Here is a 94,731-nt window from a genome sequence, read left to right as displayed (position 1 = left end):
ACGCGGGCGGCTGGTTTGGGGCGGGCCGCGCGCTCAACCCCGATTCGGCGCGCGCGCCCGCCGACATATCGGGCGCGGTGCTCGCGCGGCCGGGCCGGATCGGCTCGATACCGAGCTTCCGATCGTGAACTTCCATGCGCTCCGCCGCGGTCGGCGGCACTTGTCCGGTCTCGCGGTCGATCACCACCAGCCGCCCGCCGCGCTCGACGACGGAAAAGCGACTGGGAGGCGGACGGTCAACCAATGCCGAATTGTTCCTTCAGCGCGAGCATGGCGAGCGCGGCCCTTGCCGCTTCGCCGCCCTTATCCTTGCGCGTCTTGTCGGCGCGCGCAAGCGCCTGTTCTTCATTCTCGACGGTCAATATGCCGTTGCCGACCGCGAGGCCGTCGAGGGTCAGCGCCATGATGCCGCGCGCGCTTTCGTTCGATACGACTTCGAAATGATAGGTTTCGCCGCGGATGACGACGCCGAGTGCGACATAGGCGTCGAAGCGGCCGGTATCGGCGGCGAGCGAAATCGCTGCGGGAATCTCGAGCGCGCCGGGCACCGTCACCGTCTCATGGCTGTGCCCTTCGGCTTCGAGCGCGCTGCGCACGCCATCGAGCAGCATGTCGTTGAGGTGCGAATAGAAACGGGCTTCGACGATCAGGACGTGCGCCATGTCATGCTTCTCCGGGGATCGAGCGTTCGCCGACAACCGACAGGCCATAGCCCTCCAGCCCGACGAGGTTATTGTGCGACGGTGTCAGCAATTCCATTGCATGGACGCCGAGGTCGGCGAGGATCTGCGCGCCGATGCCATAGGTGCGAAGGTCCATGCCCCCCGACGGCGGCGGCGTTTCCTCGGCCGCCGCCGATCCGGGCAGCGGGCGCATCAGCATGACGATGAGCCCCGAACCGGCCTCGCCGATCGCTTCCATCGAGCGTTGCAGGCGGCGCTTTTTCGGTCCCGGGCGCCCCATGATATCGTCAAAGATCGACACCGGGTGCATGCGGACCAGCGTCACCCCGTCGGGATCGACCGCGCCCTTTTGCAGCACCAGATTGACGCTGCCGTCGATCTTGTTGCGATAGGATTTCAGCCGCCAGTCGCCGCCATAATCCGATTCGAACGGGTCGTCGGACACGCATTCGACCAGCCGGTCGTTGCGGTGGCGGTAGGCGATCAAGTCGGCGATCGTCCCGATCTTGAGCCCGTGGCGCCGCGCAAAGGGAATGAGGTCGTCGAGCCGCGCCATCGACCCGTCGTCGTTCATGATCTCGCAGATCACCCCCGACGGGTTGAGCCCGGCGAGCCGCGCGATATCGACCGACGCCTCGGTGTGCCCGGCGCGCACCAGCACGCCACCGTCGCGCGCGATCAGCGGAAAGACATGGCCGGGGGTGACGATGTCGTCGCGGCCCTTGCTGGCGTCGATCGCGACCGACACGGTGCGCGCGCGGTCGGCGGCCGAAATGCCGGTGGTCACGCCTTCGCGCGCCTCGATCGAGGTGGTGAAGGCGGTTTCGTGGCGGGTGCCGTTCGCGCGGCTCATCAGCTCGAGGCCCAGCTGGTCGACGCGCGCCTTGGTCAGCGTCAGGCAGATCAGCCCGCGGCCGTGCGTCGCCATGAAATTGACCGCGTCGGGGGTCGCCATCTGCGCCGGGATGACCAGATCGCCCTCATTTTCGCGGTCCTCGTCGTCGACCAGAATGAACATGCGGCCGTTGCGCGCCTCGGCGATAATCTCTTCGGGCGTCGCCATCGGGGACAGGTCGCTGCCGTGCGCGAGCCAGTTTTCCAGCTTGCGCAATGTTTCGGCGGTGGGGTTCCAGCCGGGCGATTCCAGGTCGCGCAGGCTGTTGGCGTGCAGCCCCGCCGCGCGGGCAAGGCCCGACCGCGACATGCTGCCGTCGTCGACAATGGCGCGGATGCGCTCGATGAGTTGTGTGGACATGCGCAGGATGTTTCACATCGTAATGTGATTGTCAATCATGATATCACATTGACTGGTCACTCAGGCCCGAAACTTGGCCCCAACTCGCGCATCGGCGCGTCGCTCTTGGCGTCGAGCAGCGCGACGATCTGTCCGGTGCGGTCGTCGCGCTTGGCATAATCGCGTGCCGACATGCCGGCGACATGGTCGGCGCGGTCGGGGTTGGCGCCGCGCCGCATCAGCAGGCGGACCATCGCGACATTCTTGGTCTGCACTGCCAGAATCAGCGGGGTTTCGCCGCGGCGGTTCGCCTGGTCGACCGGTGCCTTGGCATTGAGCAATTCTTCGGCGCCGTCGGTAAAGTTCAGCAGCGCGGCGTGCATCAGCGGCGTCGTTCCCTGCCGGTCAGCCAACGCCGGGTCGGCCCCCTTGGCGAGCAGAAAACGCAGCCAGGTCGTGTCGCGCCGCTTCGTAACGATGGCGAGCGCGGTTTCGCCGCGGTCGGGGTGGCGGCTGTTGATCAGGGTCGAATCGTCCTGCAACGCCTCGGTCGCCTTCGTCCCGTCGCGCGACTCGACCGCCTGCAGAAAGGCATAGCCGCCGCGAAATTGCGCCTGCGCCGGACCGGGAAGCGCCGTGGCGGTCGCGATACAGGCGAGCAGAAAGGCGAAGCGGAACGGGGGGCGACGGACCATGGTGCAATCACTCGTGTCGGATTCCGTCGCGGCGCGGCGACGAGAATGGTTGATTTTCGCGGGTTAGCCGACCAAGGCTGGCCGCATGATGAACATCGCGAATATCGGACAACAGCTGGTCCGTGCAAGCCTGATCCTGTCGCTCGGCGCGATGGTGGCGGGGTGCAGCGCGCCGGCGGACGCCCCGCCCGCGACCCCGCCGCTCGAAGGCGCACGGATCGGCGGCCCCTTCACGCTCACCGACCAGAATGGCCGTACCGTCAGCGATACCGATTTTGCCGGAAAATATCGCCTGATCTATTTCGGCTACAGCTTTTGCCCCGACATCTGCCCGGTCGACCTGCAAAAACTGATGCGCGGCCTGGCGCAGTTCGAAAAGGCCGACCCGGTGCGCGGTGCCAGGATCGCGCCGCTGTTCATCACCGTCGATCCGGCGCGTGACACGGCGGAGGCGTTGAAGCCGTTCGTGGCGCGCTATCATCCGCGGCTGCTCGGGCTGACCGGCACACCCGACCAGATCGCCGCGGTCGCCAAGGCCTATGTCGTCACCTATCACAAGGTCGAGGGCTCGGCGCCCGACCGTTATCTGATGGCGCACAGCCAGCTCGCCTTTCTGATGGACCCGGCGGGCAAGCCGTTGGCGCTGTTGCCGCTCGACGACCCGTCGACCGACGCCGACGATGGTGCGCCCGACAAGGTCGCGGCCGAGCTGGCGAAGTGGGTGAAATGATCGTGACGAAGGCGCAGCCCTTCTGGGAGGCGCCGCTCGCCAGCCTCGACGCCGGCCAATGGGAGGCGCTGTGCGACGGCTGCGGCAAATGCTGTCTCCACAAGCTGGAGGACGAGGACACAGGCCGCGTCTATCCGACCAATGTCGCGTGCCGCCTGCTCGATCTGTCGACCGCCCGTTGCAACGATTACAAGCATCGCCGCCGCCATGTTCCCGATTGCCTGACGCTGACGCGATCGAAGGTCGACGATCTGGAATGGCTGCCGCAGACTTGCGCCTACCGGCTGCGCGCCGAAGGCGAACCGCTGCCCGAATGGCATTATCTGGTCTGCGGTGACCGTGACGCCGTTCACCGCGCGGGCGAATCGATCGTCGGCTGGACGGTCGGCGAAGGCGTCGCCGGACCATTGGAAAATCATCTTGTCGAACGCGTGGTTTAACCCGCACGGCGACGAACCGCACATCCGGATCGGCGACGAGCCGTGGCCGGTGCGGATCGTCCATCATGCCCAGTCGCGGCGCTACCGGCTGGTCGTCGATGCCGCGCGCGGCCAGTTGCGGCTGACCGTCCCGCGCCGCGCCAATGTGCGCGCGGCGCTCAAATGGGCGGGCGAGCAGCAGGCGTGGCTCGCCGAACAGGTGGGCAAAGCCGCGTTGCCGGTTGTGGTCGGCCCCGGCGCCACGATCCCCTTTATGGGCACCCACCGGCGTATCGACTGGGTTGCCGGGGCGCCGCGGACGGTGACGCTCGATCCGGAGGCGCTGCGGGTCGGCGGACCCGCCGAAACGCTGGGCCGCCGCATCGAACGCTGGCTGAAAGCGCAGGCGCTCGACCTGCTCGAACGCGAAAGCCGCGACATCGCAGCGCGCGCGGGGCTGATCGTCGGGCGCGTCGGGGTTGGCGATCCGCGCAGTCGCTGGGGCAGCTGCACCCATGACGGCGATCTGCGCTACAGCTGGCGGCTGATCATGGCGCCCGATCATGCACGCCGCGCAACGGTTGCGCACGAGGTCGCACACCTGCGGCACATGGACCATGGACCGGATTTTCACGCGCTGGTCGACCGCCTGCACGATGGCGATGTCGCCGCCGCGCGCGGCTGGCTCCGCCGCGAAGGACGCGGCCTCCACCGCTATCGCTTTACTGTCGCGGGTTCGGGGGCTTTACACCACGCGGAAGGCGGTGGTCGAGGCGACTAGCCCGGCCCGTAAGCAAGATTGGGGGCGCCCCGCAATGGCCGTGCGCCGCCATAGCTTTGGCCGCCAAATGGCATCGACCTTGTCGTATCGCCACGAACGGCGGCGACGGAACGCAAAATATATGAAGAAAACTGGAGCGGGCGAAGGGATTCGAACCCTCGACCCCAACCTTGGCAACAAATGGTGCGGCCTACGACGTTCTAACCCACGCTATCCACTTCTACTATTGTCATTATATTTCTTGATTTTAGCCTACGCGCGGCTATCCTCTCTTTTTCCGGAATGCGATTTCGGCTGGAGACTATTTGGAGACATAGGCGATTTGATAAAATTGTCTCCTGTGTGCGGAGAGAGGGAACATGCCAACGGCGAAACTGACCAAGCGAACGGTCGAAACGCTGGAGCCTCCAGCGGAGAAGCAGATCATCCTATGGGATAGCGAGATCAGGGGCTTTGGAGTGCGAGTGATGCCTTCTGGGCTCAAAACCTTCGTCGTCCAGTATCGCAATAGCGAAGGAACCAAACGCCGGATCAATCTCGGGCGCTTCGGTATCATGACAATCGAGCAGGCGCGCGATCTCGCGAAGGTCCGATTGGGTGCGGTCGCCGCCGGTGAGGATCCTGCCTTGGCTCGTCCGATCGGGTCGACAGTCAATGAAGTGTGCGACTGGTATTTGAAAGAGGCGAAGGCAGGTCGTCTTCTCGGGCGCAGAAGGAAGCCGATCGCTTCATCAACCCTAGCCCTGGATCGCAGCCGGATAGAACGACATGTCAAACCGCTCATAGGCAATCGATCCGTCGAGAAACTGTCGATCGCCGATCTCGAGCACTTCCAGGCCGACATAAAGGAGGGAAAGACTGCCAAGGATCGCGACGGCCGTGGCGGCATCACAAGCGGTGGCGCTGGCGTCGCTGGCCGAACCGTTGGGATGCTCCACACGATCTTCGAACAGGCCGCTCGATGGAAGGTGATCGATGCCAACCCCGCGCGCGGCGTGCGGAAGATATCGATGGACGTGAAACGCGATCGGCGCCTGTCGGTCGATGAGCTCAAACGCTTCGGCAAAGCGCTGAACCAGCATGACGCGGAGAGTTCGGTGGCTGTCGCAGCAATCCGGCTGATCCTGCTCACAGGGTTTCGGCGGATGGAAGCCCTTGGCCTGCAATGGGCATGGGTCGATGACATAACGGGATGTGTCCGGTTCCCCGATACCAAGACCGGACCGCAAGTACGACCGATCGGCGCCGCCGCACTGGCCCATATCCAGTCTCAACCAAAGCGCGACAACTGCGACTATGTCTTCCCGAGCGAATTTTCCGATGGCCATCTTGTCGGCCTGCCCCGGATACTGCAGCGCGTTTGTATCGCGGCGGACATCGAAGGGGTCACGCTTCATACGCTTCGGCACACCTTTGCAAGCATCGCGGGTGAACTCGGTTTCTCCGAGCTGACAATCTGCGTGCTCTTAGGGCACGCCCCTCGCGGCATCACGCAGCGATATGTTCATATCGACAACGCAACCAAGCTTGCCGCCAATGAAGTGTCGAGGGCTATTGCGGAAGATTACCTCGGGCCGCGTTGATCAGGCCGCATTTGGCCGGTAGCTGACTGAACGGTTCCGAGCCAGCAAAGGGCGAAAGGCAACATTAGAAGATCGCGAATGGTCGCTTGCGCCAGACACAATGATCGTTGCGGACTGAGGATTCGAGAATTGGGGATGGGCGGATATGCTGGCTGGCATGGAAAATGAAACCAGACCGAGCGCCTCGCCCCTATATTCCGGGTTTCAAGTGGCGCGATCGGGCGCGCTCGACATATTGACCCTCGACAGGCCGGACCGGCTGAACGCCATCGATCCGCCGATGGCCCGCGATCTGACCCGATATTTTCGCGAAAAGCGCCTCGACGATGAAATCCGGGTGATCGTTATGCGCGGCGCCGGCCGTGCTTTTTGCGCGGGCGTCGACCTGAAGGCTTCGGACGAAGCCCCGCCCGATCACCGGTTCGGCAACGCTGGTGTTCGCGCCGAACTCGCCATTCAGAGCGCAAACCGCGAGTTCATCCTGGAGATGCGCCGCTGCCCGCAGCCGATCATTGCCCAGCTTCACGGCGCCGTATGCGGCGCCGGATTTGCGCTGGCGCTCGCGGCCGATATCCGGATCGCCACCCGTAATACGCGGATGAATTGCGCTTTCGTGAACGTCGGACTGGGCGGCTGCGACATCGGCGTCAGCTATTTGTTGCCGCGCCTGGTCGGTGCTTCGGTCGCATCGCTGCTCATCCTGACGGGGAAGTTCATCGACGCGGAACGCGCTGATACGCTGGGGCTGGTGTCGCGGCTGGTCGAAGACGCCGATACGCTCGACGAGGCCGGACGGGCCATGGCCGACAGCCTGCTGAAGGTCGCCCCGATCGCGCTGCGGCTGTCGAAGGAGGCGCTTCGTCACGCGATCGACGCGACCTCGATCGAGGCAGTCGTCGCGATGGAAGACCGCAACCAGGTCCTGTGCGCAAGGACGGAGGATTTTCACGAGGCAATGGCCGCTTTTTTTGAGCGCCGCCCCGCTATATGGCGCGACGCGTGACGGCCCCGCGTCCTGCGACCGCCCCCCGGCTGGCGCTTGCGATCCTGCTTGCGGTCTATTGCTTCAACTTCATCGACCGCACCATCGTCTCGATCCTTCAGGAACCGCTCAAGCACGATCTGGGGCTGAGCGACACGCAGCTGGGCCTGATTTCCGGCACCGCCTTTGCGCTGTTCTATTCGACCCTCGGCGTACCGATCGCGCGCATCGCCGAGCGCGTCGACCGGCCGCGGATCATCGCTATCGCGCTGGCGACCTGGTCGCTGATGACGATGTTGTGCGGCTTTGCGAGTAATTTCCTGCAGCTCTTCCTGTGCCGGGTCGCGGTCGGCATCGGCGAAGCGGGCGGGACGCCGCCCGCGCACGCGCTGTTGTCCGAGATTTTCCCCCCCGAACGCCGCGCCACCGCCATCTCTATCTATTCGCTTGGCGTCCCGCTGGGCATATTGTTCGGCGCGGTTGCGGGCGGCGCGATCGGCGAAGCGCTGGGCTGGCGCATCGCGTTCATGCTGGTCGGCGCCCCCGGCCTGATCCTGGCGGTCATTGTGTTGGTTGTCATCAAGGATCCGCGGTCGGTTAAGGCCGCTACCGGCCGCGCCGCGGCAACGCCGCCGCCCTCGCTCGGTCAGGCTATCGCCTATCTCGCATCGCGCCGCAGCTTTGTCCATCTGACCGCCGGGATTACCGTCGCCTCGACAGCCGGATATGGCATTCTGGCCTTTACCGCGCCTTTCCTGATGCGGCAGTTCGACATGGGACTCGCCGCCGCCGGGTCGGCGACCGGGCTCGTCTCGGGGCTTGCGGCGGGCGCCGGGACGCTTCTGGGCGGCGTGCTGGTCGACCGGGCCATGCGGCGCGACCGGCGATTTGGAGCGTGGATCCCGGCAGTCGGCCTGATGCTGGCAGCGCCGCTGTCGATCACGGCCTATATGCAGGGCGAATGGCTCGCCGTTGTCCTGCTGCTGACTGTGTCGGGCGTCGCGCAATTTCTTTATCTCGGCCCGACCTATGCGCTGGTCCAGTCGCTCGCCGGGACGCGCATGCGCGCGACCGCCAGCGCACTCGTCCTGCTCACCGTCAACCTGGTCGGGCTGGGTATCGGACCGCCGTTGACGGGCTGGCTCAGCGACCATTTCGCCTCCATCCAGGCGGACGGCACAGCCGATGCGGCCGCGGCGGGTTTACGCATGGCGCTGAGCCTGATCGCTACCCTCTATCTATGGGGCGCGTGCCACTATCTGCTCGCCGCCCGCCATTTGGCTGCGGACCTCGACCGGGCGAATTAGCCGTTGCCCGTTGCGCAACGCGCGTTGGGATGTTCGCGATACCGGCGCCAGACGCATTGCGGTTACGGATTGTCCAGAAAGGAAATCCGGATGGTGCAGCAGGCGGAAAGGGCAGCAGATTCAACGCCGCGCGAAATCGACGCACGGCTGACCGAACTGCTCGAAACCTGCGTCGAGGGGCTGCGCGGACCGCTGACGATCAGGGCCCTGACCGGCGGACGTTCCAACCCCACATTCCTGCTGTACGCGCAGGGTCGGTGTTTCGTGCTTCGCAGCCGTCCTACCGCGGCAAGCTCACCTTCCGCGCACCGGATCGACCGCGAGGTGCGGGTCTTGCAAGCGCTCGAAGGATCGGGGGTCCCGGTGCCCCGCGTCCTGCTGCACGTCGCCGACACCTCTTATTTTGGCGCGCCCTTCTATCTGATGACGCTGGTTGATGGCGAAGCGATCGAAGACCCCGCGCTGCCGGACCTTGCCGCTTCGCTGCGCACGCGGGCCTACCACCGGGCAATCGACATATTGGCGAGCCTACACAAGCTGCCGCCCGATGCGATCGGACTGGCCGGCTTCGGCGGGCAAGGCGACTATAATGCGCGGCAGTTCACCCGCTGGTCGGGCCAGATGGCGAGCGACGGCTGCGTGCCCCCCGCGCTGCTTGAGCTGGGCAGCGTGCTTTCGCGAACATTGCCGCGCCAGACGCGGACCAGCGTCGTGCACGGCGACTATCGGTTCGGGAACCTGTTGCAGTCGGATGGCAAGATTTCGGCGGTCCTCGACTGGGAACTGTCGACGCTCGGCGATCCGTTCGCCGACCTTGCCTATTTCCTCTTGCCGTTCGATCTGCCGCGCGGCGGCCAGATCCTGCCGGGCCTTGCCGACACAAGTTTTGCGCGCGGCGGCATTCCCGAACCCGCCACCCTCGCCGCACGTTACTGCAAAGCCATCGGACTGCCGCTGCCGCCCGGCTGGGCCGCCTATTGCGCTTTCGCGCTCTATCGCACCGCAGCCATCGCTCACGGGGTTTTCCACCGTCAGACCGCTGGCTCGCTCACCGCCGATCAGGTCCGACAGCTCGACGAACTGGCCGAAACCGGACTGGCCCGTCTGGGCCGCACACCTCCCACAGGAAAGGATGATATCGCGTGAACTTCGAATATTCCGACCGCTGCAAGGCGCTGCTCGAAAGCCTGCAGTCCTTCATGGAAAAGCATGTCTATCCCAACGAGCGCACGATCTATGATCAGGTTTTCGCGCAACCCGATGATTTTCGCCAATGGCAGCCGCTGGAAATATTGGAGGAGTTGAAGGTCAAGGCGCGCGCCGCCGGGCTGTGGAACCTGTTTCTACCGGACAGCGAACTGGGGGCGAATCTTGGCAATCTCGATTATGCACCGCTGGCCGAGATCATGGGCCGGTCCTATTGGGCGCCCGAAATCTTCAATTGCGACGCGCCCAATACGGGCAATATGGAAGTGCTCGTCCGTTATGGGACGCCCGCGCAGCAGGATCGCTGGCTGCGCCCGCTGCTCGACGGCACGATCCGGTCGGCCTTTGCGATGACCGAGCCGGCGGTTGCCTCGTCCGACGCAACGAACATCGGGACGCGGATCCGCCGCGATGGCGACGACTATGTGATCAGCGGCCGCAAATGGTGGACGTCGGGCGCAGGCGATCCGCGCTGCGAGATCATGATCGTGATGGGCCAGAACGACCCCGACAATCCGAACCGGCACGCGCGCCAGTCGATGATCCTGGTGCCCACCAACACCCCCGGCGTCCATATTCGCCGCTACCTGCCGATTTTCGGGATCAGCGACGCGCCGCACGGGCATATGGAAACGATCTTCGACGATGTGCGCGTGCCGGCCGAAAACATGTTGCTCGGCGAAGGCCGCGGGTTCGAGATTGCCCAGGGCCGCCTGGGGCCGGGGCGCATCCATCACTGCATGCGCCTGATCGGCGTGGCCGACCGCGCGCTGGAGCGCCTGTGCCGCCGCCTGTCGGAGCGCACGACGTTCGGCGAGGTTATCGCCGACCAGTCGCTGTGGCGCTTCCGTATTGCCGAGGCGCGCTGCCGGATCGAACAGGCGCGCCTGATGACGCTGAAAGCGGCGTGGATGATGGACGTCGCCGGCAACAAGGCGGCGCGCGCCGAAATCGCGATGATCAAGATCATCGTTCCGCGCATGGCAGCGGAAATCGTCGATTTGGCGATCCAGGCATTCGGCGGCGGCGGCTTTGCCGATACCGTGCTGACCATGGCCTATGTCTATGCGCGCACGACGCAGGTCGCCGATGGCCCGGACGAGGTGCATTCGAACCAGCTCGCGCGCCTCGAACTGGCGCGCCATGCCGCCGCCGACCCCGCCGCAACCGCCGGCGAAGGCGATGTCATGGTCGCGCAGGGCCGCGATTATGAGCGGATCGAGAAATGGGTGCTCGGCTGCTGAGGCACTGGCTTCACACGGCGATCCTGCTGGTGTAGATGGAAGGGAGGGAGGCTTGAGCAGAACCATCCGACGTCAGGCCCCTCCCCTAGAGGCGATCGAAGCCTTCATCCTTGCGACGCGTTCGGCCAGCTTTCGCGACGCGGCGGACCGGCTTGCGCTCAGTCCATCCGCCTTTTCGCGGCGTATCCAGGCGCTGGAAGCCTTTGTGGGCGTAGCCCTGTTCGTCCGCAGCAAGGGCACGGTCACGCTGTCGCGGACCGGCGAGCGCTATCTGCGGACGATCGAGCCGGCGATCGATTCGATCCGCCGTGCCACGGTCGATTTGCAGGCGGAGCGCGGCGGCATGGCGCTGCGCGTCGTGGTGCCGCAATCCTTCGCCCTCGGCTGGCTGATCCCCAATCTGACCGATTTCCGGCAAAAACATCCCGATGTGAATCTCGAACTCAGGATCGGGCGCGACATCGACGATCTGCGCCGCGGCCACGCCGACGTCGCCATTTACGTCGGCCCCGGCGATATCGGATCGATGCCCGCGATCCGGCTCGTCCCGATCAACGGCATATTGGCGTCGGCGCCGGCACTCTCGTCGGGCGATCCGTTGCCGACCGGCCTTTCAGATCTCGCCCGGATCGAACGGCTGGCGATCTATCGCCCCGAGGGCCTATGGGAACGCTGGCTGCGCAATATGAAATATGACGGCCCGCCGCTCGCGCCGCCGACCTATTATGAAGCGCAGTTCCTGATGTTCGAGGCAGCTGCGGCGGGCCTAGGTGTCGCGATCGTCGCGCCGATCCTTGCGCATCGCCTGATCGAACAGGGGCGCCTCGTCCAGATCGGCGATTTCCAGGCGCCGCTTGGCATCGATTATTATCTCGTCTTTGCGGACGAGGCGGTCCAGCGTCGGCCCGACGCCATCAAGTTCCGCAACTGGATGAACGAGGGGCTGGCGCGATTTGCCTGAACGGCGTTACCAGCCGGAGTGGTTCAACCGCAGGCCGGACCGCGGCCAGCGCATCGCGGCGATGCGGCCGGTTCCCGACAGGGTGATATAGGCGGTTCGCATATCGTCGCCGCCGAAACATATGTTGGTCGTGAAGAGGTCGGGCGTCGAGACGAAATCGACCAGTTCGCCCCCGGGAGAAATGACCGAAATACCCGGCTCGCCGATCGTCCCTACGCAGATATTGCCGCATTCCTCGACCGCGAGGCTGTCGAAATAGCGAAAGCCCGCGGGGCGGTAGAGGAAGCGGCCGCCGTGCCCGAACAGATTGGGATGCGGTGCAATCTCGCCCGGCCCCGCGATGTCGAACGCCCACAGCTGGCACGTGTAAGTTTCCGCCACATAGAGCGTGCGGCCGTCGGGTGACAGGCCGATGCCATTTGGGTTTTCCAGCGGAAAGATCGCCTCGCGAATGAAGCTGCCGTCGGCCTTGGCGTAAAACACCCCGACCCGGTCGCGCTGGCGGTGAAAAGATTTGCCGTGGTCGGTGAACCAGAACCCGCCCTCATCGTCGAACACCAGATCGTTCGGCCCGCGCAGCGCCACACCATCGGCTTCGGTGTAAAGCGTCGTCACGTCGCCGGTCGCCGGATCGACCCTCTGGATCGACCCGCCCGAATAGGCAGCGGCCGAGCCCACGGGAATGTTGATCCCAAAAGCGTCGACGTCGTCAAATTCGAACCCGCCATTGTTGCAGACGTAAATCGCGCCATCGGGACCGACCGCCGCGCCATTGGGCCCGCCCGGAAGCGACGCGACGACGCTGCGGCTTCCATCGGCGGCGAGGCGCGTCAGGCATTGTCCGCGAATTTCGACCGCAAGAAGGCTGCCGTCGGCGAGCGCCACGGGCCCCTCCGGGAAAGCCAGATCGATAGCGAAATCCTGAAAGCCCGTCATGTCATGCCTCTCTCTTGGTCGATGCGTCGCGCAGTTCCTTGCGCGACAATTTGCCGGCAGCGGTTCGCGGCAGCGCGTCATGGAGTTCCAGCCGGGCGGGCAGTTCATGCCGTCCCAGCTTGTCCGAAAGAAAGGCGCGTAACTGCGCGAGGTCCAGCGCCTGCCCCGCCCGTAGCTTGACCGCGGCGACTGCGACCTCGCCGCGATAACCGTCGGCCGCTCCATAGACGAGCGCCTCGGCAACCGCCGGATGCTCGTAAATCGCTTCCTCCACCATCCGCGGATAGACATTATGTCCCGACGAGATGATCAGGTCCTTCTTGCGATCGACGAGATGGATCTGGCCGCGCGCATCGACGAAGCCCATGTCGCCGGTCAAAAGCCGCCCCGCAGCAAAAGCCTCCGCGCTCTCTTCGGGCCGGTTCCAATAACCTTGGACCACGTTCGGGCCGCTGATCGCGATCTCGCCCGTCTCGCCCGCCGCGACGGGCAAACGCTCGCCATCGAACGACAATATCTCGACCGAAGCGCCCGGCAGCGGATAGCCGATCGCGGCGGCTTCATTGATTTCGTCCGACCTGCTGAGCGTGCCAGCGCCGCAGGTCTCGGTCATCCCCCAGCCGACAACGAGCGGGCGGCCGATCGACTGCGCCAGACGCACTGCCACCTCACCGGGAAGCGGCGCGCCGCCTGACACGCAATAAACGAGAGAAGACAGATCATATGCGGCAATGCTCGGTGTTTCGAGCAGCGCGATGAACATGGTCGGCACCCCGAAGAAAAAGGTCGCGCCGCCGCTATCGATATCGGCCAGCGTCTGTTCGGGATCGAACCGGTCGCGCAGCAGGACCGTTTCGCCATGGGCAACCGCGCGGAGCAGGACGCCTGCCAGCGCATAGATGTGGAACAGCGGCAGCACGCCGACATGGCGTTCATGACCCGGCCGCCAGCCCGAGGTTGCCGCGATTGCGGCGTCGAACATCGCGACCGCACTGACCAGATTGCCGTGCGTGATCAACGCACCCTTCGGCGTGCCCGTCGTCCCGCCGGTATATTGGATAAGCGCAAGGTCATCGGCGGTGACGTGGACGGCCGGGCAGGACGAGGTGGTCGCGATCATCGCATCAAGCGACGCCATACCCGCAGTCGTTGCGGCGACGGGGTCCGCACCCTGCCAATAGCCATCGCTGCCAATCAGCACGAGGTCGACCACGCCTTCGTCAAGCAGCGCCGCGGCGTTGCTGCGAAAAGGCCCGGCGTCGAGCGTCGCAACGATCCGCGCGCCGGTATCGGCGAGCTTGAAGCGCAGCTCGCGCGCCGCGTCGAGCGGGGTCAGGTTCACGACCACCGCGCCCAACCGCATCGCCGCGAAGAACAGCACGGGGTAATGCGGTGTATTCGGCAAATAGAGCGCGATCCTGTCGCCTTTTGCCACGCCATGCTTGGCAAACATCGCGGCGACATTCGTCACCGCGGCCGCGATGTCGTCGAAGGACAGTGAGCAGCCATTGAATTCGATCATCGTTCGCTCGGCAAAGCGGTGCGCCGCCTCATCGAAGAGCTTGCCGACATCCTGCGCCTTCACGCCGGGAGCCAATAACTGGGTCATCGCTGTTCCTCTTGCCGATCCCGCGCCAACGGGAGCCGGACGGCCATAGCGCCGATATCGCGTCGTCTTTGTTGCGGAGGCTGCAACTGGCTTTGCGCGGTGCGCATGGCCATCGCATTGTGCATGGCGCAATCCCAATCGCAGACCGATCAATAGCCGCGCCGGCCGTTCTCCCGCATCCTGCCAATCGGACGAACCGCCACGAATTCGTCGCAGTGGGGAGAGCGGATATGAAAAGCAGGTTTCTAAGCGGTATTGGTATCGGCGCCGTGCTGGCGACCATTCCGGCTCAGGCAGCAGCGCAGGGCGCGGCGACCGCCGCACCGCCGGCTGCCTCGGGCGACCGTCTCGAAGAGATTGTCGTCACGGCGCAAAAACGCGACCAGAATCTTCAGGACGTCGGCGTCTCCATCGCCGCCTTCACCGGCGACCAGCTCAAGGATCTGGGCGTGACCTCGGCCGAGCGCATTTCGGAATCGGTGCCCGGCGTCCAAGTCTACAGCTACCTCGGCCGTCAGCCTACCTTTGTCATCCGCGGGGTCGGCGTTCAGGATTTCGCTCCCAATGTCGCGCCCGCGGCGGCGGTCTATCTCGACGAAGTCTATCTCGGATCGAACATCCTGACCGGCTTCCAGATTTTCGATACCGACCGGGTCGAGATATTGAAGGGCCCGCAAGGAACCTTGTTCGGGCGCAATACGACCGGCGGCGCGGTCAGCTATTCGACGCGCCGGCCAACCGATACGCTCGAAGGATATGCGGAGGCCTCCTATGGCAACTACCGCAGCCTCACGCTGGACGCAGCGGTCAGCGGGCCACTGTCGCCGACGCTGAAGGCCCGGCTGGCGGGCCGCTATGCCAGCCAGGCGCGCGGATATTACACCAACGACTGGACGCCCGCCGACAGCGCGCTGCCGCGCAGTCCGCTCTTCTTCGATCCGAAGCGCCGCGCTGGTGAACAGGAAAGCTGGGCCGCGCGCGGGCTGCTCGAATATGACGGCAATGGTGCGGTCAAGCTGCTGCTCAACTTCCACGGCGGCGAGACGACGGGCGACGTCCTGCCACTGACCTCGATCGGCTTTACATCGATTGCCGGGGCCGCGCAGCCGTGCGCAGCCACCCCGCTCACCGGCGTTCGCGATCCGCGCTTCTGCGGCGACGCCTTCGGCTACACCGATCTTGACGGCGACCCCTATCGCGTCCGGGTCGATTTCGTCGGACGAAACCGCGAGCATAATGTCGGCGCCTCGCTGCGCGGCGAATTCGATCTCGGCAGCGTAACACTGACCTCGATCACCTCTTATGACGACGCACGCAAGCGCGCCTTCACCGACACCGACGGCGCGCCGCATCACGAACTGAACCAGCTGCGCGATACCCGGCTCGAACAATATTCACAGGAACTGCGGCTCGCGTCGGATGGCGGGGGCCGCTTTTACTGGATCGCGGGGCTGTACGGCGCGCGCGAAAAGGTCGATCTGCGCTTCTTCGGCACACTCTCGCCGCTGCTTGCCCTCACCAACTTCACCGATCCGGCGCTCGCGGGGCGCGTTGCCGACCAGCTTGAGCTCAATTTTTCGCAGGATACGTGGAGCGCAGCCGCTTACGGCCATGCCGAGTGGAAGGCGAGCGAGCGACTGACGCTGGTCGCCGGGCTGCGCTATTCGCATGAGGACAAGGATTTCGCGAGCCGGTCGGAGTGGATCTACAACGACGGGTTCGCTCCATCGCGCGCGCCGGTCAATTTCGGTTCGACGCCGGCCGACGCCGCAGTCGTCGACGACAACGCAGCCTACAAGAGCTTCTCCGGCAAGATCGGGCTCAACTACAAGCCGTCGGACGCGGTGCTGCTCTATGGCAGCATCAGTCGCGGGTTCAAAAGCGGCGGTTTCGATGGCGATTTCGCTTTCACGCGCCAGCAGCTCGAACCCTTTGAAGAAGAGGTGCTGACCGCCTATGAAATCGGGGTCAAATCGACCCTGATCGATCGGCGCCTGTTCCTGAACGGATCAGTCTATCACTATGATTTCGACAAGCCGCAAGTGCGGGTCGCCCAGGTCGATACCGTCACCGGCCTGCCGTTCAACCAGCTACGCAACCTCGCCAGGGCGCGGGTCACCGGTATGGAGATCGACGCGACCCTGCGTCCCGCACGCGGTTTCGATCTGCGCGCGGGACTGGCATGGATCGACACCCGGATCGACGATCCTGCCCAGCCGGTGTTCGACGGCAACGAGCTTCCGCTCGCCGCCAAATTTTCGGCGAACCTGCTGGCCCGCTATCAGTTCGCCATCGGCAACGGCTGGGACATGGCGCTGCAGATCGATGGCAAATATAATGGCGCCTTCTTCCTGAATGCCGAGAATACATCCTACCTGAAGGAACGGCCTTATACGCTGGTCAACGCGCGCGTCAGTCTGCTGTCGGACAGCGGCTGGGATCTGGCGCTGTGGGGACGCAATCTCACTAAGGAAAGCTTCGCGGTCCAAAGTTTCGCGCTCTTCGGCGCCTATTCGGTCGCCTATAATGCGCCGCGCACCTATGGCGCGACGGTCCGGATCGACTGGTGAGCGCGCGCGCCGACCCACCGGCCGGGTTCGAGCGGCATTTTCGCCGCAGCCCGGTGACCGATGCATGGGAACCGCTCTATTCGAAACGCGACGGCGATCGCTTTGTCATCGGGCTGCGCGTCGCGGCGGCGCACTGCAATGCGCGCGCGATGTTGCACGGTGGCGTGCTGTCGGCGCTGTGCGACAATGCGATGGGCATTGCCTGTGTGCTGGCAGCCAGCGACGGCACGAGCCTTGTCACCGTGCATTTGTCGGTCGATTTCCTCGGCGCGGCGCGCGAGGGTCAATGGATCGAGATTGGCGCCACCGCGACCCAAAGCGGCCGGACGCTTTCCTTTGCATCCGCGGAGGTCACCGCCGACAGCCGGATCATTGGCCGCGCGACCGCGGTCTTTCGCGTCGGCGATGGCGGACGGCCGGCGCCGGCCTGATCGGCAGGCGTCGAGGCTTTCCAATTCGATAAGGATCGAAGCCGGCATCCGCTGCGGACGCCGGCTCCTGTTTTGACTGCTACCGCAATTTTGTCCGCACCGTCAGGCCATAGGTGCGCGGTTCGCCCTGTGCGCCGACCAGCGTCGCCCCCTGAAAGGTCGCGGGGATCGAGGCACCGATGGTGCGCCGGTCCGTCAGGTTGCGCGCCCACAGTTCCAGCGTCCAGCGCTCGTCGGGTGTCCCGACACCAAGCCGGGCATTGAACAGCGCATAGCCCTTTTGTCCCGATGTCGGGCGCAGCAGCCGTTCGGTCAGCACGTCGGACTGATAGCGTCCGTCGAGTTGCACAAAAGCACGCAGGCTGCCGCCCGCGACCAGATCGTCCCATCCCACCGAGCCGGTGACGACCCATTTCGGCGCGTTGGCGAGTTGCCGCCCGGCAATCGCGGCGACATTGGAGGGCGGGCCCGGCGGGATGGCGCCGTAGCGCGAGCTGGCATAGGTGACGCCCGCTGCCAGTTGCCAGCCGGGCGCCGGGCGGGCGCCCAGTTCCAGCTCAAAGCCCTTCGCCGTGACGCGCGGGATATTGGTGGTGATCAGCGCCGCGCCGGTGTTGTAGCTGAGCTGATAGTCTGTGAAGCGGGTGTAGAAGACCGCCCCGTTGACGGTCACCCCGCCGCCCGGCGATCGGAATTTGAGCCCGGCTTCGTGGTTGGTCGCGAGTTCGGGATCGAAGGCCAGATCGACGGCATCGGGCGATTTCATCGCGATCGGCCGGAACCCGGCGCGATCGAGGACAAAGCCGCCCGCCTTATAGCCGCGGCTGTACGTCGCATAGCCGTGGAGCGCGTCGCTGAAATCATAGCTGATCGTCGCGATCCCCGACCATTCCTTCTCCACCTTGCGCGCGGTGTACGACCCGTCATAGCGCGCGTCGAAGAGCTGCAGGCATTGGATTCCCGAAATCGGCGTCGCGCCGGGAACGGCTCGTCCCGCCGCGATCAGCGCCTGACAGCCCGGATTGAGCGTATCGACAATATCGACATCGACCCGCTTCGCCTCGCGCGTGAAACGAAGACCGCCGATCAGGTCGAGCCGGTCGGTGACATGCCAGACATTGTGTGTGAAGACCGAGAGGCTGCGCGACGTCTGGCGGAAATCGTCGCGCCCGACCCCCGAGCCTTCGGGATAACTCGCCCCGACCGGTAGCCCGGTATAAAAGGATATCGGGTTGGCCCGTCCAGTCGCCGGCCCGAACAATCGGTCGAGGAACGGCTCAAGGTCGCGCCCGGCTCGATAGCCATAGCGACCGAATGCCTTTTCATGACTGTAAAAGCCTCCGACCATCCAGTCGACCGGTCCCGCGCTGCCGTCGAGCCGAAGTTCCTGGGTAAAGGTATCGAACGCCTGCGCGGCGGCCTTGAACGGAATATAGACCAGGTCCGCCTCGGCATAATCGACCTCGCGCGCCTGGTCGTTCCGCCAGTGCCGGTATCCGGTGATCGATGTCAGCTTGGCGCCGTCCGCATCCCAGTTCAATTCGCCCGACAGCCCCCACTGATCGGTCTCCTCGACCGACGCGCGATTCTGCGTCGTCGTGATCGTCAGATCCTGGCGGCCGATGTGGCTGCCGAACCCCATCGCCTGAAAAATGCCGGCATAAACGGGATCGTTGACGATCGGCGAATAGGTGTCGGGGCCGGTTTCGCGGCGATGGCCATAGTCGGCGATCAGCCGGATATCGACGTCATCGGCCGGGGTGAGCAAAAGCTGGCCGCGCAGGGTGACGCGGTTGCGATTGCGATAGCGCCGGCCGCTGTCGAAATCGCGCAGGAAACCGTCACGCCGCTGATACGCCGCGTCGAGGCGAAAGGCCGCGGCGCCCTGCACCAATGTCCCGCCACCCCCCGCGTTCAGCCGGACCAGGTCATAATTTCCGTATGACGCGGCCGCGTCGAAGCTGGGCTCGAACTTTGGCGCGAAGGTGATGACGTTGATGAGGCCCGCCGACGTGTTCTTGCCGAACAGTGTTCCCTGCGGCCCGCGCAGCACCTCGATCCGCTCGATCCCGGGAATGTCGGTGAGGCTGAGGTTCGAGCGGCTGCGATAGACCCCGTCGACAAAGGTCGCGACCGACGATTCAAGCCCGGGATTGATCGCCTCGCTGCCTACGCCGCGCAGGCGGATGACGACGCCGGCCGAATCCGACGTCGTGCTCGTCAGATTGAGGCTGGGCGCCAGCGTCATCAGCTCGCGCGTATCATTGATCCCCGATTTCTGGAGTTGCTCGGACGAGAAGGCCGAGACGGCGATCGGCACGTCCTGCAGATTCTGCGAACGCTTGGTGGCGGTGACGATGATGTCACCGCCATTGTCCGCCGCCTGACCAGGCGATGCATCGCTCTGCGCCCAGGCGAATGGTGCCCATGCCAATGCGGCGAGCGACAGCCCGCAACCGAGTTTCCTCTTCATAATTTCTCTCCCGTTTTTGCTTCTGATTATAAAAATGCGACAATCGCCGAGGTTGGATCGCCATGGCCGGACCGGACGCGCGACCAGGCATCGCGCACGGCATCGGCGCCGCACACGGCATCGATCGTCAGCCAGCCTCGCGACGCGTCGATGAAATCGCGCGTGGCATCGGCGAGCGCGATATCGAAGCCCGCCGGACCGAGTTCGGCCACCGCGGCGATGATGGCGTCGGGCGCGAAGAAAAATTCTTCGCCGGGTGTATCTGCGTTCGGTTCGCCCGCATCCTGCCCATGGGTCATGCCGACCCGGCAGAGATGGACGGGCCGCGACCGGCCACGCAGGCGGTCGAGCACCATCTGGTTCCCCGAAAAATCGACGATCGCCGCGTCGGCTACGGTCGGCAGCGCGTCATAGGTCGCCACCTCATCAAAAATACCGAGACCGTTAACCGCGGCGCGATGGCGCTCGGATGTGAGGCCGACGGTCCGGACGCCGGGGCGATTGCGCCGCAGCAGCCAGCCAAGGCCGAGCGCGGTTTTGCTCGATGCGCTGGTCACGACCATGGTGTCGCTGCCCCATGCGGTAGTCTGCCTAACCAGCCGGTCGAGCAGGAAAGAGGTGATGAAAAGCGGGCGGATGACCGATTGCCGATCCTCGGTCCCGGGCGCATGGATCGGGTCCGCCGCGACGCGGAAATAGCTGTTGTAGGCGGGTGGAAGCGACCGTCGATGGGGCGAATTATCGACGATCAGCCGCGCATTGATCCGCCCCGGCTCGATCACCGCCTGCGAGGCCATCGGCCATAGGCCATAAAGCCGTTCGCCCTGGGCAACGCCCGCATGATGGGTCTCGACGACCGTTGCAAAGCCCCACACCGGGACCATGCCCCATGGTTCGGGCATAGGAAAAAGCGACCAATAGCCAAGACGATCGCCGAGCAGCGCATAGGTCAGATTATTCGCGCTAAGGCTGAAACAATCGATGGCAAGCCGGACCTGTCCGGTCGCAAGCGGCATTTCCGGCCTATCGCGGATGACCGTCAACGTGCCGGGATGATCCCCTACACGATCGATAACAAGGCTGACGGCTCCGGCGCTCTGCAATGTCTGTCCCCTGCCCGTTGCGTGTCGACGCGGCGGGCGCACGACACGGGTTGCAGGACAGGGTCGGCGCAGAAGGGGTGCCGATCAAACGGCCAGAATCGAATGGTAATTGCACCGGAAGCAACGGCGCAAGCGCCGCAGTCCGAAGTCAGGCGAAACCCGGCCGCCCCGCTTCGATCGAGCGCCGCTCGAGCGAGAAGCTCGGCGCCGCAGGTTCGACCAGCGAAGCTACGGCAAGCAGGTCGACGTCAATCCGTTGGGGCACGATATCGAGCAGGGCATAACCGGCATGACGATTGTCGTGATAGCGGACATGCGGGTTGCGCGACTGTGCCCCGTCGAACAAGGCGGCGGGGCCATTGCGCGAGGCCAGACAGCTCGTCACCACCTCGCTCGCGACGATTTTCGATCGCGGATCGCCGAAGTCGGCAAGGACATTGTTGAGCCAGAAGGAATGAACGTCACCGCCGAGCACCACCGCATTGCGAACCGTCGGCCGCGCGAGACTGGTCAGCACGCGGTTGCGGGCCGCCTCATAACCGTCCCACATATCGGACCAGCGGGCGTCGGGGCCTTGCGGCAGGATGAGGCGCGAGAACAAGGTCTGCTGCGCAACGAGGCTCCAGATACTTCGTTCGCGCGCGAGCCCCGCGTCGAGCCATGCCTCCTGCCGCGCGCCCAACATTGTCGCCCGGGAGTCGGCTACCGCATCGCAAGCCCGCACCACCTGCCCGCCGCGCTTCTCGCCGGGACAGGGCAGGCTGCTGCGATACTGGCGTGTGTCGAGCATATGCACCGTTGCAAGACGGCCCCAGCGGAAGCGGCGATAGAGTTGCAGGGCGCCGTCGGCGGGCAGCCACGCCGAAGGGCGTAGCGGCATATGCTCGAAATAGGCCTGCCAGGCCGCGGCGCGGCGGCGAAGAAAGGCGGCTGGATCGGCTGTGATGCCGCCATCTACGCCGGCATAGTCATTCTCGACCTCATGATCGTCGAACGCGACGATGAACGGCATTGCCGCATGGGCCGCAGCAAGGTCGGGATCGGTGCGGTAGAGCGCGTGGCGCGCGCGATAATCGCCCAGCGTAAGCGGGTCGGGCGTGCCGAACGCGCGGACGTTCGGGCCGCTGCCAAAGGACTTTTCATATATATAGTCGCCGACCTGCAGGACGGCGTCGACGTCCTGCTCGACCATGTCGCGATAGGCGCTGAACCAGCCCTGTTCCCAATGCTGGCACGACGTCAGCGCAAGGCGCAACCGCGCAGGATCCGCAGCAATAGTCGCCGTCCGCCCGACGCGGCTGACTGCATCGCCCAGATGGAAGCGATAGAAAAACGGGCGCCCCGGCGGCAGCCCTCGCACTTCCAGATGCGCCGCGCCGCCGCGCCCCACCGGCGCATCGACATGGCCCGAACGGATGATCGCGCGGAAATTTTCGTCGCTGGCGATTTCATAGCCGAGCCGGACATTCCCGGTCAGCCCGACCACTTTGGTCCATAACACAAAACCGTCGCTGGCGGGCTCACCCGACGCCACGCCGAGCGCAAATGGATCGTGCGCGAGGCGCGGACTCGCCGCCGACGTGACCTGACCTGCCGCCAGAAAGCGGTTCGCGGCCAGCGCCATCGCCCCATGCAGCAGGTCGCGCCGCCCGATCATCAGAAGCGCGCCGTCAGGCGGGCATACCAGGTGCGGCCATTAAGGCCGATCGGCGTTTCCTCACCCGTCGGAAAGCTGCCCCCCGTTGCAGCGATCACCGACGCCTGATCGTTGATCGTGTCGGGGCGGGCATCAAGCAAATTTTGCACCCCGAACCCGAGGCGCACGCCATCCAGAATCTTGTACCCGGCCGACACGTCGATCGTTTCTTTCCCGCCAAAGGTCTGCACCGCCGCGAGCGGCTGCGACGTGTAGGTTCCGAAGGCCGCAACATTGACCCCCAAGTCGAAATTGCCATGCGTCAGGCTGCCCTGAAAGGTGAATTTCGAATTCGGCTGCGCGTCGGTCACGAAGAGGATCGATTTCTGGTTGAGGAGCGGCAGCGCCGGCAGGACCGGATTCGGCCGGAGCGCGTCGAGCTTGCTGTCGAACCAGCCATATCCGGCAGCCAGCGACAGCCGCGTATCAGGTCCCAAGTCACCCTGCCAGCGCGCAGTGACTTCAACCCCGCGTGTCGTCGTGTCGATCGCGTTGGTAAAGAAGCGCACCTGCTGAAAATTGCGGATCCCCGCCGCGGTCAATATGTTGACGACGGCGGCGCCGCCCAATTGCTCGCTAAGCGCAATCCGATCCTTGATCCGGATATGGAAATAGTCGGCGGTGAAGGAAAAGCCCTCGATCGGCCCGACAACCAGCCCCGCCGTGAAGTTCCGCGACCGTTCAGGCTTGAGGTCGCGGGCGCCGAGCGCGCGCGCGACGGGATCGCCGACCGGCAGGGTTCCGACCGTCACCAGCCGCCCTGCACTGAGCGCACCCTGGACTGCGCTGAAATATTGCTGCTGCAGCGACGGCGCCTTGAACCCCGTCCCCACCGTCGCGCGAACCGCGGCGCCTTCCATCAGTTCGAGCCGCGACGTGGCGCGCCAGGTGGTCTTGCCGCCGAAGTCGCCATAATGATCGTAGCGGACCGCTCCGCCGATCAGCAAAGGCTTCACGGGACGCAGTTCGGCGTCGAGGAAAGCCGCCCAGGCATTGCGGCTTTCGCGGGTTGGATTGCGCGGGTTGAAGCCCGCAAAACCGTCGGCTCCCGTACCAAAATAGGCGTTCGGCTCGCCGCTGCGGATCGTGTAGGTCTCGCGGCGATACTGCCCCCCTCCGGCAATGTTGCCGCCGGCCAAAACGCCATCGAGCGGCAGCGTCAGAGTGAAGTCCGTCACATACTGGCGATAGGTCACCCCACCCGAATCGAACGTGGTCGGGCTGGCGGATCCCAGCGAGACATTGGCGGTGTCGAAAACGCGGAAATCGGCCTTGTTGGATCCGAACCCCTGACTAAGATCGGCCTTCAAATCCCCAAATTCACCGCGCAGACCGGCCGTCGCGCCAATATCCCAGATCCGTGGCTCGATGATGGGGAGGAAGCCGTTCGGGTGGATGGGCGAAAAGCCGGGCACGCGGAAGCCTGCGCCATTATTGGACGTCTTGCGGGTCAGCGTACCGAAACCATAAAGCTCGAGCGCCTCGCCAAGCGGCAGCGCGGTATCGATCGCCAGGCTGGCAACCGACGCCTCGGGATCGCCGATGCGATAGGTGATCCGGTTAAAGCGCTGATCGACGAAGGCCCGGTTGGTTGGTTGCTGGTGCCGCGCCGATACGCTGACCGTCAGGTGGCCGCCGTCGCCAAGACCAAAGCCCGCGCTGGCGCTGGCAAGAGCGGTCTCGCCGTCGCCCTCTTCGGTGATACTCCCGAACAGCTCGCCGCTCGCTCCCCCTGAATTGGACTTCAGGATGATGTTGACGACGCCGGCGATCGCGTCGGATCCATATTGCGCGGCGGCACCGTCGCGCAATATTTCGATCCGCTCGATCGCACTTTCGGGAATGGTGTCGAGATCGACCGCGGCCGATCCCCGCCCGATGCTGTTGTTGACGTTCAACACCGCATTGGCGTGGCGTCGCTTGCCGTTGACGAGCACCAGCGTCTGGTCGGGTGACAGGCCGCGGAGCGTAACGGGCTTGGTATTGGCCGCGGTCGCGGTGGTCGCGGCCCGCGCGAAGTTCACCGACGGCTGAAGGAAGTTCAGCGCGCGGCCCAAGTCGGGGAAGCCGGTGTCGGCGATCGCCTCCCCGCTCACAACATCAACGGGCGCCGAAGACTCAAGCGCCGCGCGCCCCGATGCACGGGTTCCCGTCACGATGATATCGTCGCTGGACGTTTCGCCCTCTTGCGGCTGCGCGTGCGCTGTGCCGGTTGCCAGAATCGCGAACCCCACCAGTGGAACTACAAATTTCATTGTCTTCGCCCTCCAAATCTCGGCTCGATTTAGGAGAAAGCGGTCCGCCACCGTTATTGCCTAGGGGGATATCAGCGTTGCGAGATACGCAACGCTCTCGCATCCAAAGCGTCATCAAAGGGAATTATCGTGATTTGTTTCATGCAATTCTCTCGGCCAACGGTACCGAACATTTATGCGCATGATTTGCGGGATGGCCCGGAAATCGGGATCAGCCACCCGTCTCGCAATGACGGTACTTGGCAATGGCGAAATGCGCAGAGCCGAAGGTCCAGTACGCCCTCCCGTGGTCGACGGCGCGCTTGTCCCGCGCACCGCGACGACATTCGACTACCCGCCTCTATCAGCCCGATGCTTCGCGCTCTCCGGAGACGAGCGAGCGCAGGCCATCTAACTGTAGAGACGAAGGTGTCCAGCAATGCCGTGTTCACCAAAGGCTCGCCTGATTCGAACCTTCGACCCGAACCTTCTGTTAATACTAGCAACTGGAGACAATTTTGCCCATTTCTGGAGACAATCGGTACAAAACGCTCGGCTTCATAGTACAGTAGCGTAGATTTGGCCTCTGCATCGCAGAGACGCGCTGGAGCGGGCGAAGGGATTCGAACCCTCGACCCCAACCTTGCCAACTTGCCGATCTACCTTTTCGATACCTTCCGATACTACGCTATCCCCCTATTTTTACGCAATTTATTGAAAACCTATTCGACCTAATGTATCCTGCGGCCGTCCCCTTTTTCCGCGAATTTGGAGACACATTGGAGACACGGACGATTTTCGAGGCTGTGTCTCCAACAGGAGGTGCGCATGCCGATAGTGAAGTTGACCAAGCGGGCCATAGACGCCCTCGTTCCGCCAAAAGCGAAACAAGTCATTCTGTGGGATACCGAGGTGAAGGGCTTCGGTCTTCGGATCATGGCGTCGGGTATCAAGACCTTTGTCGTCCAGTATCGAAATGCCGAGGGCATCAAGCGTCGTATGAACCTCGGACGATTTGGCGTGCTGACTGTCGACCGGGCTCGCGATCTCGCGAAACTGAAACTGGCTGAGGTCATTGTTGGAGAAGATCCTGCCGACAAGGTCCGCCAGGTTCGCAAGGGTATGACGGTTTCCGAGATGTGCAGCTGGTATCTCGAAGAGGCTCGGGCCGGGAACATTCTCGGCCGGAAGAACGTCCCCATCAAAACATCGTCGCTCGATCTGGATGAGAGCCGTATCCGCACGCATATCGGCCCACTGATCGGCAACCGGATCGTCAAGCATCTGACAATTGCGATCGTCGAGCAGATGCAGACCGACGTAAAGAACGGCAAGACTGCAAAGCCCAGGACGGGAGGGCGTGGCGGAAAGGCAACCGGTGGCCCCGGCGTGGCGGGTCGCTGCGTCGGCACGCTCCAGGCGATCCTCGGCCATGCCAAGCATAAGGGCCTGCTCGAAACCCATCCGACGCTTGGGGCCAAGAAACTCGCTGGAAAGAAAAGAACCCGGCGCCTGAGCGCCGCCGAGATCGAGATGCTCGGAAAGGCAATCGCCTATGCCGAGGCTGGCGGGGAAAATCCGATCGCCCTTGGCGTGTTGCGCACATTGCTCCTGACCGGCTATCGCCGTCAGGAAGGCCAAGCGATGCACCGCAGCTGGCTGCACTCCGATCGCGGCTATGTCATGTTTCCCGATACCAAGGGCGGCGCGCAAATTCGTGCGATTGGGCCCGCCGCAATCCGTGTGCTCGAAGCGCAGGCGGAGATTGCCGGCAACCCGCACTTGTTTCCATCGGCGGTCGGCGACGGCCCATTTACCGCGGTCAGCGAGTGCCTGAAGCGGGTGTGCGGCCTGGCAGGGATCAAAGGCGTCACGCCGCATACGCTTCGTCACACCTTCGGAAGCGTTGCCGGCGACCTCGGATTTTCAGAACTCACGATCCGCGCCATGCTGGGCCATGCCTCGCAGAATGTGACGCAGGACTATGTCCATATCGATGAAGCGCTAAAGCTGGCGGTGGAGCGAACATCCGACGAGATCGAACGACTGCTGGTGCACGGCGCTGAAAAACAGCGGGCAATGCAACTCGCAGCCTAGGTAAACTATGTCAGATCTGGTTTGAAAACGGGGAGAGCGAAGGCTCGGATATCTTTGGAGAGTTTCAGCCGCTCAAAGCCGACGTTGCCACCAACCGACATCGTGCCAAGCATCGAATTTTCGTCCGACCTCACGATATATGCCTACGGGTTCGAAACCCATCGCTTCGTGCAACGCAACGCTCGCCTTGTTCGGCAGCGCGATGCCGGCAAAAGCAGCGTGATAGCCTCGGCTTGCTGCGGCAGGCAGCAGACGAGAATATAGACCGCGCGCTACGCCACTTCTTTGTGCGCCGGGCGCGACATAGACTGTTACGTCGACCGAGGTCCGGTAGGCCGCGCGTGTCCGATGCTCGGAAGCGTAGGCGTAGCCGACAACCTGCCCGTCCACTTCGGCTACCAGATAGGGATAGTGGGGCAGAAGGGCGGCGATTCGCCTTTCAACCTCCAGAATGTCCGGCGGCACCTCCTCGAAGGAGATGGTGGTGGCGGCTACATAGGGTGCGTAAATTGCCTGAACTTCCGGTGCGTCCGCGATGACAATTTGACGCACTTTCATGTTTGCAGCCACCTCGGAATAGAATTTTGCCAGATTGGCCCGCCACGTTCCGGCATGCAAGGTACTACGTCCGTTTCGGCATTCGCGGCCCGAGAGCACAGCACGCGCCCCTCTTATTCATCGTGTATTTCCGATAGGTCTTGACGCCGGCAAATCAATCGAATAATCCCGATGCATGAACACCGACACTGCCCTTGCCGCACTTGCTGCGCTGGCCCATCCTACTCGGCTCGAGGCGTTCCGCCTGCTGGTTCAGCATGAACCCGAGGGGCTTTCGACAGGCCAACTCGTCGAGGCTTCGGGCCTGACGCAGAGCACATTTTCCACCCACCTCGCCGTCATGGCGAAGGCAGGCCTGGTCAAATCCGAAAAGCGCGGACGCCAGATTATCCAGCGCACCGAAATAGACACGCTGAAAGGTCTGATGCTCTTTCTCGCCAAGGACTGCTGCCAAGGCCGCCCAGAGCTTTGCGAGCCTTTGCTCGCCGAACTGGCCTGCTGTTGAGCGCTCGCGCCTTCCGACAATAGATCGCCGTCAATTGCCCGAACGAATTTCAACGCGGGCGCCTATTCGCGCACGCTGGACCTCAAGGAGGAGTCGCCGATGACCGACAAGACCTATAATGTGCTGTTTCTTTGCACGGGCAACAGCGCGCGCTCGATCCTCGCCGAAGCGTTGATGAACCGGGCGGGCGAAGGACGGTTTCGCGCGTATAGCGCAGGCAGCTTCCCGAAGGGCGACGTGCATCCACAGGCACTCGCTTTGCTCAAGGAACTCGGCTTTGAAACGCAGGGCCTGCGCTCGAAGAGCTGGGATGAATTCTCAGGCCCGGATTCCCCCGGCATCGATTTCATTTTCACCGTCTGCGACAATGCCGCTGGCGAGACATGCCCGATCTGGCCTGGCAGGCCGATGAGCGCGCATTGGGGGATCGAGGACCCGGCCGCGGTTGAAGGTTCGGGTCAACGGGAAGCGTTCGAACGCGCGCTCCACTATCTGTCGAACCGCATCTCGCTGTTTCTCGCGCTTCCGCACGACAACATCGACGAAATGGCCATGGACCGGAAGCTCAAGGAAATCGGCCGCGCCGAGGGCGCGAGCCACCAGGCGGAGTCCACCGAATGACGACCGACATCATCATCTACCACAACCCCGAATGCGGCACGTCGCGCAACACGCTCGCCATGATCCGCAACGCTGGCATCGAACCGCATGTGGTCGAATACCTAAAGACGCCCCCGTCGCGCGCGCTGCTTGAACAACTGATCGCACGGGCGGGCATTGCTCCGCGCGACCTCCTCCGCGAAAAGGGCACGCCCTATGCCGATCTCGGTCTCGGCGATCCGGGCCTAGACGACGACGCCCTCATCGACGCGATGATGGCGCATCCGATCCTGATCAACCGGCCGCTCGTCGTCTCGCCGCTCGGCGTGAAGCTCTGTCGTCCCTCGGAAGCGGTGCTCGATCTCCTTCCAGCGGCGCAGCGCGGCGCCTTTGCCAAGGAAGACGGCGAGCAGGTCGTCGACGACGCCGGCAATCGCGTCGGCGCCTGAGGAGAGATACGATGACGCAACCGAAGCGCGAACGTCTCTCGTTTCTCGACCGCTATCTGACCCTGTGGATCTTCCTCGCGATGGCGCTGGGGGTGCTGCTCGGCTTGACCTTCGCCGGGCTCCCCGCCGCGATCGACAGCCTCTCCTGGGGTTCGACCAACATCCCGATCGCGATCGGCCTGATCCTCATGATGTATCCGCCGCTCGCGCGCGTCCGCTATGAAGAGCTGCCGCGGGTGTTCGAGGACAAGCGCGTTCTCGCGATCTCGCTGATCCAGAACTGGATCATCGGACCCGTGCTGATGTTCGCGCTCGCGGTGATCTTCCTGTCCGACAAGCCCGAATATATGACGGGCCTGATCCTCATCGGCCTCGCCCGCTGCATCGCGATGGTGATCGTCTGGAACCAGCTTGCGAAGGGCGACAATCAATATGTCGCGGCGCTCGTCGCCTTCAACTCGATCTTCCAGATCCTCTTCTTCAGCGTCTATGCCTGGTTTTTCCTGACCGTGCTGCCGCCGCTCTTCGGGCTCGAAAGCAGCGTGATCGACGTCAGCTTCTGGACCGTCGCCGAGGCGATTCTGATCTATCTCGGCATCCCGTTCCTCGCCGGCTTCCTGACCCGCAAGATACTGGCCGGCGCGAAGGGGAATGACTGGTACGAGACGCGCTTCCTTCCGAAGATCGCGCCGATCACGCTCGTTGCGCTGCTCTTCACGATCGTCGCAATGTTCAGCCTCAAGGGAAGCGAGATCGTCACCATTCCTGGCGACGTCGTGCGGATCGCGATCCCGCTGACCATCTATTTCGTCGTCCAATTTGTCATCAGCTTCTGGATGGGGAAGCTCATCGAAGCCGATTATCCGCGCACGACCGCGGTCGCTTTCACGGCCGCGGGCAATAATTTCGAACTCGCGATCGCTGTTGCCATCGCCGCCTTCGGCCTTGCGTCCCCGGTCGCCTTCGCCGCGGTCATCGGTCCGCTCGTCGAGGTGCCGGTACTTATCCTGCTGGTCAACGTCGCCTTCTGGTTCGGACGCCGCTGGTTTCCGGCCTCTGTCCCCGCGAAAGACTGACCTACATGACCGCCCCAACCTTCTCCCGCTTGCGCAAGCTCGCCGAACCCGGCCATCTTCCGGCGCTGAGCCCCGAATATATCCGGTCGCGTCCCGGCCTCGGGCTGGGTCCGCTCGACCCGGCGCCGCGTATCCTCCTGCTCTATGGATCATTGCGCGAGCGCTCTTATTCGCGGCTCGTCGTCGAGGAGACCGCGCGCCTGCTCCAGCTGTTCGGCTGCGAAACGCGCATCTTCGATCCGTCCGACCTTCCGCTTCCCGACCTGATCGCCGACGACGATCATCCGGCGGTCGAAGAACTGCGCCAGCATTCGCTCTGGTCGGAAGGCCAGGTCTGGTGCAGCCCCGAGCGGCACGGACAGATCACCGGGATCATGAAGGCGCAAGTGGACCATCTGCCGCTCGCCTATAAAGGTCTGCGCCCGACGCAGGGGCGCACGCTGGCGGTGATGCAAGTCTCGGCAGGATCGCAGTCGTTCAATAGCGTCAACACGCTGCGCATTCTCGGCCGCTGGATGCGAATGATCACCATCCCCAACCAGTCGAGCGTCGCCAAGGCCTATGCCGAGTTCGACGAGGCGGGCCGCATGCTGCCGTCGAGCTATTACGACCGCATCGTCGATGTTGCCGAGGAGCTGGTGCGATTCACCGTGCTGACGCGCGGCCATGCCGACCAGCTCGTGGATCGCTATTCGGAGCGGAAGGACCGCAACGAGCCTGTCATCACGCCGGCCGAAATGGCGGGTTTACCGGGGACATGATATTTTTTCCTTCGCCCGTTCAGCCGCTTGGAATTTCCCCGCACCAACCTGTATAGACGGGTTATGGATTTCAGCCCTCGCACAGCCGGAAGCGGTTCAAACAATTCAAAGAGACCAGCTGGTTCCCGGCCAGGCAAAGCCGAGGACAAGGACAACCGCGCTGCGCCACGCTATGCGGCTATCAAGCAAAGCATTTGCGACGCCGTTCGGGACGGCCACTTAAAGCCCGGCGACCGTGTTCCTTCGGAAGCTGAACTGGTGCAGCAGTTCGACGTATCGCGCATGACCGCGAACCGAGCCCTCCGCGAGCTGCAGGCCGCGGGCATATTGGTTCGCCGCGCAGGCAGCGGGTCGTTCATCGCGGAGCCGAAGCCCATCGGCCAGATGATCGAAATCCGTAATATTGCGGAAGAAATACGCGAGCGCGGCCATGTTTATCGTGCCCGTGTCGTGCAGAATGACGAGATCCGGGCCAATGCCGAAATGGCGGCGCTTTTGGAAGTGCCGGTCGGGACAAAATTGTTCCACTCGATCATCGTGCATCACGAAGCGGAATTCCCGATCCAGCTCGAAGAGCGTTTTGTGCTCGCTTCGGCCGCCCCCGACTATGGAAAGATGGACTTCACGCAGACGACGCCGAACGAATATCTGACGCGCACCGCGCCGCTCGAGCGGGTTGAACATCGCGTTCGCGCGGAGATGCCCGACGCGCAAACGCACAGCATGCTCGGGCTATCGGACTCCGAACCGGTACTGCGGATGACGCGCCGGACATGGAGCCATTCCCGCCTCGTCTCGCACGCCTGGCTGACACATCCCGGCTCACGCTTCGAACTCTCGGCCGCCTTCTCGATCGACGACTGACGACCGTTGCGTCAGGCCGTGCTGCGGGTCACCGCAGGCTTGCGGCGCCGACGCAGCCAGCGGAAATCGGCACGGCTGAAGCTTTTGAAGAGCAGATAGAAGCCGGTCCCTGACAGCCACAGCGCGCCGAAGGCGACGAAGATGATCAGCGGGTGATTGAAGCTCTTCCGGTTCAGATAATCCATGTTGTGGAGCATCCAGAAGAAGTCCCACGTCCGCCATGTATCGCCGCGCATGACAAGAAAACGCGCGGTGTCGAGCGAGACATAGGCGCTGCTGTTCTCGGCGTCGGCAAAGTCGACGCGCCACATCGCCCCGTCATGATCGCGCGCTTCAAGGTTTGGCCTGGCGAGTATGCTGACCTTCTGGATCGGCGCCTCGTTCATCATCGACGCGACCTCGCGCGCCATGTCCTCATCAACGCGCATGTCCTTACCGGTGGTGGCATCGACGAGGCGGGTGCCCTTGGTCGTACGAAGTTCATAGACCGGCCGGGCGCCGAGATCGCGCAAGAGAACTCCCGTGACAGGTTCGCCGCGCGGCAAGGCAGCGACGTCGAAATACTCGCCAGCAGGCAGGGGATGCGCATGCGACATGCCGCCGCCGTGGCCACCAACCTTGTCCTTGTCGAGAAGCGCCATGACCGAGCCGCTCAAGGCCCAGAGCAGGAACTGGAGCCCGAGAATAAGGCCGACCCATTTGTGGACGCGACGGAAAAAGAGCGGCGTCAGCCGGATGCGTTTCATGCCGTCTTCTTCTTTCGGCGCTTGAAGGACCAGATCAGCAGCCACGCGCCCGTCAGCGCCATGGCAAAGGCGCTCCAGGTCGCGACGCGGAGCAGCGGGTTGTTGACGTCGGTCCGTTCGTCATAATCCATGATGTGGAGCATCCACGCGAAGTCGAAGACGCGCCACAGGGCGTGGCGGCGCGAGATGAGTTCGCCCGTCTGCGGCGACAGATAGAGCGTCGGACGGTTCCAGCCTTCGAACTCGACTTGCCAATAGGGCGGCTTGCGCGACTGCATTTCCTGCGGCGCCTTCGCAAGCAGCTGCACCGAAACGATCTTGCCCTCGCCCGTATAGATGCGCCGCGCCTGCTCGCGGACCTGGGACTCGGTCAGGGCAGGCAGCGGCGCACCTGAGCGGGCATCGAACAGTTTCGCGCCTTCCGGCGTCTCGGCTCGCCATACCGGGGACCCGAAAAATCGCTGCAAGCGGATTTCCGAAACGCCGGGTGCGGCCGCAACGATTCGCGAGGGCGGAGCAAGGCCGGCAAGGTCGATAACTTCGGTCGCCGGCGCGCGCACCAGATGGTCGCCATGTATGGTGTCGATGTGCACCACCACCATGTAGAAGCCAGTCAGCGTCCAGAGCAGAGCCTGGGCACCGACCAACAAGGCCAACCATTTATGCGTTCGCCGTACAAGCAACGGCCAGCGGATAGCCATGACGATAGCCTCAGAATGCCGTCCGGAAGCCGACATAGAAGCGGCGCCCAAGCAGGTCATAGGTCATCGTGTCGGTGTTCGCATCGGTGAAGCTCTGAATATAGGGCGCCTTGCGATCGAACAGATTATCGACGCCGACCTGGAACCGCGTTTTCTCGTCGATCTCAAAGGCGACCTGAAGATTGTGATAGAAGACGTTCGGCGTGCTGTAGCCGATTTCTCCGGGAGCCGCATTGAAGTCGGTCGCCTTGCCGATCCATTGGGTCGACCAGGTCGCGCTGACGCCATCCTTTTCGGCGGTCAGCACACCATAACCGCGCCACTTCGGATAACCGCCGTTGCCGCCGCCGATGAAGCCGTCAAAATCGATCGGCGCGCCGCCGGGAAAGGGCAGGACGACATATTTGTTGAGGTAGGTCAGGTTGACGTCGAGCGAGACATTCACGCTGCCGATGTCATTATTATAGACGAGGCCAAGATCGAGGCCGTTCATCTCCTCGCGACCGGTGTTGATCGGCTGCGCCGAAAGGAAGGTGACCTCTCCAGTCAGCGGACTGCGCGTGAAATCGTCGCAGAAGGGATGCGACAGGTTGGCGCTGGCGTAGCAGATGGCAAGCTTGGTCGAACCCGGGATGGCGCGGATCGCATCCTTGATCTTGATGTCGAACCAGTCGGCGGTCAGCGAAAGGCCGGGAACCAGACCCTTGGGCGATATAACCGTCCCAACCGTCCAGGTCGTCGAGCTTTCGGGCTGAAGATCCTCGTTGCCGCCAACGGTTGTCAGGATCGTCGTGCCAAGCTGAACATAGTTTGCCGGGACGCCCGATGCCTGGCAATTGGCAATCAGCCCGGCGTTGCCGCTTGTCGAATAGCGCGAGCAGGGATCGGTCGTCGTAAGATTGCCTTCGGACACGCCGCCGAACAGTTCGGGGACATTCGGGATGCGAAAGCCGGTGCCGTAGGTGCCGCGGAGGCGGACGCTGTCGTTGATGACCCAGTCGAGGCTTGCCTTATAGTTCCAGTCGCTGCCGAAGAGGTCGTAGTTTGAATAGCGGACCGCGCCGCCCGCTGTCAGCGCTTGGAAGAATGGCGTATCGGCAAGGATCGGCACCGACAGCTCGAGATAGGCTTCCTTTGCGATGCTCGTCCCCGAGATCGGGCTTTGCTGGTTGGTGTTGGCAATGCCCAGCACCGTCAGCGGATCGGGATCGCGCCAGCCCTTTTCCTTGCGATAGACGACACCGGCCGCGAAAGAGACGGGCCCGGCGGGCAGCTTGAACAGATCGCCGTTGAGGTCGGCGGTGACCGTTGCGAGCTCGTTGCCGCCGCGATCGCGCGACGTGAAGAGGATATAGTCAAGCACCTGCGGAGTCAGGTCGCCAAACCCGAGATAGTCGCCGCACGGAATAGCCGCGCCAGGCGCCGGGCTACAAACGCCGGTATTGATCGTGTTCCGGACGCGTTCGAGATTGGCAATATTGGTCGAGCCATCCACGGCCGTGTTGCGACCGAAGGCGCCCGCGACTTCCCAGCCCCAGTCATTCGACAGCTTGCCGCGCAGGCCGAAGGTGCCCTGCCAGGTGTCGGTTTCCTGAAAGAATTGCCGCGGCCCCGGCTCGGCGAGACGACGCTGGATGAGGACGATGTTCTGCCCGGTCGGATTGGTCGGGTTGCTCGCCGCGATCGACAGATTGCGCAGCGTGCCCGGCGTCGCAATCTGGTTCGACTTGCGGAAGGTATAAAGGAATTCGCCGAACGCCTCGATATTGTCGGTCAGGTCATAGTCAGCGAAGAAGGCCGTGCTGACACGTTCGACCGGGCTAACCGCGTTGAGGAATGGGTTCGAGTTGAAATTATGCTTCGCCGCGCTGTAGGGCTCGAAAAAGTTGCCGTTGCCGCCGAGGACCTGGTTGAAATTGATCTGCTGGCCGTTCGGCAGCACCGCGCGGCCGCCGATCGTCGAGGCGCTGTTGACGCAGCCAAGTGTGCCAGGGGTGGTTTCCGCAAGCGAGCAAGGTGCGCGGGTCGCCATGTTGACTGCGCTAGTCTTCTGGTAGGTCACCGCAGCCATGAAGCCGCCGCGGTCGTTGCGGATGCCCCAGATCAGGTCCGCGGTGAAATCCGATCCGTCGCCCTTTTCGGTGATGCCCTGGCGAACGCTGAGGCCGAGACCTTCATAGTCGGTCCGCGTCACGAGGTTGACAACGCCCGCCATCGCGTCGGCGCCATAGATCGCGGAGGCGCCGTCCTTGAGCACATCGGTACGCTCGAGCGCGACGACCGGGATCATGTTGAGGTCGGGTGACGAGTTCGCCCCGGTTCCGCCCGCGACGAGGCGACGACCGTTGAGCAACACGAGCGTCCGCTTGATCCCGAGACCGCGCAGGTTGACCTGCGCGGTGCCATAGCCGTTGTTCGCCCAATAGGCCGAGGTCTGGTTGCCCGCAAAGCCGGCGTTGGCGGGCAGGCGCTGCAGCACCGTCTCGATATTCACCAGACCGGTGTTCTCGATCTGCTCGGCCGAAACGACCGTGGCGGGGCCGACACCGGCCAGATCCTGACGCCGGATACGCGAGCCGGTTACGACGATATCGCTCCCCGCATCGCTGGCCTCCGCGGCGGGCCTGGGGGCCTCTCCTTCCTGCGCGAAGACCGGCGTTGCGATAGTTGCGACCACCGCCGCGCTCGCGAGCAATGATTTTTTGATCGACATGCGAAACCCCCTGTTGGTTACGTTATGAACCGTAGAGAGCATCAAATGTATATACAGGTCAATAGAAATTATTGCCTAACTTCAATAGGTTAGATTCATTTCGCTTGGTCGCATCGGATATGCTTTATACGCACGCCAAAGACCTACCCCTCATGCCCAAGACATTTTTTTTCCTGTGGAGCGAGCCCGCACCTGCGGCGCGTAGTCATATCTCAAATTCTGGTAATTAAATTACAGCGACTCTCGCTTGCTGGCCGTCTCGCGCCGCGGCTGTTGCGAACGATTCCTGACGGACGCGCGAATCGCCGGAGACCGGACTACTCATGCTGATGGCCATTTCGAATGGTTCACGCTGGCCCGAGGCGCTGCGCGCAAGCCCCCGCGCCCCCGGCAGCGGCGCGGGAGAGGAGATACCACCGGTCGGAGCAGCGGCCGCGTCAGCCGTGGCGCGACGTTAGGCGCGAAATTCAGAAATCTTGCCGTCGCCGCCGAATGCCATCACGTCGAATGCGTCCGCACTGCCATCGGGCATTTCCATGCCCGGAGAGCCGCGCGGCATACCGGGCACGGCAATTCCGCGAATGTCGCGTGGATTGTCCTGGAGGAGTCTCGCGATATGCCGCATCGGCACATGACCCTCGATTGCGTAGCCACCGATGACGGCCGTGTGGCACGACGCCAGCTGGTCAGGCACGCCAAGTCGCGCCTTGACCGCAGCCATGTCCGCGCGGTTCTCGACGGTCACCTGATAGCCGGCTTTGCGTGCGATATCCGCCCACGCTTCGCAGCATCCGCATTCGGGATCGCGATAGACGAGCATCTGCCTGCTTTTCGTCGCATTGGCGACCGGCGTGCGCGCGTTGCCATTCTTCTCTTCCGCTGCCGTTGGCCGCGAGGAAGAATTGCAGCCCGCAAGCATCATCCCCGACCCGGCCGCAACCAAGCCAAAAAGATGGCGCCGGGTGATCGGACTTTTCATGTCATTTCCTCGCGAGAATCGACTTCATCTGTTCGATTTCGGCCGCCTGCCCCGCGATGATGTCGCTGCAGAGCCGGCGTATTTCAGCATCCTTGAGCGAAGCCTGTTCGCACATGAGAATGGCGCCCGAATGATGCGGGATCATCGACCGCAAGAAAGCGGTGTCGCCGATCGTCGTCTGCGTCCGGATAAGAGCGAAGCTCCCCAAGAAGGCGACGACTGATCCGAGCAACAAGACGGTGTTCAGACGTTTCGACGGAAACATGCCCGGCATTGCGACGATCATCAGCACGACCATCGGCGCGACCATCATCAGCGTCATGTAGAGCATGTTGAGATTGTTGTAGAAGCTCGAGAGGCGGTCGATCATGACGAACATCACCATATACATGATGATGCCGCTGACGATCGTCTGCAGCGCCAGGCTGCGATAGGCTGGTTTCATGGCATTTCTCCTCGACGTCCTGCCACCCCGCAAAACTTCTAGAACCAGGCCCTCACCCCCATCACGAAGCTGACACCATTGGCATCCTCGCCCGCCGCCCGCGCAAAGCGCGCGGTGTCGCCGAATTTGCGCGCCCATTCGACGCCGAGATAGGGGGCGAACTCTTTCACGATCTCGTAGCGCAGGCGGAGCCCGAGTTCCATATTCGATAGGCCCGACCCAACGCCGCTCTCGGGCACGTCCCGCGCCGCGAGATTGAATTCGGCCATCGGCTGGAGGATCAGCTTCTGGGTGAGGCGCTGGTCGTAATAACCTTCGAGCCGGGCGAGCAAGTCGCCCTTGTTCGAAAGGAAGAGTGCGCCCTCGACTTCGAACCAATAGGGCGCGAGTCCCTCGAAGCCAATGGTCGCATAGGTTCGGTCGGGGCCCGGTCCGAAGTCCTGCCGGATCCCGGCCTGCGCGTTGAAATAGGGCCCGATCGCCCGGCTGTAGAGCGCCTGCACTTCGCTGCTCTCGATACCCTCGCCGAACACGCCTTCGCCCTCGCTTTTGACGGTGAGCCGGTTGATGTCGCCGCCGTACCAGGCCTCGCCGTCCCAGCGGAAACCATCGCGGCCTTTGCGCGCCTGATATTCGGCGAGATTGAAGCTGATGAAGGCGATGGTCTGCGCCCCATTTTCCTTCATCATCTCGTGACGCGAATGCTCCATCTCGCCCTTGGGATAAATGCGATCGGCATACCAGTCTGCAGGCGGCGCAGGCGCGACCCCGTCGCCTGGCGGCAGGTCGGTGCCGCTGGCGCTGCTCGCCGCCGCCATGCCTTCCATTCCCGCCATCGGGGCCGCAACCTTCGGCGTGCAATGGCCCATTTTGGCATGTTCCGGAGGACAGTCGGGATCCGATGGCGACGCTGTGCCATGATCCATCGCCCCCATATCCGAGGCGTCCTTGCCCGAAGCCTCCGCCTCGGGCGTACAATGGCCCATCGCGGCATGTTCGGGCGCGCAGGTCGAGGCCGCGGGCTCGCTATCCATGCCCTGCATATCGCCATGGTCCATCTGCTCCATTGACCCGTCTGCGGCCGTATCGGTTGCAGGCGGCACCGTCGGCGCCGGCGCCGGCGTTGGCGAAGGAGCGGGAGTCGGGGCGGGCGCCGCGCCGTGCATCGAATGATCCATCGATTGGGCCGCTGCCGGGACAGCAAAGGCCAGCGGCGCGATGCCAGCAAGGAGGAGCGCGATCCGGGTCATTCGCCGTCTCCCTTCGGGCGGACACTGACGACGCGCATCATCCCGGCGTGCATATGGTAGAGGAGGTGGCAGTGGAACGCCCAGTCGCCGAGCGCGTCGGCGGTGAAATCGAAGCTCGCGGTGCCGCCGGGCTGGACCAGTACCGTATGCTTACGCGGCGACCGATCGCCCTTCCCCGTGACCAGCTCGAAAAAATGGCCGTGCAGATGGATCGGGTGGCTCATCATCGAATCGTTGATCAGGTTGATCCGAACCCGCTCGCCCTCGATGAACGGGATGGGCTCATGGTAGTCGGACATCTTCACGCCATCGAACGACCACATGAAGCGTTCCATGTTACCTGTGAGGTGGATGTCCAGCGAGCGCGAGGCGGCGCGCACATCGGGGTTACGCTCGAGCGCGACGAGATCGTGATAGGTCAGCACCTTGTGTCCGACATCCTCAAGCCCCTGCCCCGGTTCGCCCATGCGATCGACCGGCATCGGCGAGATCGTCTGGACACTGGGATCGCGCTTGACCTGGGGCGCGACACTGAAGTCGCGCATGCTGTGCTGCATGCCGCCACCCGAGCCATGATCCATGCCCGCCATTGCGCCACTGTCGCCCGCCGGCGTGCAATGACCCATCTTGGCATGTTCGGGCGCACAGGAAGGGTCGCCCGCGGGCATGGGCATCGCGCCCATATCGCTGCCGCCCGAATGATCCATCCCCGCCATCGAGCCGCCCGACATGTCCATGTTGCCCATGCCCATGTCCTTCATCGTCGCGAGCGGTCGTTCGCGCAGCGGTGGAACCTCGGCGATCATGCCGACCCGCGGCGCGAGCGTCGCGCGGCCCATCCCCGACCGGTCGTTGGCTTCGGCGACGAGCGTGTACGCGCGGTCTTCGACGGGGGTCACGATCACATCGTAGGTTTCCGCGACGGCGATCTGGAACTCGTCGATCTCGGTGGGCACGACATTGAGCCCGTCGGCCTGCACCACAGTCATCCTGAGGCCCGGAATACGGACATTGAAGATCGTCATCGCAGAGGCGTTGATGATCCGGAGGCGCACGCGCTCGCCCGGGTTGAACAGCGCGGTCCAGTTGTCGCGCGGGCCGTGCCCATTGACGAGGAAGGTGTAGGTAGAGCCGTTGACGTCGGCGACGTCGGTCGGGTCCATCCGCATCTTGCCCCAGTCGATGCGTTCCGCAAGCGACTGATCCTTGCCGGCCAGGAGGCCGGACAACGTCTGGCGCTGCATGTTGAAATGGCCGGGATTGACCTTGAGCTTGCGGAAGATCGCTTCGGGCGAGATCTGGCTATGGTCGGACAGGACCACGACATGCTCGCGATCATAACCGATCGGATCGGTGCCGGCGGGGTCGATGACAATCGGCCCATAATGACCGAGTTGTTCCTGAAGCCCCGAATGGCTGTGATACCAATAGGTGCCCGACTGAACGACGGGAAATTCATAGGTGAAGGTCGAGCGCGGCTTGATGCCGGGAAAGCTGACGCCGGGTACGCCGTCCATCTGGAACGGCAGGATCAGGCCATGCCAGTGGATGGAGCTATCCTCGTCGAGGTCGTTGACGACGGTGAGCTTCGCCGTCTGTCCTTCCTTGAGACGCACCAGCGGCGCCGGGACCGTGCCGTTGATGCCGATGGCGCGGCTCAGCTTGCCGTCGATTCGCATCGTCTGCCGTGCGATACGCAATGTGATGTCGTTGCCCGAAACGGTTGGAACGGGCGCGGTGATCCCGGTCGATCCCGACTGGGCCCAAGCGGGGAACCATGCAGCCATCGCGGCCGCCGCTCCGCCGCCCAATGCCCCGTTTACAAATCGACGCCTGTCTATCTGCATTATTCATCCCGACCGTTACTGATTGTTCCTAAAGCCATACGCATCCGCGGCGGTCACCCCTCACCCAAAATGCCTGAATAGACCGAGCGCCGTTCGAGACGGCAAGGCACGAGGTCACTCCGGAACCTGGTTACTCGATTCGGCCAGCAGGCCTCTCAACCGCATCCGGGCGCGATAGAGACGGGTTTCGACGGTTTTCTCGCTCACATTGAGCATGGCTGCCGCTTCGGCCTGGCTCACATCATCCATGCCGCGCAAGAGCAGGACCTCCCGCAAATTTTGCGGCAACTGCGCGATCGCGCCGCGAACGCGGGCGAGCTCCAGCCGGTCGCTCGCCTCCATGTCGGGCGAGGGCATGTCGCTGGCGACATGATGCGCGCTCTCGAGGGGCAGGGCGCGCGAAAAGAAGGCGCGCACCTTGCGCCGGCGCGCCCAATCGCGGCACTTGTTGATCGCAATGCGGGCAATCCAGATACGGAAGGGACGGTCGCCATCATAGCGGCTCAGCGCGGAAAAGCCGGCGAGGAAGGTTTCCTGTGTCAGATCGAGGGCCTCGTCGGGATCGCCGATATGCTTGACGATCAGTCGATAGACCGGCGCCTTGTACCGGCTCAGCAATTCACGATAGGCATCGTCGCGCCCGGCGCGGGCATAGGCTGCCAGATCCTGGTCGCTAGCTTGCGAAAGGCCAGGGTTCACCGCGCATCGGCGGTCAGCGCCTTGACCACGCTTTCGTCGAACATTTTCGCCTGGTCGCGATCGAGGACCGCTCGCATGGCGAAAAGATGGACGAGCGTTTCCTTCTGCAGCGTCCCCATGACGTCATGCGTATGATCGATAGCCTCGGTCACCCGGGGGCCATAGCCCTGCTCGGCCTTGATCGCCTCCGCGAGCCGAACATTTGAAGCCCGCATCTCGAGTTCCAGCGCGCGGCGGCGGCGGGTGAAGTCAGCCTCGATCCGGTCGATTTTCGCATCCTGCGCCGGGGTCAGATCGAGCTGGTCGTGGAGGAGCGAATGAAGCTCGGTTTCATTTGCCTGGGGGGCATCGCTCACCAGCCGGCCGACGAATACGCCGGCAATGGCTGCGGCGAAGGCGATGAGGCCCACGAGAAGCAGTCGGCGCGAAGACATTGCTATTGCGACTCCAGCAGGGTCGAGGGCGCGAGCGCGCTTGCAGGCCCGAACGGGCTTAGCGGACTTGCCGCGACGGCGGGTTCTGAAATCGCGCTTCCGGCAACGATCCCGCCCCCGAGCGATACAAAGGCAGCAAGCGCCATGAGACGGCGCGTCGCCATCGCTTCTCGCCGGCGAACCGTCAGAGCGCCCATGACGCGATCGTCAAGCGCGTCCAGCCCGGCAGGCAGGCCGATCCGGTTCAAAATGTGCAGCTCTTCGTCCATCGACCCAACTCGCCAAAACTTGCTACATTGTTCATACGCGCGAACGACGACTACCCCTCACCTCAACGATATTCATCTGGATCGCATGAGGGTTAGGCCAGCCCATTGCGTATTAGCAGGACAGACACGCAAATGGAGGTCTTTATGTTCAAGTCCATTCTCCCCTCAACCGCAGCAGCTTTCGCGCTGCTTCTCGCACCGGTCGCGGCCGGCGCGCACACCAAGCTCGTCGGCTCGACGCCCGCTGCCAATTCGACCGTTTCGAAGGTGATCAAGATCGACCTGAAATTCAACGAAAAGGTCATTGCCTCGACGGTCAAGACCGAACTCGTCATGACGGGAATGCCGGGCATGGCCAATCACGCTCCGATGAAGATTCCTTACTCGTCGATGATGGGCAAGGACGGCAAGTCGATGATGCTCATGGTCAAACGCCCGCTAACCCCGGGGACCTATAAGGTGAAATGGTCGGCGGCGGGTGCCGACACGCACCGCATGGGCAGCGAGTTCAGCTTTACCGTGAAGTAGGACGGTGGGCGACATCGTCCTGATCGGCATCAGGTTCGCGCTCTATGCGGACCTGATGCTCATCGCCGGCCTCGCTGTGTTCCCGCTATACGCGCTGACCCGAAGCGAACGCCATGCGCCGCAGCCGATGGCCGCGATCTGGCGCACCCAGCGATGGCTCAGTGTCGCAGGACTGTTGCTTTCCGGCTTGGGAATGGAAGCGCTTGCGGCCTCGATGCAGGGTGTGAGCCTTTTTTCGCTGGAGTCGCAGCCCTTTTGGGATCTCGTCCGCGAGACCGACGCCGGGTGGGCCTGGATGGTGCGGACCGCCGCCCTGCTGGTCGCGCTGGCCGCAGCCCTGTGGATGACGCGATGGCCGTCCACTGCCACCGCCATAGTCGCGGCCGCGGGTTCGGTCGCCGTCGCGACATTGGTCTGGTCCGGCCACGCAGGCGCGACCGAGGGCGCTGCGGGCACCGTCCACCGGATCAGCGACATATTGCATATGATCGCAGCCGCGGTCTGGATCGGCGCGATCGGCGCTTTCCTCTGGTTGACCGCGCCCAAACGTATCCGCGAAAGCCCAGACGGACCGCAAATGGCCGCGCGAAGCCTCGATCAGTTTTCGCGCGTGGGCACGATCTGCGTTCTGATCATCACCGCGACCGGCCTACTCAATGGCCAGATGATCGTCGGCATGGACAATCTCGGCCAGTCCCTCGCTTCGCCCTATGGGCAATTGCTCTTCGCCAAGCTGTGGCTTTTCGCAGCGATGCTGGCACTGGCGGCTGCCAACCGCTGGCGCCTGACGCCTAAGCTTCGCGCGGCGATTGCCAGCGGCGAATCCGATCCCGACCGGATGCTTGCAGCGATGCGCAAGAGCCTGGCGCTGGAAGCGGCGGCGGCACTTCTGATCCTCGCGCTCGTCGCGTGGTTCGGCACGCTCGAGCCCTTTGTTTCCGCCGACGGAGGCTGACCTCTCGTTCCCATGGCTCGCAACGGGAAGGGAGCTGCTATAGTTCGCCAATAATTGCAGGCTGCCGGTCTTTGGCCAACGCCCGCAAAGAAATCCACCGGGCGGTGACGTGAACCTGGCCGTCGAGATGAAATGAGGGGCCGCCGCGTCGCGTGCGTATCGACAAGAGCGGCTTCCTTTGCAGCCAGACCATGCGGAAGCGGCGGGAGAATTCAGGCAGCTTAGATCGAGGATGCCCGTTGGCCTTCCTCGACAGGGCAACGGGAGGCAATATGGTGCACGATCATCGTGAGGCAGAAATGGCCGAAGTCGCGACCGATCCGGTCTGCGGCATGTCGATCGACCCCGCGACCACGCCGCATATCGAGGCCCATGGCGGCGAACGTCATTATTTCTGCAGCGCGGGCTGCCTCGCCAAATTCAAAGCCGATCCCGATCGCTATGCGGCAAAAGGCGCGCCGGTCGCAGCCGACACAGCCGAGGGTGCCATTTGGACCTGCCCGATGCATCCGGAGATTCAGCGTCCCGGCCCCGGTAGCTGCCCGATCTGCGGCATGGCGCTGGAGCCGGTCATGCCGGCCGCCGCCGATGGCCCCAGCGAAGAATATCGCGATATGCGCCGCCGCTTCTGGGTCGGGCTGGTTTTCGCGCTTCCTGTCCTGGCGCTCGAGATGGGCGGCCATGTCACGGGTCTCCACCAATTTGTCGGCCGCCAGACAAGCAACTGGATCCAGATGTTGCTCGCGACCCCCGTCGTGCTGTGGGCGGGCTGGCCCTTTTTCGAGCGGGCATGGCTCTCGATCCGCAACAAGAGCTTCAACATGTTCACGCTCATTGCGATGGGGACGGGCGTCGCGTGGGGCTACAGCATGATTGCAGCGATAACGCCTGACGCCTTCCCCGTCGCCTTTCGCGCCGCCGACGGCTCGGTCGCGGTCTATTTCGAGGCTGCGGCGGTCATTACGGTGCTGGTCTTGCTCGGGCAACTGCTCGAACTGAGAGCACGCGAGACGACAAGCGGCGCGATCCGCGTGCTTCTGGACCTGACGCCGAAGCGCGCACGGCGCGTCGGCAGCGACGGAAGCGACGAGGAGATCGCGCTCGACGCCGTCGAGGTCGGCGACGTGCTGCGAATTCGCCCCGGCGAAAAGGTCCCGGTTGACGGAATCGTCCTCGAAGGGCGCGGAACGGTCGATGAGTCGATGGTCACCGGAGAATCGATGCCGGTCACCAAGGCGGTCGGCGCCGCGCTGATCGGCGGGACGATCAATCAGACCGGCGGCCTGCTCATGCGCAGCGAGAAGATCGGGCGCGACACGATGCTTGCCCGCATCGTGCAGATGGTCGCAGATGCGCAGCGCAGCCGCGCGCCGATCCAGCGCCTCGCCGATACCGTTTCAGGCTGGTTCGTGCCCGGCGTGATCCTTGCCGCCGTCGTGGCTTTCCTCGCCTGGTCGCTTCTCGGCCCAGCGCCGGCCATGGCCTATGGCCTGATCGCCGCCGTCTCGGTGCTGATCATCGCCTGCCCGTGCGCGCTGGGCCTCGCAACACCGATGTCGATCATGGTCGGCGTGGGACGCGGCGCCGAGGCCGGCGTGCTGATCAAGAATGCCGAGGCGCTCGAACGGATGGAGAAAGTCGACACGCTCGTCGTCGACAAGACCGGAACCCTCACCGAAGGCAAGCCGTCGGTGGTTGCCATCGAAGTAGCCGAAGGCTTTGATGAACAGGATCTGCTCCGGATCGCGGCCAGTCTCGAGCGCAGCAGCGAGCATCCGCTCGCGGCGGCAATCGTCAAGGCGGCCGAAGATCGCGGGCTCGAACTCGTCGAACCATCGGGGGTCGACCAGCCTGTCGGCAAGGGCATCGTCGGGGAGGTCGACGGCAAGGCAATCCTCCTCGGCAATGCGAGCTTTCTCGAAGAGTATGATGCCGATCCAGGCGCGCTCGCGGAGGCAGCGGACCGGCATCGCGCCGAGGGCGCGACAGCGATCTATGTTGCTGTCAACGGTAAGGCGGCAGGCGTCATCGCCATCGCTGATCCCGTCAAGGAAACGACAGGCCAAGCGCTCGCAGCCCTGCGCGAGGCCGGAATCAAGGTCATCATGCTGACCGGCGACAATCGCGTCACCGCCCAGGCGATCGCGCGGCGTCTCGGCATCGACGACGTCGAGGCCGATGTCCTTCCCGACCAGAAGAGCGCGGTCGTCCAGCGCCTGCGCGAGCAGGGCCGGATCGTCGCGATGGCGGGCGACGGGGTCAATGACGCCCCGGCGCTGGCTGCAGCCGACGTCGGCATCGCGATGGGCTCGGGAACCGATGTCGCGATCGAAAGCGCGGGAGTCACGCTGCTGCGCGGCGACCTCATGGGCATTGTCCGGGCGCGCCACCTCAGCCATGCGACGATGGCCAATATCCGTCAGAATCTCTTCTTCGCCTTTGCCTATAATGTCGCGGGCATTCCGGTAGCGGCGGGCGTGCTCTACCCGGTTTTCGGGCTGCTGTTGTCGCCGATCATCGCCGCCGCAGCGATGGCGCTGTCGTCGGTCAGCGTCATCGCCAATTCGCTGCGGCTGCGGTTCGTAAAAATCTGATCGAAGCATCGCTGCGGACGGATGCCGCAAGCTCATAGCAAGGGAGAATGAGGATGGAAGTTATCAGACAGGCGGCGATCGGACTCGCGCTGGTCATCGCGGTTCCCGCCCACGCGGCCTCGACCCCGGATTATCAAGCGGCGGCCACGACGCTGGCGCAATATAAGCAGGCGGTCGAAAACCGCGACCTATCGGGCGTCGAAACACTGTTTGCGCCCGACGCCCAGATCTTCGAGTCGGGCGGCATCGAAGGGAATTTCGCGCACTATCGCGATCATCATCTCGCTCCCGAATTGAAGGCTTTCAAATCCTTCGCCTTTCGCGACTATAAAGTTTCGGTGCGCGGCGAAGGCGAGGTCGCGATCGCCACCGAAACCTATAACTACACGATCGCCCTTACGAACGGCGAGACGATCGAACGCGCCGGCGTCGCGACGAGCGTCCTCAAATGGACGGGCCGCAAATGGCAGATCATCAGCCTGCACAGTTCCTCGCGCAAACCGAAGGCGTAGCGGGCGGGCACACGCGATGTGGGGCGAAACCACTCCTACGCGGTCAGACCCGCTCGAAAGCAGAAATGATCGGGCAGTGCGTCGTATCGTCCGCCGCGCACTGGCGCGACAGGCCAAGCAGCGCCCGGCGCGCGGTGTCGAGTTCGGCGATCGTCTTTTCGATCGCGGCGATACGCGCATCGGCAAGTTCGCGCGCCCGGACCCGATCGGTCGAGGCATCGAGCTCGAGCAATTCTCCTATCTCCGCAAGAGTGAAGCCTGCGGCCTGCGCGGATTTGATGAAACGCAGGCGCCGAAAGACGGCCTCGTCATAGCGGCGAACGCTTCCCCGCATGCCGCCGGTTTCGCCTTGGCCGGGTACCGGAAGCAGGCCTCGCCGCTGATAGAATCGGATGGTTTCGACATTGACGCCCACGCTTTTTGCAAGCTGTCCGATGGTCATATCACGCAAGGGCTTGACTCCGTACTATGGTACGCAACCTATATGGGAGGGAGCATAAGGGAATCAAGGAAGGTACGGCAATGAACACCCAGCTCCAGGACACGCAACGAACGACCCATTCTCCGGCCGGCGCCAAGGCGACCGGCCGGCCGCACGCCACCATCTACCGAATGGTGATGGAGCATCATACCTGTCCCTACGGCCTGAAAGCGCTGCATATGCTGCGCAGCCGCGGCTATGAAGTCGAGGATATCTGGCTAACGACGCGCGAGGAAACCGATGCTTTCAAGGCGAAGCATGGCATCGCGACGACGCCGCAGACCTTCATCTCAGGCGAGCGCATCGGCGGGCACGACGACCTGCGGCGCCATCTCGGGCTCAAGGTTCGCGATCCGAAGGCGCTCACCTATACGCCGATCATCGCGCTCTTCTCGATCACCGCGCTGATGGCGCTCGCGGCTAGCCAGGCGGTGTCGGGCACCCCCTTCACTATTCGCGCCGCCGAATGGTTTATCGGCTTCAGCATGGCATTGCTCGCGTTCCTAAAGCTGCGGGATGTCGATAGCTTTTCGAGCATGTTCCTGAACTACGACCTGCTCGCCAAGCGCTGGGTGCCCTATGCCACCATCTATCCCTTCGCTGAGGCCCTCGCCGGCATCTTGATGATTTCAGGCGCGCTGAGCTGGATTTCGATACCGGTCGCGCTGTTCATCGGGAGCATCGGCGCCGTCTCGGTCTTTAAGGCGGTCTATATCGACAAGCGCGAACTCAAATGCGCCTGCGTGGGCGGCGACAGCAATGTTCCGCTGGGCTTCATATCCTTGACCGAGAATCTCATGATGATCGCCATGGCGCTGTGGATGCTGCTCGCGCCCGCTGCCATGACGATGGGTCATTCTTAATCCGTCCGGTGTAACCGCGATGGGACCGTCGACGAACATCTCGACGGGACCTTCGCGCGCCAGTTTCGAATTGACGCCAAGTTTGACAAGGATCATGCTTTCACCGTGAAACGCTGGCTCACCTTCCTGCTCCTTGTCGGAGCCGTACTCGGCCTCCTGGCGCAGGAAGCCGCGTTCGCATCGGCGCCGGCTATCCCGGCAGCCGAAGCGGCGACTGTTGCGGCGATGAGCGACGAATGCGCCGAGATGATGGGGATCGACAAATCCCAGGATAGCGCACCGTGCAAGGGCATGACGCTCGACTGTATTGCCAAGATGGGCTGTGCGCTACCGCTTGCGGTCGCGGCGCCCGGCGCCTCGCTGGATGCGGCCGTGCATCGGTCGGCTTCAGCAGAGGCGCGGCCGGCCGTCCGCTTGACGGGCCGCACCGTCGGCCCCGAGCCCGAACCGCCTCTATTCCACGGCTGAAACGCGCGACGCGCGCCGGTCTCCCCGGCGCGTGTCTCCCTGCTTTTCAACCAAGGAATTTCACCATGAAGACGATTTTTGCCGTTGCCGCGCTCGCGGCAGCAACCCTTGCCGCTCCTGTGTCCGCGCAAGATGCGACAGGCGGTCATTATGAGTGGCATATCCGCCAGGTGCCGGGACCGAACAAGTCCAATATCAACCCGCGCGTTCGCGTGTGGGTCAAGGACGCGCCTACTCAAATGGCGGCATGCGACTGCGACATGATGAAGGCCGATCCGGCCGACTGCATGAAGAGCATGTCCGGCGCCCACATGGCCAATCCCGGAGCGTAAATCTCTCCGCCCCCCGGCGCGGTGCGCCGGGGGGCGGCCTTGCCATGGCCAAAAAGGGGGTCAGCATGCGCTTATTTCTTGCAGCAGCTCTGCTATCACTGCCCGCCGCGCTGCACGCCGAACCGATGTCGCTCGACGAAGCGCTTCGGTTGGCGGAAGCACGAGCGCCGGAATTGCAAGCCCGTGCGGCGGGGCTCGATGCCGCGCGGTCGTCCGCCATCGCCGCCGACCGCTTGCCCGACCCCAAGCTCGATCTTGCGGTCAAGGATTTCCCGGTCACCGGCCCTGATGCGGGCCGGTTCAACCGCGACGATTTCACGATGCAGGTCATCGGCATCAGCCAGGAGTTCACCAATCCCGCCAAGCGCCGCGCCCGCGCCTTGCGCGCGAACGCTGATATCGGCGTCGCCGAGGCCGAGCAGGCGATCGCGGCGCAGGATGTTCGCCTCGCCACCGCGCTCGCGTGGATCGATCTTCACTATGCGAAAAAGCGGCTCAAGAAACTCGATCTGCTCGATGCCGAACTCGACGATCTGCAAGCGACGGTGACCGCGCGGCTCGCCAGCGGTGCGGCGCGCCCGGCGCAGGCGCTCGAACCCGAGCAACTGCGCGCCCAGCTTGCCGACCGGCGCAGCGCGCTCATCGCCGATATCGCGCGGTACCGGGCGCAGCTCACCCGGTTCACCGGCGACACCGCAGTCGATACGACGGGCGACCTGCCCCCGCTCGCCGTCGATGGCGACGCGCTGCGCGCCGGCCTCGCCGCCTTGCCGCTGCTGCGCGGCTATGACGCACGGACATTGGCCGCCGATGCCGACACCGGGTTGGCGCGCGCCGACAAGCGACCCGACTGGACGGTCAACGCCGCCTATGGCCGACGCGAACCCAATTTTGGCGATCTCGTCACGGTCGGGGTGACGATCGATCTGCCGCTGTTCGCGAAAAAACGGCAAGACCCCAAAATCGCGGCGCGCGCGAGCGAGGCGACGCGGGCGCGGCTCGATCGCGAAGCGGCCGAGCGCGAGGCGGAGGCGTCGCTGTCCGCCGACCTTGCGATGCACCAAATGCACGACGAACAGCTGGCGAATGCGCGAACCAGACTGGTGCCGCTCGCCAAGAAGCGCGCCCAGCTCGACCTCGAAAGCTTCGGGGCGGGGCGTCTCGATCTCGGCACCGCGCTGTTATCGACCCTCGCGCTTGCCGAAGCCGAGGTCGATGCGCTGGCGCGCGAAGCCGAGGTGGCGCGCGACGCGGTGCGGATCAATTACACTTATGGGGAGACGCGGCGATGACCGATGTACCGACGGCGGCGCGGTGGCGTGCCGCAATCATGGCCGCCGTACTGGTCGCAGGCGGCGGAGGCTATTGGCTCGGCCAGCGCGGCGGCGGCGACACGGCGTCCGGGGTGCCCAGCGGCGATGGCGGCAAAGTCCTCTATTATTACGATCCGATGTTCCCGAACCAGAAGTTCGACCAGCCCGGCAAGTCGCCCTTCATGGACATGGAACTCGTCCCCAAATATGCCGAGGGGAGCGGCGGAAGCAACGCTGCGCCGGGCGTATCGGTCGATCCCTCGGCACGGCAAAGCCTCGGCATCCGTGTGGTTGCTGCCGAAATGGGCAGCCTCGCCGCGACGCTCGACGTGACCGGGACGGTCGATTTCAACCAGCGCGACGTGGCGATCGTCCAGGCAAGGTCGGGCGGTTTCGTCGAGCGCGTCTACCGGCTCGCGCCGGGCGACGTGGTCCGCGCGGGCGCACCAATCGCCGACGTACAGTCGCCCGACTGGGGCGGCGCGCAGACCGAATATCTGAGCGTCAAACGGCTCGGCAGGCCCGACCTCACGGCCGCCGCCCGGCAGCGCCTGCGCCTGATGGGCATGGCCGAAGCGGTGATCGCGCAGGTCGATCGCAGCGGCCGCACGAGCGGCACCGTGACGGTGCGCGCGCCGATCGGCGGCGTCATCCAGACGCTCAGCGCACGCGCCGGCGTGACGCTGGCCGAAGGCCAGACGCTTGCCGAAATCTCGGGGCTCGGAACGGTGTGGCTCAATGCCGCGCTTCCCGAAGCCCAGGCCGGAACGGTGCAGGTCGGCCAGCGGGCGAACGCCAAGCTCACCGCCTTTCCCGGCGAAAGCTTCGGCGGCCGTGTCGTCGCCATCCTGCCGACCGCGGCGGCGGACAGCCGAACGCTGACCGTGCGCATCGAACTTGCCAACCGCGGCGGGCGTCTGCGCCCCGGCATGTTCGCGACCGTCGCATTGGGGGGCGACGCCAGGCCCGCGCTGCTCGTGCCGAGCGAAGCGGTCATCCGCACCGGAACGCGCACGATCGTGATGCTCGAGATGGGCGACGGCCGCTATCATCCCGCCGAAGTCGAGGCCGGGCGCGAGGGCGGCGGCACGACCGAAATCTTGCGCGGCCTCACGGCGGGCGAGAAGGTCGTCGCGTCGGGCCAGTTCCTCCTCGATTCCGAAGCGAGCCTGACCGGCATCGCGGTGCGTCCGCTGGAGGATGCGAAATGATCGAACGGATCATTCGCGCATCGGTGGCAGCGCGCGGGCTGGTTGTCGCGGCGGCGCTGATCCTGACGCTGATCGGGATCGCCGCCGTGCGGACGACGCCGGTCGACGCCCTCCCCGACCTTTCCGACGTGCAGGTCATCATCCGCACCACCTATCCCGGACAGGCGCCGCGCATTGTCGAGGACCAGGTCACCTATCCGATCACGACGACGATGCTCTCGGTTCCCGGCGCGCGCGTCGTGCGCGGCTACAGTTTCGTCGGCGACAGCTTCGTCTATGTGCTGTTCGAGGATGGCACCGACCTCTATTGGGCGCGCAGCCGGGTGCTCGAATATCTGAGCCAGGTGCAGAGCCGCCTTCCCGAAGGGGCGAAGGCGTCGCTTGGCCCCGACGCAACCGGCGTCGGCTGGATCTATGAATATGCGCTCGTCGACAAGAGCGGGCGCCACGATCTTGCCGAGCTGCGCAGCCTGCAGGACTGGTTCCTGCGCTTCGAGCTCAAGGCCGTGCCGGGCGTCGCCGAGGTTGCGAGCATCGGCGGCATGGTGCGCCAGTATCAGATCGTCGTCGACCCGCAGAAGCTGGCCGCTTTCGGGGTCACCGCGCAGGATGTCACCGAGGCGCTGAAACGCGCCAATCAGGAAAGCGGCGGCGGGACGGTCGAAATGGCCGAAGCCGAATATATCGTGCGGGCCGGTGGCTATCTCAAAAACCTCGACGATTTTCGTGCGGTGCCGCTCCGCACCGCAGCGGGCGGCATCCCCGTGACGATCGGCGATCTCGCGACCGTCCAGATCGGTCCCGACATGCGGCGCGGTATCGCCGAGCTCAACGGCGTCGGCGAAGTCGCGGGCGGGGTGATCGTGATGCGCCAGGGCCAGAACGCCCGCGAGGTGATCGAGGGGGTGCGCGGCAAGCTCGCCGAACTCAAGGCTGGGCTGCCGCCGGGGGTCGAAATCGTCACCACCTATGACCGGTCGGGTCTGATCGACCGCGCGGTCGACAATCTCACCTCGAAGCTCGTCGAGGAGTTCATCATCGTCGCGGTCGTCTGTGCGCTGTTCCTGTGGCACGCGCGCTCGTCGCTCGTCGCGATCCTCACCCTGCCGCTCGGCATATTGATCGCCTTCATCGTCATGCGGTTCCAGGGGTTGAACGCCAATATATTATCGCTCGGCGGCATCGCGATCGCGGTCGGCGCGATGGTCGATGCCGCGGTCGTGATGATCGAAAATGCCCACAAGCATATCGAACATTGGGAAAGCGATCATCCCGGCAAGCCGTTAGAGGGCAGGGATCGCTGGCGGGTCATCACCGACGCCGCCGCAGAAGTCGGCCCGGCGCTGTTCCTGAGCCTCCTCATCATCACCTTCTCGTTTCTCCCGATTTTCTCGCTCGAGGGACAGGAAGGGAAGCTGTTCGGACCGCTCGCCTTTACCAAGACCTATGCCATGGCGGCGGCGGCAATCCTGTCGATCACCCTCGTCCCGGTGCTCATGGGCTGGCTCATCCGCGGGCGGATCCCGAGCGAACAGGCCAATCCGGTCAATCGCTGGCTGACGCACGCCTATCGCCCCGCGCTCGACCAAGTACTGCGCCGTCCCAAAAGGGCTCTGGTTATCGCGGGGCTGATCTTCGCGACCAGCCTGTGGCCGCTGACCCAGCTTGGCGGCGAGTTCATGCCGCAGCTCGACGAGGGCGACCTCCTCTATATGCCGTCGGCGCTGCCGGGCATCTCGACCGCCAAGGCGTCGAGCCTGCTCCAGCAGACCGACCGGCTCATCAAAACGGTGCCCGAGGTCGACAGCGTTTTCGGCAAGGCCGGCCGCGCCGACACCGCGACAGATCCTGCGCCGCTCGAAATGTTCGAGACGACGATCCGCTTCAAGCCGCGCGATCAATGGCGCGCCGGGATGACGCCAGAGAAGCTGGTCGCCGAACTCGATGCGCGCGTGAAGGTCCCCGGCCTCGCCAATTTCTGGATCCCGCCAATCCGCAACCGCATCGACATGCTGGCGACCGGGATCAAGAGCCCGGTCGGCATCAAGGTCGCAGGATCGGATGTCGCCGAGATCGACCGCACCGCGAAGCGGATCGAGGCGGTCGTCCGGAAGGTTCCGGGCGTCGCCTCGGCGCTCGCCGAGCGGCTGACCGGCGGGCGCTATATCGACGTCGACATCGATCGCGCGGCTGCGGCGCGCTTTGGGCTTAATGTCGCCGACGTGCAGGCGCTGGTCGGCGGCGTCATCGGCGGCGAGACCATCGGGCAAACGGTCGAGGGGCTGGCGCGATACCCGATCAACGTGCGCTATCCGCGCGAACTTCGTGATAGCCTCGGCAAGCTGGAAAACTTGCCGATCCTCACGCCGTCGCGCCAGCAGATCACGCTGAGCACCGTGGCACGGGTGCGGATCAGCGATGGCCCGCCGATGCTGCGCAGCGAGAATGCGCGGCCGGTGACCTGGATCTATGTCGATGGCCGCGACCGCGACTTGCAGACGCTGGTCGGCGATATCCAGCAGGCGGTCGCGCGCGACGTCAAATTGCCGCCGGGGATCAGCGTCTCCTACACGGGCCAGTTCGAATTCCTCGTTCGCGCGACCGAGCGGATGAAGATCGTCATACCCGTCACGCTCGCGATCATCCTCGCCCTGCTCTACCTGACCTTCCGCCGCTGGGACGAAGCGCTGCTCATCATGGCGACGCTGCCCTTCGCGCTCACCGGCGGGCTGTGGCTGCTCTATCTGCTCGGCTATAACCAGTCGGTTGCAAGCGCGGTCGGCTTCATCGCGCTCGCGGGCGTTGCGGCGGAGTTCGGGGTGGTGATGCTCATCTATCTTAAACAGGCGCTCGCCGCGCGTGGCGACGGCCCGATCGAGGAGGCCATCCGCGACGGAGCCTTGCTCCGGGTCCGCCCCAAGGCGATGACCGTCGCGGTCATCCTTGCGGGGCTGTTCCCCATCCTCGTCGGAACCGGGACCGGTTCCGAGGTGATGAGCCGGATCGCCGCACCGATGATCGGAGGGATGATCACCGCGCCGCTGCTCTCGATGTTCATCGTCCCCGCCGCCTATCTGATGATGCGCCGGCGATGGCCCGATCAACAACCGTTGAAAACCCCGACGACGTGACATGAAAACAAGGAGACCGAATATGAAATCGATGCGCATTCTGGCCGGCAGCATGGTGCTGCTGATCGCCGTTTCGGCCTGCAGCCCCGAAGCCGACAAACAGCCCACCACCGCTCCCCAGGAAGCGACAGCGGCCACCTCGGCTTCCGAAGTGCAGCATGGCAAAGGCGAAGGAACGATCACCGCGATCGATGCCGCCAAGGGCACGGTCACGCTCGATCATGGCGAAATCGCTGCCCTGAAATGGCCGCCGATGGCCATGGGGTTCAAGGCCCCGTCGGATTTGCTCAAAGGTCTGAAGATCGGCGACCGCGTCGCGTTCGAACTCGACTGGAACGGTGCCGAGGGCAGCATCACGCGGATCGAGGCGAAGTCCGCACCCTGACGGGTTGACCGCCAGCCCATCCGGCACGGATCAGCCCTGCGCCGAACCGCGCATCGGCCCCAGCGTCTGGATGATCTTGCAGTCGCCGACCTTTCCCAAACGGCAGCCGCCAATGATGCGTGCGAGTTCATCGCGCATCTGGGAGAGGTCGGCAATCTTGCACTCGATCGTCGCGAGATGGCTGCTCGCGACCGCATCGACGGCGCCGCATGGCTGGTCGCGGTCGTCGGCAAGCGCCAAAAGTTCGCGGACCTCCTCCAGCGCAAATCCGAGGTCCCGCGCGCGCCGGATGAAAGACAGGCGCTCGAGTTCGTCACTTCCGTATGAACGGTAATTGCCAGCGGTCCGCGCAGGCGGCGCCAGCAGTCCTGCCAATTCATAATAGCGGATGGTTTCGACCTTGGTGTCGGTCGCGCGTGCCAATTCTCCGATTTTCATCGCTTGACCCTATAGTTGCTAGAGGGTGCATATAGACCCCCGACTCGCGACGGGAAAGGATTGACGACATGAGCGATTGTGGCTGCGAGGCCGATGAAGAGCGCGCAGGTGTCGATCCCGCCTATCGCCGCGCGCTCTGGATCGTCGTCATTCTCAACCTTGGCTTTGGCGTGATTGAACTGGCCGGCGGCTTCCTCGCAAGGTCGCAGGCGCTCAAGGCAGACTCGCTCGATTTCATCGGCGATGGTTCGATCACCCTTATTGGACTGATCGCGCTTGGCTGGACAGCCGTCGCGCGTAGCCGCACGGCGCTTGTTCAGGGTTGCTTTCTCGCCGTCTTGGGACTCGGGGTAATCGGATCGGCGATCTGGCGCTCCTTCCATGCGATCGCGCCCGAGGCCGATCTCATGGGCGGCATCGGTGTCGTGGCGCTGCTCGTCAACATCTCGGCGGCGCTGGTGCTCAGCCGCTTCCGCAACGAAGGCGACGCGACGGCGCGCGCGATCTGGCTGTTCTCGCGCAACGATGCCCTTGCCAATGTGGCGGTTATCGTCGCGGCTGGTCTGGTTGCGGTGACCGGCAAGGCCTGGCCCGACCTTCTCGTCGCCGGCGTCATCGCGCTGCTCTTCCTCCATTCGGCCTATGATATTATCCGCGACGCGCTTGGAGAGATTTCTTCGCACAAGGCAGGAGTTGCCGAAGAGTGACGTGCGGGAAGCCCGTCGTTGCTCGTGCCCACTGACAGCATGCTCACGATGTTCTCCGCCGCGCGAAGCTAAGCCGCGCGCGGCGCCGTTGCCCGATTGAACCAGAAGCCCGCGGCAAGGATGATCGCGGCCGCAAGCTGCGCCAGCACCGTCTGAAGCGTCGGGTATACCCCGAGGATCGGAACTCGGGGAAATCCGGCCAGCGGCGTAACGCCGAGCAGACCGGCTTCCTGCAACCCGCCGACACCCTTACCGGCCAAGACAATGGCCAGGACTGCGATCAGCGCCGCGCTCCAGGAGAAGAACTGCGTGATCGGGAGCCGGGCGCTGTAGCGCAGCATGGCCCAGGCGATTAGGCCCAGCAGGACCGCAGCCGTCGCAGCTCCCGCCAGCATGGCGCCGCCATTTCCCTGCGCCCATAGGGCTGCGTAAAAGAGGATCGTCTCGAACACCTCGCGATAGACCACGAGGAAGGTCAGGCCGAACAGAAACCACGCCGACCGGCGCGACAGCGCGGCGGAGATTTTCTCCTTGATATAACGCTGCCAAGCTTCGGCATTGCTCTTGCCATGCATCCAGATACCGACCGAGATCAGGATGATCGCGGCGAAGAGTGAACCAAAGCCTTCAGTGAGCTCGCGCGATGCCCCGCTGACCCCGATAAAGTAGGTTGCCACGAACCAGGTCAACGCCCCTGCGGCAAGAGCCGAAACCCAGCCGCCATGGACATAGCCCATCACGTCGGTCCGCCCGGTTTTACGAAGAAAGGCCATCATGGCGATGACGATCAGCAATGCCTCAAGGCCTTCGCGCAGGAGAACGCCGAACGCGCCGAGAAAGCTGGACGACGCACTCGCCCGCTCGGGCGCGAGGGCCGCCTCGGCTTCGACGAACAGCCGCGCCACTTCGGCATTTGCCGCCTCGACTTCCGCAATCGGGCGACCCTTTCCGATGGCCGAACGCAAATTTCCCATTGCCAGCTCGATCTTCGCCATGAGGTCGGGATCGCGCGCCGCAAGAACCGGTTCAACTGGTTCAAATCCATCGAGATAGGCGGATAACGCCAGATCGGACGCTGCACCGCGGTCGCCGGCGGCATAGGCTTTCAGGCTCGCTTCGAGGCGCTGGCGGGACAGCGCCAGCGAGCCGACCGGTTTCGCAACGACGGCTTCGGGCTGGCGACGCAAGAAGGCCGTCAGCGGCCCGGCCTTGCCATCCCCAAACTCGCGCGCAAGCTGCGCGGGAGTCTTGGCCACGAGGGTCGCAAGATCGGGTATGGCGGCCCGAACGGGCGCGTCCCTGTCCCATATCTGCCGACCGGAGGATTGCGAAGATTCGGGAAAGGCGAGGCTGCCGACATAAAAGGACAGCGCCCAGCGATCTCCGTCGGGAAGGGCTTCGAAACTCGCCATCGATGTGCCCTCAAGGCCTTGCGAAATCACCTGATAGAGCGCGAACAGGCTGCGCTCGCGCGCACGCGCCGCGTTCGTGAAAGCGATCGGTGGCGGATCGAGTCGCGCGGCGCCCGGGCCGTTTCCAGCGCCGGTTGCGCCATGACACATGGAACAATTTTCCGCGTAAAGCTTCGCGCCGCGCGCCAGATCGGGAGTCGACCGCGGCGCCAGCGGAACAGGGTAGCTTCCAAGCAACGCCTCGGCGAGCCCCCGCGATTGTTCTTCGATCGTCGCCGGTGCAGATTTCGCAGCTATCGATTGCCGCAAGGTGGCGGCGCGAGCCACCAAGTTCGGCTTCGCGGTCTTCTGCGGCAGGCGTTTCAATCGCGCTTCGATCTGCGCTGCAAACTCGGTCATCTCGGCATATTCGGCCGGACTGATAACGCTGCCGCCGGACACCGCACCGGGATAATCAACGGCAACATAATCGAGCAGCCGCCAAATGGTCTGAACCTCGGGTTCGCTCGCGCGGGCCGGCTGGAGGGCGATCAGGGCCAAGAGCAGAACAGCCAGAGCGCCGCGCCCCAGCGCCCGCATCGGCGCGAATGAATTTCGGTTCAGGGTCATCGTCACGCCAGCCACCTTTATTGAGAATGATTTGCACTGACTGATTGGGGCCTGGCAATCAATATGGAATCGGCGTCTTTGGCTAACCCGCGATCAACGGGATCAGACTCCCGAGGAGCACAACGCCAACGGGCGCGAGCCTCTCGCGCTGCGCCGAAGCAAGTTCCGCTCGGTCCATGCGAGCACCTTACCTGACCGGACGCCGCCTCTTCAGAAATATAGGAACGCCAAGCCGCTTCATCGCCCGGGGTGACGGCCAGGTGGACCTGCTGCTATCAGAATAGCATGACCGGCCTCGCACATTGGAAAGGGAGACTTCGCATTGGCGATTTTCTCGCCTGCTGGTCGGGTTCGGTCGGCGATACCATTCCCCATCGGCACTTCGCCGCGCAGGCGGTCTTTTCCGACGATCCGGTCGAAGTGATCGATAGCCAGGGGCGGCGCTACAAAGGTCGGTGCCTGCTCATCGAGCCCGAAGCCGTTCACTGCCTTCTTCCGGCGAGCGAGGCGGAGCTCTGGTATGTCGAGCCGACGATCCAATTCGGTCCGCCGGACGATCTGAAAGCGCGCCTGAACGGCGTGAAGCAGGTCCATGTCACGAGCGACCGCGGCACCGGCTTCTGGAAGGCTTGGCTCGCACTTGAACCGCGCCGACCGCTCGATGCGCGCATCGTGCGAGCCGCGATGAGGATCGATCGGCTCATCGAGGCAGGCCCCGTCCGGCTTGCCGACGCCGGCCGGGAGAGCGACCTGTCCCTCGGACGCTTCCGCCATCTCTTCACCGCCGAAATCGGAATGCCATTCCAACGCTATGTGCTGTGGCGCCGCTTGCTGATTGCGTTCGACGCGATCGGCGGACAGCATAGCGCAACGGAGGCGGCCCACATGGCAGGGTTCAGCGACAGTGCCCATTTCGCGCGCACGATCAAGGCGATGTTCGGCATTTGCGCGAGCGATCTCATGATCGAGGGATAGCCCCTCCGTTCAAGCGCGGATGCGATGGCCGCCGTTAAAGAAGGGTCATGACCGACACCGACAGAGATTTCGTACCCGCGCTTGGCAAGAGCGGTTCGCTCGACCGCTATGACGCCGCAATCGCACTCATGACCCGAGAGAAAAGGTGGCGAAGCGACTTGCTGAAGCTTGTCGCACCGCAACCGGGCGATCGGATTGTCGATATCGGTTGCGGCACGGGGACCCTGGCGATCGCGTTGAAGGAAGGCGAGCCGGAAAGCGAGATTTTGGCAGTGGACCCCGACCCGGCCGTGCTGGAGATCGCTCAAACCAAAGCCCGCACTGCTGGCGCCGATATCCATTGGTTCGAGGCAATGGGCGATGAGCTGGATGGGATCGCCGCGCTTCAGGGATGCGACAAGATCGTCTCAAGCCTCGTGTTTCATCAATGTCCGATGGAGATCAAGCAAGCCATAGCCGCGCAGATGCATCGCCTGCTTAGGCCGGGCGGCCAATTGTTCATCGCCGATTACGGCGAGCAGCGCTCGCCCCTGATGCGCATGCTGTTCCGCCAGATCCAGTGGCTCGACGGGGTCGAATATACCGAACCCAATGCCCGCGGCTGCATGCCGGACACTCTCGCATCCGCCGGTTTCGACGCCGTGGAAGAGGCAAAGATCATCGCGACGCCGACCGGTTCGATTTCAATCTATCGGGCGGAGCGGTAACGGCCTTTCGTCCACCGCGCGATCGGGCCTAGCCGCGCCAGTGGCGCCCGCGATGATGATGGTGCATGCGGCGCTTCTGGTAGCGTCGTTCATAGCGATCGCGCCGCTCGTAGCGATGATCATTGCCGCGATAATCGCGATCATTCGAGCGATAGCCTCGGTCATAGCCATGATTGGGTACGTCGTGGCGCGCCGAGTGATAATCGCGGTCGCGCCCCGGCGGGGCATCATCGCCGCGGCTCCAGCCGCCGCGATCGTCATGATGCTGGGCAAGGGCCGTGCCGGGAACGGCGAAGGCAAGCATCGCCGCCGCGATGGTCAGAAATCTGCGCATGTCAGCCTCTCCTTTTCGGTTTCCAGCAATCCGCCCTCGTCTTTGAATGCCTTCTGAATATGCGGTCTTCGCCCACGACCGGGCGGCGACCCGGGTTATATTCGCGGCAAGGTGGCCGACATCTTGTGCATCAATCGCGGTACGGACGGCCCGCCCCGGGCTTCGCCGGGACGCAAATCGTCACTTGCCCTTCGCAGCGACCGCCGCGCGAACTTCAGCTTCGAGCTGTTCCGGCGAGGAATTGGGCAGTTTTTGGCCATTGATGAAGAAGGTGGGCGTTCCGCGCACGCCGACAGCGCGCGCATCCGCGATGTCCTGCTCCATCCATGCCATCGCCTCGGCGGAGGGCATGGCACGCGCCTTCGCGACATCAAGCCCCGCCTTTTCGGCGGCCGCCCATGCCGCGTCCATCTTGCCGTCATGCCAGTCGGGCTGGGCATCGAGGACCGCGGCCATCACGGGTTCGAGCTTGCCCTGGACACGTGCGGCCTCGAGCATAACGATCGCTTCGGCCGATCCCGGGTGGAGGGGAAGATAGCGCATCACCAGCCGCACATCCTTCGGATAAGCGGCGAGGATTTCCTTCACCTTGGGAAAGAAGGCGCGGCAGGCTTCGCAGGAGGGATCGAAGAATTCGACGATGGTCACCGGCGCATTTTTCGGCCCGATGACAGCCGAATGGGGCCGGATAAGCGCATCGACGGGACCGGCAACCGCTTTTGGTGCGGGCTCGCCTGCGACCGATCCGCTGTAGAGCATGGCGCCGCCGGTGAATGCGAGCGCCGATACGACCAGGGTGGCTACCACGCCGAAACGTCTGTTCATGATTTCAGTCTCCTTTGGAAAATGAGCAAAAGCCCGAAAATGGCCGAGAAGGCAGCGAGTGACAGCAGCGGAAGCGGCACGCCAGCGACGCTCATCGATTCGCTCGAGCAAGACGGCCCGCCGTCGCACGGAACGATCGGTGCGGGGATGAAGCCCACGTAAAGGAGCAGGTGATAGAGGGCGACAAGCCAGCCCCCCGCCGCCAGTGCGAGCCCGTAGGGCACGACATGGCGGTCTGACCGGAAGGCGGCGATGGCAAGCATGATCGCCAGCGGAAACATGAAGGCGCGCTGAAACCAGCAAAGGACGCACGGGGGCTGCCCCATCACCTCGCCGATGAAGATGGCTCCGAGGCTCGCGGCGAGCGCAGCCAGCCAGGCGGCAAACAGCGCTGGCCAGGCGGCGCGATCTCCGGCCTGCGTTTCGCGGACAATCCGGTTCACGGTCGCCGTTCGCCTTTCTTTCGCATGACCTTCGCTGGTGGCTTGGCTCGCGGCCGAGCGAGATATTGGGTCAGGAAGCGGTCGGTTTCGCTGAGAAGCACTTCAAAATTTCGGCGCGTCTTAGGGAGGCTGAGCCGCGCGATCAGGCCCTTGCAGCTTATGATGTGGATCAACCGCGCGCCTTCCGGCGCGGGCTCTATCCGGAAATGTTCCTCGATCGAGAGCAGCAGGCGGCTGAGCTTCACGTCGAACGCGAGGTGCGCACCCGGCTCGCATTCGGACAGGGTTGCGGTGACGCGCCAGAAGCGCGGATTGGCCGGATTCATCCGGAAGGAATATTCGACCTCCGCCCCGCGTTGGGCGAGACCTTTGGGCCGGACATAGGGATTCCAGCGCTCATAGTGGTCGAAATCCACCAAAACGTCCCAAAGCTGCGCCGGCGACCGCGGCAGCAGCGTCTCCCTTGCAATCTCAAACACACTCAACTCCCATATTGGCTACGCCACCTCGGCCCGGTTATTCGCGATAAGCCAGAAGCCGCAGCGCGTTGGCGACGACAACGAGGGTCGAGCCTTCATGCGCCGCAACCGCCGGACCGATCCCGAGGCCGAAGATCGTCGCCGGAACCAGCACGACGACGACGCCGAGGCTGACCACCATATTCTGGCGGATGATCGAGCGGGTGCGCCGGCTGAGGCCGATCGCGAAAGGCAGATGCGACAGGTCATCTGCCATCAGCGCGATGTCGGCGGTCTCGAGCGCGACGTCGGAGCCTGCCGCGCCCATTGCGATGCCAACGGTGGCGCTCGCCATGGCGGGGGCGTCGTTGACGCCGTCGCCCACCATCGCGACGGGCATCTCGGCGCGAAGCTTTTTGATGGCATCGACCTTTTGCTCAGGCATCAGGTCACCCCATGCCTCGTTGAGACCGACCTCGGCGGCGATCGATTCGGCGACCTTTTGATGGTCGCCGGAGATCATGATCATGCGACGAATACCGAGCTTGCTGAGACGTGCGATCGTCTCGCGCGCCGCGGCGCGCGGTGTATCCATGAGGCCGATCGCACCGAGATCGCGCGTTCCCTTGCGCACGACCATCGTCGTTCGACCCTTCTCACGGAGCCCGGTGATGGCGGTCGCCATTTCGGCCGATAGCGGTGCGATGCCGTCGGTGCCGAACATTTCGGCCTTGCCGATGCTGACGATTTCGCCGTCGACCTTGGCTTCGACCCCGCGGCCCGTCAGGCTCTTCAGATCGGTGGCGACCGGAAGCGCGGCGTCGGGGAAAATCTCCCGGCCATCGCGTGCGATGGCGGCCGCGAGCGGATGATCGCTCAGGCTCTCGACCGCAACTGCAATGGCAAGCAGCTCTTCCTTGGTGACCCCAGGCGCCGGGATCGTGTCGGTGATGCGCGGACGTCCTTCGGTCAGCGTTCCCGTCTTGTCGAAAGCCAGCGCGGTCAGCGAACCGAGATTTTCGAGCGGCCCGCCGCCTTTGACGAGCACGCCGCCGCGCGCGGCGCGCGCGACACCGGAGAGCACGGCGCTGGGCGTGGCGATCGCCAGCGCGCAGGGGCTCGCCGCGACGAGGACGGCCATGGCGCGGTAGAAGCTGTCGCGGAAGGGCTCGTCGACGACGAACCCTGCGAAGAGAAGGAGGAAAACGAGGCCGAGGACACTCGGCACGAATATCCGCTCGAACTTGTCCGTAAAGCGCTGGGTCGGCGACTTCTGGGTCTCGGCCTCATTGACCATCTTGACGACCTTCGCGAGCGTCGTGTCGCTCGAAATCCGGGTCACCGCAATCTCGATGGCGCCTTCGCCGTTGATCGTGCCCGCGAACACCCGGTGTTTCGCCTCGAGCGCGTCGGCGCGCGCCGCCGCCTCTTTCGGGTCGGCCACCGGCTCCTTGTCGACCGGCACGCTTTCGCCGGTCACCGGGGCCTGGTTGACGCTTGATCGGCCGAGGGTCACGAAGCCGTCGGCGGGAAGCCGCTCGTTCGGTTTCACGATGACGATATCGCCGACGAGCAATTGCTCGACGGGAATCTCGGCCGTTTCGCCGTCGCGGCGAACGACCGCGGTTTGCGGTGCGAGTTCGGCAAGCGCCTCAATCGCGCGCTTGGCGCGGCCCATCGCATAATGTTCAAGCGCATGCCCGAAACTGAAGAGGAAGAGCAGCAGCGCGCCCTCGGCCCAGGCGCCGAGCGCGGCGGCGCCAGCGGCCGCGACGAGCATCAGTGTATCGATCTCGAAACGCTTGAGCTTCAGATTTTCGATCGCCTCGCGGAGCGTGAACCAGCCGCCAAGGCCATAGGCACCGATATAGAAAGCGAGCGGCACCCAGCTTGGCAAGCCTGTCAGCTTCTCAATCGCGAAACCGATCCCGAGAACCGCGCCGCACAAGAGCGCGACATAAAGTTCGGTGTTTGCGCCGAAGATCCCGCCGTGGGCGTGACCATGATCGCCGCCGGCCCCTTCGCCATGATCATGATCCTTATGGTCGCCCTTTTCTTCCTGCGCGTGCTTCGTTGGCATCGCCTTCGTCTCCCCCGCCGATTTTTGATAGACGCCCATATCGGCGAGTGCCGAGCGGATCTGGTCGAGTGAAATATCGGTCCGGCTGAACTCCGCGCGGATCACGCCCGCCGCGGTCGCCTCGGCTTCCACGACGCCGGGAAGCTGGCGCAGTCGGTCGCTGACCGTGCGGGCGCGGCGCGTGTGCCCGAGCCCCTCGACATCGGTCCAGAGGAGATGCTGATATTGCTCGGTAAGTTTCGCACCGGCACGCCGCGCGAGCTGGCGTACCCGCTCGAGCGGGAGGATGTCGGGCCGGTAATGAATACAGAGCTGCGGCACCATGCTGTCGTCGGCGCGCACGACATGGACCTTGTCGACACCTTCGCGGCCTTCAAGTTCGCTGGTCAGGCGCGCGACGCAGCGATCGGCTTCGTCGCCGACCTCGGGCAGAAGAAGCGGTATATCGAGCCGCAGCTGGTCACTCATCATGCGATCCTTTTCTTTTGCCAAATTCGAGGGGGTCCGGGCGACACCCCGTCCTGCCGAATGGACGAGGTGCGGGAGCCTTGGCACGCGACCCACTCCCGCACCTCCTTGGCCGCCAGTGACCCTCGACCGGGGGGGCGGGGGCAAGGAGCCAAGGGCTCCCGGCGGCCAAGATCTTATCATCCTTCATGCGCGCCGTCCGCTTGGCCGAGCGTATCGGGATTGGACCGTCGAGCGACGGAAATGCTGTTCGAGCGCGCTGTTCGAGCGCGTCAGGAAGACACGGCAGAAGCGCCGCAGGAAAGGGTAGCCGAGCCAGGAGAAGAGGCCGCGGCAGGCGAGGCGATGCGTCACCTCGACGCCTTGTCCCAATTTCTCGAGGCGGTAACTCTCCTCGATCACGAGCACGCCCGGCATCCCCGTCAGCCAGGAGAAGCTGGTCAGCCAGTCGAGCCCGGTAACCCGTCCCTCGGCCGCCAACTCCGGCCCGCGTGCGCCGCGCGGCGAATAGATATAGTTCAGCCGCTCCTCGTCGCCGGGGCGATCGGTAAAGCGCAGCGTCGGGTGCCAGTCGCCGTAGCGCTCAACATCGACGAGCAAGCGCCAGACGCGCCCGATCGGCACCTGCAGACGGAGCGAGGTTCCTACCGCGAACATCGGCTCGGCCCTCGCTTCGGCAAGCTAGTCCGCGACGCAGGCGGGGGACCTGCGCCGCGGTGAAAACCGGCAAGGTGCCGGTCAGCTCTGGACGTCGTGACGTTCTGCGGCGCACGCATCGGTGCCAAATCGGAAAGAAACGGGGACAGCGGATGCATCGTGCCGCATCTCCGTCGCTGCGCTTTCGCCGATGCCGCCGAGTCTTCCATCTAGGTCGACCCGTCTTTTGCGGTTTTTTCCTCACTGCGCGCGTCGCGCAGGATTTCTATTCCGCCCTTGATCGCGATCCCCGCTGTCGCGAGGCCGACGAGCAGATCGGGCCAGTTGCTGCCGAGCCACAGGACGAGCGCTCCGGCGACAAGAATGCCGCCGTTGGACGCAAAATCGTTGAAACTGAACGTCGTCGCTGCGCGCAGGTTGACGTCGGGCTTCTCCAGCCGCTGCAGCAGCCGCAGGCAGATATAGTTCACGACCGCGGCGATGGCGGACATGATCATCATCGTCGCGCCAATCGGTTCGCTTCCCTGGAGATAGCGGCGGGCGACGTCGACGAGTATGGCGACGGCGAACAGCAGGAGCATCGCGCCCGACGCCTTGGCCGCGCGCGTCTTCCACTGGTCGCCGCGACTGAGCGCGGCGAGGCTGATCGCGTAAACGGCGACATCGGCGCTATTATCGACCCCGTTCGCCACCAGCGCGCTGGAGTCCGCGAAGAAGCCGCTGACAAAAAAGCCGCCGGCGATCGCGGCATTGAGCAGGAGAACGACCCATAGCGTCCGGCGTTCGTCCGGGTTTTCAGAACCGCCCGTGACGCCGGCGCGATCGGGAGCCCCGGCCATGTCAGTTCACCTTGGGCGGGCTTTGCGGCGCCGCCTTGTCGCGCCGCGCCAGCCAGCTTCGCATGACGGTAATTTCCTTTTCCTGCGCTGCGATGACCGATTTGGCGATCTCGCGCACTTCGGGATCCTTGCCATGTTCGAGCGCGACCTTGGCCATCGCCACGGCGCCCTCATGATGCGGGATCATCGAGCGCATGAAGTCGGTATCGGCGTCGCCGGTGAGAACCACCGCCATATCCTTGTGCATCTTATCGGCGGCCGCCTCGAACGCCTTGGCCGCCGGCGTCGATGTGGCCGCGGCCGCATGCTGCATATCGCCATGTCCGGCGCTGTCCGCGTCGGCGCTCGGCTTTCCGGATGAACAGGCCGCAAGCAAGAGTCCAAGCAGCAATATGGAGGTCTTCATCACCCTGCCTGCCGGGAAAGCCGATGGCGGCAGAGAGCCGCCATCGGTTTCGTCCTGCGTGGCATGAGGAGCTTGATGCTCGCTCATGCCGGCTTGCCGCCCGTGTCGTCACCGGGCAGGAACACCCGTTCGCCAAGGGCGGTCACGTCCGTATAGTCGCCGGCGACATGCTTGTTGTGCCGGCCGCGAAGCAGCAGATGGCTGATCGCGGGCAGGACGAACAAGGTCAGCAAGGTCGAGGTGATCAACCCGCCGATGACGACGATCGCCAGCGGCTTCTGCACCTCGGCGCCGGTTCCGGTGGCGAGCGCCATCGGCACGAAGCCGATCGCGGGCACGATACCCGTCATCAACACCGCACGGACGCGTTCCATGACGCCCTCGCCGATCGCGACGTCCACCGGTTTTCCTTCGTCGATGCGCTGGTTGATGCTCGACATCACGACCAGCCCGTTGAGCACCGTCACGCCCGAAAGCACAATGAAGCCCACCGCCGCAGACACCGAGAATGGCAGCCCGGTCAGCAGCAACGAGAAGACGCCGCCGGCCAGCGCGAGAGGGATTGCGGAATAAACCGCGATGGCTTGCCGCACACCGCCCAAGGCCATGAACAGGATGCCGAAGATCGCCGCGAAGATGATCGGGATGACAATCGACAACCGCGCCGATGCGGCTTGCAGATTCTCGAACTGCCCACCCCATTCGATGAAGCTGCCCGTCGGAAGCTTGACCTGCGCGTTCACTTTCTCCTGTGCTTCGGCGACGAAGGACCCAAGATCGTTGCCGCGGACATTGGCTTGCACCACCACCCGCCGCTTGCCGTTTTCACGGCTGACCTGGTTCAACCCTTCGGAGAAACCGAATTTGGCCAGTTCGCTGAGCGGCACCGATGCCCGCGCACCGCCCTCGCCGGGAAGGAGCACAGGGAGCGCCCCCACCGCGTCGAGATCGTCGCGCGTGGCACGATCGAGACGGACGACGATATCGTATCGCCGGTCGCCTTCGAATACGATGCCGGCTTCGCGGCCACCAAGCGCCGCGGCGACGGTATCGCTGACATCCTGCAACGTCAGCCCGTAACGGGCGATGGCATCGCGGTCGAACTGGACATCAAGCACGGGGAAGCCTGCGGTCTGTTCAACCTTGACGTCGGCCGCGCCCGGAACGGTGTTCAGGATCGCCGCGACCTGCTGCGCCGCGCGGCCCATTTCGTCGAGATCGTCGCCATATAGCTTGATCGCGATATCGCCGCGCACACCGGCGATCAGCTCGTTGAAGCGGAGCTGGATCGGCTGGCTGATTTCGAATGCGTTGCCGACGAGCGGCTCGAGCTTCTTTTCGACGCGTTCGATAACATCATCCTTGGTGCGGACTCCGTCAGGCCAGGTATCGCGGGGCTTGAGGATGATGAAGGTGTCCGACGCGTTCGGCGGCATCGGATCGCTGGCGACCTCCGCCGTGCCGGTCTTCGAATAGATGAAGGCCACCTCCGGAAGCGTGGACACGGCCTTTTCGACCTGTAGCTGCATTTCCTGCGACTTGTTCAGCGACGTCGAGGGAATGCGAAGCGCCTGCATCGCGAGATTGCCCTCGCCGAGCACCGGGATGAACTCGCTTCCGAGCATCCCGAACACCAGGATGGCCGCAGCAAAGGTGCCGCCGCCGGCACCGATCCAGGGCCAGGGACGCGCGATGACGCGCTTGAGCACGGGTTCGTAACGCGTCTTCACCCATGCGATCGCACGCACCTCCTTCTCGGCGACCTTGCCGCGAATGAGCAGCGCCACCATCGCGGGCACGAAGGTGAGCGACGCCACGAACGCACCTGCCAGCGCGAGCAGCACCGTGATTGCCATCGGCGAGAAGGTCTTGCCCTCGACCCCGGTGAACGTCAGCAAGGGGACGAAGACGAGGAAGATGATCGCCTGCCCGTAGATCGTCGGCTTCACCATTTCGCGCGATGCTTCATACACCTCGTGCAAGCGCTCGCTCAGCGAGAGCAGGCGTCCTTCCAGATGCTGTCGTTCCGCCAATCGCCTGAGGCAGTTTTCGATGATGATGATCGAGCCGTCGACGATCAGCCCGAAATCGAGCGCGCCAAGGCTCATCAAATTGCCCGACGTGCCGGTGATGTTCATCCCCGTTCCCATGACCAGGAACGAGATCGGAATCACGAGGGTCGCGATGACCGCGGCGCGGAAGTTACCGAGCAGCCAGAAGAGCACAGCCGCAACGAGCAGCGCACCTTCGGCGAGGTTCTTTTCGACCGTGCCGATCGTGGCATCGACAAGCTGCGACCTGTCGAGGACCGGCTTGACGACGATACCCGCCGGCATCGACTTGGCGACATCCTTGAGGCGCTCGGCCGCTGCCGAGGCTACGATGCGGCTGTTGCCGTTCGCCAACATCAACACAGTGCCGACGACAAGTTCTTTCCCGTTCTCGGAGGCAGAACCGGTACGCAATTCGCCGCCAATCTGGACGGTCGCGACATCGCGCACCATGACGGGAACGCCGCCGCGGCTCGCCACGGTGGCCCGGGAGATTTCATCGAGGGTCCGGATGCGTCCGTCGGCACGGACGAGGAAGGCCTCGCCGCCGCGTTCGACAAAGTTCGCCCCGACCGAGATATTGGCGCGTTCCAGCGCTTCGGCCAGCTCCGAGAAGCTGATGCCATAGCTCGCCAATCTGGTCGCATCAGGCTGGACGACGAACTGCTTTTCATAACCACCGATCGAGTCGATGCCGGCGACACCCGATACCGAGCGCAGTTGCGGGCGGATCACCCAATCCTGGACAGTCCGCAAATAGCCAAGCTTAGCCACCTCGTCGGTCAATATCTCGCCGGAGGGCGTAATGTAGGAGCCGTCGGGTTGAGGGCCTGGCTTGCCAGCGGTCTTCGGTTTTTTCGCCGAGCGGTCGAAATCGACGGTATACATCAGCACTTCGCCGAGGCCGGTCGAGACCGGCCCCATTTGCGGCTCGGCGCCGTCGGGCAAGGTGCCCTTGGCCTGATTGAGCCGTTCGGCTACTTGCTGGCGGGCAAAATAGAGGTCGGTATGATCCTCGAAGATCACTGTGACCTGGCTGAACCCGTTGCGCGAAATCGAGCGCGAACTTTGCAGGCCCGGAATGCCGGCCATCGCGGTTTCGACGGGAAAGGTGACCAGCCGTTCGATGTCGAGCGGGCCGAGATTGGGCTCGACCGTATTGATCTGGACTTGTTTGTTGGTGATGTCGGGCACGGCGTCGATCGGCAGCTTGAGGAGCTCGGTCAGGCCATAGGCCGAAATGATGAGGGTGAGGAGAACAACCCCCCAGCGAAAGCGTATCGACGCGTCGAGAAGTTTTTCGATCATCTCAATGCTCCGCCTCGCCCTTGCCGATTTCGGCTTTGAGCAGGAAGGCGCCCTTGGTCGCGATGACCGCGCCCGGATTCACCCCATCGACGATTTCAATGCGTCCGCCACCGCGTTTGCCGGTGACGACCGTCGTCGCCTGGAAGCCCTTGGCGGTCTTGACGAACACGACCTCGCGGCCCTCGACGGTCTGCACGGCTTCCTCGGGCAGCGCGATCAGGCTGGAACCGGCGGCACCGCGCGGCTTGATCCGCGCGCGCAGCCCCTGGCCCGGCGTCAGTCCGCCGATACCGTCGGGAACGAGGACAATGGTCGCGGTCTTGCTTTCGGCGTCGAGGCTCGGGGTTGCCGAGCGAACCACCGCATTCACGGTCTCGCCTCCCAGCAGTTCGATGACTGCGGTATCGCCCGGCTTGATCCGGCGCGCATCGGCGGCGAGCACCGAGGCGTTGATCTGGATGCGGCGGGGATCGGAGACCCGGAACAATTCGGTTCCGGCGAGCACATAGCTCCCGAGCTTCGCATCGGCTTTGGTAACCCGCCCCGAAATCAGGCTCGTCACCGCAAGGGTGCGGCCGTCCCCCGAAACCTTGGCGGCCGCGGCGGCCGATTGCGACCGCCGCGCTTCGGACTCGGCCTCCGCGAGCGCCGCCGCGGCGGCCTCGAGATCCTGCTTCGCCGTGATGCGCGCATCGAACAATTTCTTTTCGCGTGCATAGGTCGAGCGCGCGAGCGCCAGGCGTGCCGTCGCCGAACTGCGCTCGGAGGCGATGGCGGCCGCATCGCGGCTTTCCATCACCGCGACCGCCTCGCCAGCGCGCACCTCGTCGCCGAGGCGGCGATTGATGCGGGTTATCGCCCCGTCGGCACGCGCCGTCAGTACGGCCTCGCCCTCGGGGGTCGATGCGACGATGCCCTGCGCGAGAATTTCAGAACCGAGGCCGCCAGCCTGGATCGTCTCGGTGACGATGCCCGCGCCCTTGGCGCGCGCCTCGTCCATCAGGATCTGGCCTTCGACATGGCCTTCCTCTTCTTCCTCGGCAGGTGCCGCAGCGGGTGCCGCGACCGGTGTGGTCATCGACCGGCCGATCAGGATGCCGCCGCCGCCGAGCACGAGCGCCCCGACCGCCACGGCGGCCATCAGGCGATTCTTGTTTTCGAAGATTTGCATGAGTTCAGTCCCCTATTGCGCGTTCGCGCGGCCCAGCGCAGCCAAGGCGCGGGCGCGGTCGAGTTCGGCTTCAATGAGTTTGAGATTGGCGCTGGTCAGCGCCTCTTGGGCATCGATGAGCTCGATGAGCGTGAACTTGCCCTGCTGGTATCCGATCTCGGCGACCCGGGCGGCTTCGCTCGCCTGGAACAGGCCGGCGCCCGACAAGGCCGTCACACGCTCCGTGGCGGCCGAAAGCATCAGTTCGGCATCGCGCCGCGAGAAGCGGGTGTCGAGGCGGGTCTGCGCAAGCTGGGCTTCGGCGGCTTCGCCGCTCGCGCGCGCTGCATAGATGTTGCCGCGATTGCGGTTGAACACCGGCAGCGGGATCGAGACGCCGACGATGAACGCCGTATCCTTGCTTTCGCGGAAGTTTCGGACGCCGCCCGACGCGGTGATGTCGGGAACGCCCTCGGCCTGGGCGAGCCGGACCCGCGCTGAAGCCGCATCGCGCTCGGCTGCCGCGAGGCGTTCGTCGAGGCTCTGCGCGTCAGCCGGCAAGGCTGGCGGCGTCGGAATATCCTGAGCGATGGCGGACAGCTCGGGATCTTCGCTGCCGATGCGCAAGGCCAGTTCCTGCCGCGCCGACAAAAGCTCCGCCTTGGCGCGCAGGCTTTCCGCCTTTGCTTCGGCCAGCAGCGCGTCGGCCCGCAATTTGGTCAGCGGCGGATCGCGCCCGACGTCGACGAGGGTCTCGGCGATGCGTGCCAGTTCGACTGCCCTCGCATAGACGCTGTCGGCCAGCTTGGCGCGATCCTCCGCCGCGCGCAGCTCGGCGTGCGATACGATGATGTCATAGGCAAGGTCGGCCTCGGCCTTGCGGAGCGCGACCTGCGCAAAATCCCGCTCGGCCGCTGCGACCTCCTTGCGGGCGCGCCGCTTGCCGCCGAGTTCGAACGGCTGCGACACCGCGACCGTGGTCTCGGTTTGGCCAAAGGTGCGATAAGGCCCGGTGCCGCTGAAATTCTCAACTTCGGCGGATATGGTTGGGTTCGGCCGCACGCCGGCCTGCATGGCGCGGCCGTCGGCCGCCTTCAGCTCGGCTTTGGCCTTGGCAATTCGAGGGGAGACATCCTGACCGCGCGCAAGCGCGTCGGACAACGAGACAGGTTCGGCGAACGCCGGTTGACCTGCCATGGTCAGCAACCCTGCAAACAGCAGGGTGCCCAATGATTTCGACATAAATACTCCTGATCAATGCGTCACGGCGCAGGCAAAGGCCTGCGCGAAGCAGAGATCAGGCGGCGGGAGGTTCGGTGGGGGGAGCGGTCGCGCGCGAAGCGAGTGCCGAAGCGGTGCCAGCGAGATGTACGTCACGCGTCGACAACCAGCCGTCGGCCGCGTCCGATGCGTCGACGGCCAAGCCTGTGGGGCAATGATGGTGATGCACCAGTTCCGTGCCGCTGCCCGTCGGGCTGTTGTCGTCGGGGGCCGCGTCGTCAGCGACCTCCGCAAACACATGCTGATGCGCGTCGACGCCAATCGGCGCAGCGTCATAGGCCATGACCGGTGTGTCCGGGCAAGCCAAAAGCGCCACTATGAGCAAAAGGAACTGGATCGCGCGATTTCGCATCAACCGCCGGTTAGCAGCCGGACGAGACGCAGGCAAGCCGAGGATCATGGCGCATCCTGGCGCACATAAGTCCGCAAATCGTCCGGCACTGGCATTGGCGCGAAGGCGCTGACGCGGGCGCGACCGGTGTTGCCGGTCGGGAGGCGGCCGGTCAGCGCGCCGAGTGGAACGAGAGCGATGCGCAGCAGCTTACCCGACATTTCCCGCATATCGCGGCGCGAAAAAGCGAATGCGAGCATCGTAATATGCGATCCCATGTGCAGCCATAACCTGGGCTGAGCGACGATATGGGCGCGCTCGAGGTGCCGCCATGCCGCAGCGAAGTCGCCGATTGCCCGCGCTGTTCGATATTCCCTCAGTTCGAGAAAATAAGCGGTGCGCACGGGGTCTTCGGCTTTGCTTGATGCCTTTGCGATCTTAGCGGGGTGGGGGTCGTTTGCCATGCGCGTTCCTCTCGAATAACCTCGAGTCGGAACGCGACCTACACCCTGTAGTTACTACAGGGTCAAGCACCTAATCGAGGACAGCGCTGATCTTGAGGTCATTCGCAACAGCTTGGAACGGATTATTGCGCTGACCCAATGGCGCCCGCCGCCGATATTGGGCGGCGCAGATTGGTTCGAAAGGCGTATGCCGGTCACGAGACGCTGAGCGAGTTCCCCATCATGGGACTCCGTGTTCGGCCGGTTCTCACCTCAGTCTGAGGGATCTGAATTGGCGTCACCGGCCCTGCGCCACGTCCCGACCACCCGCAGCCTCCACTCAGAGATTGATTTCGATCCTGTCGAGGCGGGTAGCTGCAGCTTGTCAACGGAAGGGATCGCAACTACACGCGTGGATGTGCCAACTTCGCCCGCCCGTGCAATTGACCGCCTGATCGCGATGCTCTGCGTGGCGCTGATGATGTTCTATGCGGCGACAATGCCCGCCAAGGCAGCCGGCCAGATCCAGCATGCGCCGGCCCTCATGGTGGTGCACGATCATCAAGGGGCAGATAGTTTCGCGATCGACGCTGTGCACGACGACCATGCGGCGCCTCATGACGATTCGCACGATACCGGTGATCAGCCCGACGACGATCTGGATGGCAGTCACCATCATCATGGCGATAGCGGGCCGAACCTGCTCATTCCCAATATCGCAACTGCAACCTCCCTTGCGCCTTCGGGCTCGCTGCTTGGCGGGCGGATCGAGCGGCCGATTGCCGGCCTGCGAGCTCTCGGACCCGAGCGCCCTCCCAGAACCATCTCGCTGACCGTCTGAGTTCCCGCGCCGCCTGAGGCGTGGGATGTTTCCACGCCTTTCAGCGAGGCCGTTATCTCATGTTATTCCATAATCGCGCGCGCTTTGGCGCGCATGCCGCCCGTAGAGTCTTGCTCTGCGGGAGCGCCCTGCTGGCCGCCTTCGCGCTGCCGGTCCAGGCGCAGAACCTAAGTCTCGATGAAGCGCTGTCGCGGGTTGCCGCCAGCGATCCTGCGGTCGCCGCCAACGCCGCAAGGCTCGAAGCGGCCGATGCCGCCATATTGCAGGCCGACGTCCGACCGCGGGATGTGGTCGGGATCGACTTCGAGGACTTCGCGGGCACCGGTCCCTATTCGCCGTTGAGCCAGTCCCAGACAACCGGCTGGTACGAGCGGACGTGGGAACGTGGCGGCAAGCGCGAAGCGCGGATCGGCGCCGCGCGCGCCGATGTCGCGATCGTCGGGCAGCAGAACCGCGTTCGCCTGCTCGATCGCCTCGCGCGCGTTCAAGCGGCGTGGGTCGAAGCGCTCGCCGCAGAAGCGGCGATCCCCGTCGCCGAAGCAAGGCTTACGGACCTGAAGCGCGTCGAACTCGACGTCGTCCGCCGGGTGACCGGCGCGCTCGATCCCTGGTTCGCTGCCGAACGTGCCCGCACCAATGTTGCGCAAGCCGAGATCGCGCTCGAACAGGCACGCGAGACAGCGCGAAACGCGCGAGCAAGCCTCGCCGCCTGGTGGGGCGGCTCCGGCGACTATCAGATCGACGCCGCTGTGTTCCAGGCGCTCGATCCGTCGGTGCCCGCTGCGGGCGACTCCGCCGATGTTGCGGTCCTCGCGGCCGAGATCACGGCGGCGGAGGCAAAGGTGAAGCTCGCCGAGACCGGCAATGTCGCCGATCCGAGCGCCCGTGTCGGCCTTCGCCATTTCGGGCAAGGCAATGATCTGGCGGTGATGGTCGGCGGCTCGATTCCGCTCGGCAGCAAGGCCGCCAATCGCGGCAATGTCGAACGCGCGCGCGCCGAACAGCGCGCACTCGAAGCCGAGGTTGCGGTCACGCGCGTCGAAATCGGCCGCGAGATCGACCGGCTGGTCGCCGACCGCCGGCTGATCGCCTCCGAAATCAAGCGTATCGACGAGGAGGTGCTTCCCAGCGCCAGTCGCGCCGTGCGCCTGATCAGCGACGGGCTGGCGCGCGGGGGCACCGCCTTCACCTTCCTCGAGTTCAGCCAGGCCCAGATCGCCGCGCATGACGCACGCTCGCGCCGCGTCGAACTCTTGCGACGCTTCCACCTGATGGGCGTGCGCCTCGACCGCCTGACCGGCCGCCACGCGGCCCTCATCCCGACCATGGAGAATGCTCGATGAGCAGAAAACATCTTATGTGGGCATTCCCACTTCTCACCGCCGCGCTTCTCGTTTCGTGCAGCGACGGTCCTCCGACGAAAGAAGGCGGCGAAGCCGCTGCCAAGGCCGGCGAATATGAGCGCGGCCCGCATCGCGGGCGGATGCTGCGCGACGGCGATTTCGCGCTTGAGGTCACCATCTTCGAGGATGGCGTCGACCCCGAGTTCCGCGTCTATGCCTTCCGGAACGACAAGCCGGTCAAGCCATCGGAGGTCAAGCTGACGATGGAGCTTGGCCGCCTCGGCGGCAAGATCGACCGATTCAGCTTCACGCCGCAGGAGGATTTCCTGCGCGGCAGCGGGGTGGTCACCGAACCGCACAGCTTCGATGTTCGCGTCGCAGCATCGGAAGGCGGGCGCAATCGCAAATGGTCCTATGCCTCCTATGAAGGGCGCACCACGATTACGGCCGAGGCCGCCAAAGCCGGCGGGGTCAAGGTCGAGGCGGCGGGCGGCGCGACCGTCAGCGACTTGATCGACATGGGCGGGCGGATCGAGATCACTCCCGAAGGCAAGGCCGACGTCCGCGCCCGCCTTCCCGGCCTGATCATGTCGCTGAATGGCAAGCTCGGCCAGCAGGTGCGGCGCGGCCAGGTGCTCGCACGGGTGGAATCGAGCCACTCGCTCCAGACCTACAGCGTCACCGCACCGATCAGCGGCACGATCGTCGAGAAGAATGTCAATGTCGGCGACACAACCGGCGACCGCGCGCTGTTCGTCATCGCCGATCCGACCAAGCTCCACGCCGAGTTCTTTGTCTATCCGCGCGACGCCGAACGCGTGCGCGTGGGTCAGCCGGTGAACCTGCGCAGCCTGTCGGGCGAAGCGCGCTTCGCGGGGGTCGTCGAGGCGATCCTGCCGACCGCCGACATCAGCAGCCAGACGTTGATGGCGCATGTCCATTTGCCACCCGCCGCCTCGCGCACATTCCGTCCCGGCATGGGCGTTGAGGGCAGCTTTGCGGTCGCGCAGGCCGACGTGCCGCTCGCGGTGCGAACCAAGGCGATCCAGCGCTTCCGCGACTTCGAGGTCGTCTTCGCCAAGGTCGGCAACACCTATGAGGTGCGGATGCTAGAGATCGGGCGGCGCACGCCCGAATGGACCGAAGTGCTCGGCGGGCTCGCGCCCGGCGAAGTCTACGTCGTCGACGGCGCCTTCCTGATCCGCGCCGACATCGAGAAATCGGGAGCCAGCCATGACCACTGACACCAGCCCCCCGCCGGGCAAGGTTCATTTGCTCGAACGGATGATCGCGGGCGCGATCCGCTTTCGCTGGGCGGTCCTCACCACTGTTCTCCTGCTCTGCGCGATCGGCGTCTGGAGCTTCCAGCGCCTGCCGATCGACGCCACCCCCGACATCACCAACGTCCAGGTCCAGATCAACAGCGAGGCGCCGGGCTTCTCGCCGCTCGAAGCCGAGCAGCGCGTGACCTTTCCCGTCGAGACCGCGATCGCCGGCCTGCCAGGGCTGCAATATACGCGCTCGGTCTCGCGCTATGGCCTGAGCCAGGTCACCGCGGTGTTCGAGGACGGCACGAGTATCTATTTCGCACGCCAGCTGATCAACGAACGGCTGCAATCGGCGCGCGAACAGCTCCCGCCCGGGGTCGCCCCAGAAATGGGACCAATCGCGACCGGCCTCGGCGAAATCTTCATGTACACGCTCGAAGCCGATCCCGGTGCGAAGAAGCCCGATGGCAGCGCTTATACGCCCGAAGATCTGCGCACGCTGCAGGACTGGGTGATCCGCCCGCAGCTTCGCAACACGCCGGGGGTGACCGAGGTCAACAGCATCGGCGGCTATGAACGCCAATATCATGTCACCCCGGTCCCGGCGCGGCTGTCGGCCTATGGGCTGACGCTCGACGATGTGGTTCGCGCGCTGAAAGCCAACAACGACAATAGCGGCGCGGGTTATGTCGAACGCTATGGCGAGCAATATCTGGTCCGCACCCCGGGCCAGGCGTCGGGGATCGACGATCTGAAGGCGATCATTGTCAGCAACCGGAATGGCATCCCGATCCGTATTGCCGACGTCGCCGACATCGACCTTGGCGAGGAGCTGCGCACCGGCGCCGCGACCGAGAATGGCAAGGAGGTGGTGCTCGGCACCGTCTTCATGCTCGCGGGCGAAAACAGCCGCATCGTCGCGCGCGCCGCGGCCGAACGGCTCGAAGTCGCGGCGCGGGCGCTGCCCGCCGGGGTCAAGGCGGTGCCGATCTACGACCGCACCGATCTGGTCGAACGCGCGGTGTGGACGGTGGAGAAGAATTTGCTCGAAGGCGCCTTGCTCGTCATCGTCATCCTCTTCCTGCTGCTCGGCAATGTCCGCGCGGCGTTGATCACCGCGGCGGTCATCCCGATCACGATGCTGATGACGATCACCGGCATGGTGCGTGGCGGCATCTCGGGAAATCTCATGAGCCTCGGCGCGCTCGATTTCGGACTGATCGTCGATGGCGCGGTGATCATTGTGGAGAATTGCCTCCGCCGCTTCGGCGAAGCGCAACACAAAGTCGGGCGGCTGCTCGATCGCGGCGAGCGGTTCGCGCTCGCCGCCTCGGCGACGTCGGAGGTCATCCGTCCGTCGCTGTTCGGCATGCTGATCATCGCGCTCGTCTATGTACCGATCTTCGCGCTCACCGGGGTCGAGGGCAAGATGTTCCATCCGATGGCGATCACCGTCGTGATGGCGCTGACCGCGGCGCTGATCCTGTCGCTGACCTTCGTGCCGGCAGCCATCGCGCTGTTCGTCACCGGCAAGGTCGAGGAGAAGGAAAGCCGGCTGATGCTCTGGGCGCGCAAGGCTTATGCGCCCGCGCTCGACAGCGCCTTGAAGCTGCGCACCGCGTTCGTCGCGGGCGCGGTGGTGCTTGTCGCAATCGCGGGGTTCGCCGCGACGCGCATGGGGTCGGAGTTCGTCCCCAATCTCGACGAAGGCGATATCGCGATGCACGCGCTGCGCATTCCGGGCACCAGTCTCAGCCAGGCGATTTCGATGCAGACGACGCTCGAAGCGCGGATCAAGCAGTTCCCCGAGGTCGACCGGGTGGTAGCGAAGATCGGCACCGCCGAAATCGCGACCGATCCGATGCCGCCCTCGGTCGCCGACACCTTCATCATCATGAAGGACCGCAAGGACTGGCCCGATCCGAGAAAACCGAAGACCGAGCTCGTCCGCGAGATGCAGGCAGCCGTGGCCCTCATCCCGGGGAACAATTACGAGTTCACCCAGCCGATCCAGATGCGCTTCAACGAGCTTCTCTCGGGGGTTCGCGCCGATGTCGCGATCAAAGTCTTCGGCGACGATCTCGACACGCTGCGCGAGGTCGGCGACGCGATCGAGACTGTGGCTTCGGGAATCGAGGGCGCGCAGGATGTCGGCGTCGAGCAAGTCACCGGCCTGCCGGTGCTGCAAATCACCCCCGACCGGGCGGCGCTCGCGCGCTTCGGGCTCAACGTCGGCGACGTCCAGAATGTCGTCGCGGTGTCGATCGGTGGCGTCGAGGCCGGGCAGATCTTCGAGGGCGACCGGCGCTTCCCGATCATCGTGCGCCTGCCCGAAGCGACGCGCGAGCGGGTCGACGAGCTCGGCCGGCTGCGCATCCCCTTGCCGGGTCCAGACAGCGAGATGCGCGGGTTCGTGCCGCTCGCCGACGTGGCGAAGGTCGAGGTGGTGATCGGTCCGAACCAGATCAGCCGCGAGGATGGCAAGCGCCGCGTCGTGGTGACCGCCAATGTCCGCGGCCGCGATCTCGGCTCCTTCATTGAGGAGCTGAGAACCAAGGTCGATGCCGAGGTCGAGGTGCCAGCGGGCTATTGGATCAGCTATGGCGGGACATTCGAGCAGTTGATCTCGGCGGCGAAGCGGCTCCAGCTTGTGGTGCCCGCGGCGCTGCTGCTGATCTTCGGCCTGCTCTATGCGCTGTTCCGCTCGGCGAAGGATGCCGGAATCGTCTTCTCGGGGGTGCCGCTGGCACTTACCGGGGGCGTCGCGGCGCTGCTGGTGCGCGGCATGCCGTTGTCGATCTCGGCGGGCGTCGGGTTTATCGCGCTCTCCGGGGTCGCGGTGCTCAACGGCGTCGTCATGCTGAGCTTCATCCGGCAGCTTCGCGAAGGGGGGAGCGGACTCGATGTGGCGATCCGCGAGGGTGCGCTGACGCGTCTCCGCCCGGTGCTGATGACCGCGCTGGTGGCGAGCCTCGGCTTCGTGCCGATGGCGTTCAACGTCGGCGCGGGGGCGGAGGTCCAGCGTCCGCTCGCGACGGTGGTGATCGGCGGGATCGTCTCCTCGACGATCCTCACCTTGCTCATCCTGCCGGCGCTCTACCGCATGGTACATGGCCGGCGCGCCAAGGACCAGAACTCCCAGCCCCCAGCGGCCGAACCTTTACCGGCTTGACCGCTCGCCCCGCGTGCCAACCGGCGCGCGGGGCACCCATTTTCCGACATTTCAGGAGTATTATGATGTCTATCCGATCCATCGCTCCGCCGGGCGGCATCCTGCGCTGCGCGCTGCTCGCGGCGAGCCTTCTTCTTCTCTGCTTCGCGATCGGCGCAGAAGCTTGGGCGCACAATGTCGCCGAGGGCGACAAGGGCTATATCCAGGAAAGCAGCGGCATCCTGTTCTGGCCGTTCGTCTATCTGGGCGCGAAGCATATGGTCACTGGCTACGACCATCTGCTCTTCCTCTTCGGCGTCATCTTCTTCCTCTACCGGATGAAGGACATAGGGCTGTATGTGACATTGTTCGCGGTCGGCCATTCGACGACGATGCTGTTCGGCGTGCTCACCGGCATCAGCGCCAACGCCTATGTCATCGACGCGATCATCGGCCTGTCGGTCGTCTACAAGGCGCTCGACAATCTCGGCGCCTATCAGCGCTGGTTCGGCGTCCAGCCCAACACCAAGGCCGCGACCTTGATCTTCGGCTTCTTCCACGGCTTCGGCCTCGCGACGAAAATCCTCGAGTTCGAGATCGCGAACGAAGGCCTGATCCCCAACCTGCTCGCCTTCAACATCGGGGTCGAGATCGGGCAATTGCTCGCGCTCGGCACGATCCTCATCCTGATGGGATTTTGGCGCCGCACCCCGAGCTTCATGCGCCATGCCTTCGCCGTCAACACCATCCTCATGACCGCGGGCTTCGTGCTCGTCGGCTACCAGCTCGCCGGCCTCGCGGCCGCTTAATCGAAGGAAACCACATCATGTTCAATTCACAGCGCCCCCGCCCCGAAGACCTGCCGACCAGCAGCCAGCTGATCCGCGCGACCGCGCTCGCCGCCGTTGCCGCGGGCGCCATCCTCGTCGCCGTCGTGCTGCCCAGCGAATATGCGATCGATCCGACCGGGATCGGCGGCGCGCTTGGCCTCACCGAAATGGGCGAGGTCAAGCTGCAGCTCGCCAAGGAGGCCGCGGCCGACGCGGCCACCGGAAGTGCTTCGGCCGCTCCGGCTGCCCAGGTGGCATCTCCGACAGCAACCGCCGCCAAGGCGGACGCGCCGCAACGCTCGGAAACGATGAAGCTTACCCTGGCGCCAGGACAGGGTGCCGAGATCAAGGCGACGATGGCGAAGGGCGCACGCCTCAACTTCAACTGGTCGGTCGAGGGCGGGCGCGTCAATTTCGACACGCACGCCGACGCACCGGGCATCGCGTACCACGGCTATGGCAAGGGCAAGGATACGACCGGCGAGAGCGGCGAACTTGTCGCCGCCTTCGACGGCAAGCACGGCTGGTTCTGGCGCAATCGCTCGAGCGCACCGGTGACGATTACGCTGCGCACCGACGGCGCCTATAGCGACATCCGCCGCGTTGTCTGACAAGGCAGCAATGATTTGATGGACTCCGGCCCGGTCGCCGACCGGGTCGGAGACGATGCCCCTCTAATCGCCGACAGCGGAGTTCCACCTATGCTCGCCGTTCTTGCCAACCGGACCTACCGCCACCTGTTCCTCGCGCAGATCATCGCGCTCGTCGGCACGGGCCTCGCCACGGTTGCGCTTGGGCTCCTCGCCTTTGAGATCGCCGGCGCCGATGCAGGCGCGGTGCTCGGGACCGCGATGGCGATCAAGATGGTCGCTTATATCGGCGTTGCGCCGGTCGTCGGAGCCTATGCTTCGCGCCTGCCGCGAAAACCCTTCCTCATCGCAATGGATGTGGTGCGCGGCCTCGTCGCGCTGTTCCTGCCCTTCGTCGACCAGGTGTGGCAAATCTATCTCCTGATCTTCATCCTCCAGTCGGCGTCGGCCGGGTTCACGCCAACCTTCCAGGCGACGATCCCCGACGTGCTGCCCGACGAGAAGGATTATACGCGCGCCCTGTCGCTCTCGCGTCTGGCCTATGACATGGAAAGCCTCGTCAGCCCTATCCTCGCCGCCGCGCTGCTTGGCGTCATCAGTTTCCACTGGCTCTTCTCGGGCACCGCGATCGGCTTCGCCTGTTCGGCGCTGCTCGTGCTGTCGGTCACGCTGCCGCGCACCGCGGCCAAGGCGCCGGACGGCGGCATCTATGACAAGACGACGCAAGGCACCCGCCAATATCTGAGGACCCCGCGGCTTCGCGGCCTGCTGGCGGTTACGCTTGCCGCGGCGGCCGCCAGTGCGATGGTCATCGTCAACACGCCGGTGCTCGTGCGCGGCCTTCTCGGGCTGGGACAGAGCGAGGTGGCGATCACGCTTGCAGCCTTCGGCGGCGGCTCGATGCTCGCGGCGCTGCTGTTGCCGCGCCTGCTCGATCGGGTCGCCGACCGCGCCGTGATGATTGCGGCAGCCGTGGCCATGACCGTCGTCCTCGCCGTGCTGGCAGCATCATGGTCGATGCACGAGGCGCCGGGCTATTGGAGCTTCCTGCTGCTGGGCTGGTTTGCGCTCGGCGTCAGCTATTCCGCCAGCATCACGCCGGGCGGGCGTCTGCTCCGCCGCTCGTCGGATGCCGGGGGGCGCCCGGCCCTGTTTGCGGCCCAATTCGCCCTCAGCCATGTCTGCTGGCTTGTCGCTTATCCGCTGGCCGGTCAGGTTGGCGCCCGCGCCGGCATGGGCACGGCTCTCGCCGCAAGCGCGGTGCTGGCGCTCATGGGAACGCTCATCGCCCTGCGTGTCTGGCCGCGCAAGGACCCGGATATCGTCACGCATCGTCATGACGATTTGCCGCCCGACCATCCGCATCTTCGCGAGGGCCATGCCAAGGGCGAAGCTGATCACCCCTTCGTCATCGACGCGTTCCACCCCCATTGGCCCGATAGATAGACGCTTGCAGACAAGCGGCTCAAGGCCGCGATCGGAATTGGACCGCTTTCTGACCATCTGCATTTGGTCAGTCATCCCGAAAGGAGGCATTCGAACGCAGGTCGGGCTCAAGGTATCGCGGCCAGCCAGAGGGCACCCAGATCAAAATCGATCGAGTCTGCCGCAAATGGATCAAAGCCCGATCCGGGATATAGGCAGAATTCGCCAAAATAAGGCCGCCCGTCGACCTCGTAGAAATCGACGCGCAGGAAGGCGGTGCCTCGAGCCAGCACTTCGGCCGCATCAAGCATCGCGTCGAGAGATGCAGGCGCAACGGGGTGGTCTTCGCACCGCACCAAAGGACGCCATCCCCGATCATGTAAAATCCAGCGGTGTCTGCCTGCGCGATCGAGATGCACCTGTACGTGGGTCGCTTCGCCTCCGAAAACATAAATCTTATAGTCGATCGGAAGCGGCAGGCGCCCGCCGAGCAGGGGCTCGGCGATCAAACCGCGCGGGACATCGCGATAGGCCCATTCATCGAGCCATATTCCGTAAGGCGCTCGTTGCCATCGCCCAGCCAGTCGTTGGAGCCGACGCCAGTCGCGCGCGCTTGGCGGGTCGCAAAGCACCGCATATTGATTGCAACCGTGGCGCGCCTTGAGGATGGCGGGCACGGCGAACGGAATCTCGGCGGGCAACTGCGTTCCCTGCCACAACGTCGGAATGATCCACTCCGGCCCGAGTGCCGTTCCGGCAAGACGCTTGGCCGCGATCTTGTCCATCAATTGCGTCTGCATGGCTGAGCGATCGTACAGCTTGCGCAATTGGACCAGCTCGGTGAAGCGTGTGGGGGTATCGAGATCGAGCAAACGCTGATGGCGCCAGGCATAGCTCACCGCGACGCGCCAACGCGCCAGAGCTGAACCGACGCCCCCTATTATGGAGGTCGCATCCGGTCCGATCGGTAAGGCGGTCAGTTCATTCGACGGCATAATGGATCGGCTTAAAACTTCCGCCATTCGATGCGTAGGCGGAACAGGCGGTGAGCCCGACGATGCAATCGATCTTTGCCTTCAGCCGGATGAAGTCGCCTGCCCTGCTGCGCGGCGCCAGCACCGAAAGCCCACCGGTGGCCGCATCGACCGGCACGTTCATGAAGAGATTGAAGGCGACGGGGATGGCGTCCGGTCCGATCCCGAACGGTGCGAGCGCTTCAGCGAGATTGCCGAAGCAACCCCGATGCACCGGTTTGTCGGGATAGAAATGGCGGAACGTAGCTTCGCTGCACGGGGTCAGCAGGAAGTCGTGGGTGCCGACGCTATCGGCTTCGATCTCGAACAGGATCCGCGAACGGTTCGACCAAAGGCGATGGCCCTGCGTCAGCCGGATCGTCTCTTCATAATCGAACGTGCGGCCGTTCGACAGCGCTTCGCGCGGATCGTCCTGCGCAAAGGCGACCATGTCGGATACCTGTTCCCCTTGCGGGTCCCAGACGGTCAAACTCTCGCCGACGCTTATGGTGAAAGCGACGCCGCTGCGCGGAGCGATCTCGAGCCGTGCGGACATCAGCGGCGCGGGTCGTGAAAGGGACAGTTCCAGTCCGCATCGACCCGCCGGCCGCTATATTGCTTCGCCTCGCTGGCTTCGCCATGGCGCGCCAGCATCGGGTTGACGTCGCCGGCAAGCGCTACGTCGCGCTCAATTATGATCTCGCGCATTCGCTCATAGCGTCCTTCGGCGCGAAGCCGCGCGAACTGATCGTGGAGATTGAAAACCAGCGCCGGGCTGGAGAAGCGGCGCGCGGGGCGCGAGGCGTGCGGGTGCAGGCCGATCACGAAAAAAGCCTCGCCGCCAAAGCTCAGCGAAAAATGCGGATCATCGGGATCGGCGCTGACCGCCGCGTCATAGGGTTGCCCGAGCCAGGCATCCTTATCGGCGAACGACTGGATCCGTTCCCACATCGCGACCTCAAAGACCCGTTCGGACAAGTCGAGCGGCCCCTCGAACAGAATGATCAGGCTTCGCAGTCCGTCTGGCTCGGCTCGATAGTCCCGGGCCCACGCAAGCAAGGCACTATGGATTTCGAGATCGTTCCACGCACTGGTGAGGTCGCGCGCTTCGACAATGCGGAGATTGCCTTGCGCAGCCGCCGATTTGGCGCCGACACAGGGGAAGCTCGCCTCGTGGATGCAGGACAGGAATTCAGCTACGCTCGCGTTGGACATCGGCTCTCCCTCGCTTGTCGAAGGGCTGACGGGTGCGATCTCTGTAGTCGAGGCAGCGCAAACCTTACCGGAGGCGCAGCGGCGGGCTCGGGAATTGCGGGCAGATCTGGAAGGGCGGGGTGTCCATGCGGACGTTTTGAAATTCTGCCGGGCCGAACTGCTCGCCGACGATTATTTTCACGCCGTGCAGGAAGCGGTTAAAAGTGTCGCCGACAAGATGCGTTCACGCACTGGGCTGACCGACGATGGTGCGTCACTGGTTGATCGGGCACTTGGAGGTGAACCGCCCCTGCTCGCAATAAATGCGCGGACGACCGGTAGCCAGCGTAGTGAACAGAGCGGATTTGCAAATCTCGTGCGCGGAGCCTTTGGCATGTTCCGTAATCCTACTCGCATCGGAGAAGAGCTGACCAAATTGCTCGCTATCCCAGGAGCAGAGGATCGAGCACGCCGACTTATGAATGCTGATCGCAGTCAGCCGGATGGCGGGCTTTTTGAACTGCTCGTTGCGCTCGCATATTATCGCGATGGCTGGGAAACTGCATTCGCGCCCGAGCGTCCCGGGGTCGCAAAAACCCATGATCTCAATGTGCGCAAAGGAAGAAGCAGGTGGGCGGTCGAGTGTAAGCGTATGGACCGCTCGAGCTATGAAGCGCGCGAGCGTGTCCGAGGCGAAGAACTCGCGCGACCCGTACATCGCCTCGCGCTTGCCGCCGGACGCTCGATTTACATGCAGATCGCCTTCGATGCCGAACTCGACGCTATCCCGGACGATTATCTCGCGTTGCATGCGTCCGCCTATTTGGGCGCCGCCGGCGCAAATTATTGGAGCGATGAGCATGGAATTGGCACGATCCGAGAAATCGACTGGACGCTAGCCCGCGAGGTCCTCGCGGAAGACGATGTATATTATGGTTCAAGCCGGATGGTCGAACTGCTCATCGGCCGTTACGATCATGATTTTGCGCATTCGATGTCCGGCAAGTGGCTGCCGAGCCGCACGCGCCCCTTCTGGGCAAGTGCAGTCTACCAGGCGAGCGTTGTCGGGTGGCGCAATCAATCAGCTACGGCGATTCGCAAGAAAGCGAAGCATTTCCGTGCGACAGTCGCGAAAGCGACAGCACAATTGCCAACCGATCAGCCGGGAGTTGTCCATGTTGGCGTGGAAACGTGGGCCGGCAGCCTCGCCGATGGCGTTCGACATCTTCTCAACAAGCTGGAGATGATGGATTTTGACCCGGGTATGTCGCGCTTGCGATGGGTTTACGGCGAATATTTCGCGCCCGAGGTATCAACTCGCTCTGATGAAAGTTGGGCCATTGAGGAGACGTCCGCATCCTATCGCGTGGGCAGCCATCGCACGCGTGAACCTCTGCCGTATCACATGCTGCTCACGCCTGAAGCGAAGACCAACCACGGCGTCCATTGGGATCCGGCAAACCAATACCCGCTTAAACGTCCGCGGACATAGGTTCTTCTATCCAGCGTCTCGTGCCGTTTCCTCAAGCTGCGTAATGCGCTCGGCACAAATGGTCCCGACAAGTTCCGCCAATACCGACACCCTTGCGCCCAGCCAGGAAAGCTCATCTTCGGAAATGCGATAGTGCTTCGAGTAGCGGGCCTTGATGTAAGCCTCCTTCAGCTTCTCGAACCGAGATCGGTCAGCTTTCACTTCACGGGGCCAAACTTCGATTAACCGTCGATCAATCTTCTCAGCCTGAGTTCGCAAGAAGGCTAAGTTATGGATGTGGGGCGAATAAAATGTGCAGACCAGCAAGGCACAATGATAATATCGCTCCGTCGCTTGGTGCATGAGGAAGGCTGCGAGCTTAGTTTTCCCGCGCTTGATTGCATCGTTTGCGCTGTCGAAGAAGTCCGTCGCAGTGGAAAACCATTCGTCGTAATATTCGCGCGCCATCTCAAGCGCCGCATGTGGCGTCTTCGGCTGCGGCTCGGGCAATTCATCATCGACGGCCTGATAAATCGCGATCCCATCGCGGGCGACGTCCATGAAGAAATAGCGTCCCTGCGACAGCCCGGCATTCACCTCATCGACACTGTGGACGATGAAATTCACCGGCGTGCGCAGTGTCTTCGTGACGGACAGTTCGCGGATCAGCCGATCGTCGAGCTTCGACCAATATTCGACGCGATCGGTCAGCCTGTCATCGTTGACGACAATCAACAGGTCATAATCCGACTGATAGCCCTTCGCGGTATGCGGCTCGTCAACCCATCCGCCGCGCGCATAGCTGCCGTAGAGGATGATCTTCGAAATCCGCCCCTTGCGCTTCCAGTCCTGGGTCGCGAGCGCCAGCGCATCCTCGAATTCTTCGAAGACGATCTGGACGATCCGTTCGAGTTCGCGCTGTTTGTGCGGGGGGAGATGATCGAGACTGCTGCGCATTGCGGACACCCTAACAAGGTGGCGACACCCTTGCACGCCGAGATTGAACCAGCCGCGAGGATGCCGCCGACCGCGGTCAATCTGCCGGATTCCACAGCAGCGCATAGACGTCGGGATTGTCCTGCCCGGCCGCCCGGCCAAGATTGGCATAGATGCGCCGCGGCCCGAACTCAGGCGCTTCGAGGGTCAGCGAGACATAGAGTTTGCCCGACGCCTCGCTGCGACGGAGCCACCCCGCGCCGCATTCGACGCCGCCCGACCAGACGCGATAATCGGGCTGCACCTCGCCGTTCTTGCTCGGGTTGGGGCGGATTTCGATGGGGACGCGGATCGAGATCGTCGCGAGCTGACCCACAAAGCCCTTTTCGTTCGTTCCGCTGACAAGACCGATTGCGGCCATGATATTGCTCCTGCGAAGCCCGGGGCCATCCCCGGGGCACCGGCGGCCAGGGAATGGCGTCAGGCCCGCGCACGCACCCGAAGGGCCGGAGCGACAGCGGAGGACGGCGCCGCACCGGCTTTTTGCGCGCGAAGCGCCCGCGAGGAGGCCGCCTGCGGCCGGGGAAAAAGGCGACGCGGCGCCGTTGCGCGCGCGGGCGCGCCATCCACCTCGCCGGATCTGCACCGGCTGGCTCCGTGCGAGCCGGAATGGAGATGAACAGCAAGGATTTGCTCACCGGATCACGCTATGGGTCGGGCATGAGACCGACGATCACCGCCGCCTTCCTTCTCTTGGCCCTCCCTGCCTCGGCGCAGCAGGTCAGCGGCCCGGCCCGCGCTGCCGACGGAGATTCGCTCGACCTCAGCGGAATATCGGTGCGGCTCTTCGGCGTCGATGCGCCCGAGTTGGCGCAGAGCTGCGAACGCGGCGGCGCCTCCTGGGCTTGCGGGAAACAGGCGGCGTCGAAGCTCGCGAGCCTCGTCCCTGGAACGTCGGTCATGTGCGAGCAGAAGGATATCGACGATTATGGCCGGATCGTCGCCACATGCCGCGCGGGTTCGATCGATCTCGGCGGTGCGATGGTCGACGCGGGCCTTGCCGTCGCCCTGCCCCATTTCAGCGACCGCTATGTCGCTGCCGAGGCACGCGCCCGCGCCGCCGGTCTCGGCGTGTGGACCGGCAAGTTCCAGATGCCAGCGGACTATCGCGCCGCGCATCCGAGGCCGGGGCAGCGGACACCGGGCCTTTCGCGCGATGCGGCGCGAGCGCGTGCGCCGGACCGCGCGCCATCTCCCGCTCCTTCGGGCGTCTATTTCCGCAATTGTAAGGAGGCCTGGGCAGCGGGCGCTGCCCCGCTGCGGCGAGGCCAGCCCGGTTACCGGTCCGAAATGGACGGCGATGGCGACGGCATTGCGTGCGAGCCCTATCGCGGCCGCTAGCACGTCACCTCCTTTTCAGGGCAACCACAAGGGGCGCTGCTGCCAATTCGCCGGGAACCCCATCGATCCAAAGTCCCCTTCGGGTTGGGTCGCGAGATGCGCTGCGATGTCGGCGATCCAGGTCGAGCCCGGCGCCACGGTGCGGACGACATGTCCGATCATGCAAATCGCATTATAGATCTTGGCCGGAGCCTGTGTCGCATTCTGATCGATCGTAGCCTGTAGCGATTTCGGTTTCTGCGCGAGTTTCGGCGGCGCGAGGAAGCCGCGGTTCCAGAGCCGGCCGTGGTGCGCGCAGATGTTCCGGATATCGGTCACATGGCGGACAAGCGGCACGAGAACCGTTTCGGGGAGGCCGAGCGGCACCGCGATGCGGTTGCGGAGCGCCCGGTCGGCGAGGCTCGAATACCAGCGTGAAAGATGGCCGAACGACATCATTTCGGCGACCATCCAGACCGGCGGCAACGCCGGCACATCGTAGTTTTGACGGTAATGTTTGATGTAGGTCTCGTTCGAGCGCCCGACTTCGCCGGCAAGTTTCGAGAGGCGGAGATGATAGTCCTTGCGATCGCTGTAGAGACTGGCGTCGAGATAGCTGTGGCCATCACCGAGTTCCGCGAGATGATAGGCCCAGCTTCCCCGTAGCGCGACCTCGACATGTTCGGTTCCGCGCATCAGCAGGCGCCGGAGCAGGCGATCGAAATCATAAAGGGCGGTGACGCGTTCGAAAGTCGTGCCGGGGAAAAAGCGCGGCCCCTGATGGCCTTTGGGATGTTCGAAATAGAGCCAATAAGCGCTGAGACGATAATAGCTCACATGGCGAAGCCAGGCCTCGGCGGCAGGCTCGTCGGCAATTTCCATTCCGTTCGCACGAAGATGGGCGATTTGCTGCGCGTAGGTGAGGGTGGGCTTGTTATAGGATCGTGACATGAAGCCTGTTCATGCGTCAGCGGAGCCCAAAATAAAAGACCCGCCCAGTGTGCATGTCCTTGCGAACAGAGGCCGGGCGGGTGCGATTGATGCCCACATAGGGTACGGGTGCGAACAAATCAATAACAAGCGTTGCAGCGCAACACGAAATAGGACCGGCCGAGCAGGCCGGCAAAGACAAGGATCGTCGTGGCAAATCGAGGTCGAGGCGTCAAATCGAGGTCCTCAGCCAAAAAGACTCATTCTGGACCCAATTGCGTGGCGCGGGCTTGCCCTGACGTTACGTCCGGCTATGCTGGCCGGGCACCGGGCCAGAAGGCGCGCGGTGCCGGAACGTAAGAATTCTGCTCGGGCCTTTATGATATTCCCATCCGTTGCCGGGTGGCCGACGCGTATGTCCAAGCCTTCGGGCTAAAGGCGGCGGCGCATATTTTTCCGAGTATGTTCTTACCTCCCGGCATCCCGTTTTCCGGTCCGACCGGTAGGCGACGGACATGGATTTCGAGGACGAACAGAAGCGCGCGCAGGCCTTGAGCGGCAGCGACCCGATGCCGCCGTCCGACTGGACGGGCTTTGGCCAGACCGCCAGCATGGAAGCGATCTACACTGCGCATCAGCCTGCGCTGACGCGCTTTCTGCGCCGCCGCGCGCCGAAGCAAGATCTCGGCGATCTCGTCCAGGAATGCTTCCGCCGCCTTGCCATGGCGAAGGGCGGGAAGCTGGCCCTGATCGAAAAGCCCGGAGCCTATCTCGTCAGCACCGCACGCAACCTGCTCACCGATCGCGCGCGCGCCGATACTGCGCGCCTGACATCGCAGCACCATAGCTTCGAGGATGAGGATATCGCCGGCCCCGACCCCCATGCAGCGCTCGAAGCGCGCGACACGATGCGGCGCGTCGGCGAGGCGATTGAGAAATTAAAGCCCCAAACTGGTTCTATATTCGTGATGCATCGGTTCGATGGCCTAAGCTATGAGGAAATCGCGACAGCGAAAGGAATCAGCGTGAAGGGCGTCGAATGGCATATCGCACAGGCGATGATCGCAATCCGCAAGGCGCGGGCCGACATTAAGTGAGCGACCGCGACACGGAGGCCGCGCATTGGTTTGCGCGGATGCGCACGCCCGGCGCCGAGGCGGACCGGGCAGAGTTCGATGCCTGGCATGCCGATCCCGAAAATGCCGAGGCTTATGCGAACGCCAAAGAGGATTGGCTCATCACTGGCGGCGTGGCGGAAGAACATCTCGCCGCGCACCGCCAAGTGCCGTCAAAGGCGACACCCCCGTCCCGCGCGCACTGGGCGCTCGCCGCCGCGCTGGTCCTCGCAATATCGCTCGCCTTTGCCTGGGTGCTGCTCGGCAATGGCGGCGCCGAGCCGATCGTCGCTGACAATGCGACCGGCGAGCTCGTGCTCGAGGACGGCACCCGCGTCGCGCTGACGGACGGCGCCCGCGTCGAGGCGGAGTTCACGTCGGGCGAACGGCGCGTTCACCTTGTCGGCGGCCGTGCCCGGTTCACCGTCGCCCATGACAGCGCGCGGCCGTTCCGTGTTGAAGCCGCGGGAAGTGAAACCACCGCCCTCGGGACGATCTTCGAGATCGATCTGACGGGGCGGCGGCCAGTCGTCCATCTTGTCGAGGGCTCGGTCGAGGTGCGCGCCACTGCGAAGCCCGAAGCCCCGCTCCGCCTCCGTCCCGGCCAGCGCGCGGCGATCGAGAAGGACGCGCCCATGCTCATCGAGACCAAGCCGGCCGGCGAGGCCGTCATCATGACCAATCCCGTCGGTAAAGCCGGCGGGCCGCAACTTCTCGTCGCCGACGGCCTGCCGCTCGGTGCCGTGATCGAGCGCGCCAATCGCGTGAGCGGCAAGAAGATCGGGCTCGCCGACACGGCCATCGCCGGGCGGCTGGTCAGCGGACGCTTCGATGTTTCGGAGGCGCGATCACTCGCACGCCAGCTCGCGGCCGCGCTCGACCTCGATGTGAAAGAGCAAGCGGGCAGCTATGTCCTGATGCCGAAAATAGCCCACTAGGAGTTTTCCGACCCGATCCGTCTTGCCCCCTCAGACGGCCATGCAGGCCGCTGGGAGGATGGGATGAACAAGAATTTGCTGGCCGCTTTTCTGGCCACGGGATGCGCGGTCGGTGCGCTTTGTCCGGTCGCCGCGCATGCGCAGACCGAGCAGCGCGACTATGACATCGCGGCGCAGCCGCTCGGGGACGCGCTGCGAGAATATTCGGACGTGTCGGGGCGACAGATCATTTTCGCGACCGACCTGGTCAAGGGGCGGCGTTCGACATCGGTGCGCGGACGAATGTCGTCGGATCGTGCCTTATCGCGACTACTGACAGGATCTGGTCTTCAGCCGGAACTCGTCGATGGCGCGCTCGTGCTTCGGGTGGGAAACGCCCCTGTACCAGCGAGCGACGGCTCGACTGAAGCGTCCGAAGACAGCGCCATCATTGTCACGGGTACACGGATCCGGGGAGCCGGCCCGACCGGATCGCCGGTCCTCACGCTCGACCGCAGCGAGATCGAGAAGAGCGGCACGGGATCGGTCCAACAGTTGCTGCAGGCGCTGCCGCAATCGTTCGGCGGCGGTCCGAATGAAACGACGCTCGGCGCCACGACACGCAACGGCTCGGGAACCGACGGCACCTTCGCGTCGAGCATCAACCTTCGTGGCCTCGGACCATCGTCAACGCTGGTCTTGATCGACGGCGCCCGCCCGGCGCTCGGCGGCCTCGGCGGCGTGTTCGCCGATTTATCGCTGATCCCCTTGAGTGCGATCGAACGGATCGAAGTCCTTACCGACGGTGCCTCCGCCATCTACGGGGCGGATGCCGTCGCGGGTGTCGTGAACATCCGACTTCGCAACAGCTTCAAAGGGGCTGAGACAAGCGTCCGGATCGGCACCGCGGACGGGGACATGGGCGAACGGCAATTCGGGCAGATCTTCGGGACGCGCTGGGACGGCGGTCATGTGACCCTCGCCTACCAGTTCAGCGAACGCGACGCACTTGCCGCGGCGGACCGGCGCTTCGCTACCGAAGATCTTCGGCCGTTCGGCGGGCCCGACTATCGCTCGCTCTTCGCGGCTCCCGGGACGATCACGGCCGCCAACGGCCAGACGTTCGCCATTCCACCGGGGCAGGACGGCACCGCGCTGACGCCTGCGGACCTGATCGCAGGCACGCGCAATCCGGGCGACCGGCGCGCGGCGAGCGATCTGTTGCCGCGCCAGCGCGTTCACAGCCTCTATCTCGCCGGCGAGCTTGATCTGACCAGCAGCCTCACCCTCCGCACCAGCATCCTCGCGGCGCAGCGCGACTATCGCAAGGTCGCGCTCAACCAATATCTGAGCGCCGCGCGGGTGCCGGTCACCAACCCCTATTACGTCGACCCGATCGGAACCAACCAGCCGGTCACCGTCAATTACAATTTCGCCAACGATCTCGGAGCGCCGATCGACGCCGGGCGCGTGCGCGGTATCAGCGCTGCGGCCGGGCTTGAGCAGGCGCTCGGGCGCTGGCGGGTGCAACTCGGCGGCGCCTATGGCCGGCAGAAAAGTCGGTCGGACAGCATCAACATTCCGAACCGGACGCGACTGACTGCTGCGCTGACCGAGACCAACCCGGCGACCGCGTTCAACATCTTCGGCGATGGCACCGCGAACAATCCCGCCACGATCGCGGCGATCCGAGGCAGCATTGGCTCGCGCGACGATTTTGAAAGCTGGTCGGCGGCGCTTCGCGCCGACGGACCGCTGCTGCGGCTGCCGGGCGGCGATGTCAGGCTGGCGCTCGGCGCCGAATATCGTCGCGAACGCTATTTCAATCTGACAATCAACGATCTGAGCCGTGCGGCGCCGAGCATGACGCCGCTGACCGGCTTGCCAGGACCCCGCCATGTCCGCTCGGCCTATGCGGAACTGTTCGTGCCGCTGTTCGGCCAAGACAATGCAGTCCCCGGATTCCACCGGCTCGACCTTTCGATTGCCGGCCGCGTCGAAGACTATAGCGATGTCGGCCGCACGACCAATCCGAAGGTCGGTGTCCGCTGGGAGCCGCTTCGGGGATTCGCGCTGCGCGGTAGCTATGGCACCTCGTTCCGCGCCCCGGCTTTCGACGAGCTGATCGGCCCGACGGTCTCGAACTATACGACGTTCCAGCTGCCCGATCCCATGTCGCCGACCGGGACCGCCAATGTCATCGGTTTGTTCGGCTATGGTCCCGGCATCAAGCCCGAGCGCGCGACGACTTGGACCGCGGGTGTCGATATCGCGCCGGCCGCGCTGCCCGGCTTCAAGGCCGCCGTCACTTATTATGACGTCGACTATCGCGATCGCATCGGATCGGTGACCGAGGATTATCTGCGCTTCCTGACGCGGCGCGATCTCTTCGGCGGAATTGTGAACGACAATCCCTCGCCCGAGCTCCTCGCTTATTATTTCGCCTTCCCGACCTTCACCAACCCGCTCGGGCTCGCTCCCGGCGACGTCGATGCGATCGTCGACGGCCAGGTGCGGAACCTGTCGTCGGTGCGGCAGTCCGGGATCGACTTCGACATCGGCTATGCGCCGGGGCTCGCGGGCGGCACGATCGACGTCGGGCTGGCGGGAAGCCATATCTTCCGGATCGACCGGCGGCTCACCCCTGGAACGCCCGCCATTGATGTCGTGGGCACCTTCGCCAACCCTTCCAAATGGCGCCTTCGCGGACGAGCCGGCTGGTCGAAGAATGGCTTCGCGGCGACCGCCTTCGTCAATTATATCGGCGGCTACCTCAACCAGATTCCGACCGTCGCCGCGCGCGTTCCGTCCTGGACGACCGTCGACCTCAGCCTGTCGCAGCGCTTCGGCAGCGACGAGAACGAGCGCGGCCTGCAGCTCGCGATCAGCGCGCTCAACATCTTCGACCGCGACCCGCCATATGTTGAGTCCCGCACCAACAATTCGGCGCTCGCCTATGATCCCGAAAAGGCGAGCCCGGTCGGACGTTCGATCGCGGTGCAGGCGACGATCCGATGGTGAAGAAGCTTGTCTGGGCGGCGTCGCTCCTTGCGGCCGCGTCGCCGGCGCTTGCCCAGACCAGTCCCCGCGAGCTAGTCGAGATGACCGATTTCTCGGGGCTCGCGGCCTCTCCCGACGGGCGCTGGCTGCTTTACCGCCGCGAGCGCCCGTCGACTGTGAGCGGGCGCATCGAGACCGGCTGGTATATCGTGGCGGGCGATGGGACTTCTCCGCCGCGCTTTCTTGGCGATGGCGGTCCAGCGAGCTGGAACGGCACCGGCCTCGTCGAACCGGGCGCGGCCCAATGGGCGCCCGATAGCGAGCGCTTCTATGTCCGGGCGATGATCAGAGGCGCGGCGGGATTGTGGGAAGGCCGCCCCGATGGCGCCTTCGCACCCTATCTGATCGGCGACGCGGATATCGAACGCTTCGCGGTCAGCGCCGCCGGCTCCCTCATCTATGAAACCGGCCCGTCGCGCGCGGCGATCGAACGCGCCGAGGAGGCCGAACGCGACGATGGCATTCTCGTCGACGGGCGCGTTGACCTCGCCCAGACGCTGTTCCGCGGCGCGATAATCGCAGGCCGACCGGCGAGCCAACGGCTCAACGGCGACTGGTTCGACCGCGAAGCTTTGCTCGCCAAGATGCCGCGCCGGGTCCAAGCACGCCTTATCGCAACCGGCGAGGATCGCCTCGCCACCGCCGAAGAGGCTGCGCTGCTGACAGCAGCGCGCCGACCGAACTGACGGCAATCGCATGCGG

The 94,731-nt window shown here is 64.2% G+C and carries 88 protein-coding genes; 45 read left to right on the top strand and 43 right to left on the bottom strand.

Annotation, left to right across the window (positions count from 1 at the left end):
* The 4 genes from IR187_RS10985 to IR187_RS10970 form a co-directional block, all read right to left on the bottom strand.
* On the bottom strand, nucleotides 1-244 hold a 244-nt coding region (locus tag IR187_RS10985; RefSeq protein WP_194954645.1), incomplete at its 3' end, for a hypothetical protein.
* Complete coding sequence (gene ribH, locus IR187_RS10980) at nucleotides 237-662, bottom strand: 6,7-dimethyl-8-ribityllumazine synthase (RefSeq protein ID WP_194954644.1); 426 nt, start codon at nucleotides 660-662, stop codon at nucleotides 237-239. The genes ribH and IR187_RS10985, both read right to left, overlap by 8 nt.
* A gap of 1 nt (nucleotide 663) precedes the next feature.
* Nucleotides 664-1,938, bottom strand: a complete 1,275-nt coding sequence (ribB, locus tag IR187_RS10975; protein WP_194954643.1) for a 3,4-dihydroxy-2-butanone-4-phosphate synthase — start codon at nucleotides 1,936-1,938, stop codon at nucleotides 664-666.
* A 56-nt stretch (nucleotides 1,939-1,994) separates the two neighbouring features.
* A complete protein-coding gene (locus IR187_RS10970) occupies nucleotides 1,995-2,612 on the bottom strand; it encodes an ankyrin repeat domain-containing protein (RefSeq protein ID WP_194954642.1) in 618 nt (205 codons plus the stop codon).
* A gap of 85 nt (nucleotides 2,613-2,697) precedes the next feature.
* Between IR187_RS10970 and IR187_RS10965 the strand changes: the two genes are divergently transcribed.
* The 9 genes from IR187_RS10965 to IR187_RS10925 all read left to right on the top strand — a co-directional run bounded on the left by IR187_RS10965 (nucleotide 2,698) and on the right by IR187_RS10925 (nucleotide 11,825).
* A complete protein-coding gene (locus IR187_RS10965; protein WP_194954641.1) occupies nucleotides 2,698-3,342 on the top strand; it encodes an SCO family protein in 645 nt (214 codons plus the stop codon).
* Nucleotides 3,339-3,782, top strand: a complete 444-nt coding sequence (locus IR187_RS10960) for a YcgN family cysteine cluster protein (protein WP_194954656.1) — start codon at nucleotides 3,339-3,341, stop codon at nucleotides 3,780-3,782. Before IR187_RS10965 ends, IR187_RS10960 begins: the two co-directional genes overlap by 4 nt.
* Nucleotides 3,763-4,542: a M48 family metallopeptidase gene (locus IR187_RS10955; protein WP_228765801.1), complete on the top strand. Its 780-nt coding sequence runs from the start codon at nucleotides 3,763-3,765 to the stop codon at nucleotides 4,540-4,542. Before IR187_RS10960 ends, IR187_RS10955 begins: the two co-directional genes overlap by 20 nt.
* 359 nt (nucleotides 4,543-4,901) lie before the next feature.
* On the top strand, nucleotides 4,902-6,125 hold the full coding sequence (locus IR187_RS10950) for a site-specific integrase (protein WP_194954640.1): 1,224 nt from the start codon (nucleotides 4,902-4,904) through the stop codon (nucleotides 6,123-6,125).
* A 157-nt stretch (nucleotides 6,126-6,282) separates the two neighbouring features.
* Entirely contained in the window at nucleotides 6,283-7,128 is an 846-nt protein-coding gene (locus IR187_RS10945) for an enoyl-CoA hydratase/isomerase family protein (protein WP_194954639.1), read from the top strand.
* On the top strand, nucleotides 7,125-8,414 hold the full coding sequence (locus IR187_RS10940; RefSeq protein ID WP_194954638.1) for a spinster family MFS transporter: 1,290 nt from the start codon (nucleotides 7,125-7,127) through the stop codon (nucleotides 8,412-8,414). Before IR187_RS10945 ends, IR187_RS10940 begins: the two co-directional genes overlap by 4 nt.
* Nucleotides 8,415-8,504: 90 nt before the next feature.
* On the top strand, nucleotides 8,505-9,560 hold the full coding sequence (locus tag IR187_RS10935; protein WP_194954637.1) for a phosphotransferase family protein: 1,056 nt from the start codon (nucleotides 8,505-8,507) through the stop codon (nucleotides 9,558-9,560).
* On the top strand, nucleotides 9,557-10,864 hold the full coding sequence (locus IR187_RS10930; protein WP_194954636.1) for an acyl-CoA dehydrogenase family protein: 1,308 nt from the start codon (nucleotides 9,557-9,559) through the stop codon (nucleotides 10,862-10,864). The genes IR187_RS10935 and IR187_RS10930 overlap by 4 nt, the downstream gene beginning before the upstream one ends.
* Nucleotides 10,865-10,916: 52 nt before the next feature.
* Nucleotides 10,917-11,825, top strand: a complete 909-nt coding sequence (locus IR187_RS10925) for a LysR substrate-binding domain-containing protein (protein WP_194954635.1) — start codon at nucleotides 10,917-10,919, stop codon at nucleotides 11,823-11,825.
* A 6-nt stretch (nucleotides 11,826-11,831) separates the two neighbouring features.
* Here the strand turns inward: IR187_RS10925 and IR187_RS10920 are convergent, their stop codons facing one another.
* Together IR187_RS10920 and IR187_RS10915 are read right to left on the bottom strand one after the other, a co-directional pair.
* On the bottom strand, nucleotides 11,832-12,761 hold the full coding sequence (locus IR187_RS10920; RefSeq protein WP_194954634.1) for an SMP-30/gluconolactonase/LRE family protein: 930 nt from the start codon (nucleotides 12,759-12,761) through the stop codon (nucleotides 11,832-11,834).
* A 1-nt stretch (nucleotide 12,762) separates the two neighbouring features.
* The gene (locus IR187_RS10915; protein WP_194954633.1) at nucleotides 12,763-14,370 is read right to left on the bottom strand and encodes an AMP-binding protein; all 1,608 of its coding nucleotides are present in this window, start codon (nucleotides 14,368-14,370) and stop codon (nucleotides 12,763-12,765) included.
* 230 nt (nucleotides 14,371-14,600) lie between these two features.
* On the opposite strand from IR187_RS10915, the gene IR187_RS10910 reads away from it, so the two are divergent.
* Nucleotides 14,601-16,940, top strand: a complete 2,340-nt coding sequence (locus IR187_RS10910) for a TonB-dependent receptor (RefSeq protein WP_194954632.1) — start codon at nucleotides 14,601-14,603, stop codon at nucleotides 16,938-16,940.
* Nucleotides 16,937-17,371 carry a PaaI family thioesterase gene (locus IR187_RS17005; RefSeq protein ID WP_194954631.1) on the top strand — a complete coding sequence of 145 codons (435 nt, stop codon included), beginning with the start codon at nucleotides 16,937-16,939 and terminating at the stop codon, nucleotides 17,369-17,371. The genes IR187_RS10910 and IR187_RS17005 overlap by 4 nt, the downstream gene beginning before the upstream one ends.
* A gap of 79 nt (nucleotides 17,372-17,450) precedes the next feature.
* Here IR187_RS17005 and IR187_RS10900 read toward each other — a convergent pair whose 3' ends face one another.
* From IR187_RS10900 to IR187_RS10885, 4 genes are all read right to left on the bottom strand, one after another.
* Nucleotides 17,451-19,844: a TonB-dependent receptor gene (locus tag IR187_RS10900; protein ID WP_194954630.1), complete on the bottom strand. Its 2,394-nt coding sequence runs from the start codon at nucleotides 19,842-19,844 to the stop codon at nucleotides 17,451-17,453.
* Between the two features lie 26 nt (nucleotides 19,845-19,870).
* Entirely contained in the window at nucleotides 19,871-20,887 is a 1,017-nt protein-coding gene (locus IR187_RS10895) for a DUF2855 family protein (RefSeq protein WP_194954629.1), read from the bottom strand.
* A 208-nt stretch (nucleotides 20,888-21,095) separates the two neighbouring features.
* Nucleotides 21,096-22,604: an alkaline phosphatase D family protein gene (locus IR187_RS10890; RefSeq protein ID WP_194954628.1), complete on the bottom strand. Its 1,509-nt coding sequence runs from the start codon at nucleotides 22,602-22,604 to the stop codon at nucleotides 21,096-21,098.
* Complete coding sequence (locus IR187_RS10885; RefSeq protein ID WP_194954627.1) at nucleotides 22,604-24,898, bottom strand: TonB-dependent receptor plug domain-containing protein; 2,295 nt, start codon at nucleotides 24,896-24,898, stop codon at nucleotides 22,604-22,606. Before IR187_RS10885 ends, IR187_RS10890 begins: the two co-directional genes overlap by 1 nt.
* A gap of 807 nt (nucleotides 24,899-25,705) precedes the next feature.
* Here IR187_RS10885 and IR187_RS10880 point away from each other — a divergent pair.
* Nucleotides 25,706-26,974 carry a site-specific integrase gene (locus tag IR187_RS10880; protein WP_194954626.1) on the top strand — a complete coding sequence of 423 codons (1,269 nt, stop codon included), beginning with the start codon at nucleotides 25,706-25,708 and terminating at the stop codon, nucleotides 26,972-26,974.
* 72 nt (nucleotides 26,975-27,046) lie between these two features.
* Here IR187_RS10880 and IR187_RS10875 read toward each other — a convergent pair whose 3' ends face one another.
* Nucleotides 27,047-27,592 carry an arsinothricin resistance N-acetyltransferase ArsN1 family B gene (locus tag IR187_RS10875; RefSeq protein WP_228765797.1) on the bottom strand — a complete coding sequence of 182 codons (546 nt, stop codon included), beginning with the start codon at nucleotides 27,590-27,592 and terminating at the stop codon, nucleotides 27,047-27,049.
* Between the two features lie 115 nt (nucleotides 27,593-27,707).
* On the opposite strand from IR187_RS10875, the gene IR187_RS10870 reads away from it, so the two are divergent.
* From IR187_RS10870 to hutC, 6 genes are all read left to right on the top strand, one after another.
* On the top strand, nucleotides 27,708-28,037 hold the full coding sequence (locus IR187_RS10870; RefSeq protein ID WP_194954625.1) for an ArsR/SmtB family transcription factor: 330 nt from the start codon (nucleotides 27,708-27,710) through the stop codon (nucleotides 28,035-28,037).
* Nucleotides 28,038-28,136: 99 nt separating this feature from the next.
* Nucleotides 28,137-28,658 (top strand): arsenate reductase ArsC, encoded by a 522-nt coding sequence (locus tag IR187_RS10865; RefSeq protein ID WP_194954624.1) that lies wholly within the window; start codon nucleotides 28,137-28,139, stop codon nucleotides 28,656-28,658.
* On the top strand, nucleotides 28,655-29,086 hold the full coding sequence (gene arsC, locus IR187_RS10860) for an arsenate reductase (glutaredoxin) (RefSeq protein ID WP_194954623.1): 432 nt from the start codon (nucleotides 28,655-28,657) through the stop codon (nucleotides 29,084-29,086). Before IR187_RS10865 ends, arsC begins: the two co-directional genes overlap by 4 nt.
* Before the next feature lie 11 nt (nucleotides 29,087-29,097).
* Nucleotides 29,098-30,162, top strand: coding sequence for an ACR3 family arsenite efflux transporter (gene arsB, locus IR187_RS10855; protein ID WP_194954622.1), 1,065 nt, complete (start codon nucleotides 29,098-29,100; stop codon nucleotides 30,160-30,162).
* A 5-nt stretch (nucleotides 30,163-30,167) separates the two neighbouring features.
* Nucleotides 30,168-30,923, top strand: a complete 756-nt coding sequence (gene arsH, locus IR187_RS10850; RefSeq protein ID WP_194954621.1) for an arsenical resistance protein ArsH — start codon at nucleotides 30,168-30,170, stop codon at nucleotides 30,921-30,923.
* Between the two features lie 63 nt (nucleotides 30,924-30,986).
* On the top strand, nucleotides 30,987-31,787 hold the full coding sequence (hutC, locus tag IR187_RS10845) for a histidine utilization repressor (RefSeq protein ID WP_194954620.1): 801 nt from the start codon (nucleotides 30,987-30,989) through the stop codon (nucleotides 31,785-31,787).
* An 11-nt stretch (nucleotides 31,788-31,798) separates the two neighbouring features.
* On the opposite strand, the gene IR187_RS10840 is transcribed toward hutC, so the two are convergent.
* From IR187_RS10840 to IR187_RS10795, 10 genes are all read right to left on the bottom strand, one after another.
* Nucleotides 31,799-32,533, bottom strand: a complete 735-nt coding sequence (locus IR187_RS10840; RefSeq protein WP_194954654.1) for a PepSY domain-containing protein — start codon at nucleotides 32,531-32,533, stop codon at nucleotides 31,799-31,801.
* Nucleotides 32,530-33,234, bottom strand: a complete 705-nt coding sequence (locus IR187_RS10835) for a PepSY domain-containing protein (RefSeq protein WP_194954619.1) — start codon at nucleotides 33,232-33,234, stop codon at nucleotides 32,530-32,532. Before IR187_RS10835 ends, IR187_RS10840 begins: the two co-directional genes overlap by 4 nt.
* A 10-nt stretch (nucleotides 33,235-33,244) precedes the next feature.
* Entirely contained in the window at nucleotides 33,245-35,947 is a 2,703-nt protein-coding gene (locus IR187_RS10830) for a TonB-dependent receptor domain-containing protein (RefSeq protein ID WP_194954618.1), read from the bottom strand.
* A gap of 454 nt (nucleotides 35,948-36,401) precedes the next feature.
* Entirely contained in the window at nucleotides 36,402-36,869 is a 468-nt protein-coding gene (locus IR187_RS10825; protein WP_228765793.1) for a DUF411 domain-containing protein, read from the bottom strand.
* Nucleotides 36,870-36,927: 58 nt separating this feature from the next.
* Nucleotides 36,928-37,371: a DUF305 domain-containing protein gene (locus tag IR187_RS10820; protein WP_194954616.1), complete on the bottom strand. Its 444-nt coding sequence runs from the start codon at nucleotides 37,369-37,371 to the stop codon at nucleotides 36,928-36,930.
* Between the two features lie 38 nt (nucleotides 37,372-37,409).
* Nucleotides 37,410-38,621 (bottom strand): copper resistance protein B, encoded by a 1,212-nt coding sequence (locus tag IR187_RS10815; RefSeq protein ID WP_194954615.1) that lies wholly within the window; start codon nucleotides 38,619-38,621, stop codon nucleotides 37,410-37,412.
* Nucleotides 38,618-40,468 (bottom strand): copper resistance system multicopper oxidase, encoded by a 1,851-nt coding sequence (locus tag IR187_RS10810; RefSeq protein ID WP_194954614.1) that lies wholly within the window; start codon nucleotides 40,466-40,468, stop codon nucleotides 38,618-38,620. The genes IR187_RS10815 and IR187_RS10810 overlap by 4 nt, the downstream gene beginning before the upstream one ends.
* Before the next feature lie 114 nt (nucleotides 40,469-40,582).
* Nucleotides 40,583-41,167, bottom strand: coding sequence for an RNA polymerase sigma factor (locus tag IR187_RS10805; protein WP_194954613.1), 585 nt, complete (start codon nucleotides 41,165-41,167; stop codon nucleotides 40,583-40,585).
* The gene (locus IR187_RS10800; RefSeq protein WP_407699081.1) at nucleotides 41,164-41,577 is read right to left on the bottom strand and encodes a periplasmic heavy metal sensor; all 414 of its coding nucleotides are present in this window, start codon (nucleotides 41,575-41,577) and stop codon (nucleotides 41,164-41,166) included. Before IR187_RS10800 ends, IR187_RS10805 begins: the two co-directional genes overlap by 4 nt.
* Before the next feature lie 26 nt (nucleotides 41,578-41,603).
* Nucleotides 41,604-41,870: a hypothetical protein gene (locus tag IR187_RS10795; protein WP_194954611.1), complete on the bottom strand. Its 267-nt coding sequence runs from the start codon at nucleotides 41,868-41,870 to the stop codon at nucleotides 41,604-41,606.
* A gap of 144 nt (nucleotides 41,871-42,014) precedes the next feature.
* Here IR187_RS10795 and copC point away from each other — a divergent pair, with 144 nt between their 5' ends.
* From copC to IR187_RS10775, 4 genes are all read left to right on the top strand, one after another.
* Nucleotides 42,015-42,398, top strand: a complete 384-nt coding sequence (copC, locus tag IR187_RS10790) for a copper homeostasis periplasmic binding protein CopC (RefSeq protein ID WP_228765791.1) — start codon at nucleotides 42,015-42,017, stop codon at nucleotides 42,396-42,398.
* A 4-nt stretch (nucleotides 42,399-42,402) separates the two neighbouring features.
* On the top strand, nucleotides 42,403-43,353 hold the full coding sequence (gene copD, locus IR187_RS10785) for a copper homeostasis membrane protein CopD (protein WP_194954609.1): 951 nt from the start codon (nucleotides 42,403-42,405) through the stop codon (nucleotides 43,351-43,353).
* 272 nt (nucleotides 43,354-43,625) lie between these two features.
* Nucleotides 43,626-45,947, top strand: a complete 2,322-nt coding sequence (locus IR187_RS10780; RefSeq protein WP_194954608.1) for a heavy metal translocating P-type ATPase — start codon at nucleotides 43,626-43,628, stop codon at nucleotides 45,945-45,947.
* 53 nt (nucleotides 45,948-46,000) lie between these two features.
* Nucleotides 46,001-46,459 (top strand): YybH family protein, encoded by a 459-nt coding sequence (locus tag IR187_RS10775; protein WP_194954607.1) that lies wholly within the window; start codon nucleotides 46,001-46,003, stop codon nucleotides 46,457-46,459.
* 43 nt (nucleotides 46,460-46,502) lie between these two features.
* On the opposite strand, the gene IR187_RS10770 is transcribed toward IR187_RS10775, so the two are convergent.
* Nucleotides 46,503-46,901, bottom strand: coding sequence for a MerR family transcriptional regulator (locus IR187_RS10770; RefSeq protein ID WP_194954653.1), 399 nt, complete (start codon nucleotides 46,899-46,901; stop codon nucleotides 46,503-46,505).
* Nucleotides 46,902-46,981: 80 nt separating this feature from the next.
* Here IR187_RS10770 and IR187_RS10765 point away from each other — a divergent pair, with 80 nt between their 5' ends.
* From IR187_RS10765 to IR187_RS10735, 7 genes are all read left to right on the top strand, one after another.
* The gene (locus IR187_RS10765) at nucleotides 46,982-47,803 is read left to right on the top strand and encodes a MauE/DoxX family redox-associated membrane protein (protein WP_456115036.1); all 822 of its coding nucleotides are present in this window, start codon (nucleotides 46,982-46,984) and stop codon (nucleotides 47,801-47,803) included.
* 105 nt (nucleotides 47,804-47,908) lie between these two features.
* The gene (locus IR187_RS10760; RefSeq protein WP_194954606.1) at nucleotides 47,909-48,271 is read left to right on the top strand and encodes a hypothetical protein; all 363 of its coding nucleotides are present in this window, start codon (nucleotides 47,909-47,911) and stop codon (nucleotides 48,269-48,271) included.
* Nucleotides 48,272-48,336: 65 nt separating this feature from the next.
* Nucleotides 48,337-48,603 (top strand): hypothetical protein, encoded by a 267-nt coding sequence (locus IR187_RS10755; protein WP_194954605.1) that lies wholly within the window; start codon nucleotides 48,337-48,339, stop codon nucleotides 48,601-48,603.
* Nucleotides 48,604-48,668: 65 nt separating this feature from the next.
* Entirely contained in the window at nucleotides 48,669-49,895 is a 1,227-nt protein-coding gene (locus IR187_RS10750) for a TolC family protein (RefSeq protein ID WP_194954604.1), read from the top strand.
* Complete coding sequence (locus IR187_RS10745) at nucleotides 49,892-51,127, top strand: efflux RND transporter periplasmic adaptor subunit (protein ID WP_194954603.1); 1,236 nt, start codon at nucleotides 49,892-49,894, stop codon at nucleotides 51,125-51,127. The genes IR187_RS10750 and IR187_RS10745 overlap by 4 nt, the downstream gene beginning before the upstream one ends.
* Complete coding sequence (locus tag IR187_RS10740) at nucleotides 51,124-54,258, top strand: efflux RND transporter permease subunit (RefSeq protein ID WP_194954602.1); 3,135 nt, start codon at nucleotides 51,124-51,126, stop codon at nucleotides 54,256-54,258. Before IR187_RS10745 ends, IR187_RS10740 begins: the two co-directional genes overlap by 4 nt.
* A gap of 22 nt (nucleotides 54,259-54,280) precedes the next feature.
* On the top strand, nucleotides 54,281-54,643 hold the full coding sequence (locus tag IR187_RS10735) for a copper-binding protein (protein ID WP_228765789.1): 363 nt from the start codon (nucleotides 54,281-54,283) through the stop codon (nucleotides 54,641-54,643).
* Between the two features lie 30 nt (nucleotides 54,644-54,673).
* Here IR187_RS10735 and IR187_RS10730 read toward each other — a convergent pair whose 3' ends face one another.
* Nucleotides 54,674-55,081: a MerR family transcriptional regulator gene (locus tag IR187_RS10730; protein ID WP_194954601.1), complete on the bottom strand. Its 408-nt coding sequence runs from the start codon at nucleotides 55,079-55,081 to the stop codon at nucleotides 54,674-54,676.
* A gap of 68 nt (nucleotides 55,082-55,149) precedes the next feature.
* Between IR187_RS10730 and IR187_RS10725 the strand changes: the two genes are divergently transcribed.
* Nucleotides 55,150-55,788: a cation transporter gene (locus tag IR187_RS10725; RefSeq protein ID WP_194954600.1), complete on the top strand. Its 639-nt coding sequence runs from the start codon at nucleotides 55,150-55,152 to the stop codon at nucleotides 55,786-55,788.
* Nucleotides 55,789-55,856: 68 nt separating this feature from the next.
* On the opposite strand, the gene IR187_RS10720 is transcribed toward IR187_RS10725, so the two are convergent.
* Entirely contained in the window at nucleotides 55,857-57,809 is a 1,953-nt protein-coding gene (locus tag IR187_RS10720; protein WP_228765808.1) for a cytochrome c/FTR1 family iron permease, read from the bottom strand.
* Between the two features lie 285 nt (nucleotides 57,810-58,094).
* Between IR187_RS10720 and IR187_RS10715 the strand changes: the two genes are divergently transcribed.
* Nucleotides 58,095-58,784 carry a helix-turn-helix domain-containing protein gene (locus IR187_RS10715; RefSeq protein WP_194954599.1) on the top strand — a complete coding sequence of 230 codons (690 nt, stop codon included), beginning with the start codon at nucleotides 58,095-58,097 and terminating at the stop codon, nucleotides 58,782-58,784.
* 47 nt (nucleotides 58,785-58,831) lie between these two features.
* Nucleotides 58,832-59,491, top strand: a complete 660-nt coding sequence (locus IR187_RS10710) for a class I SAM-dependent methyltransferase (protein ID WP_194954598.1) — start codon at nucleotides 58,832-58,834, stop codon at nucleotides 59,489-59,491.
* Between the two features lie 28 nt (nucleotides 59,492-59,519).
* Here the strand turns inward: IR187_RS10710 and IR187_RS10705 are convergent, their stop codons facing one another.
* The 13 genes from IR187_RS10705 to IR187_RS10645 all read right to left on the bottom strand — a co-directional run bounded on the left by IR187_RS10705 (nucleotide 59,520) and on the right by IR187_RS10645 (nucleotide 72,586).
* Nucleotides 59,520-59,825, bottom strand: a complete 306-nt coding sequence (locus tag IR187_RS10705) for a hypothetical protein (RefSeq protein WP_194954597.1) — start codon at nucleotides 59,823-59,825, stop codon at nucleotides 59,520-59,522.
* Nucleotides 59,826-60,005: 180 nt separating this feature from the next.
* Nucleotides 60,006-60,650, bottom strand: coding sequence for a DsbA family protein (locus tag IR187_RS10700; RefSeq protein WP_194954596.1), 645 nt, complete (start codon nucleotides 60,648-60,650; stop codon nucleotides 60,006-60,008).
* A complete protein-coding gene (locus IR187_RS10695) occupies nucleotides 60,647-61,093 on the bottom strand; it encodes a disulfide bond formation protein B (protein WP_324187683.1) in 447 nt (148 codons plus the stop codon). Before IR187_RS10695 ends, IR187_RS10700 begins: the two co-directional genes overlap by 4 nt.
* Nucleotides 61,090-61,572 (bottom strand): SRPBCC family protein, encoded by a 483-nt coding sequence (locus IR187_RS10690; protein WP_194954595.1) that lies wholly within the window; start codon nucleotides 61,570-61,572, stop codon nucleotides 61,090-61,092. The genes IR187_RS10695 and IR187_RS10690 overlap by 4 nt, the downstream gene beginning before the upstream one ends.
* A 37-nt stretch (nucleotides 61,573-61,609) precedes the next feature.
* The gene (locus IR187_RS10685) at nucleotides 61,610-64,099 is read right to left on the bottom strand and encodes a heavy metal translocating P-type ATPase (protein ID WP_194954594.1); all 2,490 of its coding nucleotides are present in this window, start codon (nucleotides 64,097-64,099) and stop codon (nucleotides 61,610-61,612) included.
* A 186-nt stretch (nucleotides 64,100-64,285) separates the two neighbouring features.
* Nucleotides 64,286-64,756, bottom strand: coding sequence for an SRPBCC family protein (locus IR187_RS10680; RefSeq protein ID WP_194954593.1), 471 nt, complete (start codon nucleotides 64,754-64,756; stop codon nucleotides 64,286-64,288).
* Nucleotides 64,757-64,965: 209 nt separating this feature from the next.
* Nucleotides 64,966-65,595, bottom strand: a complete 630-nt coding sequence (locus tag IR187_RS10675; RefSeq protein ID WP_194954592.1) for a cation transporter — start codon at nucleotides 65,593-65,595, stop codon at nucleotides 64,966-64,968.
* Nucleotide 65,596: 1 nt separating this feature from the next.
* Nucleotides 65,597-66,001: a CopM family metallochaperone gene (copM, locus tag IR187_RS10670; protein WP_194954648.1), complete on the bottom strand. Its 405-nt coding sequence runs from the start codon at nucleotides 65,999-66,001 to the stop codon at nucleotides 65,597-65,599.
* 83 nt (nucleotides 66,002-66,084) lie between these two features.
* Nucleotides 66,085-69,360 (bottom strand): efflux RND transporter permease subunit, encoded by a 3,276-nt coding sequence (locus IR187_RS10665; RefSeq protein ID WP_194954591.1) that lies wholly within the window; start codon nucleotides 69,358-69,360, stop codon nucleotides 66,085-66,087.
* 1 nt (nucleotide 69,361) lies between these two features.
* Nucleotides 69,362-70,531: an efflux RND transporter periplasmic adaptor subunit gene (locus tag IR187_RS10660; RefSeq protein ID WP_194954590.1), complete on the bottom strand. Its 1,170-nt coding sequence runs from the start codon at nucleotides 70,529-70,531 to the stop codon at nucleotides 69,362-69,364.
* A 12-nt stretch (nucleotides 70,532-70,543) separates the two neighbouring features.
* The gene (locus tag IR187_RS10655; RefSeq protein ID WP_194954589.1) at nucleotides 70,544-71,752 is read right to left on the bottom strand and encodes a TolC family protein; all 1,209 of its coding nucleotides are present in this window, start codon (nucleotides 71,750-71,752) and stop codon (nucleotides 70,544-70,546) included.
* A gap of 55 nt (nucleotides 71,753-71,807) precedes the next feature.
* A complete protein-coding gene (locus IR187_RS10650; protein WP_194954588.1) occupies nucleotides 71,808-72,191 on the bottom strand; it encodes a hypothetical protein in 384 nt (127 codons plus the stop codon).
* Entirely contained in the window at nucleotides 72,188-72,586 is a 399-nt protein-coding gene (locus tag IR187_RS10645) for a DUF3703 domain-containing protein (protein ID WP_194954587.1), read from the bottom strand. Before IR187_RS10645 ends, IR187_RS10650 begins: the two co-directional genes overlap by 4 nt.
* 271 nt (nucleotides 72,587-72,857) lie before the next feature.
* Here IR187_RS10645 and IR187_RS10640 point away from each other — a divergent pair, with 271 nt between their 5' ends.
* The 7 genes from IR187_RS10640 (at nucleotide 72,858) to IR187_RS10610 (ending at nucleotide 82,034) form a co-directional block, all read left to right on the top strand.
* Nucleotides 72,858-73,406: a hypothetical protein gene (locus IR187_RS10640; RefSeq protein WP_194954586.1), complete on the top strand. Its 549-nt coding sequence runs from the start codon at nucleotides 72,858-72,860 to the stop codon at nucleotides 73,404-73,406.
* Between the two features lie 110 nt (nucleotides 73,407-73,516).
* Nucleotides 73,517-74,749 carry a TolC family protein gene (locus tag IR187_RS10635; RefSeq protein WP_228765787.1) on the top strand — a complete coding sequence of 411 codons (1,233 nt, stop codon included), beginning with the start codon at nucleotides 73,517-73,519 and terminating at the stop codon, nucleotides 74,747-74,749.
* Nucleotides 74,746-75,993: an efflux RND transporter periplasmic adaptor subunit gene (locus IR187_RS10630; protein ID WP_105999373.1), complete on the top strand. Its 1,248-nt coding sequence runs from the start codon at nucleotides 74,746-74,748 to the stop codon at nucleotides 75,991-75,993. The genes IR187_RS10635 and IR187_RS10630 overlap by 4 nt, the downstream gene beginning before the upstream one ends.
* Complete coding sequence (locus IR187_RS10625) at nucleotides 75,983-79,189, top strand: CusA/CzcA family heavy metal efflux RND transporter (protein WP_324187682.1); 3,207 nt, start codon at nucleotides 75,983-75,985, stop codon at nucleotides 79,187-79,189. The genes IR187_RS10630 and IR187_RS10625 overlap by 11 nt, the downstream gene beginning before the upstream one ends.
* 65 nt (nucleotides 79,190-79,254) lie before the next feature.
* A complete protein-coding gene (locus IR187_RS10620; RefSeq protein WP_194954584.1) occupies nucleotides 79,255-79,977 on the top strand; it encodes a HupE/UreJ family protein in 723 nt (240 codons plus the stop codon).
* Nucleotides 79,978-79,994: 17 nt separating this feature from the next.
* Complete coding sequence (locus IR187_RS10615) at nucleotides 79,995-80,609, top strand: transmembrane anchor protein (RefSeq protein WP_194954583.1); 615 nt, start codon at nucleotides 79,995-79,997, stop codon at nucleotides 80,607-80,609.
* Between the two features lie 90 nt (nucleotides 80,610-80,699).
* Nucleotides 80,700-82,034, top strand: a complete 1,335-nt coding sequence (locus IR187_RS10610) for an MFS transporter (RefSeq protein WP_194954582.1) — start codon at nucleotides 80,700-80,702, stop codon at nucleotides 82,032-82,034.
* Between the two features lie 107 nt (nucleotides 82,035-82,141).
* Here the strand turns inward: IR187_RS10610 and IR187_RS10605 are convergent, their stop codons facing one another.
* From IR187_RS10605 to gntA, 3 genes are read right to left on the bottom strand one after another with little or no spacing between them, the layout of a single operon-like run.
* A complete protein-coding gene (locus IR187_RS10605; RefSeq protein WP_228765785.1) occupies nucleotides 82,142-83,035 on the bottom strand; it encodes an ATP-grasp fold amidoligase family protein in 894 nt (297 codons plus the stop codon).
* Nucleotides 82,995-83,582 (bottom strand): DUF1989 domain-containing protein, encoded by a 588-nt coding sequence (locus tag IR187_RS10600; protein ID WP_194954581.1) that lies wholly within the window; start codon nucleotides 83,580-83,582, stop codon nucleotides 82,995-82,997. The genes IR187_RS10605 and IR187_RS10600 overlap by 41 nt, the downstream gene beginning before the upstream one ends.
* Nucleotides 83,582-84,241, bottom strand: a complete 660-nt coding sequence (gene gntA / locus IR187_RS10595) for a guanitoxin biosynthesis heme-dependent pre-guanitoxin N-hydroxylase GntA (protein ID WP_194954580.1) — start codon at nucleotides 84,239-84,241, stop codon at nucleotides 83,582-83,584. The genes IR187_RS10600 and gntA overlap by 1 nt, the downstream gene beginning before the upstream one ends.
* On the opposite strand from gntA, the gene IR187_RS16815 reads away from it, so the two are divergent.
* Nucleotides 84,234-85,712: a TIGR02391 family protein gene (locus IR187_RS16815; protein ID WP_228765783.1), complete on the top strand. Its 1,479-nt coding sequence runs from the start codon at nucleotides 84,234-84,236 to the stop codon at nucleotides 85,710-85,712. The two genes, gntA and IR187_RS16815, sit on opposite strands and share 8 nt — an antisense overlap.
* Nucleotides 85,713-85,718: 6 nt before the next feature.
* On the opposite strand, the gene IR187_RS10585 is transcribed toward IR187_RS16815, so the two are convergent.
* Both IR187_RS10585 and IR187_RS10580 read right to left on the bottom strand, forming a co-directional pair.
* A complete protein-coding gene (locus IR187_RS10585; RefSeq protein WP_105999313.1) occupies nucleotides 85,719-86,648 on the bottom strand; it encodes a HEPN domain-containing protein in 930 nt (309 codons plus the stop codon).
* Between the two features lie 76 nt (nucleotides 86,649-86,724).
* Complete coding sequence (locus IR187_RS10580; protein WP_105999312.1) at nucleotides 86,725-87,048, bottom strand: DUF736 domain-containing protein; 324 nt, start codon at nucleotides 87,046-87,048, stop codon at nucleotides 86,725-86,727.
* Nucleotides 87,049-87,302: 254 nt separating this feature from the next.
* Between IR187_RS10580 and IR187_RS10575 the strand changes: the two genes are divergently transcribed.
* The gene (locus IR187_RS10575; RefSeq protein ID WP_228765781.1) at nucleotides 87,303-88,028 is read left to right on the top strand and encodes a thermonuclease family protein; all 726 of its coding nucleotides are present in this window, start codon (nucleotides 87,303-87,305) and stop codon (nucleotides 88,026-88,028) included.
* Between the two features lie 15 nt (nucleotides 88,029-88,043).
* Here the strand turns inward: IR187_RS10575 and IR187_RS10570 are convergent, their stop codons facing one another.
* A complete protein-coding gene (locus tag IR187_RS10570) occupies nucleotides 88,044-88,958 on the bottom strand; it encodes an Abi family protein (protein WP_194954579.1) in 915 nt (304 codons plus the stop codon).
* Between the two features lie 494 nt (nucleotides 88,959-89,452).
* Here IR187_RS10570 and IR187_RS10565 point away from each other — a divergent pair, with 494 nt between their 5' ends.
* From IR187_RS10565 to IR187_RS10550, 4 genes are all read left to right on the top strand, one after another.
* Nucleotides 89,453-90,034, top strand: a complete 582-nt coding sequence (locus tag IR187_RS10565) for an RNA polymerase sigma factor (protein ID WP_105999310.1) — start codon at nucleotides 89,453-89,455, stop codon at nucleotides 90,032-90,034.
* Entirely contained in the window at nucleotides 90,031-90,990 is a 960-nt protein-coding gene (locus IR187_RS10560; protein ID WP_105999309.1) for a FecR family protein, read from the top strand. Before IR187_RS10565 ends, IR187_RS10560 begins: the two co-directional genes overlap by 4 nt.
* A gap of 63 nt (nucleotides 90,991-91,053) precedes the next feature.
* Nucleotides 91,054-93,990, top strand: coding sequence for a TonB-dependent receptor (locus IR187_RS10555; protein WP_105999308.1), 2,937 nt, complete (start codon nucleotides 91,054-91,056; stop codon nucleotides 93,988-93,990).
* Nucleotides 93,984-94,715 (top strand): hypothetical protein, encoded by a 732-nt coding sequence (locus IR187_RS10550; protein WP_194954578.1) that lies wholly within the window; start codon nucleotides 93,984-93,986, stop codon nucleotides 94,713-94,715. Before IR187_RS10555 ends, IR187_RS10550 begins: the two co-directional genes overlap by 7 nt.
* The last annotated feature ends 16 nt before the right edge of the window (nucleotides 94,716-94,731 follow it).

The sequence above is a fragment of the Sphingopyxis solisilvae genome, assembly GCF_015475875.1.
Classification (GTDB): Bacteria; Pseudomonadota; Alphaproteobacteria; order Sphingomonadales; family Sphingomonadaceae; genus Sphingopyxis; species Sphingopyxis solisilvae.
Note: the sequence above shows the minus strand (reverse complement) of the source record. Positions and strands in the feature narration are given on the sequence as shown.

Excerpts from the sequence above, each read along its gene's own strand:
- ribH (WP_194954644.1), bottom strand. The coding sequence starts at position 662 with ATGGCGCACGTCCTGATCGTCGAAGCCCGTTTCTATTCGCACCTCAAC.
- ribB (WP_194954643.1), bottom strand. The coding sequence starts at position 1,938 with ATGTCCACACAACTCATCGAGCGCATCCGCGCCATTGTCGACGACGGC.
- IR187_RS10970 (WP_194954642.1), bottom strand. The coding sequence starts at position 2,612 with ATGGTCCGTCGCCCCCCGTTCCGCTTCGCCTTTCTGCTCGCCTGTATC.
- IR187_RS10965 (WP_194954641.1), top strand. The coding sequence starts at position 2,698 with ATGATGAACATCGCGAATATCGGACAACAGCTGGTCCGTGCAAGCCTG.
- IR187_RS10960 (WP_194954656.1), top strand. The coding sequence starts at position 3,339 with ATGATCGTGACGAAGGCGCAGCCCTTCTGGGAGGCGCCGCTCGCCAGC.
- IR187_RS10950 (WP_194954640.1), top strand. The coding sequence starts at position 4,902 with ATGCCAACGGCGAAACTGACCAAGCGAACGGTCGAAACGCTGGAGCCT.
- IR187_RS10945 (WP_194954639.1), top strand. The coding sequence starts at position 6,283 with ATGGAAAATGAAACCAGACCGAGCGCCTCGCCCCTATATTCCGGGTTT.
- IR187_RS10935 (WP_194954637.1), top strand. The coding sequence starts at position 8,505 with ATGGTGCAGCAGGCGGAAAGGGCAGCAGATTCAACGCCGCGCGAAATC.
- IR187_RS10920 (WP_194954634.1), bottom strand. The coding sequence starts at position 12,761 with ATGACGGGCTTTCAGGATTTCGCTATCGATCTGGCTTTCCCGGAGGGG.
- IR187_RS10915 (WP_194954633.1), bottom strand. The coding sequence starts at position 14,370 with ATGACCCAGTTATTGGCTCCCGGCGTGAAGGCGCAGGATGTCGGCAAG.
- IR187_RS10910 (WP_194954632.1), top strand. The coding sequence starts at position 14,601 with ATGAAAAGCAGGTTTCTAAGCGGTATTGGTATCGGCGCCGTGCTGGCG.
- IR187_RS10900 (WP_194954630.1), bottom strand. The coding sequence starts at position 19,844 with ATGAAGAGGAAACTCGGTTGCGGGCTGTCGCTCGCCGCATTGGCATGG.
- IR187_RS10890 (WP_194954628.1), bottom strand. The coding sequence starts at position 22,604 with ATGATCGGGCGGCGCGACCTGCTGCATGGGGCGATGGCGCTGGCCGCG.
- IR187_RS10885 (WP_194954627.1), bottom strand. The coding sequence starts at position 24,898 with ATGAAATTTGTAGTTCCACTGGTGGGGTTCGCGATTCTGGCAACCGGC.
- IR187_RS10880 (WP_194954626.1), top strand. The coding sequence starts at position 25,706 with ATGCCGATAGTGAAGTTGACCAAGCGGGCCATAGACGCCCTCGTTCCG.
- IR187_RS10870 (WP_194954625.1), top strand. The coding sequence starts at position 27,708 with ATGAACACCGACACTGCCCTTGCCGCACTTGCTGCGCTGGCCCATCCT.
- IR187_RS10865 (WP_194954624.1), top strand. The coding sequence starts at position 28,137 with ATGACCGACAAGACCTATAATGTGCTGTTTCTTTGCACGGGCAACAGC.
- arsC (WP_194954623.1), top strand. The coding sequence starts at position 28,655 with ATGACGACCGACATCATCATCTACCACAACCCCGAATGCGGCACGTCG.
- arsB (WP_194954622.1), top strand. The coding sequence starts at position 29,098 with ATGACGCAACCGAAGCGCGAACGTCTCTCGTTTCTCGACCGCTATCTG.
- arsH (WP_194954621.1), top strand. The coding sequence starts at position 30,168 with ATGACCGCCCCAACCTTCTCCCGCTTGCGCAAGCTCGCCGAACCCGGC.
- hutC (WP_194954620.1), top strand. The coding sequence starts at position 30,987 with ATGGATTTCAGCCCTCGCACAGCCGGAAGCGGTTCAAACAATTCAAAG.
- IR187_RS10840 (WP_194954654.1), bottom strand. The coding sequence starts at position 32,533 with ATGAAACGCATCCGGCTGACGCCGCTCTTTTTCCGTCGCGTCCACAAA.
- IR187_RS10835 (WP_194954619.1), bottom strand. The coding sequence starts at position 33,234 with ATGGCTATCCGCTGGCCGTTGCTTGTACGGCGAACGCATAAATGGTTG.
- IR187_RS10830 (WP_194954618.1), bottom strand. The coding sequence starts at position 35,947 with ATGTCGATCAAAAAATCATTGCTCGCGAGCGCGGCGGTGGTCGCAACT.
- IR187_RS10825 (WP_228765793.1), bottom strand. The coding sequence starts at position 36,869 with ATGATGCTTGCGGGCTGCAATTCTTCCTCGCGGCCAACGGCAGCGGAA.
- IR187_RS10820 (WP_194954616.1), bottom strand. The coding sequence starts at position 37,371 with ATGAAACCAGCCTATCGCAGCCTGGCGCTGCAGACGATCGTCAGCGGC.
- IR187_RS10815 (WP_194954615.1), bottom strand. The coding sequence starts at position 38,621 with ATGACCCGGATCGCGCTCCTCCTTGCTGGCATCGCGCCGCTGGCCTTT.
- IR187_RS10810 (WP_194954614.1), bottom strand. The coding sequence starts at position 40,468 with ATGCAGATAGACAGGCGTCGATTTGTAAACGGGGCATTGGGCGGCGGA.
- IR187_RS10795 (WP_194954611.1), bottom strand. The coding sequence starts at position 41,870 with ATGGACGAAGAGCTGCACATTTTGAACCGGATCGGCCTGCCTGCCGGG.
- copC (WP_228765791.1), top strand. The coding sequence starts at position 42,015 with ATGTTCAAGTCCATTCTCCCCTCAACCGCAGCAGCTTTCGCGCTGCTT.
- IR187_RS10780 (WP_194954608.1), top strand. The coding sequence starts at position 43,626 with ATGGTGCACGATCATCGTGAGGCAGAAATGGCCGAAGTCGCGACCGAT.
- IR187_RS10775 (WP_194954607.1), top strand. The coding sequence starts at position 46,001 with ATGGAAGTTATCAGACAGGCGGCGATCGGACTCGCGCTGGTCATCGCG.
- IR187_RS10770 (WP_194954653.1), bottom strand. The coding sequence starts at position 46,901 with ATGACCATCGGACAGCTTGCAAAAAGCGTGGGCGTCAATGTCGAAACC.
- IR187_RS10765 (WP_456115036.1), top strand. The coding sequence starts at position 46,982 with ATGAACACCCAGCTCCAGGACACGCAACGAACGACCCATTCTCCGGCC.
- IR187_RS10755 (WP_194954605.1), top strand. The coding sequence starts at position 48,337 with ATGAAGACGATTTTTGCCGTTGCCGCGCTCGCGGCAGCAACCCTTGCC.
- IR187_RS10750 (WP_194954604.1), top strand. The coding sequence starts at position 48,669 with ATGCGCTTATTTCTTGCAGCAGCTCTGCTATCACTGCCCGCCGCGCTG.
- IR187_RS10745 (WP_194954603.1), top strand. The coding sequence starts at position 49,892 with ATGACCGATGTACCGACGGCGGCGCGGTGGCGTGCCGCAATCATGGCC.
- IR187_RS10740 (WP_194954602.1), top strand. The coding sequence starts at position 51,124 with ATGATCGAACGGATCATTCGCGCATCGGTGGCAGCGCGCGGGCTGGTT.
- IR187_RS10735 (WP_228765789.1), top strand. The coding sequence starts at position 54,281 with ATGAAATCGATGCGCATTCTGGCCGGCAGCATGGTGCTGCTGATCGCC.
- IR187_RS10730 (WP_194954601.1), bottom strand. The coding sequence starts at position 55,081 with ATGAAAATCGGAGAATTGGCACGCGCGACCGACACCAAGGTCGAAACC.
- IR187_RS10725 (WP_194954600.1), top strand. The coding sequence starts at position 55,150 with ATGAGCGATTGTGGCTGCGAGGCCGATGAAGAGCGCGCAGGTGTCGAT.
- IR187_RS10720 (WP_228765808.1), bottom strand. The coding sequence starts at position 57,809 with ATGACCCTGAACCGAAATTCATTCGCGCCGATGCGGGCGCTGGGGCGC.
- IR187_RS10715 (WP_194954599.1), top strand. The coding sequence starts at position 58,095 with ATGACCGGCCTCGCACATTGGAAAGGGAGACTTCGCATTGGCGATTTT.
- IR187_RS10710 (WP_194954598.1), top strand. The coding sequence starts at position 58,832 with ATGACCGACACCGACAGAGATTTCGTACCCGCGCTTGGCAAGAGCGGT.
- IR187_RS10705 (WP_194954597.1), bottom strand. The coding sequence starts at position 59,825 with ATGCGCAGATTTCTGACCATCGCGGCGGCGATGCTTGCCTTCGCCGTT.
- IR187_RS10700 (WP_194954596.1), bottom strand. The coding sequence starts at position 60,650 with ATGAACAGACGTTTCGGCGTGGTAGCCACCCTGGTCGTATCGGCGCTC.
- IR187_RS10685 (WP_194954594.1), bottom strand. The coding sequence starts at position 64,099 with ATGAGTGACCAGCTGCGGCTCGATATACCGCTTCTTCTGCCCGAGGTC.
- IR187_RS10680 (WP_194954593.1), bottom strand. The coding sequence starts at position 64,756 with ATGTTCGCGGTAGGAACCTCGCTCCGTCTGCAGGTGCCGATCGGGCGC.
- IR187_RS10675 (WP_194954592.1), bottom strand. The coding sequence starts at position 65,595 with ATGGCCGGGGCTCCCGATCGCGCCGGCGTCACGGGCGGTTCTGAAAAC.
- copM (WP_194954648.1), bottom strand. The coding sequence starts at position 66,001 with ATGAAGACCTCCATATTGCTGCTTGGACTCTTGCTTGCGGCCTGTTCA.
- IR187_RS10665 (WP_194954591.1), bottom strand. The coding sequence starts at position 69,360 with ATGATCGAAAAACTTCTCGACGCGTCGATACGCTTTCGCTGGGGGGTT.
- IR187_RS10660 (WP_194954590.1), bottom strand. The coding sequence starts at position 70,531 with ATGCAAATCTTCGAAAACAAGAATCGCCTGATGGCCGCCGTGGCGGTC.
- IR187_RS10655 (WP_194954589.1), bottom strand. The coding sequence starts at position 71,752 with ATGTCGAAATCATTGGGCACCCTGCTGTTTGCAGGGTTGCTGACCATG.
- IR187_RS10650 (WP_194954588.1), bottom strand. The coding sequence starts at position 72,191 with ATGATCCTCGGCTTGCCTGCGTCTCGTCCGGCTGCTAACCGGCGGTTG.
- IR187_RS10645 (WP_194954587.1), bottom strand. The coding sequence starts at position 72,586 with ATGGCAAACGACCCCCACCCCGCTAAGATCGCAAAGGCATCAAGCAAA.
- IR187_RS10630 (WP_105999373.1), top strand. The coding sequence starts at position 74,746 with ATGAGCAGAAAACATCTTATGTGGGCATTCCCACTTCTCACCGCCGCG.
- IR187_RS10625 (WP_324187682.1), top strand. The coding sequence starts at position 75,983 with ATGACCACTGACACCAGCCCCCCGCCGGGCAAGGTTCATTTGCTCGAA.
- IR187_RS10620 (WP_194954584.1), top strand. The coding sequence starts at position 79,255 with ATGTCTATCCGATCCATCGCTCCGCCGGGCGGCATCCTGCGCTGCGCG.
- IR187_RS10615 (WP_194954583.1), top strand. The coding sequence starts at position 79,995 with ATGTTCAATTCACAGCGCCCCCGCCCCGAAGACCTGCCGACCAGCAGC.
- IR187_RS10610 (WP_194954582.1), top strand. The coding sequence starts at position 80,700 with ATGCTCGCCGTTCTTGCCAACCGGACCTACCGCCACCTGTTCCTCGCG.
- IR187_RS10605 (WP_228765785.1), bottom strand. The coding sequence starts at position 83,035 with ATGGCGGAAGTTTTAAGCCGATCCATTATGCCGTCGAATGAACTGACC.
- IR187_RS10600 (WP_194954581.1), bottom strand. The coding sequence starts at position 83,582 with ATGTCCGCACGGCTCGAGATCGCTCCGCGCAGCGGCGTCGCTTTCACC.
- gntA (WP_194954580.1), bottom strand. The coding sequence starts at position 84,241 with ATGTCCAACGCGAGCGTAGCTGAATTCCTGTCCTGCATCCACGAGGCG.
- IR187_RS10585 (WP_105999313.1), bottom strand. The coding sequence starts at position 86,648 with ATGCGCAGCAGTCTCGATCATCTCCCCCCGCACAAACAGCGCGAACTC.
- IR187_RS10580 (WP_105999312.1), bottom strand. The coding sequence starts at position 87,048 with ATGGCCGCAATCGGTCTTGTCAGCGGAACGAACGAAAAGGGCTTTGTG.
- IR187_RS10575 (WP_228765781.1), top strand. The coding sequence starts at position 87,303 with ATGAACAGCAAGGATTTGCTCACCGGATCACGCTATGGGTCGGGCATG.
- IR187_RS10570 (WP_194954579.1), bottom strand. The coding sequence starts at position 88,958 with ATGTCACGATCCTATAACAAGCCCACCCTCACCTACGCGCAGCAAATC.
- IR187_RS10565 (WP_105999310.1), top strand. The coding sequence starts at position 89,453 with ATGGATTTCGAGGACGAACAGAAGCGCGCGCAGGCCTTGAGCGGCAGC.
- IR187_RS10555 (WP_105999308.1), top strand. The coding sequence starts at position 91,054 with ATGAACAAGAATTTGCTGGCCGCTTTTCTGGCCACGGGATGCGCGGTC.
- IR187_RS10550 (WP_194954578.1), top strand. The coding sequence starts at position 93,984 with ATGGTGAAGAAGCTTGTCTGGGCGGCGTCGCTCCTTGCGGCCGCGTCG.